The following is a 115,343-nucleotide window of genomic DNA, read 5'->3' as shown; positions in this document are numbered from 1 at the left end:
CGCCCGGGTGTCTTCCAGGTTCTTTTTGACGATCGTCAGGTATTGATTGAAGGTCTTTTCCAGATTGGTCTCCCGTTCTTCCCATTTCGATGTGAAGCTCAGATCGTTATTGCCGAGCTGGTCGGCCGGCAGTGCTCCGATTGTCGTCCCATCCACGGCCGTTTTTACCTGGCTTACTTGTTTTGTCACGACTGCATGATTCAGTTTAATTGTCGTCATTTAAAACACCCACTTCTTTAAATCCGATACTTTACTTTCCACTTGGTCAAGGAATTCTTCCCCTTTACTCAACAGTTCGCTCGCTTCACGGGCAGCTTTTTCGGCGGCCGCCATCGCAGCTTTTTGAATCTCCAGGAAGGTGATTTTCTGTTCAATTTTCGCTTGATAGTCATCATACTCATCCTGAACGATTGTCAGCATGACCTTGTATGCACCACTTCTTGACTCGTTAAAATCCGTTGCACGATTACCAGTCCAACTTTTTCCTAACTCGGGTTTTTTTATTTCTTTAATTTCCACCAGGCTTGCTTCCTGTTCATTTTTGATTTGTGTTTTCGCCTGCTTTAATCGGCTAATTTGCTCTTCCAAATTAGCTATTCCACTAGAAAATGCCGAGCTATAATCGCTTATTACATCTACAAGTCCCAACAGGATCACCTCATCATTCGTTAACGGCTTTACCATTTGTCATATTTTTCATATTTTCTTATTATAAGGAATATAGTCCGAGAGATAAATAGGGATAAGTATGCTATTTATAGCTCCCGTTAGGAAAATGGATGCACTCATTTCATTTCAAGTTCCAGTCTTTTTACCCTTATTTTACCAATATTAAACAATTAGAGTTTAAAAAAAGGAATGAAGAGCCTATGATCGCGATTTTTAACGGTTTTCCTTCTATTAATATGTAAAAAACGCTAGCCCTCTCGCATACTTGTCCAAACCAATATGCGCAATCCACATAGAATGATTATAACTACTTATATAGAAAGGAATGAAACAAATCATTGTTGGATAAAGATGCTCATGATTCTCCCACTGGCCCAAAAGGGAAAATAATAACTGGTCATACAAAGGAGTTTCAATCAGACACAATTGGTTTTCTTACACGGCTAGCTAAAGAATATGGGGACGTTGCAAAACTTCGGTTGGGGCCTTTCCAAAACGTTTACCTCATTTCAGATCCGGATTTAATTAAACAAATCCTTGTAACCAAACAAAAGTCGTTTTTGAAATCAAAAGACTTCGATAGCTTAAAGCCGCTCATTGGAGAAGGGCTCATTACGAGTGATAAAGATTTTCACATGCGCCAGAGAAGGCTTATTCAACCATCTTTCAAAAAGACCCATATTAGCAATTACGCACAAGATATGATTGATATAACCAAGGAATATATCTCAACCTGGAAAAACGGGGAAGAAAGAATAATCACCGAGGACACGATGAGCCTTGCTCTTGGTATAGTCAGCAAGACCATGTTCAGCACGGAACTCAAAGATGGATATAACCTGATTGGGGAGCCGATAGATGAAGTGATGAAGGTTGCTGTCAAAAGAATGAGGAATCTCTTTCAATTGCCTCTATGGATTCCAACAAAAAGCAACCGGGAATATAAAAAGGTGCTCGAACGACTGGATACCGTGATATATAACATAATTGAAGGACGTAGAGAAGATGCAAAGAGTCATGAAGATATGTTGGGAATCCTGATGGAAGCCCGAGATGAAGTGGATGGTTTAGGGATGTCAGATCAGCAAGTACGCGATGAAGTAATGACGATCTTCCTTGCCGGTCACGATACGACCGCTACCTTACTTTCCTGGACACTCTACTTACTATCGCAGAATCCTGAAGTGGAAGCTAAGCTTTTCCATGAAATAGATACCGTAATCGGAAACCGCACCCCCACTCCTGATGATTTCATGAAATTAACATACACTCAGAATATTATCTGGGAATCGCTTCGCATCTATCCACCCCTCTACGTCCTATCACGGAAAGCTGCGGAAGATGTGTCACTCGGAAACTACCATTTCAAAAAAGGCGATATGTTTTTGTTAAGTTCCTATGTCATGCATCATAAGCCAGAATATTTCGATCAACCCGAATCCTTTATTCCTGAGCGTTTTGAAAACAACTATTTGAAAACGATTCCCCCGTTCGCTTACTTTCCATTCGGCGGAGGGCCGAGGGTGTGCATCGGCAATCACTTTGCTTTGATGGAAGCCGTGCTGGTCCTGGCCTGCATTGCCCAACAATATCGTATCAAGCTCGCACCTGACCATCATGAAGTAAAACCCCTGCCCTTGCTTACACTCAGACCAAAGAGTGGATTGAGGATGATAGTGGAGGAAAGAAATAATGGATAAGGAAAGGTCATGTCAACGACAGTTGGATACCATTGTCGTTGATATGACCTTTTGTTTGGACTGCTCCTTATATGAGGACACTTCTGGTTGATCGTTTTTTGTCGAAAAATCGATATATTGCCGATATCCACAGATAAAAGTTCGGTTTGCGTAGATAAATCGTAGAAACCGAAGATAAAAGTCCGAGATGGGAAGATAAAATGTAGAAATGTGCAAAAAATGATTTCCGTCACTAAAGAATGGGGTACTTCTATTTCAAATTTAGCCGTTCCCATTCACTTAGGTACATTCGCTTCATAATTCCTTGGGGATTGCCTATCTTACAAATAAACTCCAGGCTGTTTCCATCCGGATCATTGAAATGGATTTTGGCATGAGCATAATCTTTATGAGGCATCACAAAAGGTTCGATGGGTTCAAACCCAAAAGCCTCCCTTGGCTCGTATCCCTTATTCTTCAGCCAAGCAACCGATTCCTTTAATCCTTCTAAGGATACCTTAAAAGCGATATGCCTTATGGAAGGATGATACTCCACTTCCACCTTTTCGGTTTCCCATAATCCCAACCAGCTTTTATCCTTTTCGATCCATAAGAAAGCCAAGCTATCTTCGACTCTATGGTCGAACTCCAACCCAAGTCCTTCATAAAATTCAATGGAACGATTTAAATCTCGAACGGGTAAATGTGCTTCATATAACCCTTTGATCATCGGCAAAAGCTCCTTATTATGTTTGTCCCGTGTTTCATTCGACTCAAAAATAAGAAATCCTGCATAATCGCATGTGAAAGATGGACAAATTGTTCATGAAAAAGGCGTTCCCCATTGGAAACGCCCCTGATCGATACTATGAATTATTTAAAACTGCGTTTAAGGAAGGCTTTCGTCCGGTCATGCTGTGGGTTCGTCAAGACGTCGTCCGGGTGTCCGGATTCGATGATTTCCCCATTGTCCATGAAGATGACCCGATTGGCCACTTCTTTGGCGAATTCCATTTCATGTGTGACGACGACCATCGTCATGTGCTCTTCAGCCAGGTCCTTCATTACTTTCAACACTTCGCCTGTCAATTCCGGATCCAAGGCGGAAGTCGGTTCGTCGAACAGCAGGATTTCAGGATTCATCATCAGAGCCCGGGCAATCGCTACCCTTTGTTTTTGACCACCGGAAAGCTGGGCCGGAAGTGCCGATGATCGATTCGAGAGCCCCACTTTCCCCAATAACTCGGTGCTTCGTTGCTGGATGACGTCATAAGATTCCTTTTTGGCCATTTTTGGAGCGATTTCAAGATTTTCTTTGACCGTTAAGTGCGGGAACAGGTTGAAATGCTGGAACACCATCCCCATTTTGGAGGTGATTTGCTTGAGTTCTTTCGGATTCGAGTAAACCCCATCCTTCACCATATATTCGCCGGAGACAGCAATGCTGCCACCATTTATTTCTTCAAGATGGACGAGGCTGCGGAGCATCGTGCTTTTCCCGGATCCCGAAGGACCGATCACGGCGACTACATCGTTCTTATTCACATCCAATGTTATCCGTTTTAGTACATCTAGCTTACCATATGACTTTTTGAGGTTGGACACTTCAAGGATAGCCACATTCACCACTCCTTCTATTCGATTTTGTATCGTTTTTCGAGCCATTTAAAGAACATCGTTAATACGAGTGTAATCAACAGATAAATGATTCCTGCCAAGAAGAACGGAACGATCGTAAAGTCACGGTTCACCGCAGTCTGGGCAAAGTGTAGCAATTCCGGTACAGCCACGGCATAGAGCAACGCGGTATCTTTGACCAGTGTGACCGATTCATTCGAGACCGCAGGAAGTGCGACACGGAACATTTGCGGCAGGATGATTTTTCTCATCGTTTGCCATTTATTCAATCCAAGCACTTGGGCGGCTTCATATTGACCTTTTTCAACTGCCAACAGACCGCCGCGGAAGATTTCGGCGTAATAAGCTGCGTAGTTCAAGATGAAACCTAAACAAGCCGCAACGAAACGATCCAACACCATGTATTCACCAATTACGGGCAGCATCGGCAATCCAAAGCAGATAAATAACAATTGTAGCAATAGCGGCGTACCGCGCATCAAATATATGTAACCCTCAGCAATCCAGGCGACAGGCTTGAATTTACTCCTGACAAGAAGGGTTAGCAGGAAGCCCAGTGGAATGGAAACGACAATGGCAATCAAAAACAAGAGGACCGTTATTTGGGCCCCTTCTAGCATGGGCTTCAGTATGGAAGTAAGATAATCTATAGACATGAATCGATTCCCCCAAAAACAAAACAGGGTTCCCAAAAGGAAATCCTGTTTGCCTAATATTTGTTCGTTCTTATTTTAATACCTTATTTTCGCCAAACCATTTCTCAGAGATTTTGGCGGCAGTGCCATCTTCGTTCATTTCATCCAGTGCTTTTTGAAGGTCTTTCAGAAGATCTTCCTTTCCTTTTTTCACGCCTACTCCATATTGCTCCGGAGCAAGTGATTCATCCAGTACCTTGAATGTAGCTTCTTCTTTGGACATATAATAATCGATGACCACTTCATCAATGACTACGGCATCCAAACGGCCAGCCTTCAGGTCACTTAGGGCCAAGACGTTATCGGAGTATTCCGTGATCGTCTTGACCTCGGATTTAATCGGATTAGCATTCAATGCATCTGATGCGGAAGAAAGCGATTGAAGACCGACGACTTTACCTGCTAAATCATCAAGCTTAGTCAACTTGGAATCTTCAAGCGTCACGACCACCTGTGCATTTTCCAAGTAAGGTTTTGTGAAAAGGACCTTTTCCTTACGCTCATCCGTAATGGTGTACCCGTTCCAGATAAGGTCGATACGTCCACTACTTAACTCGGATTCTTTCGTTTTCCAGTCAATTGGTTGAAATTCAGCTTCTACACCCATTTTTTCAGTGGCGGCTTTGGCATAATCGATGTCAAAACCAGTAATTTCATTATCCTCATCACGGAATCCCATCGGGGCAAATTTATCATCGATTCCAATCACCAGCTTGTCTTCTTTTTCCTCGGAATTGGAGGAACAGGCTGCAAGAAGTGAAAACATTGCTATTATCGTTAATATGAATATACTTGAACGTTTCATTTCAAAAAAAACCACCTTTGGCTGATTGTTGTTTTCCCACGCTTTAGTTTACTAATGTACTAAAGTTAACATACACTAAAACTGATTGTCAACGGAATTTTTTAGGATGTTAGTCCCTCCTCGAAACCAAGACCATTCCCCCACTCCTGCCTGACTTCTTTGTACCTTCACACTCAAAATTTCAAACTTCTTGCAAAAAGTATGGAAAAACAGCAACAAGAGTTTTACTATTATTCTTGGGTATATATTCAATACGTATTTTGATTGAGCTAGATAGGAGAAGAGTGAGCATGAACAGACGCGAAATAATCGTGAAAGAATTTAAAAACAAGCCGTATAATAAGCAGTATCTCCTTTCTTTTCTAGAATCGTTGGGTTACAAAGACATAGAGGTTACGTTGACGGATGATAAGAAGTATTTGAGATACTATATGAAAGAATCGGAAGAGGCCAGAACCTTATTCATCAAGTGTGACCCGGCTGGAACGATCAACCAGATATCTTTATATAAAGGAAATCTTAAACAGTTTAAATCCGCTCCACTCGGCTACGGGTTATTATTACTAGCCATTGTCGTTGTGGCTATCGGCACTTGGTTCTTGATGACCAGATTTTAACCATAATAAAAAGGCAGGCACCGATTGAGGCGCCTGCCTTTTTTTTGTATCAATCCACATCCCGGCCACGAGAGCTGACCCAGATTTCATACCATTGCTGCCTGTCGAGCTTAAGCGATAGGCTATTAACCGCTGATTGAATGCGTTCAATCCGTCCGGATCCCACGATTGGCATGATACCAGCCGGATGCTTCATCAACCATGCGTACATGACTTCGTCAATATCGTTCGCCCCGATCTCAGCCGCGGTTTTCTTCAGCGCGTCTCGCACCCGGATTGCCTTTTCCGTTTCACTGGTGAAGATAAGTCCCTGATTGAGCGGCGACCAGGCCATTGGCGGCATCTTCTTCTCGATGCACTGGTCCAGTACGCCATTCTCGAAGTTGTCTCGGTACATGACGGAAAGCTCTACCTGGTTCGTCACAAGCGGCATGTCCAAGGATGCCTGAAGCATGTTCACTTGTGATGGAAGATAGTTGGATACGCCAAAATGCCTGACTTTCCCTTGTTTTTTCAAAAGTGTAAAGGCTTCCGCTACTTCATCGGGATCAAGGAGCACATCCGGGCGGTGCAACAAGAGGACATCAATATAGTCCGTGTTCAGTTCCTTTAAGGATCGCTCGGCCGATTCGATGATATGCTCCTTGCTTGAATCATAGTGATTGAGCGAGAAGCCATTTTTGCCATTGGCGAGCTTAATGCCGCACTTCGTCACGATTTCCATTCGGTCCCGAAGGTCGGGTTTCACTTTCAGCACCTTGCCGAAAAGCCCTTCGCATGTGTAATCACCGTAAATATTCGCGTTATCGAAGGTAGTGATTCCCAACTCGAGACATTGCTCGGTCAGAGTTAAGAATTCCTGTGTGGACTTATTCCAGTCCGCCGCCCTCCAGTGCCCGTGGACGATCCTTGAAAAAGACAATCCTTCTTGCAGAGTAACTCGTTCCATAACCGACACCTCTTCCTATTTATTAGCCTTTCACCGCTCCGGCCGTCATGCCGGCGATGAAGTACTTTTGCAAAAATACATAGATAATGACCATTGGCGCTGAAGCAATGATGACTCCCGTAAACAGAAGCGGATAATTCGTCATGTATTCACCCTGGAATTCCAGTAAGGCAAGCGGCAGGGTCTTGAACTCGTCTTGTGTGATGAACAGAAGCGGATATAAGAGATCGTTCCAGTGCATCACGAACAGGAAGATCGCCGTTGCCGATAAGGACGGCAGGGATAGTGGCAAGACAATGCGGGTATACATCTGCCAGTTGCCAGCACCGTCCATGATGGCTGCCTCGAATATCGTCTTCGGCAGGGACTTCATGAATCCGGTCAGGATGAACACCCCGACTGGCATCGTCACCGCTATATTGACAATCATCAACCCGACAAGGCTGTTCGTCAATCCTAAATCATACATGAGCTGATAAAGCGGAATCATGTTCGTTTGGGCGGGTACCATCATTCCGAGTGCGAAGAAACTGAACAATAGTCCACCGGCCCAGCCACCCATCCTCACAATTGAAAAGGCAATCAGGCTGGCAAAAAACAAGGTCAGGATGACGGATACCAACGTGACGGTCAAGCTGTTCTTAAAGTAGGTTCCCATCGACTGGTCGATGAACACATTGACATAATTATCGAACTGAAAGGATTCCGGCAACCCCAGCACATTGCTGTACATTTCAGACATTGGCTTGAACGTCGACAGGAAGATCGTCAGGATCGGAATGATGATCAATGACGCATAGAGAAGCATCAGTACCGTTTTTGAAAGTTTCATAGCTGCGGTCTCCCCCCTAATAGTTTACTCGATCGGCCCGTAAGGCTTTGAATTGTATATATGTAATAACTGCCATCAGAATCATGAACAGGACCGATTCAGCTGAAGCGTAACCGAACTTGAAGCTACGAAACGCCGTGGTATAGATGAAGGTTGCCAGAATTTCCGTCGAGTAGTTTGGCCCCCCTTTGGTCATCGCGAAGATCAAGTCGAACGCCTTGAACGACTGAATCGTCGTATAGGCAATGACGATGGTCGCTGCCGGTGCGACAAGCGGCCAGGTGACAGTAAGGAACGTCTGCCAGCGGTTGGCCCCTTCAATTTTTGCCACCTCATACAATTCGCTTGGAATCGCCTGAAGTCCGGCGACGAAGATGATCAGCATCTGCCCCGTATGGAACCAAACTTGAACGGCTGCAATCGAGAAGATGGCGATATCCTCATCTCCCAGCCAATTCTGTGAAAGAGACTCGAGGTTCAGGCCAGAAAGCAGGCTTGATAATAACCCCATGTTCGGGTCATAAATGAAGGTCCAGATGAACGCGACCGATACCGAGGAAAGAATCGTCGGGAAAAAGTATAACGCCCGGAGAAACACATTGGCCTTCGTGTTTTTGATCAAAAATAAGGCGAACAACAGCGACAGGATCGTCTGGAAAATCACGACGAACAGCATGAACTTGATGTTATTCGTAAAGGCCTTCGCAAAAATGCTGTCCTCGGTCACTAGCTTCACATAGTTATCGAACCCGACGAACTGATAATCGGGTGTGATGCCATCCCAGTTTGTGAAGGAATAGAAAAGGGCGCTAAGCGTAGGATAGATGAAAAAGATGAGATACATAAGTAAACCTGGTGCAATAAACAGGAACAATCGTTTATTCTTCTTCAGCACGATGCACAACCTCCCCTAACAGACAAAAGAAAGAGAGAGAGAAAGATCTTCTCCCTCCGTACGCTTTTCATTCATCGATATTTTGTTTGACGATTTTCTGGGCGTCACTTGCCGCTTTATCCGGTTCCGTGCCGCCGATGACTGCCTGGATGGAAGACAGGACGGCTTTTTCCACGTTCGCGTTGGTGATGGTATATCTCGGCTGGAATCTTGTATTTTTATCCATCCATTCCGTTGAATCCTTCAGAATATCGGACTCATACTCGACATCGTTCAGTGTTAAAAGCTGGCCCGTTTCATTGGCATAGGCCGACGCGTTTTCAGGCTCTGTTAAGAAGTCGATGAACTTCTTGGCTGCTTCTTGTTTCTTCGATTTGCTGTTCACCGCCAGCATGAAGGTTGTCGTATGGACGCCTTCGAATTTTGCCTCATCCTCTGAAACCGTAATCGGTGCCAGCATCTTCAGCTTGATATCCGGATTGAGTGCCTGGATGTTCGCCATCGCGAAGGACCCAGTCCCCAGCATCGCCGCTTTTTCCTGTGCCACCAAGGCAATGGCACCGTCATGCTTCACGCTTAAGGAGTCTTTTGAAATGTATCCTTTATCAACTAGCTCCTTAAATTGCGACAGGGTTTTGACCCACCATTCTTCAGTCAGCTCATTCTCGCCATTAACTAATTTTGTGAAAACTTCTTCGTCCGGCGCATTGTTCATGACCATCGAGTTGATCAGCTGACCTGGGCCAATATCGGCTCCTGGGAAAGCGATGGGCAGGTAGCCCGCCTTTTTCAACTTTTCGCATAGGGCAAGGAAGCCATCCCAGTCCTTGGCAGGTTCTAGTCCCAATTTTTCAAAAAGGCCGACATTGTAAACGGGCTGGTTGAAGACAAGCTGAAGCGGAAGCGCCAATTGCTTCCCGTCATCCTGTCCGGCTTCAATCAGACTTTCATTGAATTTCCCAACAAACTCTTCACCGCTAAGATCCGTGAATAGATCGGCTTTCTTCAGAATCTCAAATTGCGATCCCGGGAACGCCGTGAAGACATCCCCTGTCGAGCCGTCCTTCAGGATGGTCTGGGCAGTAGATTGGTATTCCTCGGACGGGTATACCGTCATATTGACTTTGATATCCGGGTTTTCTTTTTCGAATTTAGAAATTTGCTCCTTGAAGGCCTTGTTGTCTTCCCCACGCCAGTGGATGAAGCTGATTGTCGTTTTCCCGCCGTCGTCTGTAGAGCTTTTCGAAGAACATCCGATGACAAGGACCGCCATCATCATACATATAAATAAAACCGAAAACTTTCTTTTCATGTGATTCCCCCCTATCTTTCTTCTCTTTTCAATCCTTTAATTTTGGAAAAAGCAATTCCGCAACCCTATATGATTCTTCCAGGTGTGGATAACCAGATAGAATGAAAGTGTCTACACCCGCTTCCTGGTACTTTTTCATATTGCTAGCCACTTGGTCGGGATTTCCCACCAAAGCCGTTCCTGCCCCTTCCCGGGCCAAACCGATTCCTGCCCAAAGTCCAGGACTGATTTCAAGCGAATCCCTGTTTTTGTACGAGATATCGCTCATCCTGTTCTGCGCATTGGAATCGAAGCCAGCCATCTTCTTTCTCATTTCATCAATTGTATGTTGATCTACATACTTGATTAGTTCATCCGCTGCGGCCCACGCTTCCTCCTCCGTCTCCCTGACGATCACATGAAGCCTTATGCCAAACTTCACCTCTCGCCCTTGTTGTTTCGCCAACTCCCTTACCGTGTCGATTCTTGTTTTGACCACATCGACCGGTTCACCCCATGTCAGATAATGATCGACATGCTTCGCCGCCACTTCATAAGCAGAAGCTGATGTCCCGCCAATGTATAAGGCCGGAGATTGCTTTGGAGTGGAAGGATGGAGTTGACTATTCTCAATATTAAAATAATTCCCTTTAAAGGTTACGGATTCCTGCTTAAATAATTGATTCCATATAGATAAAAACTCGCCGCTCATTTCATAGCGTTCATCATGAGTCAAATGGAGACCGTCCCCGGCCAATTCCTTGGGGTCCCCACCCTGTACGATATTCAGCAGGAGGCGTCCTCCCGAAATTTTATTAAGAGTTGCCGCCATCCGCGCAGCAACGGGCGGAGCGACGAATCCTGGGCGGACCGCAACCAGGAATTTCATCCGTTTCGTCAATGGGACAAGACTCGACGCGATCACCCATGAATCTTCACAAGCAACCCCCGTAGGCAGCAGTGCACCGTCAAATCCGAGCGTGTCGACAGCCTTTGCCACCTGCTCAATATAATCAAACGTGACCTCACGCTTACCATGCTCCGTACCCAAATACCTGCCTTCTCCCGCCGTCGGTAAAAACCAAAAAACCTCCATGCCTATATCCCCCTTTTAAAATAAAAAAAACCAAACGCAAATCGCCCATATAATAATATGAGACGATGCCTTTGGTTTTCCAATCAGCTAATTATTCTTATTTGTTTACTGTGTTTTATAATTACTAGCTAGTATAGTCGGATTGTCCCACTGTGTCAAACCTTTTTTCAATTAGGCATCTCCCTGTTATTTAATGCCCGGGAGAAGGTTTGGTGAAGATAAATTCTTGACAGGAGTATCAATCCTTTAACATTAGAAGAAAGAGCAACAATCATAGATGCCCCTCATGAATAGTTAAATGGAGCTGACTATCTCTCCGTTTATGATTTTCGCTATAGGGAATACCATAAATGAATGTACAATTCTAAAACTACTATTTTTTCATTAAGAAACGGAGGGTGAATGATGTTCGATTATACGGTTTCAACAGAGAAAAGCTTAGAACAAACCATTGCCTCATTAGAGAAAAATTTAAAAAGTGAAGGGTTCGGAGTATTGTGGAATTTTAATTTAACGGCAAAGCTTCAGGAAAAAGGCATGGAGTTTAATACTCCATATACGGTGTTAGAAGTATGTAATCCGAAAGAAGCTCAACATATCCTTTCGAAAAATCTGCTAGCTGGGTATTTCTTGCCATGCAAAATCGTGGTTTATGAAGATAATCATGTCATAAAAGTGGGAATGCCAAAACCTTCATCCTTGATTGAAATGCTTCAGAATGATGATATGAAAGCATTCGCCCTGGATATTGAAAAACGGTTAATTGGTTGTATCGATCGCAGCATTTAAGCCTTTGATAAAATGTCCATATACATCAAAAGACGGAAAGAAAAACAAATAGTTTTCATTTCCAATCATCGAACTATGTGGATCAGCTAACCCTCTCTTGCTGCTGTTCACCAGTTACAACTGCTTTTCATTTTGGATTTCAGACATTAACACTGAACGTTTATTTTTATTAGTTTGAGTTTTGACGGTTATCAAACCGGTTAGTTGGAGACGGCTCCCCTGAACAATGGAAATTTTTATCATAAATATAGTTAGGAAGATAACAAAAAAAGAAAAGAGGGATTACGCTGAAATATCTATTCGTTTTAACCTTCATGATGGTGATGATGACTGCTTGCGGAAATGAAGAGAAAGAGGCGGTACAAACGCAAAATCCTGAACAAACGGTAGATGTTGAAACAGATAAGGAGCAAACGGAAGAGGTAAAGACAGAAACAAAAGAAGTGGATAAACCAAATAAGAATGTAGCAAGTGATAGCAAAGCTGAAAAAGCCGATTTCCAAAGTATCATTCCAAGTGACTGGGGCATTAAGCTACCAACAGATTTCCCTGTGACCAAAGGAAAACATGTAACGGCTATCGCGTCTTCAACTCAGAATAAAGCGACTTTTACATTTTATAACACAGACAAACAACTAGAGATCAACGATCCAAAGATAAAAGAAACGGGGCAATTAGTTGGCAAGTTGGTCATTACTCGATATGAAACGGAAAAAGCAGCAAGTGAAGAAATCGATCAAACCGTTTTCTCAGATGGTGAAGCTGTTGATTTAGGGCATGGCATAACGGGGTATCAGGATGCAGGAGCAGGTTCATTATTTACAAGTTGGAATGAAGGACGCTGGGCCATTATAGCCCGTTCCACAACAGAAAAGTCAGAAGAAAGCTTAGCGACAGCGAAGGAAACTGTAGAATTTTTGGAAACGCATATGATGCCTGTTCCTAAGAAATATGGGCAATTGCATATCGATGCAAACGATACAGGCAGCCTTGCAAAGTGGCAAAAACAAAAGTTTGTTTATACGCTAACTGATTTTGGCGACAACACGCTTAATTGGCTGGTTACCTTTAAATAAATACACTTTTTGTATCTTGATTAAGAAGGCCGCCAATAGGCGGCCTTCTTTGTATGATCTTTATAACCCCAACTAAAAAGCTGCGGTCCAGCCTGCATCTGCGGTTATGACTGTGCCATTTACGAAGCTTGAGTCGTCTGAACCCAGGAATAGGGCCACTTTTGCAATTTCTTCAGATTGACCTGCACGAGGGATGACAGATTGTGGGATCTTCGTACGGCTTGAACCAAATTCATTCAGATTTTTCATGCCGGCCGTAATATTGGTCATAACGGCTCCGGGTGCGATGGCATTACAGCGAATCCCTTTATTGGCATACATAAAGCCTGTATTTTTTGTGAATCCGACCACTGCATGCTTTGAAGCCGTATATGCAGCGCCGGCATGCGCCCCGTTCAGTCCACCTGTAGAAGCCGTATTGACGATGACACCTTGTCCTTTTTCCAAGAAGATCGGCAAGGCCTTACGGGTGGCACGCATGACCCCTTTTGTGTTGATGTTAAAGATTCTATCCCACTTATCATCATCGATATCACCCGCTGGTTCGAAACCATCCATGATCCCTGCGTTATTGACCAGGATATCTAATGTGCCGTATTCAGATACGGCCGTATCGATCATATGATCAATATCTGCTTGTTCCCCAACATTTACTTTTATCGCTTTAGCCGTTCCGCCATTACTTTCGATGGCATCTGCGACCTTTTTCGCACCATCCATATCAAGGTCTGCGAGAATGACTTTGGCGCCTTCTTTAGCATACAATTCCGCAATCGCTTTCCCCATACCCGATGCTGCACCTGTTACCACGGCTACTTTATCTTGAAGTTTCATATTTATCCCTCCTATTAAGGATTCGTTTCACAGTAATAGTGGAAACGTTTTTTAACCAACTGAATGCGTTGATAGCTTTTCCAACCCTCCTGCTTTTCATGTACCGTACCTCTGGGTAACCACCAAACAATTTTCTCCTATGTAAAAAAAGGGAACTGTCTCCAGTTCCTCAAAAAGAATAGAATTTTTTTCTAAGGTCTGATTTTATGCCAGCTGTTCAATCACGATGGATGCACTTAGGACAGCTGCAGATGCCGGACCGCTTATCGTATTATTCAGTGAAGTACCCCCGTCAATATTACGTAAAGTAAGAACGGTGCCCGCAGGCAATGTCACGATAACTTGTCCGCTATACGTTTGGTTACCAGATCCACTGCCATAATTGGAACCTGCTATTTGATCATCTCCAGCGAATAAGGCGAATGCTGACGTACCTTGTTGTGGATTTACTTCATACGTGATGAGGTACGTGCCTGCTTGCGAAATCGTGATCTCTGCGTCCCCCTCAGTATGATCAACGAACCCTGCAGGTACGATGCTTCCGTTAGTGTTAAACGTCACTGAATCATTTCCAGCAAGAGTTTGAGCTGTTGTGTCATAAATAAAAGCGAAGCCAGGTATCGTTCCTGTTGCCCCTGTCGCTCCTGTTGCCCCGGTGGCTCCTGCTCCTGTCGCTCCGGTTGCCCCTGTTGCTCCGGTTGCTCCCGTGGCTCCTGTTGCCCCGGTGGCTCCTGTTGCCCCTGTCGCTCCTGTCGCTCCGGTTGCCCCGGTTGCTCCTGTTGCTCCCGTTGCTCCGGTTGCCCCGGTGGCTCCTGTTGCCCCTGTCGCTCCTGTTGCTCCCGTGGCCCCTGTTGCTCCTGTCTCCCCGGTGGCTCCTGTCGCTCCTGTTGCCCCTGTCGCTCCTGTTGCCCCGGTGGCTCCCGTTGCTCCCGTGGCTCCGGTTGCCCCGGTTGCTCCCGTGGCTCCCGTTGCTCCCGTTGCTCCCGTTGCTCCCGTTGCTCCGGTTGCTCCTGTCGCTCCGGTTGCTCCTGTTGCTCCCGTGGCCCCTGTTGCTCCCGTGGCTCCGGTTGCTCCCGTGGCTCCGGTTGCTCCTGTTGCTCCGGTTGCTCCTGTTGCTCCTGTTGCCCCTGTTGCTCCTGTTGCTCCGGTTGCTCCTGTTGCTCCCGTGGCCCCTGTTGCTCCGGTTGCTCCTGTTGCTCCCGTTGCTCCCGTTGCTCCTGTTGCTCCTGTTGCCCCTGTTGCTCCTGTTGCTCCTGTTGCTCCGGTTGCCCCTGTTGCTCCCGTTGCTCCGGTTGCTCCTGTTGCTCCTGTTGCTCCTGTTGCTCCCGTGGCCCCTGTTGCTCCGGTTGCTCCCGTTGCTCCGGTTGCTCCTGTTGCTCCTGTTGCTCCGGTTGCTCCGGTTGCCCCTGTTGCTCCGGTTGCTCCGGTTGCTCCTGTTGCCCCGGTTGCCCCTGTTGCTCCCGTGGCCCCTGTTGCTCCCGTGGCCCCTGTTGCTCCCGTGGCCCCTGTTGCTCCCGTGGCCCCTGTTGCTCCTGTTGCTCCTGTTGCTCCTGTTGCTCCTGTTGCTCCTGTTGCTCCCGTGGCTCCTGTTGCCCCTACTCCTGCAGAAACACTAACTTTTACATTTTGTTTGATACTTTGTTTTGATTTTCCTTCGCACCGGCATTTTTTGTGCCCACAATCCTTGCACTTCTTTGATTTGCAACGACAATTTTCATGTCCACATTTACTACATTTACTCAATATTCTTCACTCCTTTAATAGTTTCTCACTATCTTATGAGTGGAGAAATCAATTGGATTGGACAAACTCTCTATCTCTTCATAATAAAGAAAACCCCTCTTTATGAAAAAAGTAGGGGTTGAGTTGGATCCATTCATTTGGTATTCAAGAGTTTATTTTTCCTACACTCCTCCATCCATAAGCTAACCATGCAAGCTGCCTTTTAGCCAAGGTCGCCCTCGATACGGTCCGATTGGTATTTGGATGAGCGTTGTTTTTTCATGCAGTCCTTTTTTATAAATGTCATCACATACGTTCACATCGAACCCAAGCAAAGGATGACCTCCCATATCCAAGGCTGTCGCTACTAAAAGTAATCGTTGGACGAGCATTCCCGCTTCCATCTGTTGGATGCGGTATCCCCTGTAGCTTAGCTCCTTTTTGCGGTGATCTCTATTCCCTGCCACATGCAGGCAGATTGGAACTTGCAGTAAATTCACATTATCCAGTGACATGGCGTATTGCAACTGAGTTCGCTGATCACCTTGTCGCACAAGCCGTAATGCATGATTTGCTCTATCATAAACATAAGCACCATCTGAAATATCTTCCATTTGATGCAAACAGGCATAGATGGAGACGTCGTGTTCTTGCGTCTCATCCACATCATTGGTATACGAAAAAGATGCCGAAGCCTCTTGCAACAGTGTGGCGAGTTGAATCTTGCTCACCTTCCCTAAAACGAAATCCATTTCCGGGGAAAACCGCTTACGGCAAATAGTAGCCAGGTCATACGACAACCGCTCCACTGCTGGCAAATCTATACTCCCCATACCTTTTCCACTTCGCGCTTCCTTTGCTTCGATTTTCCGAATGGATCGAGTGGAGTCAATCATGGATGCTTCATTCATCTGAATCAACATTGGATACTCTATGATTGTCTGTGACCGAACATAATGGGTATGTGATATGGCAGGCAGCTCTCTACATAATTCAACCGCCGTGACAGCACGATCTATTTTACTTCCAAACGTGACTCCATTTGTAGCTTCCACAGATAAAAGAATGGCGGCATATGTGCTTTCTTCTTGTTCAGATAATCCAATTAAGTGATTAATGGCCCGGTCCAGGAATTGAAAGGACACGCCAGTCGAGAAGCCGAACCTCTTCGCCACCTCCAATAACTGACCCATCAGGACACCTGCGTCCAATCCTTGCAGGCGATAGGAAAAATCGTGGTACTTATAGAAGTTTTTCCAAAACATCGTCGACACGAAGACCGTTCCGAAACACGTTGTCATATCGCAACGACCGCCAAGGGCCTGGTCCAGATAGTCATCAAAATTACCTTCCCGCACTAATACCAAACGATGGTGTGCCACATCATAATGGTACACGCCAGCAGGCAACTCCTCGATTTTCAGGTAGATGTACAGTTCGTTTGGATACAATGCTCCCCCTGAAGGCGCAAAACGGCGGAACGACTGCATGAAGTCCATTTGTTCCGGATCATTCATGAACTGGCTCACTTGAGCAAGGCCGAATACATACCAAAGAAAGTGACCGATAGCCTTGAAGTCAGGCTGGGATGATGTTTGGCAGGCTTCCAATGTCAGCGGCACTTCCGGCGAAAAAGGGAACACAGGCAAGTCACGGTAAAGTTTATAGGAAAGTGGCGCATCCTCCCAATCCACTTCCCAGTCAGGCGGTCTGACCTTCGCTGTGTCAAACTGAAGATTATGCAAAAATTGATCTAGATTCATCCCCTGCCTCCTTACCACCGCTTATGGAAATGGATGCGGATCTTGATTAAGCTGTTCGATTGTCAGCGGCTGCTTCGCATATCCTAGTTCCACGGGAACCTGCAAAACCCTATCGAGTCCTGTAACGCGGGTCAGGTGATGACCGAATGTCATCGGGAGCATGCCCGGTATCAGCACTTTCACGCAATGTAATCCGTTCTTTTTCAGTTCCGGCGTCGTTTGATCCACGACAAGCACATCAAGGCCATGCTGTTGCAACTGTAAAAGCACGTCCTGTAGGTCATCCATTAAATCGGCATGTTTCACCCCGGCCAAGAATTCCTCGTCGAACGTACGCAACGGCCGTCGATCATCCAATAAAAAGTGCAACCGTTCTTCCGCTTGCCGTAACCCAAACAGCATGCCATGATCATCCATCTGCTGGACTAAGTACGGGTCAGCGAGCATCTTCTCATACTCTTCCTGATTCGCCTCGAATTTATCGTCAAGGGTCAGCATCATGCCCGCCAACTCATGAATCGCACTTTTCGCCGCCCGGATGGGATCCAAATGGGCACCACCCGCACAAATGAGGTTCAATCCTTTTCCTTTCCTGTTTTTCGCCATCGCCCAGACACTTGGGATGCCATGTTCCATCGTCGCGTTATACAAATGGATGTCATATCCCGCCGCTGCCCGTGCCCGGTCCATCATCAATGCCAGTTCTTCGTCATTGGCCGAATACGGGTCAAGGCGGGGAAGCGGGAGCTTAGCGTACCAGGTCAATAGAAAGGAATCGCGTTCCACCACTTCGAAAATCCCGTACAAAATCGCTTCTTCCAAACTGCCTCCTAATGCGCAGCCATTGGACGTTTCATAAACAAACCCCTCCCCGCAGCCCAAGCTATAATAAGCCACCAGCTCTGGAACCAAAATTGGACGCTCTTGTAAAAAAGAATAGCTCCAAACCCAGTTGATTGGGGAATCCGGATGAAAACGCTTGAAAGGAAAACCAGGCATTTCATACATTTCATCGGTGTGGACACCAAGCTTGCTGGGATCCAGGGCCTCATCTTTCAGATTATTGTAGCTGTCATGGACAACGGTCCGCTTTCCCCGGGGTTCAAGGCCACAGTACCGCTCCAATCCTTCCAAAATCGCAGTCATCTCGCTAACCGCGTAGGAATTCGTCCTCCCCGCTGTCCCTTCATCCCCCATGAACAAAGGAAGACTCACACTGACATCGGCAAATGGCGGCACAAGATCGACCATCTTATTATTCAGAAAACCCATCCGGGGATCGAGATAATCCTTGGCCAGCACCTGACTTAGCTCAGTCATTGAACGGGTGCGGTAGCCATCGGGATCCACCTTCGGACTTGGTTGTAACGAAATTCGGGCCGCCCTTGAAGAATCATCGGGAATGGGACTACAGACCGGGCAGATTGGATCCGCTAAAAAAGGATGCCAGGAAATATTCAGTGTCTTCATGTTGATCAAGGCTACAGCATATTCCGACCGGGCCCCAGTCCCTTCCATCACCCGCTGCACCTCTTCTCCAATCAGGTAAGCCATTTGTAACAGTCCCGTGCGCGATGCCGCCGGGTCATCTTGCTTCCCTCCATTCTCCTGCAATTGCTTTTGGATGGCCCACATTTCTTTCCGATCGCGCCCCGCCATGAGATGCCGTAGATCCGCGCATTGCGAGCACCCTTCCTTCTCCATCCACACTAGTGGCCCAACCATCCCTTCACCAAATGACACAAAGCCCCGTAACCATGGAATGTCGAGGACTTCCTCCGCCTTTAGGTGGGCAGAAGGATCCCAGGCATCCTGCAGCACGAGAGCCAGGTCAGCCGTTTCGGGTATCTCTGTCAAAAAGTCGACCTGGTGAATGATTTCGTATTGGACTGACAATATTCCGTACACCAGGTCCGCCAGCACTCCTTCTCCGACCATCAAGATGACAGGCTTCACCTTGATCCCTCCTCTCGCAGCAACACACCAAATACCCCTGCCAGCTCCTCTTTCAAAACAGGTTCCAATTCCAGTTCGAAGGCCAATAGCCGCTTTCCGTTCCAATCCAGCACTTGCAAGGCCTCCTGTAGCACTTCCGATTCTCTTGATCCTTCATACGACGCAATCCTAAGTGTCAACGGCGTCCTTTTTTCCATTAGTACAGATGAAGCTCTCAAACCCTGCTTCTTGTAACCCCCCTTTTCATTTTGAATGACCATGAGTGCCTGCTGTAAAGCATTCCGTAAAGCCTGTGTACTATTCAACCCTACACATCCGTACCACTCATCCCCCGTACCGACCCATACGACAGGGAAACCGAATACTTCCTCTCCTAACGCAATCACGGGGTCACCTGCCATTCTAGTCAACGCCTGCAAGTAATACCGGCAGCGCTCATCGTCTATGACCTCCAACTGAATTCGACCACAGGCGTGCTTTTCGTTGCTTCGCTTGGTTAATTCCTCGTCCAAACACTTGTACAACCCCCGGCACATACACTCCGCGAACGTCTCTCCCGTACCAACTCCGACGAATCCTTCTACACCTACTCCATCCCATTGAGGTAAAGTCGGACCAAGATGGCTGACCGTTTCCGTGGCATACACTTCGACTCCCGTTAAGCCCGCTTCCCTCCTCGCTTCTTCATGCAATAATTCCGAGCAAATGATCGCTGGCAACAATTCAGTTGGACCCTCCGACATCGGGTCAACCACTTGGACACGGCATTGAGCTAACGGCAGTTGCTTCAGTTCTCCTTCTTCCCAGCTATGGAAGATGCCCGATTGGCTGGAAGTCATTCGGCCAAAGGACATAAACAACTTACCCCGTTCGCCTCGGCTTGATTGCTGGTTCAATCTCAAGTCGAAATCCGTCACCCATCTTGCAGCCGCCGTGCCCGTGACAAACGGGTGGGGCAAAAAGGTGTGCCAGCTTCCTTCCAAGGTTTCCATATCAAGCAGGTAAAGTTGATTGCTCTGATCCGATTCGCTCACTCCCGTACTCCTTTTGAATAACTCGAACGCCAGTACATTTGCGAGGAGCGCACCCGCCGTGGAGGAAAAAGAGGCAACCTCTTGATCGGTAATCAGGGAAGACTGATGTAAACGGCGCCAGGCAGACTCCCAGCAGGAAAGCGATTCCCCGTTCACCATCGGACCGGCAAGACCAATTTGATTCAGACTCAGTGCAGGGAAAAACATCTTCTCCTCTTGCCTGCAGGCCGCGTGCAGCGCCCGCAGTTCCTCCACCTCTCCATCTTGTGACACAGACACGATATAATCATATGGCCGGATTATTTCCTGCCAAGCTCTTTCCCCCTCCTGATTCTGGGAAACCTCCTCCACCACCACGTCCTCATCTGTTGTACGGAAATGGGCAACAATTTCCTTCAGTCGCTTTCTATTCGTCGATTTCGAATCCTTTATATGAATATGAAAAGCAGGCAATCCAGATTCAAGCAACGCGGATACCAGTGATACGAAAAACGGACCTGAGCCAATCGCCAATACTTTCAGCTGACGATAATCCTGAAAACGACGGGCTCCCGAATCGCCGACACTATCCAAAAACGCAATCTGAGACGCATACTTATCCACAATCCGATCCGTCAACTGGTGTGGGGCATCTTGACTGATATCCCGAACGAACCCGTTCTTGTACAGAACTTCGGCAATCTCCATGACCCGATTCCGGTATGGCCCAGGCAATCCATCCGTCAAATCACTCAATGCATGTTCCCCGTTAAACATGGGTATTAACTGTTCAATCCATTGAACGATGGTACGTCCTTCCATACGGAAAGAACTTACATTATTCCGAAAATACACTCCCCCATTTGGTTCAGGGAGAAAAAACGTATCCCTATTCACTTTCAGACGCATAGAAGGGGTCAAATTCTTCATCTCGAACCTCCTAACCAACAAGCTTTACTTAGCTATCCCTCTAATCGTATGTATGACAATTTGTCTCTTATGTCTAATTCCATGGAGAAAAGCCCCTGCAGGCATTCTGCAGGGGTCGGTTCTTCTCTGAAAATCGATTAGCGACCGCAACGACCGCAGCGTCCACACCCTCCGCAACGTCCACATCCGCCACACCCTCCGATGCCTCCGAAGAAAAAGCATCCGAAACAACCAAGGCAACCAAAACACCCTAACGGGATAAGACGGGAATCTTCCATGGAATGCTGATGCTGAAATTGATTCGGATCCCAAGGGACCGGCTGACTGGCCTGGAACTGTGGGTCGACATTCAACATTTGAAGCTGATTTTGAAACTCATTCATGTATAAAACCTCCATATTTAAATTAATCAAAAATAACGAAGGAGTACGGAAAAAATGGCCTATAGATTTTCCCTATCCTCCAAGTACTCTCTCCACACAAAATATGTACTCGGAATGGGTATTGCTACTGATTCAGATGCCCATTTTCATGCGTTCCCCCGAAATCTTCACGGAATATTTACTTATCAAAGGCGAACAGCAAAGTAGTGCACGAGCCATCAACGAATCTATTTATCTGGAATTCATTGACCCACTTTTGTTAAATCCTTACAATGATTCAAGAAAGATATTTTGCACTTGATAGAGAAAGGAAAATGAGAAGATGCGAAAAAGACATAAGATAATTAGTTTCATACTGACCATACTGCTCGTCCTGACAAGTGTTTCCGGAGTTGTGTTGGGAAACGAACAGGCGTCAAGAAAACTGGATTCTTCCGCTATTGATGAGTTTATGGCAAATGAAATCGAGCGTCTCAAGATTCAGGGAGCTTCATTGGCCATCGTAGAGGGAGATCGGGTGGAATACGTGCAAGGATATGGTGTGGCCAACCAAAATGGAACTGAAATGACTTCGGAAACCCCCATCGTTCTTGGGTCCGTCAGTAAATCATTTACGGCACTTGCCCTTATGCAGTTAGTGGATCAGGGAAAAATACGATTACAAGATCCCGTGCAATTGTATATCCCCTGGTTTCATCTTGCCGATAAGGAGGCTTCTGGGAAAATCACGATTCAGCACTTACTGAATCATACGAGCGGTCTTTCCACATATGACGGCCAAGTGGCTATCTCACAGGGAGATAAGACATTGAAAGAACATGTCAAAGGCTTGGAAGAGATTGAATTGAAGCACCCTGCCGGTGACCGCTATGAATATTCGAATCTAAATTACGACATCTTAGGTTTAGTCATTGAAGAAGTGACAAATCTATCATATAAAGACTATCTAAATGAATTCATATTCAAGCCGCTTGAAATGAAGAATACCTACGGTGACCCTAAAGATGTTGCAAACCATGCCATTGCGGGCGGTTATCAGACGGTATTTGGATGGAAGCTACCGACCAAGCAATTGAAACACGAGGGATCGGTTCCTTCCGGTTACATCATTTCTAGTGCGGAAGATATGGCAAATTATATGATCGCCCAATTGAATCATGGCACATTCAATGGAAAAGGCATTTTATCGAAGAATGGCATGAACACCTTGCATCAGCCATCATCATACATAGGGGATGATACGTACTACGCAATGGGATGGGAAGTGAAGGATGATGAAGTCTCCCATAATGGATGGACAGAAAACACCTACTCAAAAGTGATCTTAGACGGGCAGTATGGCATCAGCCTACAGATTAATTCAATGGATTATTTCAACCTCAATGAATATGATTCGATCATAAGCGGAGTGAACAAGCTCGTACATCATGAAGAACCCCCTAGCCCCACTGACCACCCATTTATGAAATATGCAGTGATTGATCTGATTATATTGGGATTCGTGACCCTGATTGTCTGGTCAATCAATAGAATATTCAAACCTAAACCACGAGAAGTACACGGATTCCTACGTATTCTCCATATGATGTTCCTCGTCATGGTTTACTGGCTGATTCCGTTGAGTATTTTGATCGGATTCCCTTATCTATTCGGTCCTTTATCTACAGTTACACTATTTGCTCCTGGAATCGGTCACCTATTATTTGGACTGCCTTTGCTTCTATTGATTGTGGGAGTCGTTACATTGGGGAAAGGCATACGAACTGCGCGGAAAACCCATTTGAATGCATGAAAAACGATGGTGGGGATTCACACCATCGTTCCACAAAAAACCTTTCGTACTAATAATATATACCAAAGTAAAAAATTTCCGTTATTCGAAAGGTTCGTGATATAATCATTTATCGCTAAAAAGCCAAATAGACTGATGGATTTTTCCGAAAATTCATTCATTAAGGGAGTGAACGACCATGGATAACAAAGAACAGACTATTTTCACCCATAAGGGAAATACAATCAAAACAGAAGATAGAGAGATTACGATCCTTACTAGATTAGAAGAACCGCTCATCGCCGTTTTGGGGAATGTGTTAAGTGACGAAGAATGTGACGAATTAATCAGTTTGTCCAAAGATAAACTGAACCGTTCCAAAATCGGTGATACACGCGAAGTAAATGAGATGCGGACAAGCAGTAGCATGTACTTCCAGGACAAGGAAAATGACCTCATCACGACCATTGAAAATAGAGTTTCTTCTATTATGAATGTACCCGTTGAACATGGGGACGGTATTCAAATTCTAAAGTATACACCTGGCCAAGAGTATAAGGCCCATTATGATTTTTTCGCCTCTTCCAGTAAAGCTGCAAAAAATAATAGAATTAGCACCATCATCATGTACTTGAATGATGTGGAAGAAGGCGGGGAAACGTTCTTTCCTAAACTAAATCTCTCTGTATCTCCCCAAAAGGGAATGGCCGTGTACTTCGAGTATTTCTATGATGATCAACATGTAAATGAACAAACCTTACACGGTGGAGCCCCGGTCATAACAGGAGAAAAATGGGTAGCGACACAATGGATGAGAAAACAGAAACAGATCTAGACAAAAACTTCAATGCCGGTGTGCCTTCAAACTGTAAGTAGAGGTAAGAGGTAGGCTTTTGGGGAAAGCATCCTCCCAAAAGCTGAGATCAAACCCCTCTCTTCAGTCTTTTTTTATTTTGGTTCTATTACCGATGAACGAACGGTAATAAAAGAAGGGCTAGATATAGATATTACATGGGTTGCTGTTGGAGCAATCGAAATTAGAGAGGAGAACATTCCTATTATTTTAAAGAGAAAACTATTGACTGCTTTTCTTAGTAGTTTGTTATTTGCATTGGTCCTTTCATCGCTTGGTGGCTTTGATTTGAATGCATTTATGAATTTATATTATTTAAATCTTATGATTGTCATTATCTACGGAGTGATCACTTCCTTCTTTAGTGACTGGCTGAGTAGGCAGATTTCTAAAAAGGCTTACACTCGCGAAATTCTCTCCTTCTTATTTCACTGTTTATTCGGATTCGTCTTACAAATCCTAAGTCTTGTTTCTGCCATCTCATTCTTTATTGTTGACCGTCTATTAGCAAAAGTGAAAATTGGATGGCTATCCGTTATCATAGCCTTTGTCATCGTCGTGCTAGTATTTATCCTTATGATGAATAGGTAGACCACTGACCTGGCAAGTCGGTAAAACGATGACTTCCCCTAACGAGGGCATTCGTTCCATAGGATTCATCAAAGAAGACCACTTATTCGGTGATCTTTTTTATTTGTTCAAAAATCCCCTTGTGTTCCGAATCGTCCACTCCTTCGAGAATCATTTATGACTTGTGTGCTGTTCCTCCTTCACATCCATCACCAATGTATCGAATAATTCACCATCCGAATAAACCAAAATGGCCCATTCACCCGCATCCGGCAACATGACATTCGAAGGTACACTCCCATCGGCTCCATTCACGGCACTACTCCCCGTCAAGCTTCTGGACCACTCTCCATCAATTAATACGGAATGGATGGTTGACGTGTTCCGATGATATCCGACGAATGTCGCTACGCCCTTATCCATTCCCCAAAAGTGCCACAACCATTTCTCCACTTTATTTGCCTTTAATTCAGGCCCTATGATGCCAAGCCTGTTTTCGTTACCGATTACCTTGGCGTTTGTCGATGTACGAAATTCGACAGCTTTCCGCTCCCAGTCAATTTGATCTAGGTCTTTATCCGTTACGAAACTTGGAACCTCATCAATCACGCTTACCTCGTCTGTTTTCTCCGGTTCTTGCACCTTGGATGAGGTACATCCACTAATCACGAGTAAACACACTAAACAAGCTATATAAGTGATTTTACTTTTCAAAAAAGCTCCCCCTACCCGAAATATTTTACATATAATCCCATTATACACAAAAGCAAAACAGTAACCATACTGTAAAAACCATACTTACATACATATACACTCACGCTTGGCACCAGCGACATAAGGGAGACTTTCCTGATGTTTAGTATCGTAATTTTTTATTGACTTTAAAAAAGGATTCGAGTAGACTGATGAAGCGGTTCAATTAAAGTACTCAAATTAAAGTAGTTAAACCAGAATATATTTGAAGAAGGATGGATGCAACAAATGAAGTTTAAATATAAACATTTCTTAAAGACACAAGGTTCCATTGCTGCCATTTTCATGGGGATTTTCTATGGCCTTTGTATGCTAGGCATTTTCTTACCTGGTTATTCGGCCATTCCAGGAAATATCGATCAATTGCCGGTTGCCATCGTCAATGATGATGCTGGTGAATACGGAGACAAGATTGCCAGCCAATTGAAAGAAAACTTACCGTTTAAAGAAATCGAAACAGATGTAACAAATAAACAAGCGTTAAAAGATCTAAATAAGAATGATTTAGCGCTAGTCGTACACATCCCGAAAACATTCTCTGCGGATATGCAAAATGGCGAAACGTCATCAAGCATTGACTTTACAGTTAATGAAGCAGGACCAACCGTTGTTTCCTCAACTATGACTTCAGTCGTTACGGAAATTAACAATCAGTTGAGCGCACAATTCTCACAACAAACCGCTCAAGGCGTATTGATGAACTTCAATTTACCGGAAGAAAAAGCGGCTGAAATGGCGAAACAAATCGAAACGGCGTATTCAGGAAACATCGTCACGATCAATGAAGTGCCAGATGGCATGCACCACAATATGTTACCGATGTTCTTGACGATGGCAGGATATGTAGGTGCCATGATCGGTGCGATGCAATTAGTGACCTCATTCAGACAGAGCCGTGGAAAAGCGAGCAAGACACGACTATTCATGTATGTACAAATGACTGCCTTATTGGTTGCCGTTGTTTCCTCCTTCGTTGCCCTAGGCATCACTTATTTAGTGAATGAACCAAGTGGAGACCTATTCCTCAGCACGCTAGGTCAACAAATCTTGAACTATATGGTATGTTTCAACTTTACAGCCATTTTGGTATTCTTGGTTGGAGATGGTGGTATGGTGTTAAACATCCCGATCTTATTAACACAAACCATCGCAAATGGTGCCACCGTGTCACGTGATATGATGTATGCGCCGTATGAATGGATGAGCCACATTTCACCTATGTATTACTCGGTGCAAGCATACTTTGCCAACCTATATAGCACCACGAGTCCAAGTCCGTTTATTTGGTCCATGGTAGCCGTCGGTCTGGGTGCCATGTTCATCAACATGCTCATCGTGGCCTTTGTCCACAAAAAAGTTCCATTAGATAATCAAGTGGTACAACCGGAAACGGAAGCTGCAAAGACCGCTTAAATTCCCGCTTCGTTTGCTATAATAAGGATAACCATTTTCTGAAGGAGCTTAGAGATGCCCATTCAAGTTTTCATATTGAGCAAACTGATGAAGGATAATAATTATCCATATAAATTAAAAAAGCAGCTGTCTGAACCCATCCCTTTCGATCAACTGGGTGGGTTGACGGAAAGTAAGCTGTATTACCATTTTGATTCGCTAGTCAAACAAGGCTTAATCGAGATAGTCGAAATCATTAAAGAAGATCATCGACCTGATAAACAAGTATTCGGGATTACGGCTAAAGGCCGTGAAGAACTTCCGAAGAAAATCTATAAGTTGTTTGAAAATGCCAGTTCCATTAGTGATATGGTGGTGGGACTTGCATACCTCAAATATGTAGACCGTGATAAGGTAGTCGAAATCCTGAAAAACAACAAAAAGAAGTTCCTTGCAAAGTGGGAACAAATTTCGGATTTTGAAAAACAGATGAAGATGGAAAAAGACCATGATAAAGAAAAGCTAGTGGAATATTTAGGTGAATACTTTTCATCCAGAGCAGATCACACCATTTACTGGCTTGATGAGGTAATTAAACGGATTCAACAAGGGGAATTATAAAGAAAAAAACTGCACCTTCTTTGTTAGACACACCTAACAATCGGAGGTACAGTTTTTTTCATTGAACAAGCCGTGCGCTCCTTTCAAGGAGTACGCACGGCTTCTTTTATTTCTTCGGCAAATCTACATTCGTGAACTGATCGACGGGAACAATCTCTTCTTCCATGTCCATCACGTTCAAGATGACCCGGTCTCCTACCTTGGTCAAGACTACATCGGACAATCCTTGAACGGAAGGATCAATCGAGAACCTTTTGCTGCTGCCCTCTACGATAAGATAGAACACATACCCACTCGAAAGATTGGCATCATTGATTCTGATGACTTTCCCTTTGACCTCTTTCATTTCAAATCCTTTTTGGGGCGTCACTCCATTGACTTTCCCTAAGGAAGCGATCAGTTTCTTATAGTTCCGGAATGCTTCATCTTTGTTCTTCCCGAAAGCTACTTGAGGATTGTCGCTATTGGCATACACAATGGCCACCCCTTGGAACTTGCTTCCTTTTGTAACGGGGATCACATAGGTCGGTGCCCCGTATATCGTATAGAACACGCCATTGGTCGCTTTCCATCCTGGATATTTGGATAAGAATTCACTCGCATTGGCATTCGATTTTGCTTCTTTACCGGTTAAAACGGATGTCACGCCTTTATAATATGTCATTTCACCCGTCTTGGCGTTGAACACACCGTAACCTACCAGCGTTTTCGAGTTCCCTTTTGATTTGGCCCTCGTGAAATCGACGACATAAATCAACTCGCCTTTATCATTAAAGGTGACTTGCATATTTTCCTCATTCGGAATCAAGACATCTTTTTTCGGACCGATGAGTGATTGGTTTTTCCACCCGTGAACATATTTTCCCCAATAGCTCCAATACTCTAGAGCCGTTTCCTCAGTGAAGGTTCTGTCCACCCATTTCGGTTCTTTTCCTAATGGATAGAAGGTCGTGTCACCCGTTTCCGGATTCACCACTACCACCCCATCCACGACGGACCCACTTCTGTATTTCAAGTAATGGCCAACCGAAGCTACAAAGAAAGGCTTGCCTTCTTCATCTGGCTCCAGGTATGAATCGTAGATGACTTTGGTTGGATACGCCTTATGAATCTGTCTATCTACATCATAATCCAAATACTGTGACGGGGCATACAGCATCTTCCCTTTCACCGTGCTCGCACCTTTATCGGTCGCTATGGCCGAAATCAAGTTATATCCTGGCGTGTATTCGGCTTTTCCAGCTTTCAGGAATCCGTCCATTTCAATGGGAGAGGTATACGTCAATTCGCCATTGATATTGGTCAGACGGTATTCACCTTCCGTGAAATATGAGGCATTCTGGATTTTATTAATGGCAGCATCGCCCTTTGCATCAGCCATTTTCACCGTCACTAGTGGCATCGTTTTAATATCTTGGACTTCCTCTAGTTTATTCTTCTTTACGACATCGGCTAACCCATGAAGGTTCCCGGCAATCGTAAGGGGATAAAACAGCATGATCACCCAAGTGGCAATCAGCAATAAACCGATGATATACATGGCATGGACATTCCAAGGCGTTCTCACTCGCTTCGAAACGCCTTGTTCCCGGTCACGTCTTTTTAGGGAAGGTTCTTTATCCCTCGATAGGTACAAGCTTGCATCCACGATAAGGAACAACCCAAATACTATGGCCAAGTTGGAAAAGAACGCTTCAACCGTTTGGTCTAGTAGATTAATATCGATGATAAAAAATAAAATGACAGCGGCCAGTAATAGCCGCAGAACCTGTTCAGTGAAAAAGAGCCAATCTTTTTTCCTGACGGCTATGGACCACCTTTGCGGAATGAGGGAAAGTCCCAATAAAGCAAACGGAAGCTTCGTCACGATCCCTTTTAAGATAAATGCTAGTAATGAAAATATCATGATTACAAAAAAACTCCCTTTATCTATTTTTCTAATTCTACCTAATTTTAACACAACTAATCAGCCTCTTTTGCCTCTCCCCTACAAACCTATACATTTTCAAAAAAAATATTTTTAGAGCATGCTACTTTTTCCTTTTTAAAGTTTATATAGACGGTGAAGTGATTCTTTTCGAAAGCTTCAATAAGATGAAGAACAATTTGGTTAGATCATACCCTCTGCCCAATGGATGTAGGCGGATACTAAAAGGAGACGGAACCGGATGATTTATGAAGAAACGTACCATTACTTATTGAAACATGTATCCTCCACTGAATTTGATGCGTGTTTGTACTCTTTGCTGCATAGTGATTGGGATGGGGTCATTCAGAGCCCGCTTCATGCAATGGCAAGCAGTTTGGGGACATCGGAAAAATATTTGAAGCAGATCATCAGGAAATTCACGTCACCAAAAGGAGACCTTCCGCAGGTTTTCGTATCCGTTCAACAAGATGGGGATGCTTTATATAAGTTCAACCTTGGACCAACAAGTAACCTTGGCTTTAACCATAAGACCGATCGTTATTGCAAGAAATACCGTTTCTTTTATCATGAGGCTTTCAAAGGGTTGACGATTTCGGCAAAACGTCTGTTGCTGATGGCCGCTTACCGGATGTCGGTTTCAAAATCGGAAGAAGTGATGTTCGATTATCATGAATTCGTTTCGGACTCCACTTCCCTATTCACAAGACAGCGCCTGTTCGAAGCGATGGATGCCATCTATGAAGCAGGCTTAGGCGATCTCGTTACGATTGCTTTCACAAGTAAGGCTTTCTCCAAGAAAGAAGTGATGATGTTTACCTTTAAGGAAGGGACGCTTGGAGAGTATCGCGAAAACCGTGGCGAGCGGGCAGGACTGCGCCGGACCATTTTCAATGCGGGCTTTCCTGGCCATATCAGCGATGCCGTCTGCATGGAGTTGGAACGGGTCGGGAAGTACATTTTCCGCTCGTTTCTTAAAGATGCAAAAAAAGCGGAAACTCCGAGCGATACGCAAAAGGAACTGCTGACCCTTGCGCGATTCGTCTATTCACAAGCACTCAAGAAATTCGGCAAGGCCTTGCGTGCCAACAAACCATTGCTCACTGAACCAAAACAGGCATCGGCTTATTTAAGCACGATTGTTTATAATGAAACATTAGAACAAATGGCGAAGTATGCCCACCAGGCCGAGTCCATCAAGTCCCTGCTTGACCGTGAACATTTTCATAAAGAGATTTCAGAGAAGGCACTTGGCCGGGAAGTGAACTATATGGAAGTGAACCAACACATCGAACCGATCCGCCTCAAGTTTCAGCAAGCGGACTTCATCTATTCCATACTGAACGGCTGGTGCGAAGAGTGGCTCATATCCCGCGTGAAGACGGCGACCGAGACAATCGAAACAGAAGAGGAAATGACTGCACCGACAACCAACCCGGTACCCACAAGGACCGCTTCGGAATATATCATAGCGCTTAGAAATGATACATATGATCAATTGGACAAACTGCTCGCTTTAATCGGAAAGTTCGGCAACGCGGCTGTATCACCGTCCAACCAGCAATATACACTCACGAGGAAAAAGGAAACCATCCAATCCTATTTCGCCATACAACGTGGTCGGCTCGATGCCTTTGCTGCATCCCCTTCTTAACATCACACTACCTTCCTAAGCTAGTGTTTTTTCCCCTGCCCTTTTTAAATCCCTTAAAGCATTCCAACGCATACTCTTTTGCCCGCAAATACATACTCGATTTCACACGCAAAGTGGATTGGAATGGAAGGTACGAGACTCCTGCGGGAAATGCGCGTCTAGGGGAGACACCACAGGCGAAGCCGAGGAGGCTCCCCGACCGCCCGCGGAAAGCGAGTGCCTGAAGTGGAAATCAACGTTCACATCGAACAAGCCACAAAATAAACAAACACGATATTCATCGAGTTTGTTTACAGTTTAAAGAGAGCGAATCCGCTCTCTTTTTTGTGTCTTCTAAAGCATCTGTGGATAAAAGAAATTGGCTGTGAATTAAAGAATTTCGCTTGTGGATTGTGGATATCCGCCTGTGGATGTCGGCTGATAGGATGTGAGTTGTGGATGGTATTTGTGGATTGTGAATAGGTAGCCGTAAATGATAAAAGAAGTAGTTCCAAAACCCAGTCATACCAAGGGTTTGGGCATGCAATTTATCTAAGGGTCTAAAGAATGGGTCTGAAAAGAAAGAACTGAAAAAGATCCTGACTAATCGTTTGAATAAGGAGATGAACTCGTTCCACTACTTAAGGCAAAATGAATGTCCTTAAATACTTACTTAAAAAACCCGCTGAGGAAGAGATCAGCGAGTTTCTTATTCTATCATTATACGAACTACTTACCATCAAACACTGATATCCTGGCTTTCGTTCGTCTGGATTTTTTTCAATCGGTTTATGTCCAGACGAATCAATAAGGAAACAATCAATGCAACGGCGAAAAAACCAGTGAATACGATTAAACTTTGGGAGTAACTCCCGGTTGTTTCCCTGATCCATGAAGCGAACATCGGACCCACGAGCCCAGCAGCTGCCCATGCCGTTAGAATATATCCATGAATGGCCCCTAACTGCTTCGTACCGAACAAATCTCCGATATACGCTGGAATGGAAGCGAATCCTCCACCATAGCATGTATAAATAATCGCTAATAAAATTTGATAGATAACCGGGTTATCCGTAATGATCAAGAGCGGGAAGGCAATGACCTGTATCGTGAAAAATATGGTATACGTATTCGGGCGACCAATGAAATCCGATACAGATGCCCAGCCAATCCGTCCAAGACCATTGAAGGCACCGAGCACGCCCACTAGTGCCGCAGCTGCCGCGGCGCTTAACCCAATACTTTCCTGGGCAAGCGGGGAGGCAGCTGAAATGATGGCAATCCCACAAGTTATATTGATGAACAGCATGATCCATAGATAATAAAACCGTTTTGTTTTAACTGCTTCGTTAGCGGTCAACTGCGAAAGATCTTGCAATGCCTTCACTTTGCCCGTTTTGATTTTCTCTTTATACCCCACAGGTAGCCAGCCTTTCTCTGGAGGCTCCAAGTAAAGAGAGGAAGCGATCATGATGATAAAGTAAGCGGTGCCAAGAATGAAAAAGGTAGGAGCAATTCCTACCGATTCAATCAGACCCTGGATGATTGGCGAGTTAATCAGTGCCGCAAACCCAAAGCCCATGATGGCTAGGCCAGTCGCTAGACCCCTGCGATCTGGAAACCACTTCACCAAGGTCGATACCGGTGCTATGTAGCCTACACCGAGCCCAATCCCACCGAAAACGCCATAAGAAATATAAAGGAGAGGCAAGGATTCCAGATGAATCGCTACACCGGACCCCGTAATACCTAAACCAAAAAAAATCGCCGAGAGGATCCCCGCTTTCCTAGGTCCATATTTTTCAACAAAATGACCAAGAAATGCAGCCGATAACCCAAGAAACAAAATCGCAATACTAAATGTTAAGCTAATATCAGTCAAATCCCAACCGAATTCGCTTGCAAGTGGCTTCGTGAATACGCTCCAAGCATACACCGAACCAATCGACAAGTGAATTCCCACTGCAGAAACAGCAATCAACCACCTATTCTTCGTCTTCTTCCCCATTCCCCAACATCCCCCTTACAAATGAACGAAACATCATACTTAGACAAAATACCCGTAGATGAAAACAATCCACACGTAAAATATCTACAAAAATAGTAACATATGGATAATTATTAGACAATTCATTTAAAAAACAACCAGTTTAATGAACGAAGTGGGTAGGGGAACGTATTGAAGCATGATAAAAGCGCGTCGATAGAATCAACGCGCCCGAACCTTTTAATGTAACATGATGGATCCACCGTCTACCATCAACGTTTGACCAGTAATATATTTACTATCGTCGGAAGCTAAAAATACAGCCACGCGACCGATGTCTTCCTCGGGATCACCCAAGCGCCCCACCGGAATACCCGCCAGCATTCCTTCGTACATATCGGGATGCGCTTTGGCCCAAGCTTGCACGCCTTCCGAGTTGGCAATCGGAGAAATTAGATTGATGGTGATTCCAAATCCGCCAAGTTCATTGGCCGTGACACGGGTAAGACCACGAATCGCTTCTTTTGCCGCTGCATAGGCCGCTTGTGTCGGCTGCCCTTTAATCCCCGCCCCAGAAGCGAAGTTGATAATATTTCCCTTCGTTTCTTTTAGATGGGGAACGGCCGCCTGCATTAAATAGAATGTTGGATAAAATCCGGTATTGAATGATAAATCCAGATTCTCTCTAGTCGTTTCCATAAAGGGAATTTGTCTCGATACATGAGCATTATTAACGAGCACATTCAGCTTTCCGTATTTCTCCACAACCTGGTCCACTAACCCTTTTAACTCATCATGCTTCGTTAAATCGAATCGAATGAACATCGAATTAGGTGAGTATTGTTGCAACGAGGCCTCCACTTTCCTGCCTGTTTCTTCATTCACATCGACAATGACTACGTTTGCGCCCTCTTTCGCCATCGCATGAGCCATACCAGCACCGATTCCACCAGCACCACCAGTAATCAAGACCACTTTATCTTCTAATTTTTTCATATAAACACCTTCCTTCACCATGATTATTGCTTTTTCTAGTAAGAAAATCAAAAATTTGTCTCTATATAATTAAACTACCCTTAAAACATATCCCTTATCAATCCCACGACCATGGGATTAAGTCGATGCACACGTTGTTTACTCAACTGGCATCCTCTATTGATTGTTTATCGTTAAAAAATCCAACAAAAAAACGCTGAATCAGATTCAACGTTTTTTGTTGGTATTTCATGTGAATATTATTCTAAATGATCCACAGCATATTGAGCTTCTTCTTTGGTAAACTTTTCCCCATACTCTGAAACCAATTGATCATAAACCGCTGCTTTTGACATATCCATTTCATCCACATACGTTTTTGCTTTCTTCAACGCATTTTCTTTCCAGTCAATTTCTATATTGTCGATAGCATATTGTGCCGCTTCTTCTGGGAATTTTTCTCCATGCTCTGAAACCAATTGATCATAAACCGCTGCTTTTGACATATCCATGTTTTCCGCATACGTTTCTGCTTTCTTTAATGCCGCCTTATGTTCGTTTGGTACATTATCTGCTGCTTTCTTATCATCTTCTACCTTTTTGTCGTCTTTTACCTTATTTGGCTCTGCCACTTTATTATCATTTTCTACCTTGGTATCATCATCTTTCCCGCCTAATGAAGTGATAATCACCAAGATGATGATCACTAAAAAACCGGTGAAAATTTTATGCCTCATAAAAAAATTACGTTGATCTTTTCCACAATGAACGCATTTCTTTACTCCTTTTGCAATTTCCTTACCGCAAGCTTTACACTTGGTCATCTGTTTACTCAAAATATTCCCTCGCATTTCTTCGTACATGTTTTTTTAATATACCTAAATACCTATATCATTATACCGGTTGGATTAGATAATCATATAAGTTATTAAGAATTGGTAGAAACTCGCATTTGTTCGGTTCCATTAAGAACCTAAGTAATTCTGTTTTTAAAATTGTTACCCTCATCCATTTCTACCACCAGAGATAGATATTAAAAAAGACATTTGAGTCGATGCTCAAATGCCTTTTTTGATATTTTCCTTAAGTTTTATTATGCTTTAACAGCCAATTCTACTAAGCGTTGTGCAGAAGCCTTTACTTCTTCCAACCCTGCAGAAATGATTTCTTTTGCTTTATCAGACATTGCATTGTGACCTTCGATGATGACCTCATCGATGATTTCCATGCCGAAGATGCCGCCAAATACGTTGCGCATGTAGTTAACTGCCATTTCCATCGGAGCCGCTTCCGGTGTTGAGTAAACTCCGCCGCGAGCGTTTAGGAAGATCGCTTTTTTGTCAGTCATTAATTGAACCATGTTCCCATTTGCATCATATTTGAATGCAAATCCTGCCGCAAAGACATAATCGATGAATGTATGCAGTTTAGCCGGGATTGTTAAGTTCCATAATGGGAACGCGAATACCACTACGTCCGCTGCAGTGATTGCGTCCATTGCTTTTTGTTTAGCAGCCAAAAGGCGTGTTTCTATATCCGTTAACTCTCCGCCTGTTTGCACTTTGCCGAACGCGTTGAAAATTTCTTGTCCGAAGTATGGTGTATCTTCTTCAAACACATCGTACGTTGTTACATTTACGTCTTTGCCTTCTAATGAAGCCATGAACGTTTCGTACATTTTGCTTGAGATTCCTTCTGTTGCCGGACGGTTGTTTGCTTTTACTACTAATACATTCATTATATATTCTCCTCATTTATCCTATATTTAGTTATTTTAAAATAATGTATCTTTATTTCAAGATAATTATATTTTGTATCATCCATCCTATTCTGTCAACATATTAGATTTGTTTTCGTTATACTTTTATTATATTTTGAATAACAATAACTCCATACATGTACCGTTTCTGCAGATAAGTACTTTGTACATCGACGATTGCGAATCGCTCTAACCCCAAGCATAAAAAACCGCTCGGCCCTTAAGGCTAAGCGGTTCTGTTCTAGTCTTGACTCTGGCCAGGATTGCTTCTCTTACGTTTTTCCGCAGAATACTCTTTACCGTGTGCTTCATGTTCGGCAATGATGGCTTCTTCTGGAATATGGTTATTCTTCTTCGGTGAACTGATGCGATTACGATGCTTTTTACCCATGATAATCCCCCCTTTAAGTAAAGGATAAGCATATCTTGTCCGGGAATTTGAAAAACATGTACAGGGCAGGAATCCTCGTCTCAAGGTCGAATAACAAAAATGAAAGGGGATGATACAGATGTTTCCGATACTCGAGACAGAAAGACTGACCTTAAGGGAAATTATCGAAAGCGATAGCCCAGAAATCTACCAGTGCTTTTCCAATGATGACCTTACACGTTTTTATGGGCAAGATTCGTTTGAAAGTATCGAACAGGCAAGGGAAATCATTGAAAAATTTGCTGAGAACTATAAAGAGAAACGGGCCATTCGTTGGGGAATCGAAAGAAAAGGGATACCTGGACTGATTGGAACGATAGGATTTCACGCCTACCTTCCCAAAAACAGAAGAGCGGAAATTGGCTATGAACTCCATCCGGATCATTGGAATAAAGGGTATATGACAGAGGCGCTCAAAGAAATAGCCGCCTTCGGTTTCAATGAGCTCGGTCTGACGCGTATCGGTGCGGTGGTGTTTACGGAAAATGTCCAATCCAGTCAGTTATTAAAAAAGGCAGGCTTTGCCGAGGAAGGGATCCTTCGAAAGTACATGTATCAAAATGGAGTCCCACACGATACGTATATGTATTCCTTGATTAAGTAGGGGAATGCATAAAGAGACTGCCAAGCATTTTCTTGGGCAGTCTCTAATTTCCAATCTCTCGTTGGACTCCATCGATAACGGCATTTCCATCATGTAGAACTTGTTTTTTCTCCGTAATTCCGGTCAAAATATAACCGATATTGAGAAATCACTTCATCTTATACGATTAAATAATCTTGCAACGCCTGTTGCAGTGTTCCTTTCGTTTCTGCTTTATTACCAAAGCACACTCCAGATCTCACCATTTTCGTAACGATCTCAGGACGGAGGCCAGTGATTACCGCTTTACACCCCATCATCGCCGTCCCATCCAGAATGTTCATTAACTTTCTAAGGACGGAAATTTCCATATCCACGATTCCTGATAAATCCAATATCAAAACTTGTATCCCCAGTTTTCCTATCTCTATCAGTACTTTTTCCTCGATGATATACATGCGTGATTCTTCCATATCCCCAATCAAAGGCAGGATGCAGATACTTGGGGTAATTGGAATGATCGGGACGGATAAGTTCTCCACCAAGTTCTGTTGCGATAAGATCAACCGATCCTTATAATCCGAGTAACGAATGAAGAACGCTTTAAGAAATTGGTCTACCTGTTCATTCACTTTCTTCTCTAAATCGAAAAACACTTCCACATTATTGAATGTATCTTGTAATTGTTCATATTCATATAGGAATTTCCATAACGTTCTGCGAATGGCCTGAACCCATTCCAACTTGAATGAAAGAGTCAAGGAGTGCGTGGCCCACGCTTCTCCCTCTTGTTCAGCAAAAGCAATGATGGCTGCCTCATTCTGTTCCACGATGTACCGAACCAGCTTATGCGCATTATTCAGAAGGTCCACATTCCCAACCAGCAGGATTTCCTCGATTTTTTCTCTAACATTGACTGCCTCTTCCAAAATTTGCTGCTCGAAATCATCCTTTTTTTCTAGGAGGAACTCCATGATTTTGTCTTCTTCATTAATGGAAAAGCTCAACATACCCACTCCTTTTTCGTCACATCTGTACTCCTAGATTTCTCTGTGACAGGAGGTTTTTCCTGCTAAATGCTAATAAAAATAGATAATGGTCAATCGGTCAGTTTTAAAAAGTCGAAATATCTGTAGTGAACTTATCCTGCTCAGTGACATTCGACCTCATTTTTTGATGCATTCGTTCACTTTTTTGATTCATTCGACCACGAATAGGATTTATTCAACCACGGGATCCATTAATTCGACCACTCGTTGTATTCATTCAACCACAGCCCTTAGTTATTCGACCACAGACAGAAAAATAAGCATAACTTTTCAGCTATGCTTACATACACATTCCTATTTATTCAGTCGTTTCTTTTTCGTCTTCGTCACTATTATCACGACGATAGATTTCCGAGATGCCATTCATCCCGTTCAAAAGCTGTTGAGTCGTAAAGTCTTCCCCGCCGACTAAATTATCCTCACGCTTTTGCTTTTCATCTTTTTTCAAATTTGATTGATCCATGTGGTATTCACCTCCATGATATAGGGTGTCTTATCATGGAAGGAGTATGCATGAGTAGCCCCGTATATAAAAAAAGCCGCCATCATAAACATGCTGGCTGACTCATATTTTACTTTCCTGTCGATTTCACTGCTTTCACTTCATACAATCCACCTTCTGAGCTGACGATATAATCAGGCTTTGGCTTGCCAAGATTGGCTTTATGTCCAGCAATGTGTGCGTCGCTCTTCTCCCACTGCTTCCAGTATTCCTCTGATTCCCAGCGAATCATGATGATTACTTCCTCATCGCCCCGTCGCACCTTTTTGACCAATACACTTAGATCGACGAACCCTTCTTGCTTTTCAATCAAACCTTCTCTACTGAATTTTTGCACGATTTGATCTGCATGGCCTTCTGTTACTACTGTTTTTTTCATTTGAACGAACATTGTGCACATCCCCTTCACTCTATTCTCTATTAACTAGTTTAATCAATAATGATTCTCACTGTCAATTAATAGTAACTTCAAGATACCCCCATTCTTAGTTATGTGACAAATATCCTTTCCCTTCATCATTTTTCGCCCGATTTTGCAAAAACACATTCAAGCTCGGACGACCCTGCATACTATACCATTAGCTTCTGAAAGGAGGGGTTTGAATGCCAAAAGGAAAAAAAGGAAAAAAGGGGAAACATTCTACGGGTCATAAGTCTACTGGTAGCAAGTCCACTGGACACAAGTCCACTGATTGCACATTCACTGGTAACACGTATACTGGTGGCACGTATACCGGTGGCACGTACACTGGCCGAACGTTTACTGGTAGTCCATTTACCGGAGATACCTTCACTGACGATTTCTTCACTGGAGATACAACGACTGGATGTAGGAGAAAGAGAAGAAATAGACGATAGGTAAATGAATGATGGTTGCTTCAGCTTGGTGACTAGTAGCCGCTTCATCAGGCTGAAGCTTCTTTCTTAACACTAGTATAAAAGGTAGGTAATGGTATGAACTATCCAATTCCCTCTTATTTCTTGACGATTGAAGAAAATGATTTGGATCATTTACGGAAAAATGTCTGGAGCAACACCCCCATCCCCGCCTATTTAAAGGTTGGTAAGAATACCTATGACATCGATATGGCCTATCGGGGCTCATATACACGGAAATTCCGGAAACGGTCCTATTGGGTGGATTTCATCGAACCCGAAAGATTCTTTGGTGCTCGAAAGATTCATCTGAACGCTGAATATAGAGATCCCTCATTCATGCGGAATAAGCTTTCCCTAGATTTCTTCGAAGACCTCGGAGTGCTATCCCCTCGAAGTCAGCCTATCAATTTAACACGTAATGATGACTTAAAGGGCGTCTATTTACAATTGGAATCCGTGGATGAATGTTTTTTAGAAAAAAGAGGTCTTCCTTCCGGTCCCATCTACTACGCCGTTGGCAATGATGCAAACTTTGCCCTGGAGAGAAATGGAAAACCAAAACAATCGCTTCTTTCTGGTTATAAACGAGTGTATGGCATCGAGTCAGACGATCTTTTCCTTCATCATTTCATCCACAAAATCAATACAACCCCTTTACCCAAATTACATGATGTCGTCGCACGGCAAATAAATATTGATTCTTACTTACGCTGGTTAGCTGCAGCCGTTTGTACGATGAATAACGATGGGTTCACGCATAACTATGCCTTATATCGCAATAGTAAAACGGGGTTATTCGAAATCATTCCTTGGGACTATGATGCAACATGGGGACGGAAAGTGAGCGGTGGGGTCATGGAGCACACGTACGTGCCTATTGAAGGAGTAAAGAAAAACCACCTGAACGCCCTTCTCTTACAAATTCCTGAATTTCGTACACGCTATAAAGATATAGTAGAAGAAATTCTGGAAACAACATTCACGGTCGATTATATGGAAGATAAAGTACACACCCTCCATCAAACATTACGCCCCCATGTCCTCCTCGATCCTTATAAGAAGGGGCAGATTGATGTATTCGATCAAGAACCTGAATTCATCTTTGACTTCATTCGCAAACGGAATGCTTATTTAAAAACACAACTAAAAACCCTAGATAAGGAACACATGAAAACGAATCAGGATTGGCAGAAAGGAGATGCCTCAGTGGCCCCCATTTGCATCAAACACACAGGAAAATATGGCCGCGGGATATTCGCTACACGGGATATAAAAAAAGATGAATGGATAGAATCATCCCCTGTTGTCGTTTCACCAAAAAAGGACTGGAAATACTTAAAGAAAACCTCACTATTCGAGCATTGCTTCTATTGGGGAGACGACGATACCGCGCTTGCCTTGGGATATGGTTCCTTATTTAATCATTCCTACACCCCAAATGCCCGGTTTGATAATAATGAAGAACGGATGACCATCGACTTTTATGCACATGCCGATATAGTGGCCGGAGAGGAAATCACCATCAATTACAATGGCGAGGTGGATGATACGGATTCCCTCTGGTTTGATGTGATTGAGTGATTTAACAATGACCGTTCCGTTAAGCGAACGGTTTTTTACTTTTTTAAACCTATCTTCTACCTCTTCCTTTTCAAAAAAAAAAAACCGAAACCCCCAAAGGGATTTCGACTTTTCCAACGAATTACCATCAATTCGTAATATCCTTTTTTTGAAAGAAGAAAAAGGTTAGCGCTAAAAATAGGAAATAATAGACGGCAAGCACTCCTATTGAGAAACCAAGGGATGCCCCATCGAACATATTCACCGTTTCAGAGATATATCCTCTTAAATCGAGATGAGGGAACAGGACAAACTTTAACCACTCATTTTTTTCAATAAATGACTGAATGATTGCAGTCAACGTAGAAGAAGCAAATAAAATGAAGATAGCAATCCCCACTGCAAGGGCTTGGCTTTTAAATAATGTGCTTAACATGAAGGCGATGGCTGTGATCACCAAGAATCCCGGAATCCAATAGACCATCATATTCACAACATATTCGCCAACTAAAACAGGAGCGAATCCAAAAGAAGTCGGATCCATGATTTTATCTGTATAAGAACCACTTCCAAAGAATAAAAGACCAATTAGATAGCTGAATGCGAGTAAAATCACAAGTAATAGTGCCGCAAATAATAGGGAAGTAATGTATTTGGAAAGTAGGATCTTCCAACGTTTATAAGGCCTGATCAACAACTGCTTAATCGTTCCATCCGAAAACTCGGAAGACACCAGGGAACTACAAACGATGACGACAAATAAAGTAATGAAGGAAGTGATGGATGTCGTCCATTCCGCCATATACGTCCAGTTCGTTTGAAGGTCTGGGTTTATGTTTTCCTTGAGAAGTTGTTCGTTAACTTCCATTTGTTCCTTGAAGAATTCCTTGTCTTCATCATTAAATTCCGGACTTTTCATTTGTTTTTCCTGCTCTTTTATATCTGCACGCACATCTTGCTTCCAGTCTGCATCTTTATCGACTGGATTCAGTTTACTTTCTATAAACGCCGAGCCGATTACCATTAATAGAAGGAAACCAATAAACACATAGCTCGATTTTTTTTGAAAAATCTTCATCCATTCATTGCGTATCAAGGACATCATACTGTTTCCCTCATTCCCTGCTGTGTTATTTCAAAGAACTTATCTTCTAGCGATTTTCTAGTAACCACGATTTCAAAGACATCGATTTGATTCTTTATGAAACTACTATTTATACGGGCCGTCTGTCCACGTGTCGCTGATACGGAAATGGATTCCGCACTATGCTTGATCACCGGAAGACTAGGAAACTCTTCTAGCAAAATCGTTTTTGCCCGCTCCCCATCGTTAACCGTAAAGGCCACTTCATGAATATCCTCTTGTTTTTCTTCTGTTCTTTTTTCTTCCGTATGTATCAATTTACCCTTTTCGATAATGGCAAAGGTATCACACATTAATTGCATTTCTGAGAGGAGATGTGAAGAAATCAACACGCCCACTCCCTCACTTGCCAGCAACTTCAAGTGATCACGGAATTCACGTATTCCTTGTGGATCCAAGCCATTGGTCGGTTCATCAAAAATCAATAAAGATGGTTTATGTAAGATGGCCTGTGCTACACCAAGACGCTGACGCATGCCCAATGAATAGGTTTTCACCTTTTTATCGATTGCCTCTTCCAATTTGACTATCTTGATCACTTCTTCGATTCGCTCAGGGGAAATCTTATTATGTGACATATGAGCATAATGCATGATGTTCTTTCTGCCCGTCATATATTTATAGAACTCTGGATTTTCGACAATGGCCCCTAGTTGGTTCATCGCCCCTTCAAAATCCTTATCAAGATCATGCCCCTTGATCATGACACTGCCGCCCGTGCGATTAATAAGACCCGTGATCATCCGGATAATCGTCGTTTTCCCCGCTCCATTCGGACCAAGCAAACCGAATATTTCATTGCTTTTGATTTCAAAGCTCACATCATCGACGATGACGTTTTTCCCAATTTTTTTCTTCAAGGATTGAACCTTAAGAACTGTTTCCGACATAGTATACCTACCTTTTTTTGAATTTGACCTATAAGCCACCAGTATAAACGTATCATAATATCCACTTATTTTCCATCTGGTTTGTAATTGCGCCTTTATTTTAAAAGGCCAAGTTCAAGGGAAAGAGAGGTCGAGGTGATTCCTTTTTTTGAAAACATAGTATTAAATAACTACACATGATATGATAAAAAAAGGAAAAAAATCCATAAAATAAAGCTATGTAACTGATTAGGAGTGTTGTTAGAATGAAAAAATTCATTTCGATTTTTGCAAGTGTTTGTTTACTAACATTATGTCTATCATTCAATTCAACAGAAGCTAAATACACAAGCTATGACAAAGCCTATGCAGCAAAAGTACTGTCTGTAAAATCGTCTGCTGGAACATCGTATAAAACATTGGGGAAAATTAAGGTTGGGACAATCGTAAAAGTATATGGCGGCGTACCTATCGGTAAGGATCAGGACAACTGGTCCTCTTCTGAACAATATGGCTGGTCCAAAATCAAATACAAAGGGAAATACGGATATGTAAAAACACATGAACTCCACTTTGCTGATCCATATAAATGGTCACCAGGAGTCAAAACAAAAACAATTAACGAGATTAAGAAAAATTATGTTGGCAAAAAAGATAAAACCAAATTAGTAAAAAGTGATCTAGGTTACTATGATATGTATATACAATTCGATGGAAAAGGGGATTGGCATCCACTTGTATATATTAACTGTAAAACAGGCTGGTATCACGGTTAATGAAGGACTACTTTAAAAACTAAATAAAGAGCCATGCTTATTAGATCTATTGAATAAGTATGGCTCTTTTTTCTTGGCTTTGTTCGTAAAGATTGTTGCTAAAGGTAAAAAAAGAGACAGCTTTTATGCTGTCTCCGCTATTAAACTAACGCACCCCTTTAGTTTAAGTGTAATCGTTCACAAACTTATTAATTAAATAGTTACATCTATTTTTTTTCAATCGCCATAAGCAAGTGCGAGATAACTCCAATAAGCAATACTAACGAACAAACGATTTTTTCAAAAGGTGTTCCAAACAATTGTTGTATAAATCCAAAAGACCAAAGTACAACAAAAAACCAACATATAACGGTTATTCCTCTTTTGTATTTATATTGTTTAATTCTACCAACAATCAATGTAAAAACTACTCCAATAATAGAAATAACGATATTCATAACAGTTATTGGTAGCTGTTTTGCGAATGATTCAGACCTTCCACCATTAACCCACGTGAATGGAATACTTTTGCTTATAATAAGAAAGTGGATTAAGATAGTCAAAGAGTAAAAAATAATTCCCATAAATACAGCAGTTTTCATATTAATTTTCCTGAGTTTTTCTAAAATAAATCACCTCATTTTTCTTCCTGTTTCAATTTTATTAATCCAGTAATATACTATTCCTATATCTCTTACCATATGACAGGTAACTGAAAGTAAGATTTCGAAGAGTTATCAAAAATCACCATTTATTCTTAAACAGAGCAAAAACATCGGGTAGGTATTCTTATTGAACTAAACTGCCTGATAGTGAAATAAGACATTTTAGTAAAATATATCATTTAAAATTTCTAATCTCAATTACAGTGGTAAAATTTTCTTTTTTACATGCATGGTATCCTCAGCAACAAATTATACGAACATAGCCTTTTTCTTTTTAGATGGGAAAGAGTTTTCCTATTTAATCGTAACTTTTTGAATCAAATTGTAATGTAAGATTACAGGTTAGAAAATATTTATTGAATAGAAATATTCCCCAACATCTATATGTATTCGATTTTCATCTACCTTTTTATTACACCCTACCTCCTTTACTCCATTCCTCCAAGGACATCATGGGAAAGTCCTCTTCGACATCCAATCGTAAAGGGGTGATCAATTCGAGGGAGTTACCATCGGGATCTTGAAAGTATATGGCTGCGTGGGCATGGGGGTTATTCGGTAAAACAAGGGGTTGCCTATCAGGTGGAAAGTCGAAAGCCGTTTTTATCTGAATCCCCTTATCCCCCAGCCATTCTTTCGCATGCTCGATATCCTTCTTGTCCACATGTAAGGCGACATGCCTCAGCGAAGGGTGATAAGGGGTTTGCACTTGATCCGTTTCCCATAAGCCTAACCAACTACGACCCTTTTCGATCCAGAAGAAAGCTAGAGTATCATTTTGAAAGGCTAATTCCAACTCCAGCTTTTTATAGAATTCGATGGATCGAGCAAGGTTTGACACAGGTAAATGAGCTTCATATAGGCCTTTGATCATGGGTTGGCCCTCCTCTTCTTTTCATATAAGAAAGGGGTGTCCCCCTTCAACTCTTCGTTTTATCGATGATGCGGATCGGGTTTCCCGAGCGATCTTGAAAGATGGCGTACCTACCTGGTGGGATATCACATGGTTCCTTCACAAAATCCAATGTGCTGTTTTCATGGTAAAACCGGTCCACACTGTCCACGATAAAAACGCCACCAGCCGAGTATCCTTCCTCATCATCTTCAAGCATTAACTGTACATCGCTACCCGGCAGTTTCAACGCAACCGTATGCTCCCCTTCCTGCCAAGCTTCTTCAAATCCCAACACTTCCCGATAGTAACGGGATGAACCTTTTAAATATTTGACTGGATGACATAAAAAAGCTAATTTCATTTTCTCGCCTCCCATTTTTTTCATTCCTTAGGACCTTTATTTCTTCAGGACAATGACAATCGAGGGATTCAATTTCTTTAATTCTTCAAGGAACTTTTCACGATTTTCCGGGGAAATGAGCACCATTTTGCCATTCCCATATAGGATTTCCAACCGATCGAGTGAAAGCGCTGGCGAAGAAAGTGGATTCAATGTTCTTCTTATCGATTTGATTTCATGGACCGGGATGATTTTATGAATGAATGCAGACCGAACGACCAAACTATTTCTTTCAATGACATAATAGGTCGTAAACCATATCCAAAGAATCAAACCTGCGACTGGCACGCCTATATATATACTTGTCAGATCTTGATCCGTAAATAGCGGGATGAAGACTGCGATGATGATCCCGAAGAAGACGGGGTAAGTCCACCAATCTTTCTTTGATTGAAATTTCATTAAAACTCTCCTTTTACTCGTTTTGGGATGGTCAAACTCTCCCAGGCATCCCCCTTTTGCAGCTTGGCTATATAAACAATCTGGCCGATATGGTAGGAATAGTGATACAGTTGTCGCTCAAGGGCCTCAATCAAGGTATGGGGTTCTTTTCTAATGAATATGTCTCGAAGCAGATGTTCCTTCTTGATGGCATGCAAGGAATAAAGAAGGACATTCCATCCCTTTTCCCAAACCTCGATTAACTCTTTTCGACTGGTGATGGCGGGCTCGAATTCCGCATCTCGGTCCCTGGACGGTTTCTCCCCATCTGTATATAAAAAGTCCGTCCACCGGGAAACCATATTCCCGCTCATATGCTTCACGATAATGGCAATGCTATTGGATTGCTCATTCGGTGACCAAAAAAGCATCTCCTCATCAAGCTGCTCCATCGCCTTATCCGCTGTATATTTCATATCCTTAAACCGCCGTTTAAACACCCTAATATATTCAGAAGAAATATCGTTTGACATCTCACCATCCCCTTTGTATGTATTTCTCTATTAAAGGGGGATTTCCTTCTCTTAAACGCTGATTGAATGGGATAAGTTTCAGGTGACTTAGGAGTAAAAACTGGAACTACATCAAATAATAAGCCAGTACTTCATCTTAAATAAAGGAGATGTTTTTTATTAAAAACCTGTTCATGAAGGTAACGTTATTTATTATGTCGTTCGCCTTAGTTTTCTCACCCCTACATACGGAGGCCAAAGGTAAAGCCAATCCTTCAAGGCAATGTATGGAAGAATCGTCGGTTCAACTGCAAAATGCTTTACGGAAACTTTGGATTGATCATATCATCTGGACAAAAAGCTATATTGTCAGTGCCATCTCAGACCTGGATGACCAAGAACAAGTATTAGCAAGGTTATTACAAAACCAGGATGATATCGGGAATGCCATTAAGCCCTATTATGGGGAGGAAGCCGGTAACAAGCTGGCCCAACTGCTAAGGGAACATATCCTTATAGCAGGAAAAGTGGTGGAGGCAGCAAAAAGCGGAAACCAAAATAACTTCAAGAAATACAATACGGAATGGTATAAAAACGCTGATGATATCGCCCTCTTTCTCAGCAAAGCCAATCCAAATTGGAGCAATGAAGAATTAAAGGAACTGTTATATATGCATCTGCAATTGTTGACAGACCAAGTGAGTGCCCGACTTAAAAAGGACACAGAGGCTGAAATTGTTGCTTTTGATAAAGGAGAAGACCATATTATTATATTGGCGGATGTTTTAACCAAAGGGATTATCAAGCAGTTTCCTAAGAAGTTTTAGATTTTGAACGAAGTATTTCATAGCAATAGCAATGGTAAAATAGCATTCTTTCATTGAATGCTATTTTTTCTGTATCTTTTTAAATTTTTCTATATAATGGTAATAACTAATAGAACAAGAGGTGATAAAATGGAGAATCCATTCGAAAATTTCCCTACTTTAGAAACGGAACGACTAATCCTGAGGAAAATAACGTGGGAAGATGCTGAAGATATTCATGTTTACGGTTCTGATGAAGAAGTGACAAAATACGTCACGTGGGATAACCATAAGACACTGGCTGATACTAGAGATTTTATTGACTTTGCCATGGCACAATATGAGAATAAGCATGTCGCTCCATGGGGAATTCAGTATAAAGAGACTGGGAAGATCATCGGAACCATTGATTTTGTCTCGTGGCTGGTCGGGCATCGTGTAGCCGAAATCGGTTATGTACTTTCTCAAGATTATTGGGGAAAAGGAATCATGACTGAAGCTGCCAATGAAGTGATTGCCTTTGGCTTTAACCGGATGAATGTCGTTCGAATTCAAGCAAGATGTTTCGTGGAGAATACAGGATCCGCACGGGTGATGGAGAAAATAGGGATGTCGTTTGAAGGCACCTTGAGAAAAGGCATCTTCGCAAAAGGAAAACATCAAGATCTTAACATGTACTCCATACTACAAGAAGAATTCTCCCCACTTCATCTGCCCAAAATGGAAAATAACATTTAAGCAGCTTGTCCTATCAAGCTGCTTTAGTTGGAGGAATGATCGATGAATACCTTGTAAATTTCATTTCTGTCATTACCAATATCCACTCGTTATACTTCTCATAAACTCCTCCCCTTTTTTTAACGCATCAAATAAATTTATGATATCCTCTAAAACCGTAATCATTACAATTTTCACATATGGTTTGAATTTTAGTCGCTTTTAGTCCATCCATTACAGGTATTTAAATATCCATTTGGATCATATCAGGCATTAATTCCTCGGTAAGTTTAATCGCTTCTTCTCCATTTTTCCCTTCTCCTATAATAAGAAAGTCTTCAATTCTTCTAAGATTCCTCGAATTCCTTCTCTTTCAATAGAATGATCATCGTATTATTTAATCTTTTCATTCTGTCTATACTAATGTTATGAACATTTACACTTCAAGGAAATGTTGTCTGTACACCATGAGCATGGTTGGTATCCTCATTAAATTTATACATTTATTAACTAGACTAACATGTGAATCAATTCGAGAGCGAGGAGACTAAAGAAGTGAAATTAATTTATAATATCCTGTTTCTCCTCTTATTATCCTGTTGCTTGCCAGCCGTATCAGAAGCCACAAGCCCTTTACAATCTAAAATTGATGAGGCCCCAAACGGTGCCACGATTAAAGTAGAGGAGGGAGAGTATGAGGAGACAGTGATCATCTCCAAGCCAGTAACCCTAGAAGGAACAGGTAAAGTCCTTCTTCGCTCTTGTGAGAATGAACCGGTCGTTACCATTCTCAACAAGGGTGTTACTCTAAAAAATATCATGGTGGAACATTGTGGGAATGAAAAAGAAGACGCAGCTATCTATGTTACGGGGTCCTATCATATTCTGGAAAAATTAAACATTAAGACGAAGCATTTAGGGATTAGGCTCGACAATGCAAATGACGTGACAATCCAAGACAGCGAGATTATGGGCATAAATCGAGGGAATGGAATCGATTTATGGAAATCTAACCGTAATAGGTTTGAAAACCTTACTATAACGAATGTTTCTGATGGGATATATTTAGAGCAAAGTGACGAGAATATCTTACATAGGAATAACATCCAAAAATCCCGTTACGGCATGCATCTCATGTTCTCCAATGATAATATACTTGACGGGAATGTATCTAAATTCAATACAACAGGCACGGAGTTAATGGAATCAAAACGGACGGTCGTGCGTCATAATCAGTTTACTTCTAATAATAATAGTGTGAATGCTCAAGGGCTGTTACTATATTTAGCTTCTGATACTGAGGTGACCGGGAATGAGTTTATTTCCAATCGAGTAGGCATTTTTATCGAAAAGGCTGAAAACAATCGATTGAAGGCCAATAAAATCATGGACAACTTTACTGGAATACAGTTTTTAAAATCGAATGGAAATAAGGCAATGAAAAATACATTCGTCGGAAACGTCAACGATGCCCAAGCAATAGAAAGCTCAAACAATCAACTGGACGGTAATTATTGGGACGCTGCCAGTAAGGTTGATTTAGATGGGAATGGCAAGAGTGATATTGTCTATACTGCCGATCCATATTTTCTTACCTTAACAGCGGATGTTCCGGAATATCAACTGTTTTTCCAAGCACCGGGAATTATCATGTTACAAAACATGTTGAAAAGTCCATTTGAACAGTTATTAATAGATTCGGCCCCATTAATGGACATGACCATGGAAGTAAAAAAAGAACAATCATCTAGTTTTAGTTTATGGTGTATGAGTGCAGTGATGATTGTAGCAAGTTGTAGTTTATTTATAGTTGGGAGGAAAAAACGATGAAGAAAAAACTATTTAGTTTTCTTGCATTGGCAGGAATAATCATGACTATCACAGCATGTGGGAAAGATGAGGTTAAACCTGTTGCAATTAACGAAGCGACGGACACTTGTGAAACATGTAATATGGCGGTTATTAACGATCAACATGCTACCCAAATTATTTTAGATAATGGTAAATCCATGGTTTTTGATGATATAGGCTGTATGTATGATTGGGTTCATGCTAATGAAAATAAAAAAATTGATGCTCAATTTGTCCGTGATTACAACGATAAAGAATGGATTTTAGGAAAAGATGCAATTTATGTATACAATCCATCGGTTAAAACACCAATGGCCTACAATGTACTATCATTTAAAGATAAAGCTTCCGCTGAAGAGTTTGCCACTGCAAATGACGGCAGTCAGCTAATGTCTGCAAACGATTTAGCTGACCATGGGTGGGAGCAAAACCATGAAATGATGCAGAAACATAATATGAAGGACCATTCACATTCAGACGGTGAAGAAGATAGCGGTTCTCATTGAAGAATAGGGGCCAGTTCCATTTTCGGGCTGCCCCTATTTCTTTATCAGGTATCTAGGTATCTGACCGTTATATATTGAGATGATTGGTGAACTACATGTTAGACATATAAGATACTGAAGTAGAGAATGTTCGAAAAGAGGGAACAAAGATGTGGAATATTTGGTTTTCTGAACTGCGCATGACCGTACGACAGCGATCGTATTATTCTTTCTTGGGCTTGTGGGTCGCTGTATTGTCTCTCTTATTTTTATTGCAAAGCAGCTCCCCCTCCTTAACTGGTTATACCAATACGACTGGTACTATAATCAACGTCGCTTTATATATCATCCCACTTTTCATGTTGATCATTGGTTCCTTTTCAATCGCCAATGAGATGGAAAATGGACAATGGCGGTTATTGAATACCTATCCGTTATTTACTTTGTCGTACATAGTGGGCAAAATAGGTGGTCAATTCACGGCTCAAGCGATCGTTTTCACGTTCAGTTATGGAATTAGCTTGGCCATAGGGATAGTGAGTGGGAATATTTTTTCCAGCGACTGGCTTTTATCTATTTACTTTTTCTCTATTACTCTAATTTTTTTCTTTCTCATCCTTGGGGTAACCGTAGGGTGTATCGTATCGACAAGGTGGCAGGCATTATCAATTTCCGTCATTATCTGGTTTTTTCTAATCATGATTTGGCCGACTGCATTGATTGCTATCTTAGGTTTGCTCCCTTATCCTTGGATTGCCCCAATGATGAAATTTTTCTTATTTGCAAATCCCGCTGAAATCATTCGGGTGTCCTTTGTCATGTCACTTGATGCAGGGGAAGTTTTTGGTCAAGCATATGATTCACTTATGACTTTCTTAGACTCTCCTTTCGGAATTATTATCTATATATTATATGTCATTGGATTTTTGTCACTGACGTTATTATTTTCGATGCTCATGCTGGAATGGAGGAAAAGGCGATGACAGGATTAAAAGTGGATGGTGTCTCGAAGGTTTATAAGAAAAAGACGGCATTATATCCATGTTCTTTTGAAGTAACAGAGGGAACTTGTATCGTATTATGCGGTGGAAATGGTGCTGGCAAAAGTACATTATTACAAATAATTGCGGGTCTTCTATATCCATCTAGTGGTACAACTTCTATTAACGGAAAAGTCATTAAATATGATCGCGAGAACTATTTAAAAGAAATCGGTTTCATGCCTGATGACTTCCAAGCCCAGGAAATGATGACAGTTGAAGAGTTCCTTAGTTTTTATGGATCTTTACGGAAAGTGAAAAGCGAAAGGATTAATGAAGTAATCGAGTTGATAGGTCTTGTTGATAAGAAACGTGAACTAGTAAAAAGTTTGTCTAAGGGCATGCGGCAACGATTATTGTTCGGGCAATCCATTTTAGCCAACCCGAATGTTTTGCTACTGGATGAGCCCACTAATGGATTGGATCCCTACTGGGTTAACCAGTTCGTTGAAATTCTTAATCAGATTAAAAAAAATGGTACAATCATTATTTTTTCTACCCATATGATGGATGTAGCAGCCGAGACGGGAGACATTATTCTATTTATGAAACAGGGGGAAATCATTCAGATAATCAAGAATGAGAACAGATTAGAAGAGACGACAATGAAATTGTTGAAGCTTCATCGCCAATAGGATTCCTTGCTTTTCTTTACGTGTAACGGATATGCAACAAACTTCATCTCATTTTCTTTTAAAATGTGAGCTAAGCTCAGCCAATTATTGCCCGGTAGGCTCCTTGACTATCATCACTTTTCCCATACAATCTAACTCTTTCCAACTTTTACACAATGCCTTATAAGGAATATTCTTGCTAAAATTAATCAACTTGCGAATCAGTCGATAACTTTTACAAAAATCACATGAATGAAAATGGATAAGAGAATGCCGGCCACTTAACTATAATTAGGTGGCTTTTTGCTGTATGCCTTGATTTTGGGACATTTTTTATCTTTCACTAGCAAACTAGCTTATGATTTTAAAAGATAATGACTCTTTTTCAGTAACCCCTTATCCGTTTCATCCATGTATCAGTCAAGATTCAGGTTATATCAGTCAATGGAGGCTTTTTATCGGTCAATCTTGGCTTTTTATCGGTCAAATGCCGGGAGCAAGATGAAATCACGCAATTTTTCACATTTTTTTATACAAAAACAACCAAATCCCATGAAACAAGGGATTTGTAATCACATCGAACCTCCCCGTTTTCTCAGATTCCGTTACATGTATTAACAGTTCTTTGGTCCCTTTGCGGTGTTTTTCCGTTCCCTGCACGAAAGAATCGGTAGCCAAACGAATTGTATACGTGAGATACAACAAGGAGGACAAACATGAAGAACATTATATGCATGATCATCACGGTTTCGATATTCATGATAGGATTAGCGATGCCGACTAAAGGTGAAGCGGCCCTTGGAGATCGTACGCTATCGCAAGGTACAAGCCATAGTGATGTAAAAGAGTTACAAGAATTATTGCTGACAAAAGGGGTCTATCCCTATCATGAGGCAACAGGTTACTACGGTTCCATTACAAAAGAATCCGTGAAGGAATTCCAGGAAAAATCGAACCTAAAAGCCGATGGAATAGCAGGTTTACAAACGAATCAAAAAATACAGGTTCTTCGCACGGGGGACATCGGTAAGCATGTGGCCGATTTGCAAAAATTATTGAAGGTGTGGGATGTATACACATCAACGGTTGATGGGATATTCGGCAGCGGTACAAAACAAGCTGTCTCCACATTTCAAAGACAAAAAGGATTGACTGCCGACGGAATTGCCGGGGCAAAAACCATGAGTAAGCTAGAAACGAAAGCCAATTCAGTTAGTAACAGCTCAAAAACTTTAACCGTTTCAAGCACGGCTTACACGGCAAGTTGTGAAGGGTGTTCGGGTATTACGAGAATGGGCGTAGATTTGAAGAAATATGATGATGCAAAAGTAATTGCCGTCGATCCGAATGTGATTCCATTAGGTTCAACAGTGGAAGTGGAAGGCTATGGGAAAGCGCTAGCCGTCGATACTGGGGGAGCAATCAAAGGAAATAAAATCGATGTATTCATCCCTAAACAAGCGGATGCTTTAATCTGGGGTAAAAAAGATGTCAAAGTGACAATAGTAGATTAATAGTTTTCTAATAGAACAAAAGCAAAAAGAGCATGCTGACAAGCACATGCTCTTTTTGCTTTTCATTGTTTACTCGTTTGTCAGAGATTCAAGAAATTAACTCGCTTTTTTAAAATCTTTGGTTTGTGCTGACCCCCAAATCTCGTTGGCCCATTCTGGATGGTCGATGAATGGATTACGATTGTGCTGCCATTTTTCATAAATGACATCGTTGCGGTTACTCTCAAATTCATCAACTGGATCGAGTTCATTCCACTTCAAAAGCGTTGACAACTTTCCATGAAGCGGTTTTGGATACGTATTGACCGTATCGGAAAGTTCCAAATCAAGCTCGCCGTTTCCTTCATAGCGAACGGCCATATAAAACAACATGCGGGCGACATCGCCTTTAACATTGTCAGGTGGCTCCCATGAATCCGAATCGAACTTACAGTCACATCCGCTATAGCCTTGGCCTCCATTGTCGAAATCCAGATGCCCTCGTTTACTATTCACCGACACATCTTCCGGACGAAGGTGATGAAGATCTGTCCCAGGACCTACGCTTGTCCCAAAATTTCCATGGGATTTAGCCCAAACATGCTCACGATTCCACTGTCCCGAGTTCCCTCCATTTGAACCTTTCGAAATGGATTTTCCAGAGTACAGCAAGATGACGTTCTTAGGATTATTGGGATCTTCATCTGCATCCTTAATGCCATCCCATACTTGAGCGTACGTCAACTTTGTCTGACTTTTGATGATGGTGTGGAGCGTCGTTTTCAATTCGTTGCCCGTTTTTCCGGACGCTTTCTCGTAATATGCTTCAAGTGGCTTATCCCCTGATACTTTCAGGCTGAAACTAGCAATCACTTCTGAAGACTTGTCCTTTGCTTTTACAGCGACAATGTAATTTCCCACTTTATCGGTTGGAAGGGTCAATGTAGATCCTACTATTGAACCGAATGTAGACGAAAAGGTAAGTGAATCGTTATCAGGATCCTCAAAGTACTCACGTAGATTAAGAGTAACCGTCGAGCCCACTTTCACATCTACATTATCGAATTTCTTCACAATAGTAGGGGCTTTATTCTCCTTTGGAGCGAAAGGAGAAGCAATCGCTTTCCCTTTCGCATTCAAGAACTTGATTTCAGACGTATTGACACCTTTTTTAGTCGTCCATTTCTGAACATTTTCAGCGCCTCTGATTTCTTTGATATTCGCATTTTCGATGATGACTTCTTTCACCATAGCGCCACTGAAATCAATGATGGAAGCCTGTTTGTTCGGCTGAAGGATCACCCTTGTGTTCTTCAAACCCGGTCCCTGCAGTTTTGCATATTCACTCTTGATGTAAATGCCCTCTTCAATGGTAGAGAATTCATCGACATCAATCAAGGCGCTAGGTACGGCAACCATCAGTTGTTTCTTTTTGAAGTTTTTCAAGTAATATGTTTTTTTCGGAATGATGGATTCATCTTCCTCAGCTACTGATATATCCGTTTGAATCAATACAGGGTCATGATCGCTTGCCCGTCCATGTGTTTCCATGAAGGATGAGTTAATATGAACGATGTCCACTTTTGTGGATTCTGCCATATTGTTGGATACAAGAATATGATCAAGTACTTGGGAGTTTCCTTGATATGTGTAAGAGTAACGTTGTTCAAACGGTACTTTCTCAATCATATTGGTCAGTTCTTTACCCTTTAATTCTTTAAGTGGTGCTGAGAATTCAAAGTCATTAAAGTCGCCGAGCAATACAATATGTTCATCAGGATTTTCTTCCTTGATTCCTTTGACAAATTGATTGACGATAGAAGCAATTTTTAGCCTTTGAACCTCACTTGATAGAACAGGTGGCTGATTTTTCCCGAATAAAGGTTGGTCACCGCCCTTGGAATTGAAATGATTGGCGACGACGACTACACTTTCTCCTTTAAATTCAAACTGGGCAGCCAATGGCTTCCTGCTTGAAGCAAAAGCCGAATTAGTAGGATCAATTCTCCCAGGATTCAAGGTAAGCTTATCTTCTTGATAAGCAACGGATTCCGTCGAATTCCCTTTTGTTCCCTCAACTAATTGCACACGGTCTGCATTATACAAAAAGCCTACGCGGACATTTCCACCAGGTGCCCCTCCATCCGCTTTATCTTCTGGCGCAATATCAATATATTGATAGGCTGGTCCGCCTGATGCCTTGATTTTGTCGATCACTTTCTGTGCACTTTGACTGGCATCCGTCGTTCCGCTATCTGTTGCCCCGTCATTATCCTGCATTTCCGTCACGCCGATAATATCCGGCGCTTTTAGATTCGTAATGATGGAATTTGCTATTGTCGTAACCTTTGAAACAGCCGTTTGTGTCGAGAAATTCTCGATGTTATAAGACGCAATCGATAGTTTATCAGACTCTGATGATAACGACGTCACTTCCCTAGCTGTTCCGCCATCCTGTAATGTCGGCAACTTGTTTTTATCCGTCAACACCCTATAGTTGCTATAGCCGTAGCTGATTACCCCGGTAACATTACTTGTAAAGAAGTCTCCTGTTTTTGCGACGAATTTTTCATCATCCATATCTAGGGTGATTCTTTCCGGATTATAGTCTTCTTCCGTTACTTTGACTCCGCCCACTGCCGTGTTTGTTTTCATATCTCCCGGAATCACAACCAATTCACCATAATCTTGGGGAGCTACCACTTTCGGTTGATAGACTTCAACGAGCATTCCTTCTAAACTCTCATAAAAATCAATTCCATCTTCTGTCGGTTCGAAATCGGTCAATTGATCATCATCGATATTTTCAGAAGGTGGGATGACATCTTTGCCTATAACTACCGGTTTCGGAATGGCTAGAGTACCCGTCTTTTTAATAGTCGTATTGGTCAATTCAGTCGTTGGCAGATCCATCGTTTTCATTTCAGCGTAGCCTTCGACATACCATTCCACAACTTTACCATCCACCGAGACGGAATCTCCCGCTTTCAACCCATGCGCTTTGTTGTAGACAAGGATTCCTTCCGACGTCGTCAAATCATCGTCCGGATTAGGATCTTGCATGTAAAAGTTATTGGCATCCTTTACATACGTGACCACACCTTCGACATTTGAGACAAGCTGATCTTCATACGGTGAAAAATGATTCATCCCTTGAATGTCACGAATCTTCAAGTCATTCGTTTTCGTGACGGTATAGGCAAATGTGAATACTTCCGATGTTTTGTCGTTCACGGCGATTGCCTTAATGACCGTATCTTTCGTTAACGTTATCGGTGCTGTGTATAACGTGCTTGAAGTGGTTGGAGTAGAGCCATCTAACGTATAATAAATCTTTGCTCCTTCCCAGCCAGATTCAAGGGATATTTTTGTATTTTCACTGACCGTTCCAGGATAAACATCCGTATACACAGCTGGTTTGTTCACCAATTCATAGTCTTCAAGCCCTCTTGGCTTAAGCTGATACGCATCATTGAATTGTGACGCTATTCCAGTGACGGAAATGAGGTCTCCTTCTTTAAAGCTCTTCAGGAAATCCTCATAACTCGAACCATTCCGGTTATCATGGCGAACGAGTACGGAATTACCTTTCTCATCTTTTGCTTTAAATTCGAATGTTCCGTATGTGCCCGATGCTGCCAAATCAGTGATGGTCGCCTTCTCAATGGTGACTAGCTCTCCTTGTGTGGCATCATTGACTCCTGCCGCATCGATTCGTTGTGTTTCAGGAAGGGCATTCCCAGAAGAAACCACATCAAGGGTCGTAGGTTGGATTTGTAATTCGTTACTATAAGCAGAGACCTTTCCAATTAATCGAACCTTATCTCCTTGCTTCACATCCGTTGTCCATGAAGTTCCATACACATAAAGTCCAGCGGTTTGGTCTTGGATGTAAAAGCCTTTTCCTCCCCAATAGCCAACTCCCGTCGTAACGATTCCTTCAATCTGCACCACATCTTCCGTATTCGTGCGTGCTTCTGCAAGGGAACCCAAAACCTTCACATCAGGTTGCTCTGGCGGTATGCCGCCATCACTAATGATTGTGTAAGCAGTTGGAGATTTAAGACCAGGAACACTGAAGTACGCTTCCAATGAACCGGTAATCGTCACCTGTTTCTTGAGTAGCTCCGGGTGATCCACTAAATTCAAGGATGTCCGAATGTTACCGCTAGGTAGCTGAACCGGCATGATTTTTTTACTGTCGGTTTCATCCGGACTATCTGCGATTCCTATATTGGTATTCACAGTAAAAGGTGCACTTTGGACATAGCTTGTACCACTAGAAGCTGTTCCTACGATATAGCCTTTCACCGTTTTACCTTTCCCACTGTTATTCACGATGGCTTCTGCTACAGATAGGAACTCTTCCGCTTTTGCGACCGCTGCATATGGCAAAATCGTTGATAGAACTAATAATAGGGCAAAGAAAATCTTACTTATCCCATTCTTCTTCAAGTACTCAACCCCTCCAGTTTTTTATTAAACCTTGGCGATGTTACCTGTCAGTGAGTCAGATATTCCGCTTCCTATCTATTAAAGAGTGGTGTCTCCTTTAACTACTACATTTTTAAAGGAAGAAAGATTCGTGACATCTAAAGTGGCATCGCCCTCCCTGTATCAGGGATTTGGAGTAATCCCAGAAACGTCCTTAATCCGTCCCTCGATGGTTGGGTTGACTGTTTTTAACTGGCTTACATAATCCGCAAGGTTCTCCCAATCAGGAAGGCCGATGTCCGTCACTCTTCCTTCTGCATAGGCTTTTGCAAAGACTGTAAAGCCATCTCCACCCTTGGCTGTAAAGGCATTGGTGGCTACTGTATATTGCTTGGTTTTATCCAATTCGCTATACGTTCCATCTTGTCCTTTCACTTCAACCTTTTGTACGCGTTGCCCCACATCCTTTGTGCTGTCATATGTGAATTTCATGCCAGATACATGTAGGAAACCGCCACTCTCTCTCGGTGCTTGGCTCACGCTATGTTCCAATGCTTGCGTTATTTCCGCACCAGTTAGCTTCATCGTCGCCAGTGTATTGCCAAACGGTAAAACGGTAAGGATATCCCCTAATGTGATGTCACCTTCATCGATACCGGCTCGGATACCTCCACCATTTTGGAAGGCGATGACCGTGTCTTTATTATATTCTTTTGCTTTCGTCAGCATGGCATCGGTAATCAGGTTCCCCAATTCCGTTTCATTTTTACGGACACTTGGTTTCGTGACGTCGCCTGTATCACGTAGGCTTTCCATCGCCTTCACTGCGATTGCTCCCGTGTTGGTTTCTTTTAGCTTTTTAATCTTCTCAGAGTATGTTGCCAACTTTTTAGCAGCTTCCGCATCATCCTGTTTGTCGGCAAGCTTGATCAATTGACCTGCTTGTCCAATGATTTTCCCTTTACTATCAAATTCAACATCGAGCGTACCTAGATAATCACTATATTGATAAGCTTGGACAACGACAGTCGGGTCTTTCGTTTGTCCTTTTTCATCCTCACTGATCACAACTGGACCGTCTAACTGTGTATGGCTATGTCCACCGACGATCACATCAATCCCTTTTACCTTAGACGCCAGCGTTAAATCATTATCATATTCGGCATTGTCATCATACCCAAGATGGGAGATGGCGACGATTTTATTCACGCCCATGCCTTCGAAAGCTTTCACGGCCTTTTCTGCTTCTTCCAGATAGTTCTCGAATACGATGCTGTCAGGGCTTGAAATGTCTTTCGTTTCTTCTGTCGTCAGGCCAAAGAACCCGACCTTCTCACCATCGATTTCCTTTACGATGCCGTTATAGATCTTCCCTTGTTCAGGTTCACTCGAATATAGATCCGAGAATAACCCTTTAAATTTATCGTCTTTGGAAAAGTCTACATTCGAACTGACAAATGGGAACTTGGCGCCTTTAATAAAGTCTGCCAAGGCTTGATGGCCTTCTTCACTTGACCCTAAATCAAACTCATGATTTCCGAATGTCATCACGTCATATTTCATTAAGTTCATGAATTGTAGATCAGCCTGACCCTTGAACTCATTAAAATACAAAGTTCCTGAGAATACATCACCGGCATCGATCAAAAGCGCCTTTGGCTTACTTTCCCTTACTTCCTTAACGGCAGTCACCCGTTTGGCCACGTTATCCAAATGAGCATGCGTGTCATTCGTATGCATCAAAGATAGGGTGAATTGAAGCCCTTCTTCAGCTGTTGCAACCAACTTATCTGCTGCTGCAATCCTTGCTTGGAAAGCCTTCTTATCCGCTTTATTGATTCCAGTTAAATCAATAGCCGCTTTCGCTTGTTTAGCCGCGTTGATCTGTGCTTTCGTCTTAAGTGGTCCCTTTGCCAGCTTTTCGTACGCACTTACTTTCTTTTCTACTGCTTTTTTCTTTTCGGCATATTTCTTTTCTGCATTCAGGGCCGCTTCATATTTTCCGTTGACTTTCTTCGCGTAAGCATGAATGGCCTTACCGAGTTTGGATGTTTTGCTTACCTTTTTCAACTGGCCTGAAACGGCGTCCATCCGTTTGGCAGCTGTTTTCAAGTCCCCTTTTGCGATCCAATACTCGGCCTTATCATAGTAGTACGGCACTTTAAGATCCCCGTTTAAGGATTTTTTCGTTCCTTTGGTGAACTTATCGTATAGAAGGGCTTCAATCTTGGCGCCGTACACGGTATCTTTAATGTCCTTTTCGGTCTTTTTCACAGCTGCATCCAGTGCGTTATATTTTTTCTTAACCTCCGTCGGTTTTTGGGCGATAACGGAATTCGTCAGAGACTTAAGTGCTTTATCATGGGCTACCTTAGCCTTTTCCGCCTTTTGATAGCCTTTCACATAACCCTCTGCCCGTGTTATGTATTTATCATAGGCCTTGATTTCCTTTAGTTTTTCATCTTTTTGTTTTTTCGTTAAGGTTGATTTTTTAATCGTAGCGGTTATGTCTTTTTTCGCCTGTTTTGCAGCTTTGGTTTGTTTCTTGATGGTGGTTACGGAAGCGAGTTTAGAAGAGTAGAAGTACGTGTCGAATGGCTTTTTGATGGTGGCCTTCGCTATCTTGATTTTACTGTTTAAGCTTGTTGTTGCAGCATCCGTTGGCACCGGTGCCACTGCGACGATAGTTGATGCGGCCAGTACGGTGGCTGACGCAAATTGAATCATTTTCTTTTTCCCCATATAAAATAATTCCTCCCCATTCTTTTTCTATGCCGAAATAAGGTTTTATTAGCATGCCCACCGAGGACTCAAGGCAAAACATGCTTTCATAAAACAGAAAATCTCAGCATATCCCATTATCACAAATCCATTTTTCTAGATATGTGTATAACCTATAATACAACAGAATATTCCAAATTTATATCAAATCCATGATTTTTTACACAATATTGACATTTTTATAACTTGACAAATGTTGTTCTCTAGCATCTTTCTACATCATTTTACAAAATCCAGCTCCCTCTGCCATAAAAATCTCTATAGTAAAAAAGCGATTCCTCTTCATGAAGAATCACCCGTTTAATCTGTACCTATTATAGAACCGCTTCCATGATCCTCCAGTTAGCAAGAAGCAGACAAATGACGATGCCCGTTTTGATGATATTCACCATCAGCCTATTGTACGTTACCTCCTTGTCTTTATCTTCACTTTTATAGATTCGTAAGTTGATGGAATCAGGATACCTTTCAACAAGGCTAAACACACCAAAAGCCAATAGCCCGATTAATGGCAGACCTAAAATGCTTTTCTTATCTCCCCATTGGGATACGGCACCCGATGGATCAAAACTCATAGGGATGCTATTCGGTAGAACCGGCCACTTTAAAAATATGTATACAAACATCATGATAAGTAGAATCATCGAAACACTATCTAATAAACTCTCAACGAATGTTTTTTTAGTTGTTACTTGTTGCTTGTCCATGTTCTCCTCACCTTCTTAACATAGCCAATTCCTTTGCCAGGATGGAAGGACGAAATTTCTTTTGATGAAAGAACTCCTTTAACTCTTCCGGAGTCTGATAGGAAAGCCTGATATGGTAGTAATTGATATGTTCAATGATGGCGAATGCATAAAGAAAGATGAACCAATAATGACCGACCGAAAAAAAGATGAATTGATAAACGGCTACGAGTAATCCTATCAAGATCAGAACCATATTAATCTTTTTAAACGCACGGAAAATACGTAGTGGAGCAGAAGGCAGCCCGACGAACTTCTTTTGCTTCGCTTGTTTCCATTTCAGAAACCAATAGAGGCTCCCTTGAAGCAGGATGAACTCCAGCACAACAAAGGCATAGATAGGGGGAAATGAAATCAAGTAAGGATCCTCCCATTTCTGTTGCTGAATGAATAACAACCACAAAACGGCAAAAAGGACCGTTGCCGTCAACTCACCTGTCCATAAACTGTATAATTTCCGGTTCGCTTTTTTTTGCATCTAATTCCCCCTGTATACATTCGAATATTTTTTTCTATCAATTTCTCTCTTCAGCTTTCTACATAATATTTCTCTAAAAAACAAAATAATCCTTCCAGGCATCCCTCATGACTACCAATTTTATATGGGTATCCTTGAGCCTTTTATTAAAAAAACATGACAAATCGATAAGCTAACTTGTCCGAAGTCGCATTAACTATATAAACCAGTAGAAAAGAGGTGAATTACATGTCTGATTCTGTGTCCATTCCTAGACCTCCTGATGTAGTGACGATACTATGGGAAAGAAATCCTTTAAGGCCTCACTCTTCTCGTACAATTGTAGAAGCTACAGTCATCGGAAACGCTGATTCCTGCAAGCTATCAACAGGTAAGTCCTACCGGAAAGCTGTAAATTGTCTACTATCAAATGATTTTGTAAGGGTTTCGAATACCTGTTTGGGAGTTTTCGGGGTTTCCGTCTTCGTCCGTAAATTCTAGTATATTTTATTTAAGAGAGACGATATTGGACTGAAGGTGGATAGGTAAAAGGTTCAGGCCAAGCGTGATACCTGAACCTTTTCCTACTTATAATACTGAAGAATTTTTTCGAAAAATCGATATAATGGCAAAATCAGAAGATATAACCGCTCTTTCCGAAGATATATGAGAAGATTTCGAAGATAAAATTGCCTTTCCGAAGATACATGTTGAAATAAGCTATATATCGTAAAAACCACATGAACCTAATCATGTGGTTTTTACGATATTATTTATATTTTGGAATTTCAATGTTTAGATTATAGGAATCTAATAAACTATACAGATTATAAATCTGTTTTACTTGCTTCACGGCCCAGCCGATATCTGTTGCATATTGGTGTGTGGCATATCCATAACTGCTAGCCCCAGCAGGATTCCATCTCATTTTATATAAGGTGTCCTGACCTGTGGAGATATACCCTTTGGCGATGAATTCTGCACCACCAATGATGGCCGCTTCCGGAGTGAACCAACCTGCATTATAGGCATACTGCGCGCCGCTACTTACTGCCGTTCCATCATACGCGCCGATTCCATACATATTATAGACCGTCTTTCCATTCACCATAACGCCTGTTGCTAATGGTGAAGTCCCTTTGCCCGTTTCCAATAATGCGTGTGAAATAAGATAAATATCATTGACTCCATATTTATCCCCTGCCGTCATGAAGGTGGCTGCTTGTCCTTCTAAAATCCCTTTGCCGGATAGGATTCTACTATTCACTTCGGCAGCATTTAGGTTCGCACTTTGAGAGAGTTTAACAAATTGAAAAGAGTTAACTGGATCATCCACGAAATTATCTGGATTCAGATGATATTTCACATCTTCTGGACTCGCATTGACCCAGGTTTTATTGATATCGACTTCATACCAGTAATAACCGTCAGAGCCTTTCACCTTCGATTTGATTGTAAGAGACTGATTATTGCTGACCGAACCGACTACCCAGTTATCCGGACCAGCTCCTCCTCGTACTCGCCAGCCCGATCCATTGACCGTACCTTTCGTGGAAGAGGTCAAAATAATACCGTCTTCACGTATGTAGGTTTGGTAACTTTTATCCGTTTGGGCATTGACGGCCATCTGCAAATCTACCATCTTGTCGATCGTCAGGCCATAATCTGTATAATTCTTAATGACCGTTCCAGGAGCATTGCCTGGAGTTTCTGCAGCTGTGTTAACTAAATACTGTGAGCTCACATATCCCGTTTTCCCATTTGCTGAAACCTTTGCCCAACCATCAGATTCAGAATACACCGTTACCGCCGTATTATTGGCAAGCATTGCCACGATAGAGGCAGACGTTGAGGCTGCGGATCGCATGTTGAGATTAGATCCATCGTTCACCTTCACGAATTTAATGAGCGTGTTTTCTTCAATTGGAGGGGTAGGTTCCGGCTTTTCCTCTATTGAAGTCGGTTTGGTCGTTGAAAGATATTTTGTATTCACATAACCTTCCTTATTGTTCGCCTTGATTTTTGCCCAGCCATTGGACTCCGAATACACCGTTACCTTCGTCCCTTTCGTTAGCTCGGTGACGATTGCCGCGCTTGCGGAACCACTTTTCCTCATATTCAGCGTACCTGAACTTACATTCACGTATTTTGTCGTCGTCTTAACCGGAGTGGACGCTGGTTTGGCCGTGACTGGTTTCGTTGTGGAAAGATAGGCCGTATTCACATAGCCTTCCTTATTGTTCGCTTTGATCTTCGCCCAGCCTTTTGACTCTGAATACACCGTGACTTTAGTGCCTTTGGTTAATTCCGTGACTATTTTCGCGCTCGCGGATCCACTTTTCCGCATATTCAGCGTACCTGAGCTCACATTCACGTATTTTGTCGTCGTCTTAACCGGAGTGGACGCTGGTTTGGCCGTGACTGGTTTCGTTGTGGAAAGGTAGGCTGTATTCACATAGCCTTCCTTATTGTTCGCTTTGATCTTCGCCCAGCCTTTTGACTCTGAATACACCGTGACTTTAGTGCCTTTGGTTAATTCCGTGACAATTTTCGCGCTCGCGGATCCACTTTTCCGCATATTCAGCGTACCTGAGCTCACATTCACGTATTTTGTCGTCGTTTTAACGGTGGTGGAAGCCTTTGTTGCCGTGGCGGGTTTCTTTGTGGAAAGGTAGGTTGTATTCACATAGCCTTCCTTATTGTTCGCTTTGATTTTCGCCCAGCCTTTTGACTCCGAGTACACCGTTACCTTCGTGCCCTTGCTTAGCGTCGTGACAATTTTCGCGCTCGCGGAACCACTTTTCCGCATATTCAGCGACCCTGAGCTCACATTCACGTATTTTGTCGTCGTTTTGACGTTGGCAGTCACTGCTTGCTTAACCGCTCCTGGCTTCTTTGTCGAAAGGTAGGTTGTATTCACATAGCCTTCCTTATTGTTCGCTTTGATCTTTGCCCAGCCTTTTGACTCCGAGTACACCGTTACTTTGGTACCCTTGCTTAGCGTCGTGACAATTTTCGCGCTCGCGGATCCGCTTTTCCGCATATTCAGCGAGCCTGAACTCACATTCACGTATTTTGTCGTCGTTTTGACGTTGGCAGTCACTGCTTGCTTAACCGCTCCTGGCTTTTTTGTGGAAAGGTAAGTGGTACTCACGTATCCTTCTTTTCCATTTGCCTTGACCTTAGCCCATCCCTTGGATTCCGAATACACCGTTACCTTCGTGCCTTTACTTAGCTTCGCCACAACGGTTGCGCTTTCCTTACCGCTTTTTCGCATATTCAGCGACCCTGAGCTCACATTCACATATTTTATCGTTTCTATCGTTTTTTGTTCGGCTGATAGTGGAGCTGCAGATATATGTTCTTCAAAAGCAACAGTACTCAATACTGCGAAACAGAACGTTGGTATAAGTAACTTCTTCATATCATTCTCCCTACTAAAGTATTATTTTTATTACATTAATTTAAATATCGGTTAAAAATAGTATTCTGGTATAGGTAATTAAAACTATTTTTATGACATAATTGTGCATTCTACTAAGTTTCTATCTATTGTTAAGTTCTCTTAATCTAATAGTAAAATAATTAATATTTATGTAACATAATTGAAATGATAGGATTTTCAGGAATATACTTTATCCTTCAAAAAGGAATGTTATGTAAGCAAGGTTTTTGAAAATATTTGTAGAATAATAAGTTGAGGAAAGAAAAAAAGATTTCCATTAATAAGGAGGTTGCATATGAAAAAGATCATCCTTTTTTTAAGCGTAGTAGCAGTATTGGCTGCTTGTTCGAATAGTGAGGTGAAGTACGATGGAGCACCTTTGAACATTGCAGTAATTGGCGAAACACCTGAATTTAAAAATAATAGTATTTCTGTTAAATCGCTATCATTAGACAAATTAAGTAAAGATATTGCAAGAATCGAAGCTGACTTTGATGCCGTTCTGTTAGCACCCGACGTTTTTGAAGAAGCATCAGACGATAAATTTGTGAACGTTTATAGAAGTTCAGACATTCCGATTGTCTTCTTCGATTCTAGTAAAAAGCACGATCCCTTTATAACGGAGGGCCTTACTTATGAAACGGCCCATGATTCTTTAACGAATGGTTCTCATACGACCATTTATTTGCATGATGATCATGTAAATAAAGAGGATGCTTGGTACTTTTATTTAGACGATAAAAAGAACATAGATCAACTTTACACCGATCTCTTCAAAAAAATTGAGGAGTTATAAACAAAAGAAAAATGCCCCTTTAGTGGGGGACATTTTAATTCGTTACATCGACTATATCTTGAATCGAATCTTTAGCTCCCAATCGCCAGATCGGTGGCTTGTTGAATGTCTGAAATTTTGTATACTGCGTAACTATTTAATCCTATTCACATAAACGAAAAATAACCCCCACATGACATCATGCGAGGGTAGGTTCCGTGCTTATTATTATAGGTTATTTAAAAACTCATTCACTTGATCAGGAGTTTTAGCGTTCGCACTGTGCAGGTGGGCGATTTTTTCACCATTCTTGAATACCAATAATGAAGGGATTCCCATGACAGTCTGTTCTTCTGCGATTTCCGGGAATTCGTCTTTATCGATGGTGAACCAATTCTTGTCTTGATGTTCTGCTGTGATGTCACCGATGAACATATCCAGACGCTTGCAGTCCGGGCACCATGTTGTCGTGAAAATCCCGACCGTTAATTCATCTTGTTTGATTTGTTCACGATATTCTTGTTCTGTACTAATCGTTTTCATAATATTCTCCTCCGAGCTTTTCTAAAAATAGCCTATGTCGCATATGTGACTCAGTGATAAATATATAGGTATTTCCTTCATTATTCAAATTCTAACTACAACTCACCAGTCAGATTCGTTATTGTTCCCAACATTACAGAGTTCCACTACTTATTCAATCGATGTCGTTTCTAAATAACGCCACCCACCGGTATAAGAAATATCCAATGCTTGCTCGATTGCATCTGGCTCACAAATAAAACCAAGAACTTCAAGACCGTTTGCTAGCTGGACTTTTCCCATTCCAAGCGGTGCAGGAATCCGTTGCATGAAGGCACCGAGCTGTGCAATTGGCATATCCCATACCTCAACTTCTATGGCAAAACCATCTGCACACCGAACTAACCCAGGTTTAGCTGGCTGTGTAGCTAGTTGATATAATCGATAGGTAGAGGCTGTTGTTGTTTGATAGGCAAAGGTAGCTTGGCATTCTAGCATTTGATGCTCTAATGCAAAGCCACGCATATGAAGTCCGCATACGGCAACGGGAATTGTGTTGCCACGCTCAATAGTAGTGGCCAGTCCTTTTAATAAATGTTCTTCATCGAAGCGGCTAAAAAGTGTAATGCCAAAAGGAACGTTTGTGGTTGCATGATCTGCCGGAACAGCAATCGCTGCCAAATCGAGCAAATTGCAATGATTCGTATACAAGCCCAATTGTTGATTTGTGGAAATCGGGTCTTCTTTTGCCTGTTGAATCGTCCACGTACCACCTGTTGTTGGCAAAACAAGCACCGCGTTCTCTAAATCTAGCATCGCACGTTTCTTTAATGCTTGTAGACGATGCATTGCCTGAAATAGCTCAGTGGCACGATACGTTTGATTTTCGCTTTCACGTAGTAGTTGGCGCGTAACATCGAAGATTTCATCAGGATGCTCCTCTACAAAATCCCCAATCGCAGACCAGCGCTCCGCAATCCATGGACCGTCGTATAAAATGGCTGCCGCTTCTTGTAAGTACGTCACATCTATATAACGGATCGGCGCGTTCCCATTTTCCAGACGTTGCACCGTGCGATTCCAGGCCGCTTCATATTCCTGCGCATATGGGCCAAAAAACGTTAAGTCGTTTTTCGGCAAACACACAACAGATGGATTTGCAGCGGGGGCTAATGGTACGGTACGGCTCCAGATATCAGCTGCACCTTCCCCGCGCACAACGGCATCTACTGAATAGACATCTTGCAGTTCAGTCGCAAACACCGTCACACAATCTAAACTTTCGCATGCCGGTACTACACCTTTCACGGGCCAAGCACCTAGACTTGGTTTCAAACCATACAACTCATTTAATGCGGCTGGTACGCGACCCGAACCCGCTGTATCTGTACCAAGACCAAAGCTCGCAAATCCTAGTGCCACTGCGACTGCCGAACCAGAGCTGGAGCCCCCGCTGATCAGTTCTTCGTTCAAGGCGTTCTTCACGACACCATATGGACTACGCGTGCCAATCAGCCCCGTTGCAAACTGGTCTAAATTGGTTTTGCCAATTGGAATCGCACCAGCATCAATTAAACGTTGGACAACAGTCGCACTTTCAGTAGGTGTATAGGCATAGGTTGGGCAAGCCGCAGTTGTGTCGACATCAACCCAATCAATATTATCCTTAATGACAAATGGAATTCCATATAACGGAAAGTCCTGCATATTGACTCGTTCCAATTTTTCAACATAAGGCGTCAGTCGTTCCCATGTCGGGGGAACAATAAATACCGTACTCGCCGTATAGTCTTCCACACGCTGTAAAATATCGGTGACTACTTGCCGTGGCGTCAAGCTACCATCTGCATAAGCTTGTTGTAAATTATTGATAGATAATAATGGATTCATCATCTTTTACCTCCACTTCTATGGGTTCTAGGGCTACCATTAATTGATTGGCTTGTACTTCGTCTCCAGGAGAAACATAAATTTGTTTCACTATGCCATCAAATGGGGCAACCTGCGGAAACTCCATTTTCATACTTTCTTCAACTAGCAATACATCCCCTTTTCTTACATACATGCCTGCTTCAACAAGTACTTTCCATATGCTCCCCGGTAATGTACAGCGGATGGCCTCGCTATTTTCGGGCACATCGCTATCGACATTCACCGCTTCATGATGCTCTGCTACATATTCGTCTAATCCAAGGTCGCGCCAACGCTCACGCTCTGTATCAAACGCTTGCTGTTGAGTTTGTTTAAAGCTTTGCGTTTCGACTTTAACCTCTTCCAAAAATCTGATATAGTCACGGAGTTTGAATGTTGTCTCTTCAATCTTGACCTCAAATTGACCACGTAAAAATTGTTGGCGTTTTATTCCTAATTCTTCTTCTGCTACTGGATAGAAGCGAATTTGATCGAAGAAGCGTAATAACCATGGCTTTCCTTCTGTAAAACTTTTTGTTGCTCTAAGGCGATTCCACATTTGGACCGTACGGCCAACGAATTGATAGCCACCAGGTCCTTCCATGCCATATACGCACATATATGCGCCACCAATCCCAACTGCATTTTCAGGCGTCCATGTCCGCGCAGGATTGTACTTTGTCGTTACGAGACGGTGCCGCGGATCGAGTGGTGTGGCAACGGGTGCCCCAAGATATACATCGCCAAGCCCCATCACTAAATAATTGGCATCAAACACGATACGACGAACATCATCAATTGCTCCAAGACCGTTCATACGGCGGATGAATTCGATATTACTCGGACACCAAGGTGCATCCGGGCGGACATTTTTTTGATAACGCTCGATGGCTAATTGTGTCGAAGGATCGTCCCATGACAAGGGTAAATGGACGATTCGCGAAGGTACCTCAACTTCTTCCAACACAGGTAATGCTTGATTTAGCTCGTCTATAATACGGCATAATTCCATTAGCGTCATTTTCGTTGAATCAATATGCACTTGCAGGGAGCGGATACCTGGTGTGAGGTCAATCACTGGAATATCAGTGCGCTCTTTAATCGCCTCCATTAACAGATGGGCTTGGAAACGCAATAGTAAATCCAGAACCATATCGCCATATTCCACAAGCAAATTTTCATCCCCATCTGCACGGATAACCATCGGGAAGCGGCCTTTCTCGCTTCTGAATAGAATCGCCGTTTCTGGATCAGCTTGTTCCATATATTTTACATCGTTCATCTCTTCAAACGATGTGACCGTTAATTCCTCTAAAAATTGCTCTTGATTTTTACGTAGAGCATTGGCTTCGTCTACTGATAATAATTTAAAGCGTACCGTATCACCCGCGTGCAACTGACCGATCTTCCAAAACTCTGCCGAAGCCGTCGTCACTGGACAAACAAAACCGCCGAGGCTCGGTCCATCCGGGCCTAATAAAATCGGCATATCACCTGTTAAATCCAGGGTACCAATCGCATAGGCATTGTCGTGAATATTCGATGGATGCAAGCCTGCCTCGCCTCCATCTTTACGTGTCCACTTCGGTGTGGGACCAATGAGCCGCACCCCTGTCCGGGAGCTATTAAAATGCACTTCAAAGTTGGTTGCCGTCAGCTCTTCTAAGTAGGCCGCTTCTAAATATTCCTTCGTGCAATGAGGTCCAGCAATAACGCCAATTTCCCACTCATGTGTATAGTGTTGCTGAGCTTCAGCTGGTAAGGCGCGCGGTACAACGGGTTCTGCCGCATTGACGCGTAACACATCACCTGTATGTAGTGGCCGGCCATTATGTCCGCCAAATCCACCAAGCGTAAATGTCGAGGCACTGCCTAGATACTTCGGCATATCAAGTCCCCCTGCCACGAGCAAGTAACTGCGCATGCCTTCTTCGGCCTCTTCTAGTGACAGTACTTGTTGCGCAGCTACTTGAATCGTTTCGTAACGTGCAACTGGCACCCCATCGAGCGTCGCTTGCATATCGGCCCCTGTTAAACAAATAGTCATCGGTGCACGGAAGCGATAACTACCGCCACGCAGTGTCAACTCTAAGCCTGGTGCATCGAAGGCATTGCCAAGTAACTGATTGCCGATGCGGAATGCATAGCTATCCATCGGACCACATGGCGGCACTCCGACGTTCCAATGTCCTGTTCGCCCCGGAAAATCTTGTACCGTCGTTTGAATGCCACCATCTAACACTTCAATACTTGCTTCCTCTGGTAAAAAAGATTCCAATAGCTTCGTATAAACGGCCCCTGACCGCACCGATTCTTCCATTAATACTTGCTCTAAATATTGCAGGTTTGTCGTCACACCATATACACGCATTTCAGATAATGCTTGCTGTAACTTTGTAATGGCATCCTCACGCGTATCGGCATGGACAATCACTTTGGCAACCATTGGATCATAATACGTTGAGATGGAACCGCCTTTTTGGATGCCAGTTTCGATGCGGACACCCGCTGGCCATACGATATCATCTATCGTCCCGACACTTGGCTGAAACTGGTTAAAACAATCTTCAGCATAAATGCGAACTTGCATGCTATGACCTTGTGGCGATGATATTAGTGTGGAAAGATTCGCCAACTCCCCGGCTGCCTCTTTAATCATCCATTCCACTAAATCTACACCTGTGACTTCTTCCGTCACACCATGCTCTACTTGTAAACGCGTGTTCACTTCCAAGAAATAAAACTGATCACTCACAGGATCGTATAAATATTCCACCGTACCAGCACTACGATAGCCCACTAGTTTCGCTAAACGTATGGAAGCTTCCAACATCTTTTCACGAACCGCTTCATTCAATAGAGGTGCGGGTGTCTCTTCCACTACTTTTTGGTTGCGGCGCTGCAATGAGCAATCCCGTTCGCCCAATGCCACAATTTCCGTCTCTGTACCAAAGACCTGCACTTCTACATGGCGTGCACTTGCAATATATTTTTCAACAAATACACCACCATTATTGAAGTTCTTCTCTGCTAAATGCGTCACTGCTTCAAACGCCTCACGCAATGCTTGCTCATCCTCACACACTTTCATGCCAATGCCACCGCCACCAGCCGTACTTTTTAAGATCACTGGATAGCCAATCCTTGTAGAGGATGCTAGTGCTTCTTCTAAATCCTCAATCAAATGCGTACCGGGCAGTAACGGTACTTGCGCTTCTTTTGCAAGTTGACGTGCTGAGTGCTTTAAGCCAAATTGTTCGATTTGTTCAGGTTTAGGTCCTACAAAAGCAATGCCACTCGCCATACAATCACGTGCAAATGCGGCATTTTCACTTAAAAAGCCATAGCCTGGATGAATCGCTTCAGCACCAACGGCACGTGCCTTTTCTAAAATTAAATCCGCATTTAAATAGCTCTCTTTTGCAGGCCCATCGCCGATGAAAATGGCTTCGTCTGCCTCAGCTACATACGTATTGTCCTGATCGGCCGTTGTATAAACGACGACAGATTGTACATTCATTTTCTTTAATGTTCGAACGATTCGTGCAGCAATTGCACCTCGGTTAGCAATCAATACTTTTTTGAACATCTTATTCACCCTTCCCAAATTAGTAGTTGAATTGGTGTTGGATTATACGCATTACATGGATTGTTGAGCTGTGGACAGTTGCTAATGAGCACCACTGTACGTGTGATGGCACGCATCTCCACATATTTACCTGGAGCGGAAACTCCATCATCAAATTTCAGGCCGCCCTCAAGTGTGACAGGCACATTCATGAAGAAGTTTACATTAGGGGATAAATCACGTTTTTGCATGTGTTGATATTGATCGCTTTTCGCTAACTGCAACATATATGTGTCACGGCAATTGTGCATGGGTAACGTTTCGCGGGCATAACGTACTGTATTGCTTTGGGCTGAACATGAGCCGCCTAGTGTATCGTGACGCCCACACGTATCGGCGACAATTTCAACTAGTTCTGTACCCATCTCGGACAGTAAAACGGAGCCTGTTGATAGATAGATATTTTTTTGTTTCTGAATCGTTTTAACCGCGCTATAGTGATCTGTCGGTACCTCTGCATTGAAAAATAATGTATCTGCTGCTTGATTGCCTTCCAAGTCCACGATTCGTAATACTTGGCCCGGTTCTAATGTATGTAACCAGCCATCGCCCGCTAACAACCTTTTCGAATAAATGGCCTTCGCCTCTTGTCGTTCACTTTCAACATTATTAAATACAGCCATTAGAGAACGCCTCCTTGTGTAAGTTGTACATATTCCCACGTATTCTCATATGCGCGCTTATTTTCATCGCGGTGAAGGACGCATGGATCATCTCCGGTTGCAGGCATCGTATCCTTTACTTCCACGGTTACTTCCGCTTGTGGATAAGTGGTCGCTTCCGATAATGGATGGGGCGTATTCGACAGAGCCATGAAAACATCCATCTCCGTCCGTAATGTCACTGTATCTCCAGCTTTTACATGATCGGGTGCTAGATGCATATAGCCTGCATCATCACAGGATACTTTTGAAAACAAGTTGATAACAGGTCCTAAATCTTGGCGGCTTAAGCCATTACGGAACAATTCGATAAGCAAGTTATCTTCTCCATTACGATAGCGTTCATTGCGTGATTCTTGATACGTTGTTTCGCCGAATTGTGAGTCAATTTGCGCTTTTGTCGAATAACCGCCGATGGTATCATGCCAGCCGACAGAATCTTCGGTAATGCTCGCTAGAACACGGCCTTGGTCACTCATTAATACATTATGCTTCGTAAAAAAGGCAGTATATTGAGCTTTTAATGAATCCGGCATATTGTAGCGTTCTGCCAAATCATGTGCGTTAAATAGCAACAACGATACATTCGCTTGTTCCGCTGACACGGTAAAGGTAATTTCTTTGCCGCGTTTGATGAACGCCGACCATTTGCCCCCTGCTGGAATGATTTTTGATACGATCACACTTGTCTGTTGCATATAACCGCCTCCTATAGATTGAATATTCTGATTTTTAAACCAACTTTTTATCTAAATTCCTTAAACTCGGTGCCGTGATTCTATTTTTCAAAAATAAGTAGACAAATCCAAAGGCAACCCATGCTCCCCCAATCCATAAAGTATGAGGATCGAGTAGCGTCCATAACCATCCGATGAACAACACCCCAATGCTTGGGAAAACCAGATAGAAGAAGGTGGCTTTGAACCCTCGATTCTGCTCCTTGATATAGTAGTGGGAAATAACGCTTAAATTAACAAAGATAAAACCGGTCAAAGCGCCAAAGCTGACGAACAATACCGCCGTATCAAGGTTGATGAAAATGGCTGATAAGGAGATTGTTGATACAAACAAAATGTTAAGAATGGGTGTACGTAGTTTTGGATGTAATGAAGTAAATACCTTTTTCGGTAAAACGGATGCTTCCCCTAATGCATAGAGAAAACGTGTTACACTGGTCATTGAAGACAAGCCTTGTGTGAATGTCGCAATAATCAGCACCATGATGAAGAGGGTACTAAACAAATTGCCGCCGACCATTTGAATCAAGCTATACGCCGCATTGTCTGGATCTGCAAAGCTGAATGCCGGGAATGCAATAGCTGTTAAAAACGAGATCATCGCGTACAAAGTGATTGCGATGAAAATAATATAAAAGATGGCTCGTGGAATCGTCTTTTTCGAATCAATTGTTTCTTCTGCCATTGTTGTAACCGCATCAAAACCTAAGAAGCAGAAACAAATCAGTGACGCACCGGAAAAAACTGATACAACTGAACCCTCACCAACCAGCAATGGTTCTAAGGTGAATAAAGCACTGGCACCTTGATTAAGGACAATGTCTTTAGCTGTCAATAAACAGAAGATGAGGATAAACCCGATCTGGACCAACACTGAAAAGCCACTAATGCGTGCTGCCGATCCAATTCCGATAATATTCACAACCGCTAGCACAATGTTCATCAGGATAATCCAAACGAATATTGGGATGCTTGGAAACTCAGCGTGCATAAAAATCCCAAATGTTAAAATGGCGATAATCGGAGAAAATAGGTAATCGATCAATAACGCCCACCCGACCAAAAACCCAGCCTTTGGGTGAATCGCTTTACTCGTATAGGTGTACGCAGAACCTCCGGTCGGATACACTTTAACCATTCGACTGTAACTATACGCAGTAAACACAATGGCAAGAAACGCCACGATATAAGCGGGGGTCATTAAGCCATCGGCTGTTTCAAATACCACACCATATACCGTAAAATAAATCATCGGTGTCATCCATGCTAGCCCCATAACAACAATTTGTGATGTCTTCAAACTTCTCTTAAATTGTACGTTGCTGATAAGCATCTACCCCTTTCATCAATGGCTATAAAAAAAGATAAAAGCCCGGGTGAACTATACTAAGTTCTCCCGGGCTTTTATCCCTCCGTGTATATAGCAGTATGATTTGCTATACTCTTTCTCTCGGTCCAGACTTCAATATAGATTGAACGGAACCCTAGAAAGATATTTTATGATGTTGTGCTCTGTTATAATAACCCAATTATAGTCAGAATGTTACGAAAAGTCAACACGTGATGTTACATTTTATAACATCAATTGAATATTTCTATATCTGGAGTGGATTTCCAAGAGAAAAATCGACCCTAAGCCAAGATGAACCAAAGAAATCATTTCTTTCGTGAATATGGGGTGGTCTCATTTCATTTCTTTTAGTAAGACTCCCCTTCTATTAATCCTTTCCAAAAAGAAAAGGACCCCCTTTGGTCCTTTAAGATGTTTCCTATTTCCACTAAACGTTCAACAACATAACTATGAAGATATTTAGAAAGGCCATTCATTTAGTTGTATCGGCGTTATTTCTTTCTTCTCCCAATCCCTTCTAATGAATGCATAGCAAACCGAGTCCGATATACTCCCATCATTATTTTCCCAAGCATCTCGTAAGTACCCTTCTTTAACAAATCCGCATTTGTTACATGTTTTTCTCATAGCTAGGTTGTCACTGCGCGTATAGGCTTCTATCCTAATCTTCTTATCGGGTAAACCAAAAAGATAGTCTACTATCCAATGAACAGCTTTCGTTCCAACCCCTTTTCCTCTAACACTTTTGTCTAAACGAATGTCAAAGGAAGGGATGGTGTCGGTTATATCATGTATTATAATCAATCCGATTTTTTCATTGTCTTTTTCTATCCAGATGGTTTCCTTATCTTCTTGATACCACCCCTTATGGTACGCTTCGACAATTTGTTCGCCAGAAGGTTTTGGGTCTGGGTGATAAGGCCACGTATTATTTGTCAGTAGGGAAATTAAATCATGTAACTCATTTTCAAATTTGAACATTTTAATTCTGTCCATTATTCCCTCCCTCTACTCCCTTTCTTTTTGCCTTCGATATACTACTGTTATAGTAATTAAAAATATGAGAATATTCAATAAATTATGTTAGAATGCTAATGGGACATGTACAGGAGGTAGAGGAAAAATGACAATGAAAAAAGTTTCGATTATTGGGCTAGGTGCATTAGGGGTTTTGTTTGGACACCATTTGTCCAAGAAGATGGGAACAGAGGATTTACGGATCATAGCTGATTCCGATCGCATTTTGCGATATGAAAACGATAAGCTTTATAGTAATGGGGAGCCTTGCCATTTTCACTATGTTACACCTGAAGAAGACTGCGGGCCGGCAGATTTGTTGATCGTTTCCGTTAAATATAATGGGTTGAAGAATGCCATTGAATCGGTAAAGAACCATGTCGGAGATGATACCATCATTATTTCCCTACTGAATGGCATTACAAGCGAAACCATTATTGGTGAAACGTATGGAATGGATAAAGTACTGTATTGTGTGGCCCAAGGCATGGATGCAGTAAAGGTCGGAAATGAACTAACCTACGAACATATGGGTATGCTCTGCTTTGGTTCAAGGGAACCTGGTGTCATTTCACCACAGGCAAAAAAGCTGGCAGAATTCTTTGAACAGATGGATGTGCCTTTTGAGGTGGATACGGATATGTATAGAAGACAATGGGGGAAATTCATGCTGAATGTAGGGGTCAATCAAACGGTTGCTATTTATCAAAGCAATTATGGCGAAATTCAGCGAGAAGGAAAAGCCAGAGACATGATGATTGCAGCCATGAGAGAAGTAATTGCTTTGTCGGAAAAAGAAGGTGTCCATTTAACGGAAAAGGATTTGGGGTATTGGCTGAAAGTATTAGGGACATTAAGTCCAAATGGCAAACCCTCCATGGCTCAAGATGTAGAAGCGCAACGAATCAGTGAAGTCGAATTATTTGCTGGAACGGTTATTGAACTGGGAAGAAAGTATCAAATGCCCACTCCTATCAATCAAGAACTGTATGAGAAGATCAAATCGATGGAAAGGCAATATTCCGTTCAGTGATGGTGGACTCCGACGGAAGTCGGCTGATTTTTTTAGTTTTAGAAAAAAGGATGAACGAAACAGCTTTGCTGGCTAAGCCTTTTCAATAGCCGTTCTTAAGTACATTATATTTTTTTATGATATTCCATAGGCTTAACAACTTTCAAAGAATTGGAAAACCTCTACCCTGGCCACCAATCGATTGGCAAGAGTAGAGGTTTCGGTCTCATTTCACAAGGCTCACTTTCATAGTGTCGAGTTGTATTCCATCTCTACGTCACTATTCTTTTGAGACTTATTTTTAAAGAGCATACCCACGATAAAGCCGATGATGCCGGTAATGATCCAGCCTGCGCCATTCGTGAAAAATGGAATGAAAGAGAAGATGTCATTAATGGTTGAGGTAGCTAGATTCGCATCTTTTAGTGCTTCCAAAATGGCGACAAATGTAACGCCCACGATGGTTCCGATATAAACCGATTGAGCCCCGCCAAATAGTTTGTCTAAGAAAACTAAAGCAATTAATGCGATAGCAATCGGATATAACAACATTAAGACCGGGGATGCCATGTTAAGAATCGTATTCAAGCCAAAGTTCGTGATGACCAAGCTCACGGCAGAAATCAGAATCAACCATTTTTTGTAGGAAATCGATGGAATGATCCGTTCAAAGTATTCCGCCACGGCCGCAAGACAAGCAACATTGGTCGTAATGCCTGTCAGGAAAATGACCACACCGATTAAGTACAGGCCCACTTGCCCAAACAAAGACTTAGACGCCAATGCAATCAGTTCACCGCCATTTTGTTTATATCCGATGGCATCGACACTGGACGCACCGATCCAAGCCATGGAAACCTGCAATAAAATCAGGCCTATCAACGTGACGACCCCCGCTTTAATGAAGACCGAGGAAACTTCCTTAGCTGACTTCACACCTAAAGCATCGACTGATTTGATGAAGATGCCGCCAAATACAAATGCCGCTAAAACGTCCATTGTGAAATAGCCTTGCGTAAAGCCTTTTAAAAAGGCAGCGGTTGACGTTTCATACCCAGCACCTGTTGCAGGGGCATGAATCGAACCCATGGGCGTGAAGATGGATTTACCAACCAAGATCACAAGCAGGACCCCAAAGACGGGTGTGATCATTTTACCGAGTCGATCCACGAATTTGGAAGTTTCCCAGGATAAATAGATGGTTAGTCCAATGAAGATGATAGAGAAACCTAGTAAGAAAAATACGTGCATAGTAGATTGAGGAATCAACTGGCGAATGCCGATTTCATACACGACACTCGTTGTTCGGGGAATGACATATAAGGGCCCTAACGCTAGAAACAGAAGGACACTAAATACTAGAGCGAACTTGGGATGCACCCGGCTCGCCAATTTTTCGACGGTCCCGCCCCCTTTCGTTAAAGCAATGATTGCGAGAATGACCAAACCAACACCCGTGATGAGAAATCCACCCATCGCAATGACGGTGTTCGTACCGGCTTCTTGACCAAGAACCGGGGCGAAGATGACATTCCCAGCACCTAAAAACATAGCGAAAAGCATGAACCCAATGATAATAATCTGATAGTTTGATACCGATTTCATGGAAGCGCCTCCAATTATGTTATTGTAATAAAATTAAATAGAGAATCCTGTTTCATACACATCATGGTTCTGTAATACAAAAAGGTGTTCCCCAGTAATCCATGCTGATCCTGTAATCTCGGGGGTCACGGCTTCAATCCCCGCTACTTCTGTATGCTTCACTACCGTCCCTTTGAACTTCGATCCGATAATGCTTTCCTGAATGATTGATTCGCCCGCTTCCAGGCCCAAGGTTGCCATTTTCGCACAAGTTCCTGTCCCACAAGGTGATCGGTCAATTTGCCCATCACCGAATATGACAACATTCCGATAATGGTTAGGCCCTACCTTTTCGCTGATTTCTATTAAATCAACCGTATTGATTTCCGGCTTCAACGGATGTTCGATGGATAACTGACTGTTCAATTTATCGCGAATTTCCAAAGCCTTATGTATCATTTCGTTTTTATTTTCCAGTGAGATCTCTATTCCTAAATCTTGAGCATTCACTATTCCAAAAAAACTTCCCCCAAATGCCACATCCACGTTTACGTGTCGATCATCTGACAGGTGAACAGGGGTTTCCTTGTAGAGAACGAATGACGAAACGTTTTGGAATGACACGCTTTCGACAACGTTATCTTTATACGTAATCAAGCACTCTATCAAACCTGCAGGCGTATCAATGAACACTCTATCTTTTTTAGGTATGAGCGCTTTCGTTAGACACATGGTTACAGTCCCAATCGTTCCGTGGCCACACATGTTCAAGTAAGATCCGCTGTCCATGAAGATGACGCCTATATCCGCCTTGGGATGTGTCGGTTTTGTTAGAATGGCTCCGAACATATCTTTGTGTCCACGCGGCTCATTCATCAGCAACTTACGGAAATCATCAAAATGATCTCGCACATAATTCTTTTTATCCATCATGGTTTCCCCCATGATTTCAGGGAATCCATCGATGACAATTCGTGTAGCTTCCCCCATCGTATGCGTGTCGATTGTTTGAATTTGTACGTTATAATTCTCCATCGCTACCCCCTATATTTTACAAACATGAAATTAATACACATCATAATTCATAAATAGTTTTTTGAAAAGACAGAAAATAAGAATGTTTATATTTTGAATACATGGAAAATATTTATTTTTCTTTAGAAACCCTTTATTACCAAAGCTTATTTTCAAAGTTTCACAGAAAAAGAAAAAAAACGATTTGATTTTCTTGAAAAAATATTATAATCTTCAAATAATTTCATAATTTAGGGGGCAATCACATGATTTTACGTGATTTTTTTATTCATCTGTCAGAAAATAAAACCTTGAACAGCGCTGCACAACGGTATGGGTTAAAGCTTGGGGCACAAAGTGTGGTCGCAGGGACGAACATTGAAGAAACGATCCATACCATCAAACATTTAAATCAACAAGGTATTTCCTGTACAGTAGATAACCTTGGTGAATTTGTATTCGAAAAAAGCGAAGCGACGGCAGCAAAGGAACAAATCATCAAGGTAATCGAAGCCATTCATGAAAACCAGGCAGATGCACATATATCCCTCAAACCATCACAGCTTGGTTTAGATATTGATTATGATTTTTGTCTTCAGAATTTATTAGAAATCGCTGAAAAAGCGAAGGAATATAATATTTTCATCAATTTCGATATGGAAAATTATGAACGCTTACATCCCTCATTCGATTTGATGGAAACGGTCCAAGAACACTTTGGTAACGTAGGGACCGTCATTCAGGCTTACTTCCACGAATCGATGGAGAATATCGAGCGATTCAAGGATTACCGTTTACGAATTGTAAAAGGAGCCTACAAAGAACCTGAAACGATTGCGTATCAAAGTAAAGAGGAAATCGATAAACACTATATCGACCTGATTGAATACCACTTATTGCACGGAAAATTTACATCGATTGCGACACACGATCATCGTGTCATCAACCATGTTAAGAAGTTCGTCATCCAAAATAATATCCCTAAAGAAAAATTCGAATTCCAAATGCTTTATGGCTTCCGTAAAGAATTACAGCTAGAGCTTGCAAAAGAAGGATATAATTTCTGTACATATGTCCCATTTGGCGCCGATTGGTATGGATACTTCATGAGACGATTGGCCGAAAGACCTCAAAACCTGACATTGGTCACAAAGCAAGTCTTCAACAAGAAAACAAATATCGGAATCAGCGTAGCGACCGGAGCATTTATACTGGGCCGACTTTCAAAAAGACGTGCAGTTAAGCAAAAAACACGATAAGGCAAACTGGATGATTCCCGTCGTTTTCGGGAGTCATTTTTTTATACAAAAAACCCAAATGAACATCATTCGGGTTTTCCTGTTACTCATTGAATTTTTTGAGGCGGTATTGTAGGCTTTGCCTTCGAAGGCCAAGTGCTTTTGCCGTTTGCGAAACGTTTCCATCGAACATTTTCAAGGCATTTTGGATATAGTACTCTTCGACTTCGTTCATGAATACGCTTAATGGGCGAATATCTTTTTCATTTTCCGCTACAAACATGTTCCCCGTCGTATCGGAAAGCTCCTCGCTTTGGATCTTCCACCTGAAATAAATCGGCAGCATATCAAAATCAATGGATGTTTCATTCGTCATCGTACTGGTTATATCATCCAGCAATACTTCTAGCTCTTTTAAATTTCCTGGCCAATCATAATCGAGAAAGATCTGTTCCACTTTAGCTGAAAGCCCTTGGATCCGGCTTCCGGTATTGTTGCGATAGCGGTTGAAGTAGTCCGATATAAATGGCTTAATATCTTCTTTTCGATCACTTAATGCGGGGACATTTATACAAACCGATGCAAAGAAGTAATATAAATCCTTTGAAAGCTGCCCTTTCTCGATCAAATCAATCGGGTCTTTTCCGACGCTTGCTATAAAAACGTGACTCTCCAGATGTTCCTTGAACAGATTCAGGATCCTTTCCTGGCCTTCAAGGGAAAGGTATTCCACACGCTCACAAAAAATCGTGACTTGTTCATTTTTATCGATTTGCTGCTTCAGCTGGTCGATCAACGCTTGTTCGTCATTCCGGCAAATCAGTGTAATGAAATGATCATTTTCAGGGTTCAAATCATGATGGATCCCTTCTGCAATCATGTCCTTTCCCGTCCCGGACTCCCCATAAAGCAAAACAGGCATCCTCGTTTTGGCAGCCATCTTGGCCCGTTCGATCACCCCTGCCATAAGTGGGGAAACCGCTGTAATGATATCGAATGTGAGGGGTTGCCCATACCGCCGCAATGGTTGATAGGCCATTAACTCCCTCTCGGTAATATCCTTCGATATCTCGACAGCGCCAATCAATTCATCGTCTTTTTTAATCGGCAGGATATCGGAAATCGTCACAATTTCCTGACCGACACGATTCCAGAAATTCATTTTGTAGTTCTTAATCGGCTCACATGTTTTCAGGACCCGATAAAGATGGCTGTCATTAATTTTAGCGATCATTTCTTGCTCGAATTGATCTTCCTCAAGCGAATGAATCCCTTTTAGCTCCCGCATTTTTGCATTATAGATCACGGTTTTCCCTTGAGCATCCACGGCGTGTATCCCTGCTGAAATATTGTCCGTGATATATTTATAAATCTCGTGCAAATCTTGCTGTTTCATTGGAACACCTCTTTTGAATTTTTGTAAATTTTCGGAAAAGTTATTGTAATATGCCAAAAAATGTTGCATTATATATATATTAACAATAACATAAGTGCACAATTATTTGGCACCCGTGATTATAAGGAGGATATTAAATTGATTCCATACACAACTGAACAACTAACTGACTTTTCAAAAAAAGAAAACCAACAAGCTTACACTGAGGCCATTCAAAAGGTTCAAAGTGAACTTGGAAAAGATTATCCATTAGTTATTGGTGGGGAACGCATTACTACTCATGATAAAATCACTTCTTACAATCCGGCTAAAAAAACCGAAGTCGTGGGCACTGTATCTAAGGCAAACAAAGAACTGGCTGAAAAAGCGATGCAAGTTGCCGATCAAACATTCAAAACTTGGAGCAAAGTAAAACCTGAAGTTCGGGCTGACATTCTATTTAAAGCAGCTGCGATTACAAGACGCCGTCGTCATGAAATGTCTGCGATCATGACAATCGAAGCAGGTAAACCATGGGTGGAAGCAGATGCTGACACAGCTGAAGCCATTGACTTCATGGAATATTATGCACGTCAAATGCTCGAAATGAAAGACGGAAAACCAGTAAAAAGCCTTCCAGGCGAATATAATAAATTTGGCTATATCCCACTAGGTGTCGGTGTCATCATTTCACCATGGAACTTCCCATTTGCGATCATGGCAGGGACAGCCGTGGCAGCAGTGGTGACAGGGAACACCATCTTACTGAAACCGGCATCCACAACACCAATCATTGCGTATAAGTTCATCGAAATCCTTGAAGAGGCCGGCCTTCCAGCTGGTGTCGTGAACTACATCCCAGGACCTGGTGGCGAGGTTGGCGATTACTTAGTCGATCACCCACGTACTCGCTTCATTAGCTTCACCGGTTCACGCGATGTCGGTTTGCGCATTAACCAACGCGCGGCAGCCGTAAACGAAGGACAAATATGGATCAAGCGCGTCATTGCCGAAATGGGCGGGAAAGATACCATCGTCGTCGACAAAGAGGCAGACCTTGAATTGGCTGCACAGTCCATCGTTAAATCCGCGTTCGGCTTCAGTGGCCAAAAGTGTTCCGCATGCTCACGTGCCATCATCGTCGAGGATGTGTACGATACCGTATTGGATCGTGTAGTAGAATTGACAAAAGAATTAACGGTTGGAGACCCAACTGACCATAACAACTTCATGGCTACCGTCATTGATGATAAAGCCTTTAAAAAAGTGACAAGCTACTTTGACGTCGCTAAAGAAGAAGGACGCATCCTAACGGGTGGTGAAGCGGATGATTCAATCGGCTACTTCATTCAACCAACTGTTGTCGCAGATGTAGCACCCAGAGCACGCTTGATGCAAGAAGAAATCTTCGGTCCAATCGTCGCCGTTTCCAAAGCAAAAGACTTTGACGAAGCTTTAGAAATCGCCAATAACACAGAATACGGTTTAACGGGTGCGGTCATTTCAACAAACCGTGACCATATCGAACAGGCACGCGAAGACTTCTTCGTAGGGAACCTATACTTTAATCGTGGCTGTACAGGAGCAATCGTTGGGTACCAACCGTTCGGAGGGTACAATATGTCCGGAACTTGTTCAAAAGCAGGCGGCCCTGACTTCTTGACGTTGCATATGCAATCCAAATCAGTATCTGAAAAATTGTAAGAACCTCTAGTCCATGTCGAGTTTCTTCCTATTATATAGGAAAGATAAAGTCATGAATCACATAAAAAGGAACTGCCCTATTATTGCGGGCGGTTCCTTTTTCATGTGATTCATATATTCCTAGTTTCTTCCATTATATATACTGAGATTCATAGAGTACCTATAACTAAGCCACTCTTTTGGATGTGGGGGGCCATTTAAAGTAGTACAACATTCCGACCAAGATGGACACTATGCCCAAGATTAGAGAAATCCCCTTGAAGAAATGGCCCCCACCCGTTGGTGAACTCCAAATCAAACCGCTCATGAGCAGCAATAAAACGCCCAGCCCAGTTAGGAAGAAAGCCGATTTTTTCTGGCTTCCTTTACTTACTGTAAGGCCCGTTAGCGTGACTAGATATAATAGTGTCAACATCATAAGTGCCGGGAACAACGGCCTGAACTTGGCCGCGTACACAAAATAGTCCAGATTGGAAATATCCTCCGGGCCTTCAACTTGAGTGTGTAATAGCTCCGAAAAAGGCGTCGAATATTCCCACTCCCATGGATTGTCCAAGATTTCGCTTCCTTCATACCACGCACAAAACGTGAAAATCATAAGGAACAGCATCGCCATTATGACCTGTATTGCACCCTTCATCGTCATGTCCCCTTCCCTCTTACATGGTCGTATACATATAAACCAATAAGAACCAAACCAAAGCATATCCGAAATCAAGCAGATAGACTTTCCTTTTTTCCTTTTGTAAATAGCTTTCCATTCCATCTATAATCGAACTTATACCCGCTAATAGGAAAATCAGCTTTAAGTAAAAGAAATCTTTTCCGTTGATGATTGCCATCACTAAAAGGATGATCATCGCTACCGCAATCATCGTATGAAGGATCATATTCGCTTTTGTTCTTTTCGCATTTCCTCTCTTTATAAAAAATATCCCCATTTGAACCCCCGCCTACATGGTTAATAACATTCTTATTTTTTATTAAAAGGTAAATAACTCCTCATCCAGTTTAACATAAACATCCAAATTATATGATATTCCCCATCGTTCACCTGTACATAAATGTACTTCCCCGAATACCATAAGGTAACTTCTTGTAAGGGGCGTTCGGACTATGGGTACAAGCGGAGAAGACCTCCTTATCACGGGAGCTTGGTTATTGGGGATCGGCACGGTTGTTGAAGCCATCGGGCAAACCCAGCAAACATTGACAGGCACGGATTTGGGCAAGGATTTGATTATTAAGGGGAATGGAATCGAGGCGGTCGGCAATTCACTTCAGGCAATCGCTAGGACAAAATTGTTCAACCCCGAGGAGTATCCGCTATCGCAACTATATTATATTTTCGGCGAATGGGTTGAAGCCGCGGGAAATACGGCAAATTCTGTAGGTATCAGTATTGAACTGAGTGGTGAAGAGGAAGAAGGCTTAAAAATCGATACACTCGGTAGTGGCATCCAAGGCCTCGGTGCTGCTTTCGAGGCAGTCGCAGCATACATTGCCGAAGAATCGTCATTCAAGTCTCTCGATATTACAGGAAATAGCCTCGTATCATTAGGCTCATTCCTCGACGCCATCGGCAATATTTTCATTTTACAGGATAGCAGGGAAATCGGTGAAATGATTCTATTAGTCGGTGCCTGGCTCCAAGTGATCGGTGCCTTCATCTTGATTCGTGCCGTCACGATGGAAGTGGAAGCGGATAATGCCCCCGAAAATGGAGGCGATAATCCTTATTCGTATCACCACTATCATTTTGCCCATCCCTAAAGGGATTCAACAGGAGCAACCAATTCCACTTTCAATCTATCGGGATCCTCGAAGAATACAGCATAATGATCCTTCCCACCAGCGAACGGATGCCTGTCGGGATAAAGAATGCGCATTCCCTGCTGTTTTAATTTATGTGTCATCTCATCCACTTCCTGGCGTGAACTTGCATGAAAAGCTAGATGATTAAGCCCTACTCTTCCCCTATGAAAGGGAATTTCGAGAAAACGCTTCTCTGCTTGGACAAACACCACATACAGATCATCGATTCTCCAGCTCCTCCCCCCATCCCATTCCTGGAAAGGACGATACCCTAGCTCTTCCAAAAACCAACTCCAAAATGTCACGGTTCTTTCCAAGTCGGATACATTTATTTCGATATGATGAATGAAACCTTTTGACATGTGCCCACCTCCTTTGTTTTATATCGAAAACGGGTTCATTTTGATATACTACCAGTAACTGGTTTATTTTAGCATAAAAGAAAAGAATAGATGCTTGCAACAGATTTAAACCAGCCGTGAATAAGGAGGAGAACAACATGAAAGACCAACCTAAACACTTCTTTGATAACCAATGGGACGATAGCCATCGTTCATGGCCATTGCCACGATTACCCTGGACGATGAAACAGACATGGAATGATCTATTGTTTGCCCATTATCCAATAAAAATAGAAGCCTTACAAAAGTTAGTACCTGCCGTACTGCCTTTAGATTCCTTTGACGGCATGGGGTGGATAGGCGTCGTTCCGTTTCATATGACTGACATCCGCTTAAGAGGGCTCCCTCCCGTTCCAGGCACGGATCGATTTCCGGAACTCAACGTCCGGACTTATGTTACGGTTGATGGAAAACCAGGGGTGTACTTCTTTAGTCTGGATGCCTCCAATATGCTTGCGGTCAAGACTGCCCAAACTGTATACCACTTGCCATATAAGTTTGCCGATATGAATGTGCAACGTAGCGGTGATGTCATCGATTATATTAGCAAGAGAAGAAACGGCAATCAAACATTCGAGTGTACATACAAACCAACCTCAGAACCGTATCTTGCCGAAAAAGGTTCTTTCGATGAATGGCTTACAGAGCGTTATTGCCTATATACACTAAACAATAAAGGAGTGCCGCTTCGCTGCGATATCCTGCATAAACCTTGGCCGCTCCAGCATGCTGAAGCGGATATCAGACAGAACACGATGCTGACCAATCAAGGCATTCAAGTTGAAAGCGACAAGCCCATCTTGCATTTTGCAAAAACATTGGAAGTCCGGATGTGGCCATTGGTCCGTGCGACCGACTAAATGCTTGGATATAGCCATTATATCGGTCAATGTTGAGCATTTATCGGTCTAAATCGGAATATATCGGTCAATTTCGCACATTTATCGGTCAAAATCTACATTTTATCGGTCAATGTCGCCATTCCTACAAACGGAGGGATCATGATGAAAAAATGGATAGGGATGTTGGCATGCAGTTTATTCCTTGTCTCTTGTAATGCTCAAGAATCAATCATTGAGATTGAGTGGGTCGATTTTGTTAAAATCAATGGCAAACAGTATGAAGGGGTCCATTCCGCTATCCTTGCCGATTCCACTTTTATCGGTGAAGAGATAGGAGAAGTGAAGTTCAAAGTCGCGGATCATGTATTCGATGTCAATTACAAGACGAAAGAAGGTGACGCCGCATTCTGGGAAAAGGGTACGGAGGTCTTTTCCGTACAAGGCAAGCCTGAATTTGCTGCTATTCAGTCAAAAGACGAGATCAATGGGTATGCAATCTATCATGAAGTTACGGAGAATCAAACATTTCGGGGCAAATACGAAGACATCGATGAAGAATCGATCAATCGAATAGATATATATAAAGAGGATAAAGATAATCATCCTGTACTGACCCATTCATTATCGGATAAACATGAGATACAAGCTATGACCCTGATACTTAACGAAGGAAAGACGAACGCCAGCTTTAATCCGAATACCAGCCAAGGAGACCCGGCTGGCTATCAACTCGCATTCTATACCGAAGAACCGATCGCCTATACGTTCCCCTTATTTTTCGATGGGGAACAATGGTATTGGATACCATGGGATACCGTTCTTTTATCAGATAATGTTGAGAGATTCATAACGGAAAAATAGAAGACTTATAAACCTGAAAAACTCCCCTTCTTCAAGGGGAGTCTCGGTCAAAAGATTTATTTGATGTAAATATCATGCAATTGAATGATATGATTCTTATCTTTCTTCTGGTCATCAGAATCGACCACCAATTCTCCTTTATAAAGCGTCTTTCCAGTCTTCGGATTGGCAATCAGCAATTCACCTTTGGTAATGGCAAAGATGCGTCCATCCTTTATCTCAGTGAAATCAACAGATCCCGGTTTGTAGTCATTGATTACTTTCCGTTTATCGATATCAAAGGTGAGGATACGATTCATCCCTTCCTCCCATCCTGTCACGTAGAGAGTCTCCTCATCATAGAAAAAGTCACTTTCCACAGATTCAAAGGTGATATTCTCTTCATTTGGAATCTTGATTTTTTCCAGTTTCTTTGTGTCGTAATGATAAGCGAATAGTGAACTTTCACCCCTTTTTTCCATGAATCCTTCCTCTTCACTATACCTACCTTTTACTAACGCCAGTAAGAACACATGACTTGCCATCCCTCTATCGACTTTTGACGGCATAGAGAAATGTCCTTCATTGGATGAATCAAACGTTTCGGATAAAAGCGTTTCATCGCTCACGATTTTTTGACCGGCTAAATCAATGGTGTAGTGGTGTATCTCAACCGTATCTTTTTCATCCTTCGTAATCACATCATTTTGAGTGATGACCTGTAATTTGGATTGAGCGAATTGAATATCCCTTACTGTGATATCATCATATTTTTCTTGTTCTGGCACATCTATTTCATACGACTTTTCATCTTTGTTTTTCTTTTCTAAACTATCAATATTGAAGTACGAGCTAAATTGTCTATTCTCATAATCCACATTCATGGTTACGAACGTCAGGTTATCTCGATCTTCATAATACGTTTCGATATATTCTTTATCCCTCATGAAGGAACGATACTCATTCACCAACCGTTTATAGTTAGGATCATAGAAATCGAAAAATTTTTCAAAATAAGACTGTTCTTTTGCATATTTCAATTTATTGGATTCAACACGAAAATGTTCACTTAGGCTGCCCTCTTCATAATATCCTCCCAAGGCAACCGATTGTAATTCCTTTTCATTACCTTCTATCGTTTTAAATGTAAGTTTGGGAAGGTTTGAAGCGTAAGAAGTTACTTGAGCATAATACGTTCCGATGCTAAGAATCATAACGACGACGATGAGGATGCTGCTGATATATCTTTTCACCCTGTTCACTCTCCTTATATTAGTAGTTGGGACATTATACGGTTACACGTTTCTTTAACAACCAAGAGCCAAGCCAGATGGAGACGGCTGTAATGATAATCCCCAAAGCGATTAAACTACCGAAGATTTCTGACGGATAAAGAGAGATTCCGTTAGAACCATTCAGCCAAATAGGCGATAGGAACAATGCGCCCGCTAGTACGGAATAAATAATGCCTAGCACAATCCCTTTGATCCGGTAACTTCTTTCCAACATGATGGCTGTGAACAGGACAAACAGGATCATCAGCCCGATTCCATAGGAAATGATAAATTGAGTGAATGAGCCAGGAATGATGAGCGCTAATACTCGGTTGGATTCAAGGATGGTCATCACACTCATTTTTACGGTTAAGAACACTTCCGGCATCATGGAATTGAACAGAGCATTCTCCATCGGCAGGATGATCAATTGTAAGGAAATCAGTCCTAATACCATTAAGAAAATCGCTGTAGCTTTGGATAAATAGAGAGATAATCTCGTAGTCGGCAGCATCAACAGGCGATAAATAAAAGTATTTTTCCCGAACCAATCACGGTACCAAATGAGAAAGATGTAGAATATAAGGGCAACGGCACACAACGCAATCGGTCCCATAAACCAGAGCGACCCTGAAACCAAGTTAAAGTTCACTCCGCCATACACTTCTAAATAAGTAGCTTCGGTCAATTTTTCTTCTAACATGGTTTGATCAGTTTTATTTAAGAATCCTTGTACTTTAATGATCACGCCTACAAATTGCGAAAGGATCGTGATCAACAACAATGAAAAATAGATTTTACTAAAACGGTTGATTTCGAAATTGACTAGCTTCATATAACGCATCATCCTTGATACACCTCTCTCATTACATCGACTACTGATTTCCCTTCCTCTTCACGCATATCTTCCGTATTGAACTCTTTCACTACATTTCCGTTTCCAAGTAAGATGACCTTATCGATTAAATGTTCAATATCACCGATTTCATGGGTCGTGATGATGACTCCCCTGTCCTCGATCAAGTGACTGGCAAAGACGTCAGCAATTTGTTCCCGGCTAAACATATCGATGCCGGAAAATGGTTCATCCATTAGTACGTAATCCACATCAAGCGACAGACCCAGCATCAAGTTGACTTTTGCCGTGTTCCCTTTTGATAAATCCGAAATCCTTGTGTTTTCCTCCAGTTTGAAAAAATCCAGCAACTCATTGGCTCTTGACTGATTCCATGTAGTATAGAAATCGTTCATGAAGACCATCGCCTGCTTGATCGTCATTTGCGGAAGCATAATCGGAGCGTCCGGAATGAAGGTGATCTTTTCATAACTGTTTGTATTGAGCTTTTCATGATCGATCAAAATTTCCCCGCGATACGGCGTCAATCCCATAATGGCCTTCAACGTCGTGGTTTTCCCTACACCGTTTATCCCGATCAGGCAGGTGATTTCCCCTTTGTTCGCGGTAAAAGACATACCATCCAAGATTTTCTTACGGCCGTACTTCTTAGAGATTTGCTTCACTTCGATCATTTCTCTTCCCCCTCTTTTACATATTTATCTTTCACGACCTGAAGTAGCTCATCAACCGGTACATTAATGGGACGAATGGCCTCTACAAAAGAATCGACCGCAGCAAGAATAAGCTCCTGTCGGACATCATGTAACATCTCTTCATTCGTAGTGATTCGACTTGGGAAATTTCTTTCAGTATGAATCAAACCTTGTTCCTCCATTTCTTTATACGCCTTTTGAGCCGTATTCGGATTAATATTCAATGTTGCCGCCAATTCCCGGCGTGAAGGGATTTCCTGTCCCGCAACTAACTCTCCAATGGCCATCTGTTCTTTGAAATGCCTCACCACTTGCAAATAAACCGGCTCACGGGCATTAAACGAAACGTTCATTAAACCACCCCTATATTTAATAAAAAGATCTGATAATCACACTTGGACTCAAGTGTATGTATTAAGTGGTTCATACACCTTATGTATGTACTATACCCGTAATACACTTCAGCTGTCAATATCGTTTTAAAAAATATTTCCATTTTAGGATGAAGACGATTCCTCCAAAAATACTCTATAGATAAATGGAAGGCGATTGACAAATCACTACTATGTGATACTATATACTAGTAGTAAGTAATACTAAATAGCGTATAAAATCCAACAACAAACATATGGGGTGAATTCTTTTGGAGAATCTGACAGAAATGCTGAAAGGGGTGCTTGAAGGTTGTGTGCTTGAAATCATCAGCCGGGGCGAAACATATGGCTATGACATTACACAGCAACTACAAAAACTTGGCTTCGTTGATGTAGTGGAGGGCACGGTTTATACGATTACGATGAGGCTTGAGAAGAACAATCTGGTAGACATCGAGAAAAAGCCATCCACGATGGGACCACCAAGGAAATTTTACACCCTCAATGCAGCGGGTCAAGAAAAGCTTCAAGTTTTCTGGACAAAATGGGCATTCATTTCAAGTAAACTGAATGAACTTAAAAACTTACCGATTGAAAGGGGAGACGCAAAATGAGTTTTTTTGAAAAAATAATGGGAAGTTTTGATGAAAAGAGAGAATGGAAAGCGATGGAGGCGCGTGCGAAGGCTCTTCCTAGTGAATACCATAACGCTTACAAAGCGATCCAAAAGTATATGTGGACTGCTGGCGACAGCCCCACCGATTGGGAGGGTACCAATCGTATTTTTTCCGGTATTCTCGATCTTTTCGAGGAAGGTGCAGCGGAAAGCAAAAAAGTCACTGACCTGACAGGTGAGGACGTGGCTGCCTTCTGTGACGAACTAGTGAAGGATGAGCAAACTTGGAAGGATAAGTATCGTAAGAAATTGAACGATACCATCGGACGTATTGATTGAATCTATTTGAAGGATAAGAAGCAAACAATTTTAAAGAGCCTCGCTACGTAAACTGTAGAAGGCTCTTATTATTTTTGAAAAATGTCAGCAAACCCAATGGGCCTGCTGACTTTCCGTTCAGCTTGGATCATTTTCATCCAATGAGAGTGTGACGACTTTTGTATAGTCTCCTTTTGCCACCTCTTCCGGAGTGGCGCTTTCATCCAGCTCCTCTTGCGTTGTGATTCCATCGGCTACGATTGGTTCTTCTTCATGATTTTCGCGCTTTTTCATGGGCTATCCCCCTTTCATTGATAGAATATCCAGGAGTGGCTTTTTCATTCTTGAATCAGTTTGCATAAAAAAATGCCCGCTTCATTTTACTGAGACGGGCATCTTTCTTTAAGTACGCTTAATGGAATTTCCCAGTTAATCTAAAACTAATTTCTGCAACAACCGTTGAAAGGACAAACGTTCCTGTATAAACAACTAGAGAAATGACAACGATTCGCCACCCTAATTGTTTGAATTCCTTTAAATCTTTCCCGAAGGATAGACCCGCATATGCCAAAATGGGAGTGGCCAGCGCCATGAAATTCACATGTTCCGTTACCTTGATGATTTCTGCATTTCCGGGAAAAATAGGCGTTGTAATCAGCAGCGCTAACATCGAAACCCAAATGACGATGGGTAGTTTTATAGGGATGACTTTAGCCAAAAAGAACCCTACGATCGTAACGGCAACAATGATCAACATGCCTGGTAGTGCATCTATAGGTGAAACATCGTATCCAATCCAATTTCCCATAAGGGCTATTATTCCAATGATTATAAAAGTCAATATCTTATCTTTCATATAACCTCTCCCCTTTAAGTCCTGCACTGCCTTATTTTTCAATCACTTTTGACTTACGCCCCAAAACGGGTTCTAATCTTTTGTATAAAAAGTTTGTAAAAGGAAGGGAGAAGAATACACATATGTATGTCCCTAAGATTGTTGTAATTAAGTTAGCCGCACCGGCAAATACAGCAATATCCTTTGCGGATTCCGGGAATATTACCGCTAGCGCTCCAGACATGGCAGCCATCATGCTACCTGATCCCACTCCTGCACCCATGGCAAGTGAAATCGGATGGAACCAACCAGTTTGAGCCAAAAAGCTCGCTAACACGGAAAGGTATAATGCTCCAAACAAAGTCCCGCACACATATACGCCCAGTGCTCCCCTGCCTTCAGGTGAATCCGATCCATATTTTTCAGCGATGATGGCTAAGTTTGGTTCTCTATCAATCGAAAAAGTGGCACCGACTGCTTCTCTTTTCATGCCAAGTAACAATGCAATCGGTAAACCTAATAGGATCGTCCCTGCGAAATGCCCCAATTCCTGCAAGCCTAAAGCAAGGCCGGCATCAAATATCTGTGGCAAGGATGGTCCCATTAACATGCCTAATTTGGCTACAAAAAGCATGAATGAAATCCCTAAAATATTGGCCGCCACATTCATTTCCTTCGGTTTTAAGACTTTCAAAGAAGGTAAACTAATGACCGCACCGATGATCAATGCATACAACATGGGAAATAAGGCAATGGCCCCAATACCGATATTAAAGGTTTTTACACCGATGAATTCTGTTATACACACTAATATCAAAACAAAAAAATGAATTTTCCAACTACGCAGAGAATTTTCTTGCACATTCATCACTCCTTTTTTGTCTACGATGGTACGGACTTCAAAAAGGAAAGCCCGTACGATCCATGTTTGCGATGTTATTTATTGAATTTTCTCAGTCGTATGTAAAGCTATGCCCACGATAAGTGAAATCCCCTGAATCATCGCTTTCTCATCTGGCAGAAACACGTCGCTATGTAACTTCATAGGGTCATCCGGGTTTTCCGCTACACCTAAGAAGACAAACGTACCCGGAACTTTTTCTAAATAGAAAGCGAAGTCTTCACTTGCCATACTTGGTTTACTCAACCATTGAACGGACTCTTCCCCAAATAAGTCCGCCGCAATCGCAGCAGCATGTTCATTGAATGTTGAATCATTTATGGTAACAGGGTAGCCCACTGAAAAGTTAAAATTGATTTCCACTTCTAGTTTAAGAGCCGAAGCCACACCTTCAACGATCCGCTGAATACTGTCAGCCACTTTCTTACGGGTATCGGCATTAAGAGTACGCACCGTTCCTCTAAAACTAGCTTTTTCAGGGATGATATTATAGCCATCTCCTGCTTCTATCGTTCCGATTGTCAGGACGACGGAGTCAACCGGATCCGTTTCCCTGCTGACTATCGTTTGGAGGGCCGTTACGATATGAGCAGCCCCGACGATTGCATCCACCCCTTGATGAGGTGCTGCCCCATGGCCTTGTTTGCCTTTTAGCACAACATCAAAGGAATCCATGCTTGCCATGATGGCTCCATTTCTAAATCCATATGTTCCAGTAGCTAACTCAGGCCAAACATGAAAAGCAAAGGCATGGTCAACTGCAGGATTACTAAGAACTCCTTCATCGACCATTACGCCTCCCCCGCCCTTCATCTCTTCAGCGGGTTGGAAAATGAATTTTATCGTACCGGAAATATGTTGCTTATTTTGGGATAAAACATGGGCGGCAGCCAGTAACATCGCGGTATGCATATCATGTCCGCACGCATGCATCACACCAGGATTTTGAGATTGATAGGGCACACCCGTTTTCTCCTGAATCGGTAACGCATCAATGTCGGCCCGTAACGCAAGTACTGGCCCCTCTTTATCGCCATGAAGAAGACCCACAACTCCCGTTTTCGCTACTCCTGTAGTCACTTCGATTCCAAGCCCTTTCAAATAATCCGCAATCATTTCAGCGGTTTTTGTCTCTTCAAATCCAAGTTCAGGATTTTCATGGATCATTCTTCTTATTCTCACAGCTTCTTCATAGATCCCTGATGCCTTCTCCACGATTTCAGTTGCCGTCAAAGAACTTGTAACGCTTTTTATACTCACAATCCTCATCCCCTATACTACTTTGTACATACTATTAAAATAATAATTGCCACAATTATATTTAAATTACATATTTAACCTCAATATCCACCAGTGCTTTTATACTACCATTTCAAATATCACCTGTACATATCAGAAAATACCAATAATTCTGCATATTCATAGAATTATGGTCTTCTAAATAGAGTTACTTTAGGCAATGAAAGAGCTGATTTTATTGAGTTTATAAGGTTAATAGGATCGGGCATCAGTTTATATCTTCTATATACCTTTATTTTAATTTTTAGAAAAATTTCTTTTTTACAATATTATTTTTTCTAAAAAGCGAATTAGAAATGTTATATCTATATAAAAAATAAGCCCTCGCCCTTACTTTCTTGGGATCGACGACTTATCATATACTCAAGCTACGACTCTTTGGATGGAAAAAGGCCTCACATTCTTCCTCGCTTATCTCTTTATCGGGCGTTCCAACGTCAGTATTTCATCTTCCATGGAAGAAAACTGTTGTTCCACGACATGTTTAACATCTTGGACGGCCGCGTTATAGAAATGAGGAGCAAGTGTTTCCTTGACGAAATCCAATACTCTTTCCGCGGCAAATTCCGTGATTTCCTCATCTCTATCTTGCGAGAAGAAATACTGGATATCGGAAATCATTAATTGCTGTTGGTCTTTTGTAAGTTTTATAAACAAAATCGAACACCCCTTCATGGATAGTACATGTAATTATAAATGGTGATGGTCCCCATTTATAGCCTGTTTTTTCATAAAAGAATATGTACAGCACAAAAGTAAAAAAAAAAACGACCAACAAAGCAAAAAGCTTCGTTGGCCGTTTCCGTTTAATTACCCTTTTACAGCTAATTCTGCTAGGCGCTGTGCAGAAGCCTTTACTTCTTCCAACCCTGCAGAAATGATTTCTTGTGCTTTATCAGGCATTGCATTGTGACCTTCGATGATGACTTCATCAATGATTTTCATGCCGAATACGCCACCGAATACATTGCGCATGTAGTTCACTGCCATTTCCATTGGAGCCGCTTCTGGAGTTGAGTAAATTCCGCCGCGAGCGTTTAGGAAGATCGCTTTTTTGTCTGTCATTAATTGAACCATGTTCCCATTTGCATCATATTTGAATGCGAATCCTGCCGCATACACATAATCGATGAATGTTTGCAATTTAGCCGGGATTGTTAAGTTCCATAATGGGAACGCGAATACCACTACGTCAGCTGCAGTGATTGCATCCATTGCTTTTTGTTTAGCAGCCAAAAGACGTGATTCAATATCCGTTAACTCTCCGCCTGTTTGCACTTTGCCGAATGCGTTGAAAATTTCTTGACCAAAGTATGGTGTATCTTCTTCAAACACATCATAAGTTGTTACATTTACATCTTTACCTTCTAATGAAGCCATGAACGTTTCGTACATTTTGCTTGAGATACCTTCTGTTGCCGGACGGTTGTTTGCTTTCACTACTAATACATTCATTATATAAAATCTCCTCGTATTAAAATATTTTGATTTAAGTTATCTTTAATTCAAGATATTTATATCTTACAAGAAAGCATGCATATTTGTCAACACACTTGTTTGGAAATTGTTTGAACTTTTATCCAGATTATTGATAATTAGATCATTATCCTCATTCTCTTTCTTTTAAGTGTTCCGCAAATCTTAATAAATAACCGTCAGGATCCATGATTAAAAAACTCTTTTTGCCCTAGGTTTCTATCGCTCCTTGAGCATGGAGAAGAAAAATTTTCTATGTACTAAAAAGAGGGCGAATCCACTACTAAGTCGTTTAGTAATGGGCTCACCCTGTCTATTCAGAAAAACATTTTTATTCAGCTTCTTTCTTTAATGAACGTATTGTCTTCGTTCATGTAAACATTCATGAGCAAAAGAATCAAAGTAAGCTTTTAATCCACCTTTACCAAATTGTAGATACATTTTATTGGGATTATAAAGATTTTTTGAATGCAAATATCTCAAGAAATAAATAATTCCCTTCCGCCTCGCTGTAATATTATAAAATCCATATTCAAAAAACCATAAATCAATACGATTAAATATACCTTTATTAATAAAAAATATTTCTGAACACCAATTCACAAACGCTAGATCAGGCAAATGTACAGCATTTTCATCTATGATTTCTTTTAAATCTATGCCGTGCATCACATAATCCTCCTTTTTATTTACGTAATGCTAAGTCATTCTAAAAGTAATGAAGTAAATAACGGTATCGGACGTATATCCTTTGCGGATGGGAAAATGTTCTGGAAGACAAAGTCATCATGACTGTGCACAGATGTCGATACACACTTTATATCATCTAATTGAAACGAATACATCTTGTTATCCACATTTCCAGAATAGATGATTGTCGCTTCATTTTTTCTAAAAAGCGCCATATTCGCTTTTCCTTTTAATGCACGATGTGTTTCTTCCAAAGCTTCTACCGGGCGATTGTATTTTTTATGGTGTTGAAAGAAGTATTGGAAGGCTATTTCGCTATCTGAAGTTCCTTTTAATAACTGAAGAAAAGACGACCGGAAAGACTCATGTTCTTCAAAATTCCCATTATGCCCAAAAGCAAGGGAGTGGTCGGTTGTTAGGTACGGTTGAATATTGAAAGGAGTAATGCTGTTCATCAAGCTAGGCCGACGCAAGTGTATAAAAATTTCTTTGGAGGTTATACCCTTTAGCCTTTCAGATGCTTGTTGATCTTTTCTAATCCCGTCCACGGATTTATAGCAGCGTAGCTCCCCTTCAGTGTCCTTCCAAGCAACACCCCAACTGAAACCACCGAGTCCGTATTCGTCCAATAATTTCGCATAACCCAGAACCCATTCCATTGGAATAGAGTTCTGAGACTTTACGATTAATAGTTCACACATACAAGTCCCCTCCTTGCCTAGTTATTCGTAATTCTTCTTTGGAGGGTATGTTTCCATGGTTTCCATAGATCGACTTCCGATATAATTTCCATACACTTGGCATAATCATCACGATCTATAGCCAGGTAATCTTCCTGATTGGCATCATGGGAGTAAATGCTCCTATCCTGGACATGTGCCAGTCGAACGGCTTCGGCTAACGTCTCATAAATAGTTATCTTTTTTTGTAATTGTTGAATATATGACTTTAACTCTTCTATTTCTTTTTGCTGTTGCAGATCCATACCATCTTCACCTCGTCCTCCGCTTTAAAAGATCTCAAAATACTCCAGGTGTTCCCATTCGGTCACGATATTCGCATAGGCTTCTATGTTATTTTCTTGAACATATGTCATATAACGATTTATTTCACTTTCTTTCATGCTAATAATATAATTCACAAAGTCTGTTCCCATTTTATTATGGAAAACTTCACTTTCCTTTAGTGAGTCCACAGCAGATTGTAGATCTTTTGGCAATAACGGGCGGTTATCATTATAGGCTTCTGTACTTAATGGCCCTGGTTGTAGTTTCCTCTCTATTCCATCCAGTCCCGATAAGATTTGTGAAGCCATGTATAAGTATGGATTGGCAGCTGGTTCTCCAGCACGGTTTTCGAAGTGAAGACTATCATCTTCGATTCCACCGATTACACGAATCATCGTCCCACGATTATCCAAACCCCAACCAGCACGATCTGGGGCTAATGAGTTAGGTTTAAAACGCTTATATCCGTTTACTGTTGGGGTTGTAAAAACGGTTGCCGCCCTTGCATTTTCTAGGATACCGGCAATGAACTGTTGTCCGATTTCGGAAATGGGACCATCTGAATTGTTTGGTATAAAAGCATTTTCTCCTGTATTTATGTCAATCAAGGATTGGTGTAGATGCCAACCGCTTGAGAAAAACCCTGGAATCGAAGGCCTGCACATGAAGGTGGCTAAATATCCGTGGCGTTTACAGATTTGTTTTACAGCTGTCCGAAATAAAAGCATGGTATCCGCTGTATCAATCCCTTTCATTGGTGCAAACGTAAATTCTAATTGACTTGGGCCCCATTCATCCTCCATCGTGAGCAAAGGTAAGTCCAATTGTTGGATATTTTCAGCGATTATTTGTAAGATGTCATCTATTTCATCATTATGCGCTTCCAGTTGATATTGATAGCCGCGCGCAACCGGTACTACTTTTGGAGGTTGCCCTGGGCTACCAGGCGCTCCAAGTAATGAGGCATCTATTTCATCGTCTACGATTTTGGTTAAGGAAAATTCCACTTCTAATCCGGAAAGTAGGTCATAGCCTATGGAGTTTAGTTCTTTCAATGCCTTTTTACAGATTTGACGGCTGTCATAGGGGAGAGGGTTACCATTTTTCAAATAGGCATCACATAATATCCATCCAGTATGTTCAGCCCATGGAAGAGATTTAAATGTAAGGGGATCAGGTACGAGTGTATAATTTGGGCAGCCGGTCATTTCATCTGAATCGAATCCGCCGCCTTTCATAAAGGGGTTATATACAATGGCATTGGCTGTATCGAAAAATAGGGGACCCGTATTAAAATCAATCCCGTTTTTCATTGCCCCTAAAAATGCTGGAATGGTTAAAGTTTTAGCCCGTGATATACCATGTTGATCCGACCATGCGACACGTATCAAACGTAAACCCTTTTCTTTAATCACGGCATGAATTTTTTCAACGGCTTCACTTTGTTCCGTATTCCATAAGTTAAAACGATCGATAAATCCCCGGTTTTTTACGATTCCTTGGCTATTCATATACAAATCTCCCCTTTTTTTATAAAATAAACGTCATATTTTCATGGCCTTGATCGCAATCAATCAAATTCACTTGCTTAACGGCTATTTTCCATTGATTGTTTTCCTGCACTAATCGATAGCCATTCCAGCCTGCATATGATTTTTGTTTACCATTACGAAACTCGGATACCAAGAAGTTAGTGCGGGCCCGAAGATCTTTTTGGTTGGATTCTTTCCATACCTCTATATTGCTTTGCAAACGAATGGTTCTTGAACTCGGGATCTGTGACCAGGCATATCCAGTACGAAGACGGTAGACCCGGTCTTCCAAGCGGCGTCGATCATCAAAAGCAATGGATACTTGTTTTTTCGGATTACCTCCACCGGGTATAGATGGAATCCAATATAAACATTCAGAAGAAAAGAGGTTCAGCCAATCTTCTAGCTTACCTTCATCCAATAAGCGTGCTTCTTGATACAGGAATTTTTCAATTTCCCTCGTTATTCCATCATCAGCAACACCTACGTCTAATTCCCAGTCTTTTAAATGATCGATTAACTGGTTGTAGTAATCGTTATCCATATAATTCGAGAACTTGGAACTATCTACTTTCATGTTTGATCCCTCCTATTCTTAATGCTGTGCACCTGAATGGACTTTGCTCGTCATCAACCTTTTCCACTCTTTGTAGTAATTACGGATGTACAGTTCATCCGTGACCGGTCCGGTTATCACACCTTGTTCGTTCGTGGATTGTTGATTGGAAAGACCAAATCCCCTTTCGGTATTGATCCACTCCACTTCCGAAATAGACAGTCCCCGTTGGCACTCCTCGAAGTTCGTCATATCATCAGGTTCCCCGAATGCCGGAAAGTCTTCCTGGCTTCTCATACGCAATGTATTTATTTCCTCAGGCAACCCTTCAACTGCAGTGGAATACCATATCAACTCTGTACGATCTACAGCATGTGGCTGAATCACTTGGACTTGATTGCCTATGAATAATAGGTTTGGAAAGATATTAAGATTCATCTGGGCACCAATTGCCTGATCTAATAATGCATCTGCCTCATCGCCATATTTTTGACGGACATTCCCTTCATTAACTTCACGTCCTGGCTGTGCTCTTTGTTGTGCCCAGTACTCACCTGTTTCACTATAGTTAGGACGTTGATCGATAAAAGTATGACCATTCCCCAAATACTGTACGTACATTGGACCGTAATCAGGGTTCGCAGAGAAATAAGTCATATCTTTGTTTTCCCCCATTCTTCCACCCATTTCAAGCAGGGAGCGGTGTGAGAAAGTGACATGATAACCATCTGCCGCATTATCGTATGTCAATTTCCAATTTCCTTTGTAAATCATCCGGTGTGCATTACCAAGGATGATCCTTTTCCCATCATAGCGATCGAGCCATTGATCCATTAATTCTTTTGCCGCCCCAAGATGTTCCTCCAAACTAGGAGCCTCTTCATTTAAAGTAGCAAAGATGAATCCACGATAACTCTCGACTCTTGGTACTTGCCCTAATCCTAGTTCATCTTTATTAAAAGACTCCCCATATCCCTTGGGCCATGGGACACCAGCCAGTTCTCCATTATTCCGAAAGTTCCACCCATGATATGGACAAGTGAATACTTTTGCTGAACCCTTTTCCGCTCGGCAAACCGTCGCCCCTCGATGCGTACATCTATTGAATAGGACTCGAAAAACTCCATCTTTGTCCCTTACAGTTATGATAGGACGTTGGCCGAGGTAGCCCGTCTTAAAGTCATTATTATTGGGCACTTCACTTTCGTGTGCTACATAGACCCAAGTCTGCCCGAAAATATTCACCATTTCTTGTTCGAAAATTTCCGGTTTAGTATATAAATGCCGATGTACTCGGTTTGGCTGGATTAGTTCATCCCAATTTTGTTGCTTCATTAGCTTATCCCCCTCTAGACCTTTATTGAGCTAAGTACCCTCCATCTACAACGAACGAAGATCCTGTAACGAATGATGATTCTTTGGATGCTAGAAATAGGATACAGTTCGCAACTTCTTCCGACTCGCCATACCTGCCGATTGGATGGGCTCCCCCAACTGCACTCCAAAAGTTCTCCAGATCATCTGTGTGCGTTTCATTAATTTGGTTCGTTTTTGTTGCACCTGGCGCTACACAATTCACTCGAATTCCCTCTTTCCCATAACGGGTAGCTAATGAACGGGTAAGTTGAAGAATACTGGCTTTAGTCATGTTATATAAATAGGTGCTTTTCCCCATCATCTCTTGACCGACGAAGGCTGAAATCGAACTCAAATTGATAATGACCCCACTCTTTTGCTGTACCATCGTTGGGATGACCGCTTTACAGGTGAGAAACATGCTTTTTACATTCGTCGAGAACACTTGATCGAATTCCTCTGTTGAAGTCTCAGTTATATCTTGAATCCAATGAATACCTGCATTGTTAACTAGAATATCAATTCTACCGTACCGTTTTATTGCAGCATCGTGTAGCTGTTGAACAGTGGTTTCCAGAGAAATATCACCAGGGACTAACACGCACTGATCAGGATTTGATAATTGCGAAACTACTTCTTCTAACACCGCTGCATTTATATCATTTAAAACTAAATATGCTCCTTCTTTTGAAAATCGTTCAGCCGTGGCCTTACCGATACCACTGGCTGCCCCCGTTATGATAGCTACCTGATTCTTTAATTCTTCACTGTTTGACATACTTCTTCCTCCTTCAAAAACGGCAAGATTTCTTCAGGATTCAAGCCTAAGTCCATGGTTCCGATTAAATCTAGGCATGCATCTTCGTTAGGTGGCATAATGGGTGCTGTCACCGCATCTCTAAGCATTCTTTCAAATGGCAGTCCTTTCATGAGACCATGTGCACCACAGGCAATTGTAGCTGAACGAACTACACGGCCAGTCGTTTGGGCGGCAATGTACTTCGCACGGAGACACGCCGCTGTCGTTTCAGGGCCCGGCCCTTTTGTATCATGTAACCAAGCGGCATGATAGACTAGGAATCGAGCGGCCTCGAGATCCGCGAATATCTCTCCTGCACGTGCTCTCATGGCCGGGTGATAGCCCATGGGTTGAGAAAAACCTTTTGGTTTTCTTGTCATCAACGTTTCCTTCACCCAGTTCCCGACCCCGCGCCCGATTGCGTAATACATCGATGCAAACGTCCCGAAAGCCCAGGCTGCGTTTTTCATAATAAACGAATTCAAAAATTCTTCCGTTTTATGAATGGCATTTTCCTCCGGAACAAAAACATTTTCATAGACTACTGTGTTACTGCGCGTTGCACGCATACCCAAAGTATCCCAAATGTCGATTACAGAAATCCCTTCCGATTTTGTTGATAAAAAGAAACCGATGCTGCTTTGTGGATTCTCGCTTTCTTCCGGATGGGCGTATAAATACACATAGTCACTTGCTTCAAACATCGACGCAAATGCTTTTTTTCCATTTAAGATATAACCTCCTTCAACTTTCTTCGCTTTTAAGGAAGGCGTATAGGATTGCCCTATTAAACTGGAAGAGGTGGGTTCCGAAACAGATTGGCACAATAGTGCGCCTTGGTCGATAACTAGATCGGCAATAAACTGTTTCTTTTCATCACTAATATCAGGATTCTCCATTATGGCTGCCGTCCCAGCTACATGCATATTCCATGACATCATGGTTGCCGCACAGCCTTGTGCAAGTTCTTCAACGGCAATCGTGTAACCGAGGAACCCTTCTCCAAGCCCTCCAAATTTCTTTGGAATCGTTAAACCGAAAAATCCAGCCTCTTGTAATTTCTTATAATTTTCCACTGGAGCTGACCGTTCTTCATCATGCTTCGCTGCACGAGTTGCAAAGTCTTTCGCTAGTTCTCTACACGTTTCTTTTAACTTCATTTGCTCGTCTGTCATTTGAAAACTAATTGTCATATAGGTATCCCCAATCTATCGATTATTTTTCAATGATTTCATGCCGTGTGTAATACCAGTTTAAAAAGCCTTCAATCGCTTATTTTTTTCTAAATTTTTAGATATCTATTATTAAAGGGAACATACAGGCTTTCTCCTAAGTTGAAGTTCCTATGCCTACCTATTTATTCACCTTCAACCTTTCTTCTCGCAACCTATTAGTAGCCTGTTCATCTACTACGAAGGTTATTGAATCGATCAACACACCATAATCTTCTCGTGCTTTTTCGATAGAAAGCAATCCAGCGATAGCTTCCTGTTGGACTTTATTTATATCGCGAAGGAATGGGGAACCATATCCGCCACCACCTCCAGAATACATTTCCATTACTGTCCCTTTTGGTACATCGAACAACATATCTTTTGAACCTAGTTGCTGTTCTGTACCATCTGGGAACTTCAAGGAAAATTGATTATATGTCCCATCTAAACCGCCATATATTCCTTTAGGTAATTCAGCACCTTCATATGCCATGCCATCACCGATTGTACCGACTGAGTTATTGTCCCCATCAATGCGCACCTTGACGTAGGTGCCATACCCACCACGGTATTGGCCTGAGCCAGCCGAGTCTTTCAAGAGTTCATATCTTTCTATTAAAAATGGGTCTTTTATTTCGAACATTTCCGGATCTTGCGAAAGCATGCAACCTGCTGCACCTGAAAAACCGATTCCATCAAAGCCATCACTGCCCTTCAAGGCACCCTGACCGCCTTTGGCCATAAACCCAAAATCAAAGTAAGGTTCATTATTTCTTGGATCTGTTCCCGTCCATACAGGTGGACACGCTTTTGCCCAACCCGCTGTTACATATTCAGGCACGGCCTCCTGTAGAGCATTCATAATCGCTTCGAGCAAAACGTCCGCCATTTGATTACCAAATAAGGTTGCTGCAGGGAATCTCGGGTTTACGATGCTTCCTTCCGGAAAAAAGCACTCCAGCCCTGCAAATAATCCTTCATTTTGGGCAATGGTATCGCCTGGATTAATCAACATCAGATAGGCAATGGCACACGCAGCCTTTGCTGAAGCCGGTGGCATATTTGTAAATCCAGGGGCTTGATCGGCAGTTCCTGTGAAGTCCATTTTCACTTTTCCATCGTCGATTGTAATGGTTACTGCTACTTTGTATTTCTTCTTGGTATCAAAACCATCGGAGACCATATAGCTCTCCCCATAATAAGTGCCCTTTCTCCACTTGCTGACTCTTTCCTTCACTTGCTTCTTTGTAGCTTCAATCACGTAATCTAAATGATTCCGGAATGTTTGTTTACCATATTTGGCTATAAGATTCACAAATTCTCTTTCTCCGATGTTGCAAGAGCCAATCATAGCTTTGACATCTTCTTCAACAACTTTGACACGTACATTTGAAAACAGCATTTTCCATACATCATGGATGACTTCGCCTTTTTTTACGATTTTCAACCCTGGGATCCGTATGGCTTCCTGCCACACTTCCGTATGTTTTGGATTATAACCGCCTGGTGTCGCGCCTCCTAAATCAGTTAAATGTCCCTTGCTGACAACCCATCCAACCAATTCGTCCTCATGGAATACCGGTTTATAAACGCCTACATCATGTGTTTGATTTCCCCCTTCAAAGACATCATTGTGTAGAATGATATCTCCAGGAAAAATGTCATCTTTAAACGATTCTATTATATTGGGTAATGCAGGTTGGGCCCCAAACCCGATTATCGGTATGTTCGCACTCTGTTCAATCATTCTCGCTTGATGATCGAATAGCCCCGTAACGAAATCTCCTGCTTCATTAAATACCGGTGAACGTGAAGTTCGCTGTAACACTTTTGCCATGTCATGGGTTATAGCATTTAACCGACGCTGAATGATGGAAGCCAAGATTGGGTCAACACTCTTTTCTACTATCCTACTCAATTGCGACACCCCGTTTCTCTTCAATGAATGGTTGTAACAATTTCTCATCCATCTCCTTGCGATACATGATATAGTTGTCATTTTTGTCGAGAAGAACATTGTACCCACTTAATACAACGATAGTCGTGACTTTCTGTTCGATGATGGCGGGTCCAATCACTTGATTACCATGAACCAATATGTCCCCGTCATAAACCGGCGTTTCCACCAAGGTTCCCTTTTGACCATGAGAAACTGGACGATAACCCTTTATTGCATGTTCTGATGACGTCCCTTTATATTCCGTTTGTTGCATGTTAGGTTTCTTCGTTACACCGATAGCCGATAAATTGAAATTGATCACATCCACTTGCATTTCAGGTGTGGAGTACCCGTACTGAGAAAATGGCCTCCACTTGCTCTATATTGATTTTTCCAAGTGGGGAACGATAGGCTTTGACATAATCATGACGTAAGTCAGACATCAACATGCCAGCAGCACAGAAAATGGATGATTCTTTTGGAACGATGACAAGAGTGTTATCCAATTCTTGAGCAATCGCTACCGCATGTAATGGTCCTGCACCTCCTGCACAAACAAGTGGAAATTCCCGAGGATCATATCCTCTTTTCACTGTTATTTCCCGTATGCCACTTGCCATATTCACGTTGACCATATCTATGATTCCTTGGGCAGCTTCTTGTACAGATAGTCCAAGAGGTTCAGAGATATGTTTTTGGATGGCCGTTCTTGCTTTCTCCACATCGAGTTTCATCTTTCCGCCTAAGAAAAAGTTCGGGTTTAAATAACCGAGAACTAAATTGGCATCGGTTACTGTCGGGAACTCGGCCCCGAATCCATAACAGACTGGACCTGGATGGGCTCCCGCGCTTTTAGGACCTACATGTAGCAATCCACCTTCATCGACCCAGGCAATAGAACCACCTCCTGCACCAATTGTGTGGATATCCACGGTTGAAAGACTTATTGGCCAATCAGCAATTTCACCTTCTGTTCGGATAAGCGGATAGCCATCCTTTAATAAGGCAACATCAAAACTTGTTCCACCCATATCCATAGTCAATGCATCCTTAATTCCAAGAGGTTTTAAATAATAACTACCTGCGATTGGAGCAGAAGCTGGACCAGATAATAAAGTATTGGCGGCTTTTTCGATAGTCGCCTCGGGAGTTGCCACTCCACCATTTGATTGCATAATTAACAGCGTGCCTTGGAATTCTATATCTGATAAACGCTGGATCAATTTCGTTAGGTATTTTTCTATGATGGGGCCAATGTAAGAATTGAGGACTGTAGTACTGACGCGGTCATAAAGCCTTGCACGTGGGATTAACTCGCTGGATAAGGTTAAATATACATTGGGAAGTTTTTCTTTTAGTATGTCACCGACTTGTTTTTCATGTGAGTCATTTGTATAAGAATGCATAAAGCAAACGGCAATAGCTTCGACCTCTTGCTTTTTCACATATTCCAAGGCATTCAATACATCTTGCTCAGAAAGCGGTGTAATTTCACTCCCAGAGTAATCAAGTCTACCTTCTATCCCTACTCTCAGATCTCGTGAAACGAATGGTGTAGGTAAATCATATTTGTTGTTATAAGCATCAGGACGAATTCCCCTTCTTATTTGAAGAATATCTTGGAACCCTTCTGTTGTGAATAGAGCTGTTTTGGCTCCTGAATAGGTTAATGCTGCATTTGTTCCAACCGTTGTACCGTGTACAATCAGCTCGACATTTCCAATGAACTCTTTTAACGAGAGTCCATGGTTTCCTGCCATTTCACTCAAGCCATTGAAGAATCCGATTGTAGGATCTTGGGGTGTGGAAAGGGTTTTATACACTTCAGAATTCCCATTTTCATCAATTAATAAAAAGTCAGTAAAAGTACCTCCAACATCGATTCCTATTCTAAACTTCATCGTATAGTTTCGCCCCCTATTAAAATAACTTCGTGATTACGTGATGATAATCGTTCGGCACCATCCTCTGTAATGACAAAAACATCTGACATGTAAGCGGATTTTTGTTTATCGGTTCGCATAATTTGAGGGTGAAAACTGATGACCATACCTTCTTTCAAATAAAGTAATTCTTCATCATCTTTGCCTGGCACTTCTACTCCAACGAATGCTGTATTCGTTTGTCTTGCGACGAATGGTCGTTCAATTACATCCATTCCAATTCCATGACCCGTTAAATGACCACAATGATATCCTTCTACTTGTGCCATTTTTTCAACCTGTTCTTGAATATCCGTCACTTTAACTCCCGGTTTCATCGTCACTTCGGCATATTGAATACATTTTGCCACTAGACCTGCCAATTTCTCCATTTCTTCATCTCGCTGTCCGAAACAGAACATTCTGGAATGCTCCACCCAATGTCCTGAAGGTCCAGTAACTTCTAAAGAAATGATCAAGTAATCTCCATCCTTGATCACTTTCGGCCGTGGATTTAAGAAATATGGTTCTACTGCTCCTGCTTGTTCGCTTGATAGAGTTAAATACAGAGTATCTTTTGCTCCTAAAGCATGAGCCGTGGAATAAGCGACCGAAACAGCTTCCTCTTCAGTTAAACCCAGTTTGATATGATCGATAATGGCATCGAAACTTTCTTCAATAATACGATTGGCCTCTTTAATTCCTTCTATCTCTGGTTTACTTTTAATAGAACGAATTTCATCAAATGCCACACTAGCGTCCACCCATTCAATATCAGGTAATTCTCGAGTTAAATAATGGAAGTCTTCGATTTTCATTGTATTATTCAATCCAACTACTCCAACTACCCCCGTTGTAACGTTATGCCCTTTTAACCTTCGGACTACTTCCATGATTTCATGGTCGGAAGGGAATAGCGTATCTGGAACGCGACGATCGGTACACCAATGGAGCCCGGATGGAAGAATCTGATATTGGTCATCTGGCAACACTAATCCGAAACCGTATCGATGGATCAAGTGATTGTCAAATAAGTAACGCAGGGAACCTTTCTTCCCTAAATAAGAATCAGCTACAAATAACATACCTTTGTAATTCTTTTCTCTGACTACATCCCTTACCGCTTGTAACCGTTGCTCTCTTTCTGTTTGTTCAAGTGTAATGATCACTTTACCACCTCTTCTTTAGTTATTAGAAAATTCAATAAAATCTAATAACATAATCTTACCACCTTCATTCCAATTGTAAATAACCTTTAATTGTAAAATGTTTTTACATTTAAAGGTTATTTACAATACTATTGATTTGCGTTGAAAAACACATTACTATCAAATTATATCAATTTATGTAAAAATATAGTAATATTCTATTAAGCTCCACAGTAAACAAATTAACTTACTAAATACAGTTGAACTCATTTATAAACGCTTAATCTATAATCAATTTAGTTGTTTTGTCCGTAAAAAATCCATCGAGGTGATTGGACGTTGATCCATACAAAGAAACTATTAAGTCTATCCGAACAAATAGCAGAGCAAATTAAAGATTCCTTAATCAATAAAGACTTAAAGCCTGGGGATAAACTGCCTGGGGAAAAAGAACTTGCCAATGAATTTCAAGTGAGTAGGCCTACAGTTCGGGATGCCATTAAAATATTGTCGTCTTCTAAATTAGTCATAACAAAACCGGGAGCTAAGGGGGGACACTTCATTACGGAGTTTGACCCTGATTCATTCGTAAGTGACTTTAGCGATTACATAACTCTTTCCCTCAGTTTAAAGGGGATTACGTTAGAGGAAGTAATCGAAATGAGAAAAATGATAGAGATCAAAGCATGTGGAATTGCTGCAGCAATGCGTACAGATGAAGATCTTATTAGGTTAAAGAGTTTAATTCCAAAAATAGATTCCGTTAATGATTCGCACTACTTTAGAGATGACTTTAAATTTCATAGGGCTATAGCAAAAGCCACAAAAAACCGACTCATAATGATTAATATTGAAGCGATTTCAGAAGCGATTATTCCATACTTTCAGTCAACTGATTGTTCCACTGAATTAAAAGAGGACCTTAACAAGGAACTGCACGGCATATACAAAGCCATAGAACAGAAGGATCCAAAAGCTGCAGAGGAAAAAATGAAAGAACATCTGAATCATTTCATAAACTTCATTCCTCAATTTGAAAGCGCCAGTAAGGAATTCCGTACATCTTGAGGCGATATATCGGTTGAATTTTAATGGTAAAGAAGTGCATGGAAAGAAAAACAAAAAACCGGGCAGAATCGCCCGGCCTTACTGGTTACACGGTTTCTATAATCTTGTTGACCAACGTGTTGGCTGGCCGATTCAGTCCTAAGTTTCCGCGTAAGGTATCTTCTGTGTATTCGGTACGGAATATGCCACGTTTTTGCAATTCAGGGATGACATGATCGACGAAGTCTTCAAGGCCGCCCGGTAAATAAGGAGGCATGATGTTGAATCCGTCCGCCGCCCCATTTTCAAACCATTCTTGCAATTGGTCTGCGATTTGTTCCGGTGTTCCTTTGATTTCACGATGGCCTCTGGCGCCGGCTGTTCGTTGATATAGCTGGCGTATGGTCAGGTTTTCACGTTCAGCCAGATCCTTCAATAATGTAAAACGGCTTTTACCTCCATTGATTTGTTCTAATTCCGGCAGGTCTGGCAGTGGTCCATCAACGGGATACCCTCTTAAATCCACACTGATCATCGCCGACAAAAGCGCAACGCCGGCTTCCTCTGGGATAAGTTCCTCAAATAATTGCTTCTTCTCATTCGCTTCTTCTTCTGTTGCGCCAATGATTGGGAAGACACCCGGCATGATTTTCAGTTCCTCAGGGGAACGGCCATATTTCGCCATCCGTCCTTTCACATCCGCATAGAATGCTTGAGCTTCTTCGATTGTTTGCCACGCTGTGAAAATCACTTCCGCCGTTCGTGCCGCCAGCTCTTTTCCAGCTTCGGATGATCCCGCTTGAACCACAACGGGATGTCCTTGGACCGGACGGGAAATATTCAAGGGTCCTTCTACGGAGAACCATTCACCCTTATGATTGATGGCATGGATTTTCGAGCCATCGGCAAATTGCGCGGATTCCTTATCCATGATCAACGCCTCATCTTCCCAGCTATCCCAAAGCTTTTCTACAACGTCCACAAATTCCTCGGCCCTTTCATAACGCTTTTCATGTTGAAGATGATGATCGGAATTAAAGTTCCGTGCTTCGGCATCCGTATTGGATGTGACGACGTTCCACCCTGCACGACCATTGCTTAAGTGGTCGAGCGATGCAAACTTACGGGCTACATGATAGGGTTCGTTGTACGTCGTGGACACCGTACCGACTAGCCCGATTTTTTCCGTTACCGCTGAAAGTGCTGATAATAGAGTGAACGGTTCAAAACTAATTCCCGCTCTTTGGACGTTTTTAGCACCGTTATGTTGCAACGCATTACCATCCGCAACAAACAGCATATCGAATTTGCCGCGCTCTGCTGTTTGGGCCAGTCTTTTTAGAAAATCAAAATTCAATATATTATGAGTTTCAGCCTCGGGATGGCGCCAACCGGCCACGTGGTGTCCAGGAATCATGAAAAAAGCGCCTAATTTCATTTCTTTTTTATTCGTACTCATCTAATCTCCTTCTTTCTACTATTCTATTTTCAACACTTATATATGAGCGCCCGCCACTTTTTCAAGGAGAGTGTTTTTCGGACGTTGTAATCCCAAATTTTCACGCAATGTGCTGCCTGAATACTCCGTTTTGTATATGTTCCGCCTTTGCAATTCAGGAATGACTTGATTGACAAAATCATCTAACCCGCCCGGTAAATAGGGAGGCATGACATTAAATCCGTCTGCCGCTCCATTTTCAAACCATTCTTGAAGTTGATCAGCAATTTGTATTGGTGTCCCTTTAATTTCACGATGCCCGCGAGCACCTGCAATATGTTGATATAGCTGACGGATTGTATACCCTTCACGGTTCGCCACATCCTTCAATAACTGAAAGCGGCTTTTTGTTCCATTGACTTCTTCTAAATCAGGAAGTTCAGGCAAGGGACCATCCAATGGGTAACCACTCAAATCGACATTGACCATCTTCGATAAAAGAGACACACCGGCTCCTTCTGGAATCAGATCGACCAATGCTTGTTTCTTCTCATTTGCTTCCTCTTCCGTATTCCCGATGACGGGAAATACTCCAGGCATGATTTTCAGTTCCTCAGGGGCACGACCATATTTCGCCATCCGCCCTTTTACATCCGCATAGAATGCTTGTGCTTCCTCTAATGTTTGCCAAGCAGTGAAAATCACTTCGGCCGTTCGCGCCGCCAATTCTTTTCCGGCTTCGGAAGATCCGGCTTGAACTACAACCGGATGACCTTGAACAGGACGGGAAATATTCAGTGGTCCTGCAACGGAGAACCATTCCCCTTTATGATTGACGGCATGGATCTTTGAACCATCCGCAAATTGCGCCGATTCCTTATCCATGACCAATGCCTCATCTTCCCAGCTATCCCAAAGCTTTTGAGCGACATTCACAAACTCTTCAGCACGCTCATACCGCTTTTCATGAAGGGGATGTGCGTCGAGATTAAAGTTGCGAGCTTCTGAATCAGAGCCTGATGTCACGACATTCCATCCTGCTCGCCCATTGCTCAGATGGTCCAAAGAAGCAAACTTACGGGCGACATGGTAAGGTTCGTTATACGTCGTCGATACGGTACCAACCAGCCCGATGTTTTTCGTTACCGCTGCAAGCGCCGATAACAAGGTAAATGGTTCAAAGCGTGTATTTACGGTTTGCCCTAATACTTGTTCATCCTGCGTGTTAAGTGATACATGATCGGCAAGGAACAGTAAATCGAATTTTCCGCGCTCTGCCGTTTGGGCCAGCTTTTTTATAAAATCAAAGTTCATGATATCCCTTACCTCTGCTTCTGGATGACGCCAAGCTGCCACGTGATGACCTGGAATCATGAAGAAGGCACCTAACTTCATTTCTCGTTTATTATTCGTCATCAAACCACCCCTTCTACCTTCGATTATTGATTGACTTTCCAAGCCGAGAATCGTTTTTCCAGAGACACTAAAACATAATTCAATAACAATCCAAGCAAAGAAATCGTTATGATCCCGGCGTACATTTCAGCGATTTGGAAATTCATCTGCGCATAATTGATCAAGTAACCTAAGCCTTCTTTGGCTCCTACCATTTCAGCTGCAATTAACACGAGAATCGATGCCGTCCCTGCCATCCGTATTCCGGTAAAAATAGTCGGAATAGAGGCCGGCAAAATAACCTTATAGAATAGTTTCTGGGAGGATAATCCCATTGATTTAGCTGACTTGATGAGCAACGGATCGACATTTTGAACGGCGTTGATGGTATTTAAAAGAATCGGAAACGTACAAGCGAACAGGACAATCGCTATTTTGGACACTTCCCCAATCCCAAGCAATAGGATAAAAACGGGCAATAAGGCCAACGCGGCTGTATTGCGGAATAACTCCAATACTGGGTTCAAAAAATCTTTGGCCAAAGGAAACCAGCCGATGATCAGACCTAAAGGAATCGCAATCAATAGAGCCAACCCAAACCCAATGAACGAACGGAAGAAGCTTGCCTTGAAATGGGCGAATAATTCTCCTGATGTCACCAATCCCCACCATCCTGCAACCACTGCCGAGAAAGGGGGGAAGAATACGGAATCCACCAATCCAATTCGTGGTGCAATCTCCCAAATGGCTAGTAACAGGACGATCACGGCTGTCTGCTTCACAAGTTTTTGAAGCCAGGTAAACGATAAACGGATAGGCCGCTTTCTTTCAATAGGTACAGCAATAGCTTTTTCTAAACTGGACATCTATGAACCACTCCTTTTTTTATGAATTAAATGGAAGCCGCTTGATAGACCTTTTCATGAAGAAGGCTCCATATATGATGTCGTGCTTTTACAAAGTCTTCATGTGATCGAATGTCCACTTCGTTCAAACGTGAATCCAAGGGGATATCCACCATGTACTTGACCGTTCCTGGATTCGTGGACATTACTGCGACTCGCTGCCCTAAGTACACAGCTTCATCGATGCCATGCGTGATGAAGATGATCGTTTTCTTCGTCTTCTCCCAAATCCGTACCAATTCACTCTGCAAGGTTTCTCGCGTCTGCGCATCCAATGCGGCAAACGGCTCATCCATCAGTAGCACATCCGGATTATAAGCTAGACTCCTAGCGATGGCGACGCGCTGCTTCATCCCACCTGACAATTCATGAGGAAAACGATCTTCAAACCCCTCCAACCCGACCAAAGATAAGTAATATTGCGTCCGTTCATGTCGTTCTTTCTTCGGAACTCCCTTAGCTTCGAGACCAAAATCAACATTGCCTCGCGCTGTCTTCCAAGGAAACAAAGCATATTGCTGAAACACGATTCCGCGGTCCAATCCAGGTCCCGTAATTTCCTTTCCATCAAGGAGGATACGGCCTGAAGTCGGTTTCGTTAAACCACCGAGCAGATCCAACAACGTGGATTTCCCGCACCCACTTGGACCGACCAGCGTTAAAAATTCACCATCTTTCACGGAGAAGTTCAAATCCCTTACCGCCGTGAACTCCTTCTTCGAGCCTTTTCCCTTTTCGGTATCCCGTACAGTAAACACCTTTGTCACTTGATCAAATCGAATTTTATCCGCCATATCCACACCCCATTCATTTAGTTTCAAGCTCTTTCGTATATGGATTATATTCATTCGTATATAAGTCATCCAACTTCACTTGGCCCTTTTTGATTTCCCCGTTGGCTTCTAGCCAATCCGCCCATACTTGGAATTCGGATTCTTTTATGTAGCCACCTTTTGCGGCAACACCCGGACTTTTCCAATATTGAACCGTTTCCGAATCTTCTTTTCTACCTCGTTTCTCTATGATCGATTCAAAACGGGCAATCACTTCTTCACGAGGTGTTGTACGTGACCATTCAATCGCTTTTGCAGTTGCTTCCACAAATTTTTTCACGGTATTCGGGTTTTCCTTTATGAACTTATCCGTAAAGACATAACTTCCTGCCGTAAAGGTTCCAAATAGATCATAATCACTAAATAATTTACTGATGCCTCCATTATCCAGTGCCCTGTCACGTGCCGCTCCATTTAAAGCCACGACATCGATTTGCTTTTGGCGTAATGTTTGTTCACCATTCCCCGTTGGCACCACCACTAACGTAACCTGTTTGATTTCATCATCCGTGAGGCCATTTTTCTTTAAATATTCCTTTAGAACCAATTCAAGATGGGCTCCAAGCGTATTTACCCCGACTTTTTTACCGATTAAATCACGTGCATCTTTTATCGGGCTGCCTTCTAATGTATAAAAGCCGACGAAGGTGTCTTCATCACTCCCATAATAGCCAATGACCGATTTAATGGGGGCGCCGCTTGATTTCAATTTGATGATGGCTCCATTAAAGGCACCACCGAAATCCGTTTGACCCGTCGCGGCCGTTTGAATATCCTGAGGTCCGCCATTCACATTTCCCACCCAATCTAACTTAATCGGATCTAAATAACCTAAATCCTCCGCCAGTTCTGGATAGAGTACCGATCCAGCATATCCCTGATACTTCAGTTCCACTTTTTCATAGCCATCCTGGTTTTTCTCCACTGCTTTCCCTGAAGAACAACCAACTATCACAAGTAATGCACCAATCCATACTAAAAATAAGGCCTGTCGAGTCATTTTCATTTTTTACTCTCCTTTATTTACGGGGCTCTTAAACACAAAAGACCCTCGATTAATTTTCCAATTAAACGAAGGCCTCCAGAAGTCTAGTCAGCCACACTATTCAATTATGATTCAGGGA

At 42.4% G+C, this 115,343-nt stretch carries 111 protein-coding genes, 1 pseudogene and 1 riboswitch (1 of these 113 only partly in view); of the genes and pseudogenes, 33 read left to right on the top strand and 79 right to left on the bottom strand.

Translation table 11 applies throughout. From position 1 onward, the window contains the following. Together ACIQXQ_RS11115 and ACIQXQ_RS11110 are read right to left on the bottom strand one after the other, a co-directional pair. Nucleotides 1-219, bottom strand: partial view of a YwqI/YxiC family protein gene (locus ACIQXQ_RS11115; protein WP_402957389.1) — the 5' portion only. 69 nt of this gene lie to the left of the window's left edge; the window shows 219 of its 288 coding nt (coding positions 1-219); the start codon lies at nucleotides 217-219; its stop codon lies off the left edge, out of view. After that, nucleotides 220-684 carry a YwqH-like family protein gene (locus tag ACIQXQ_RS11110; protein ID WP_402957387.1) on the bottom strand — a complete coding sequence of 155 codons (465 nt, stop codon included), beginning with the start codon at nucleotides 682-684 and terminating at the stop codon, nucleotides 220-222. 323 nt (nucleotides 685-1,007) lie between these two features. On the opposite strand from ACIQXQ_RS11110, the gene ACIQXQ_RS11105 reads away from it, so the two are divergent. Next, nucleotides 1,008-2,369 carry a cytochrome P450 gene (locus tag ACIQXQ_RS11105; RefSeq protein WP_402957385.1) on the top strand — a complete coding sequence of 454 codons (1,362 nt, stop codon included), beginning with the start codon at nucleotides 1,008-1,010 and terminating at the stop codon, nucleotides 2,367-2,369. A gap of 250 nt (nucleotides 2,370-2,619) precedes the next feature. Here ACIQXQ_RS11105 and ACIQXQ_RS11100 read toward each other — a convergent pair whose 3' ends face one another. The 4 genes from ACIQXQ_RS11100 to ACIQXQ_RS11085 all read right to left on the bottom strand — a co-directional run bounded on the left by ACIQXQ_RS11100 (nucleotide 2,620) and on the right by ACIQXQ_RS11085 (nucleotide 5,486). After that, nucleotides 2,620-3,078 carry a VOC family protein gene (locus tag ACIQXQ_RS11100; RefSeq protein WP_402957383.1) on the bottom strand — a complete coding sequence of 153 codons (459 nt, stop codon included), beginning with the start codon at nucleotides 3,076-3,078 and terminating at the stop codon, nucleotides 2,620-2,622. Between the two features lie 143 nt (nucleotides 3,079-3,221). Beyond that, nucleotides 3,222-3,968, bottom strand: coding sequence for an amino acid ABC transporter ATP-binding protein (locus ACIQXQ_RS11095; protein WP_402957679.1), 747 nt, complete (start codon nucleotides 3,966-3,968; stop codon nucleotides 3,222-3,224). A 14-nt stretch (nucleotides 3,969-3,982) separates the two neighbouring features. Then, a complete protein-coding gene (locus tag ACIQXQ_RS11090) occupies nucleotides 3,983-4,642 on the bottom strand; it encodes an amino acid ABC transporter permease (protein ID WP_402957381.1) in 660 nt (219 codons plus the stop codon). 70 nt (nucleotides 4,643-4,712) lie between these two features. Further along, entirely contained in the window at nucleotides 4,713-5,486 is a 774-nt protein-coding gene (locus ACIQXQ_RS11085) for an amino acid ABC transporter substrate-binding protein (protein ID WP_402957379.1), read from the bottom strand. Between the two features lie 290 nt (nucleotides 5,487-5,776). Here ACIQXQ_RS11085 and ACIQXQ_RS11080 point away from each other — a divergent pair, with 290 nt between their 5' ends. Further along, the gene (locus ACIQXQ_RS11080; protein WP_402874247.1) at nucleotides 5,777-6,103 is read left to right on the top strand and encodes a hypothetical protein; all 327 of its coding nucleotides are present in this window, start codon (nucleotides 5,777-5,779) and stop codon (nucleotides 6,101-6,103) included. Between the two features lie 49 nt (nucleotides 6,104-6,152). Here ACIQXQ_RS11080 and ACIQXQ_RS11075 read toward each other — a convergent pair whose 3' ends face one another. From ACIQXQ_RS11075 to ssuD, 5 genes are all read right to left on the bottom strand, one after another. Beyond that, nucleotides 6,153-7,052: an aldo/keto reductase gene (locus ACIQXQ_RS11075; RefSeq protein ID WP_402957377.1), complete on the bottom strand. Its 900-nt coding sequence runs from the start codon at nucleotides 7,050-7,052 to the stop codon at nucleotides 6,153-6,155. 22 nt (nucleotides 7,053-7,074) lie between these two features. After that, a complete protein-coding gene (locus ACIQXQ_RS11070; RefSeq protein ID WP_402957375.1) occupies nucleotides 7,075-7,773 on the bottom strand; it encodes a carbohydrate ABC transporter permease in 699 nt (232 codons plus the stop codon). Nucleotides 7,774-7,900: 127 nt separating this feature from the next. Continuing rightward, the gene (locus tag ACIQXQ_RS11065; RefSeq protein ID WP_402957677.1) at nucleotides 7,901-8,776 is read right to left on the bottom strand and encodes a carbohydrate ABC transporter permease; all 876 of its coding nucleotides are present in this window, start codon (nucleotides 8,774-8,776) and stop codon (nucleotides 7,901-7,903) included. A gap of 70 nt (nucleotides 8,777-8,846) precedes the next feature. Then, nucleotides 8,847-10,091, bottom strand: a complete 1,245-nt coding sequence (locus tag ACIQXQ_RS11060) for an ABC transporter substrate-binding protein (protein ID WP_402957373.1) — start codon at nucleotides 10,089-10,091, stop codon at nucleotides 8,847-8,849. A 28-nt stretch (nucleotides 10,092-10,119) separates the two neighbouring features. Beyond that, entirely contained in the window at nucleotides 10,120-11,166 is a 1,047-nt protein-coding gene (gene ssuD / locus ACIQXQ_RS11055) for an FMNH2-dependent alkanesulfonate monooxygenase (protein WP_402957371.1), read from the bottom strand. Between the two features lie 405 nt (nucleotides 11,167-11,571). Here ssuD and ACIQXQ_RS11050 point away from each other — a divergent pair, with 405 nt between their 5' ends. Continuing rightward, on the top strand, nucleotides 11,572-11,955 hold the full coding sequence (locus tag ACIQXQ_RS11050; RefSeq protein WP_402957369.1) for a DUF302 domain-containing protein: 384 nt from the start codon (nucleotides 11,572-11,574) through the stop codon (nucleotides 11,953-11,955). 326 nt (nucleotides 11,956-12,281) lie between these two features. Next, nucleotides 12,282-13,031 carry a hypothetical protein gene (locus ACIQXQ_RS11045; protein ID WP_402957367.1) on the top strand — a complete coding sequence of 250 codons (750 nt, stop codon included), beginning with the start codon at nucleotides 12,282-12,284 and terminating at the stop codon, nucleotides 13,029-13,031. A 72-nt stretch (nucleotides 13,032-13,103) separates the two neighbouring features. Here the strand turns inward: ACIQXQ_RS11045 and ACIQXQ_RS11040 are convergent, their stop codons facing one another. The 6 genes from ACIQXQ_RS11040 to ACIQXQ_RS11015 all read right to left on the bottom strand — a co-directional run bounded on the left by ACIQXQ_RS11040 (nucleotide 13,104) and on the right by ACIQXQ_RS11015 (nucleotide 21,632). Further along, nucleotides 13,104-13,865, bottom strand: a complete 762-nt coding sequence (locus ACIQXQ_RS11040) for an SDR family oxidoreductase (RefSeq protein ID WP_402957365.1) — start codon at nucleotides 13,863-13,865, stop codon at nucleotides 13,104-13,106. Nucleotides 13,866-14,069: 204 nt separating this feature from the next. Then, entirely contained in the window at nucleotides 14,070-15,608 is a 1,539-nt protein-coding gene (locus tag ACIQXQ_RS11035; RefSeq protein ID WP_402957363.1) for a collagen-like protein, read from the bottom strand. A 182-nt stretch (nucleotides 15,609-15,790) separates the two neighbouring features. Then, nucleotides 15,791-17,350 carry a SagB family peptide dehydrogenase gene (locus ACIQXQ_RS11030; protein WP_402957361.1) on the bottom strand — a complete coding sequence of 520 codons (1,560 nt, stop codon included), beginning with the start codon at nucleotides 17,348-17,350 and terminating at the stop codon, nucleotides 15,791-15,793. Between the two features lie 21 nt (nucleotides 17,351-17,371). Then, a complete protein-coding gene (locus ACIQXQ_RS11025) occupies nucleotides 17,372-19,306 on the bottom strand; it encodes a TOMM precursor leader peptide-binding protein (protein WP_402957359.1) in 1,935 nt (644 codons plus the stop codon). Further along, on the bottom strand, nucleotides 19,303-21,249 hold the full coding sequence (locus ACIQXQ_RS11020) for a putative thiazole-containing bacteriocin maturation protein (RefSeq protein WP_402957357.1): 1,947 nt from the start codon (nucleotides 21,247-21,249) through the stop codon (nucleotides 19,303-19,305). Before ACIQXQ_RS11020 ends, ACIQXQ_RS11025 begins: the two co-directional genes overlap by 4 nt. 137 nt (nucleotides 21,250-21,386) lie before the next feature. Beyond that, nucleotides 21,387-21,632 carry a hypothetical protein gene (locus ACIQXQ_RS11015; protein WP_402874214.1) on the bottom strand — a complete coding sequence of 82 codons (246 nt, stop codon included), beginning with the start codon at nucleotides 21,630-21,632 and terminating at the stop codon, nucleotides 21,387-21,389. A gap of 322 nt (nucleotides 21,633-21,954) precedes the next feature. Here ACIQXQ_RS11015 and ACIQXQ_RS11010 point away from each other — a divergent pair, with 322 nt between their 5' ends. The 3 genes from ACIQXQ_RS11010 (at nucleotide 21,955) to ACIQXQ_RS11000 (ending at nucleotide 24,847) form a co-directional block, all read left to right on the top strand. Next, on the top strand, nucleotides 21,955-23,424 hold the full coding sequence (locus ACIQXQ_RS11010) for a serine hydrolase domain-containing protein (protein WP_402957355.1): 1,470 nt from the start codon (nucleotides 21,955-21,957) through the stop codon (nucleotides 23,422-23,424). A gap of 178 nt (nucleotides 23,425-23,602) precedes the next feature. Further along, nucleotides 23,603-24,238, top strand: a complete 636-nt coding sequence (locus ACIQXQ_RS11005) for a 2OG-Fe(II) oxygenase (RefSeq protein WP_402957353.1) — start codon at nucleotides 23,603-23,605, stop codon at nucleotides 24,236-24,238. A 243-nt stretch (nucleotides 24,239-24,481) separates the two neighbouring features. Next, the gene (locus ACIQXQ_RS11000) at nucleotides 24,482-24,847 is read left to right on the top strand and encodes a hypothetical protein (RefSeq protein ID WP_402874205.1); all 366 of its coding nucleotides are present in this window, start codon (nucleotides 24,482-24,484) and stop codon (nucleotides 24,845-24,847) included. A 150-nt stretch (nucleotides 24,848-24,997) separates the two neighbouring features. Here the strand turns inward: ACIQXQ_RS11000 and ACIQXQ_RS10995 are convergent, their stop codons facing one another. Further along, nucleotides 24,998-25,540 (bottom strand): hypothetical protein, encoded by a 543-nt coding sequence (locus ACIQXQ_RS10995; RefSeq protein ID WP_402957351.1) that lies wholly within the window; start codon nucleotides 25,538-25,540, stop codon nucleotides 24,998-25,000. Nucleotides 25,541-25,807: 267 nt separating this feature from the next. On the opposite strand from ACIQXQ_RS10995, the gene ACIQXQ_RS10990 reads away from it, so the two are divergent. Together ACIQXQ_RS10990 and ACIQXQ_RS10985 are read left to right on the top strand one after the other, a co-directional pair. Beyond that, entirely contained in the window at nucleotides 25,808-26,992 is a 1,185-nt protein-coding gene (locus tag ACIQXQ_RS10990; protein ID WP_402957349.1) for a YhgE/Pip domain-containing protein, read from the top strand. Nucleotides 26,993-27,046: 54 nt separating this feature from the next. Next, nucleotides 27,047-27,592, top strand: a complete 546-nt coding sequence (locus tag ACIQXQ_RS10985; protein WP_402874197.1) for a PadR family transcriptional regulator — start codon at nucleotides 27,047-27,049, stop codon at nucleotides 27,590-27,592. 106 nt (nucleotides 27,593-27,698) lie between these two features. On the opposite strand, the gene ACIQXQ_RS10980 is transcribed toward ACIQXQ_RS10985, so the two are convergent. Next, entirely contained in the window at nucleotides 27,699-29,498 is a 1,800-nt protein-coding gene (locus ACIQXQ_RS10980; RefSeq protein ID WP_402957347.1) for a hypothetical protein, read from the bottom strand. 262 nt (nucleotides 29,499-29,760) lie between these two features. Between ACIQXQ_RS10980 and ACIQXQ_RS10975 the strand changes: the two genes are divergently transcribed. Beyond that, on the top strand, nucleotides 29,761-31,173 hold the full coding sequence (locus ACIQXQ_RS10975) for a hypothetical protein (protein WP_402957345.1): 1,413 nt from the start codon (nucleotides 29,761-29,763) through the stop codon (nucleotides 31,171-31,173). A gap of 718 nt (nucleotides 31,174-31,891) precedes the next feature. On the opposite strand, the gene ACIQXQ_RS10970 is transcribed toward ACIQXQ_RS10975, so the two are convergent. The 5 genes from ACIQXQ_RS10970 to ACIQXQ_RS10950 all read right to left on the bottom strand — a co-directional run bounded on the left by ACIQXQ_RS10970 (nucleotide 31,892) and on the right by ACIQXQ_RS10950 (nucleotide 36,264). Further along, on the bottom strand, nucleotides 31,892-33,160 hold the full coding sequence (locus tag ACIQXQ_RS10970; RefSeq protein WP_402957343.1) for an L-lactate MFS transporter: 1,269 nt from the start codon (nucleotides 33,158-33,160) through the stop codon (nucleotides 31,892-31,894). A gap of 219 nt (nucleotides 33,161-33,379) precedes the next feature. Continuing rightward, on the bottom strand, nucleotides 33,380-34,135 hold the full coding sequence (locus ACIQXQ_RS10965; protein WP_402957341.1) for an SDR family NAD(P)-dependent oxidoreductase: 756 nt from the start codon (nucleotides 34,133-34,135) through the stop codon (nucleotides 33,380-33,382). A gap of 239 nt (nucleotides 34,136-34,374) precedes the next feature. Beyond that, nucleotides 34,375-34,938 carry an Ltp family lipoprotein gene (locus ACIQXQ_RS10960; protein WP_402957675.1) on the bottom strand — a complete coding sequence of 188 codons (564 nt, stop codon included), beginning with the start codon at nucleotides 34,936-34,938 and terminating at the stop codon, nucleotides 34,375-34,377. A gap of 269 nt (nucleotides 34,939-35,207) precedes the next feature. Continuing rightward, nucleotides 35,208-35,852 (bottom strand): FMN-dependent NADH-azoreductase, encoded by a 645-nt coding sequence (locus ACIQXQ_RS10955; protein WP_402957339.1) that lies wholly within the window; start codon nucleotides 35,850-35,852, stop codon nucleotides 35,208-35,210. A gap of 262 nt (nucleotides 35,853-36,114) precedes the next feature. After that, the gene (locus ACIQXQ_RS10950) at nucleotides 36,115-36,264 is read right to left on the bottom strand and encodes a hypothetical protein (RefSeq protein ID WP_402874177.1); all 150 of its coding nucleotides are present in this window, start codon (nucleotides 36,262-36,264) and stop codon (nucleotides 36,115-36,117) included. Between the two features lie 118 nt (nucleotides 36,265-36,382). On the opposite strand from ACIQXQ_RS10950, the gene ACIQXQ_RS10945 reads away from it, so the two are divergent. Beyond that, nucleotides 36,383-36,907 (top strand): GNAT family N-acetyltransferase, encoded by a 525-nt coding sequence (locus ACIQXQ_RS10945; protein WP_402957337.1) that lies wholly within the window; start codon nucleotides 36,383-36,385, stop codon nucleotides 36,905-36,907. A 158-nt stretch (nucleotides 36,908-37,065) separates the two neighbouring features. Here ACIQXQ_RS10945 and ACIQXQ_RS10940 read toward each other — a convergent pair whose 3' ends face one another. The 3 genes from ACIQXQ_RS10940 to ACIQXQ_RS10930 all read right to left on the bottom strand — a co-directional run bounded on the left by ACIQXQ_RS10940 (nucleotide 37,066) and on the right by ACIQXQ_RS10930 (nucleotide 38,828). Further along, entirely contained in the window at nucleotides 37,066-37,896 is an 831-nt protein-coding gene (locus tag ACIQXQ_RS10940) for an STAS domain-containing protein (RefSeq protein ID WP_402957335.1), read from the bottom strand. A 337-nt stretch (nucleotides 37,897-38,233) separates the two neighbouring features. Further along, complete coding sequence (locus ACIQXQ_RS10935; protein ID WP_402957333.1) at nucleotides 38,234-38,398, bottom strand: hypothetical protein; 165 nt, start codon at nucleotides 38,396-38,398, stop codon at nucleotides 38,234-38,236. Nucleotides 38,399-38,507: 109 nt separating this feature from the next. Further along, a complete protein-coding gene (locus tag ACIQXQ_RS10930) occupies nucleotides 38,508-38,828 on the bottom strand; it encodes an antibiotic biosynthesis monooxygenase family protein (protein ID WP_402874169.1) in 321 nt (106 codons plus the stop codon). A 212-nt stretch (nucleotides 38,829-39,040) separates the two neighbouring features. On the opposite strand from ACIQXQ_RS10930, the gene ACIQXQ_RS10925 reads away from it, so the two are divergent. The 3 genes and pseudogenes from ACIQXQ_RS10925 to ACIQXQ_RS10915 all read left to right on the top strand — a co-directional run bounded on the left by ACIQXQ_RS10925 (nucleotide 39,041) and on the right by ACIQXQ_RS10915 (nucleotide 40,897). Further along, a complete protein-coding gene (locus ACIQXQ_RS10925) occupies nucleotides 39,041-39,295 on the top strand; it encodes a hypothetical protein (protein ID WP_402957331.1) in 255 nt (84 codons plus the stop codon). 96 nt (nucleotides 39,296-39,391) lie between these two features. Next, a pseudogene (locus ACIQXQ_RS10920) lies at nucleotides 39,392-40,471 on the top strand (CotH kinase family protein); the annotation flags it as partial. A gap of 12 nt (nucleotides 40,472-40,483) precedes the next feature. Further along, nucleotides 40,484-40,897, top strand: a complete 414-nt coding sequence (locus tag ACIQXQ_RS10915) for an SET domain-containing protein (RefSeq protein ID WP_402957673.1) — start codon at nucleotides 40,484-40,486, stop codon at nucleotides 40,895-40,897. A 127-nt stretch (nucleotides 40,898-41,024) separates the two neighbouring features. Here the strand turns inward: ACIQXQ_RS10915 and ACIQXQ_RS10910 are convergent, their stop codons facing one another. Beyond that, entirely contained in the window at nucleotides 41,025-41,981 is a 957-nt protein-coding gene (locus tag ACIQXQ_RS10910; protein ID WP_402957329.1) for an ABC transporter permease, read from the bottom strand. After that, nucleotides 41,978-42,910, bottom strand: coding sequence for an ABC transporter ATP-binding protein (locus ACIQXQ_RS10905; RefSeq protein WP_402957327.1), 933 nt, complete (start codon nucleotides 42,908-42,910; stop codon nucleotides 41,978-41,980). Before ACIQXQ_RS10905 ends, ACIQXQ_RS10910 begins: the two co-directional genes overlap by 4 nt. 245 nt (nucleotides 42,911-43,155) lie before the next feature. Here ACIQXQ_RS10905 and ACIQXQ_RS10900 point away from each other — a divergent pair, with 245 nt between their 5' ends. After that, nucleotides 43,156-43,665: an SH3 domain-containing protein gene (locus tag ACIQXQ_RS10900; protein WP_402957325.1), complete on the top strand. Its 510-nt coding sequence runs from the start codon at nucleotides 43,156-43,158 to the stop codon at nucleotides 43,663-43,665. A 206-nt stretch (nucleotides 43,666-43,871) separates the two neighbouring features. Here ACIQXQ_RS10900 and ACIQXQ_RS10895 read toward each other — a convergent pair whose 3' ends face one another. The 5 genes from ACIQXQ_RS10895 to ACIQXQ_RS10875 form a co-directional block, all read right to left on the bottom strand. Further along, nucleotides 43,872-44,246, bottom strand: coding sequence for a hypothetical protein (locus ACIQXQ_RS10895; protein WP_402957322.1), 375 nt, complete (start codon nucleotides 44,244-44,246; stop codon nucleotides 43,872-43,874). A 475-nt stretch (nucleotides 44,247-44,721) separates the two neighbouring features. Continuing rightward, nucleotides 44,722-45,183 (bottom strand): VOC family protein, encoded by a 462-nt coding sequence (locus ACIQXQ_RS10890; RefSeq protein ID WP_402957320.1) that lies wholly within the window; start codon nucleotides 45,181-45,183, stop codon nucleotides 44,722-44,724. Nucleotides 45,184-45,229: 46 nt separating this feature from the next. After that, entirely contained in the window at nucleotides 45,230-45,565 is a 336-nt protein-coding gene (locus ACIQXQ_RS10885; RefSeq protein ID WP_402874153.1) for a VOC family protein, read from the bottom strand. Between the two features lie 36 nt (nucleotides 45,566-45,601). Continuing rightward, nucleotides 45,602-46,006, bottom strand: a complete 405-nt coding sequence (locus ACIQXQ_RS10880; protein ID WP_402957318.1) for a PH domain-containing protein — start codon at nucleotides 46,004-46,006, stop codon at nucleotides 45,602-45,604. Further along, entirely contained in the window at nucleotides 46,006-46,518 is a 513-nt protein-coding gene (locus ACIQXQ_RS10875; RefSeq protein WP_402957316.1) for a DUF1572 family protein, read from the bottom strand. The genes ACIQXQ_RS10880 and ACIQXQ_RS10875 overlap by 1 nt, the downstream gene beginning before the upstream one ends. 158 nt (nucleotides 46,519-46,676) lie before the next feature. Between ACIQXQ_RS10875 and ACIQXQ_RS10870 the strand changes: the two genes are divergently transcribed. From ACIQXQ_RS10870 to ACIQXQ_RS10840, 7 genes are all read left to right on the top strand, one after another. Continuing rightward, nucleotides 46,677-47,324, top strand: a complete 648-nt coding sequence (locus tag ACIQXQ_RS10870) for a glycosyltransferase (protein WP_402957671.1) — start codon at nucleotides 46,677-46,679, stop codon at nucleotides 47,322-47,324. Between the two features lie 129 nt (nucleotides 47,325-47,453). After that, nucleotides 47,454-48,041 (top strand): GNAT family N-acetyltransferase, encoded by a 588-nt coding sequence (locus ACIQXQ_RS10865; protein WP_402874144.1) that lies wholly within the window; start codon nucleotides 47,454-47,456, stop codon nucleotides 48,039-48,041. Nucleotides 48,042-48,575: 534 nt separating this feature from the next. Further along, nucleotides 48,576-49,850, top strand: coding sequence for a right-handed parallel beta-helix repeat-containing protein (locus ACIQXQ_RS10860; RefSeq protein ID WP_402957313.1), 1,275 nt, complete (start codon nucleotides 48,576-48,578; stop codon nucleotides 49,848-49,850). Next, on the top strand, nucleotides 49,847-50,377 hold the full coding sequence (locus ACIQXQ_RS10855) for a nitrous oxide reductase accessory protein NosL (protein ID WP_402957311.1): 531 nt from the start codon (nucleotides 49,847-49,849) through the stop codon (nucleotides 50,375-50,377). Before ACIQXQ_RS10860 ends, ACIQXQ_RS10855 begins: the two co-directional genes overlap by 4 nt. A gap of 149 nt (nucleotides 50,378-50,526) precedes the next feature. Beyond that, the gene (locus tag ACIQXQ_RS10850; protein WP_402957309.1) at nucleotides 50,527-51,339 is read left to right on the top strand and encodes an ABC transporter permease; all 813 of its coding nucleotides are present in this window, start codon (nucleotides 50,527-50,529) and stop codon (nucleotides 51,337-51,339) included. After that, nucleotides 51,336-52,031, top strand: a complete 696-nt coding sequence (locus ACIQXQ_RS10845) for an ABC transporter ATP-binding protein (protein WP_402957307.1) — start codon at nucleotides 51,336-51,338, stop codon at nucleotides 52,029-52,031. Before ACIQXQ_RS10850 ends, ACIQXQ_RS10845 begins: the two co-directional genes overlap by 4 nt. A 695-nt stretch (nucleotides 52,032-52,726) precedes the next feature. After that, nucleotides 52,727-53,524 (top strand): peptidoglycan-binding protein, encoded by a 798-nt coding sequence (locus ACIQXQ_RS10840; protein WP_402957305.1) that lies wholly within the window; start codon nucleotides 52,727-52,729, stop codon nucleotides 53,522-53,524. 96 nt (nucleotides 53,525-53,620) lie between these two features. Here ACIQXQ_RS10840 and ACIQXQ_RS10835 read toward each other — a convergent pair whose 3' ends face one another. From ACIQXQ_RS10835 to ACIQXQ_RS10820, 4 genes are all read right to left on the bottom strand, one after another. Next, nucleotides 53,621-57,958, bottom strand: a complete 4,338-nt coding sequence (locus tag ACIQXQ_RS10835; protein ID WP_402957303.1) for an endonuclease — start codon at nucleotides 57,956-57,958, stop codon at nucleotides 53,621-53,623. A 162-nt stretch (nucleotides 57,959-58,120) separates the two neighbouring features. Next, nucleotides 58,121-60,679, bottom strand: a complete 2,559-nt coding sequence (locus tag ACIQXQ_RS10830; RefSeq protein WP_402957301.1) for a bifunctional metallophosphatase/5'-nucleotidase — start codon at nucleotides 60,677-60,679, stop codon at nucleotides 58,121-58,123. 353 nt (nucleotides 60,680-61,032) lie between these two features. Next, nucleotides 61,033-61,425: a DUF1648 domain-containing protein gene (locus ACIQXQ_RS10825; RefSeq protein WP_402957299.1), complete on the bottom strand. Its 393-nt coding sequence runs from the start codon at nucleotides 61,423-61,425 to the stop codon at nucleotides 61,033-61,035. 7 nt (nucleotides 61,426-61,432) lie between these two features. Beyond that, entirely contained in the window at nucleotides 61,433-61,942 is a 510-nt protein-coding gene (locus tag ACIQXQ_RS10820; protein WP_402957297.1) for a hypothetical protein, read from the bottom strand. Between the two features lie 228 nt (nucleotides 61,943-62,170). Between ACIQXQ_RS10820 and ACIQXQ_RS10815 the strand changes: the two genes are divergently transcribed. Next, a complete protein-coding gene (locus ACIQXQ_RS10815) occupies nucleotides 62,171-62,422 on the top strand; it encodes a hypothetical protein (RefSeq protein WP_402874120.1) in 252 nt (83 codons plus the stop codon). Nucleotides 62,423-62,690: 268 nt separating this feature from the next. On the opposite strand, the gene ACIQXQ_RS10810 is transcribed toward ACIQXQ_RS10815, so the two are convergent. Beyond that, on the bottom strand, nucleotides 62,691-65,345 hold the full coding sequence (locus ACIQXQ_RS10810; protein ID WP_402957295.1) for an SH3 domain-containing protein: 2,655 nt from the start codon (nucleotides 65,343-65,345) through the stop codon (nucleotides 62,691-62,693). 316 nt (nucleotides 65,346-65,661) lie between these two features. Here ACIQXQ_RS10810 and ACIQXQ_RS10805 point away from each other — a divergent pair, with 316 nt between their 5' ends. Continuing rightward, a complete protein-coding gene (locus tag ACIQXQ_RS10805; RefSeq protein ID WP_402874114.1) occupies nucleotides 65,662-66,162 on the top strand; it encodes a membrane lipoprotein lipid attachment site-containing protein in 501 nt (166 codons plus the stop codon). 207 nt (nucleotides 66,163-66,369) lie between these two features. Here the strand turns inward: ACIQXQ_RS10805 and ACIQXQ_RS10800 are convergent, their stop codons facing one another. From ACIQXQ_RS10800 to ACIQXQ_RS10770, 7 genes are all read right to left on the bottom strand, one after another. Then, nucleotides 66,370-66,684, bottom strand: coding sequence for a thioredoxin family protein (locus ACIQXQ_RS10800; protein WP_402874112.1), 315 nt, complete (start codon nucleotides 66,682-66,684; stop codon nucleotides 66,370-66,372). Nucleotides 66,685-66,834: 150 nt separating this feature from the next. Then, nucleotides 66,835-68,556: an allophanate hydrolase gene (locus ACIQXQ_RS10795; protein WP_402957293.1), complete on the bottom strand. Its 1,722-nt coding sequence runs from the start codon at nucleotides 68,554-68,556 to the stop codon at nucleotides 66,835-66,837. Beyond that, on the bottom strand, nucleotides 68,528-72,163 hold the full coding sequence (uca, locus tag ACIQXQ_RS10790) for an urea carboxylase (protein WP_402957291.1): 3,636 nt from the start codon (nucleotides 72,161-72,163) through the stop codon (nucleotides 68,528-68,530). Before uca ends, ACIQXQ_RS10795 begins: the two co-directional genes overlap by 29 nt. 5 nt (nucleotides 72,164-72,168) lie before the next feature. Continuing rightward, nucleotides 72,169-72,825, bottom strand: coding sequence for an urea amidolyase associated protein UAAP2 (locus tag ACIQXQ_RS10785; protein WP_402874105.1), 657 nt, complete (start codon nucleotides 72,823-72,825; stop codon nucleotides 72,169-72,171). Further along, nucleotides 72,825-73,562, bottom strand: a complete 738-nt coding sequence (locus ACIQXQ_RS10780) for an urea amidolyase associated protein UAAP1 (RefSeq protein ID WP_402957289.1) — start codon at nucleotides 73,560-73,562, stop codon at nucleotides 72,825-72,827. The genes ACIQXQ_RS10785 and ACIQXQ_RS10780 overlap by 1 nt, the downstream gene beginning before the upstream one ends. Before the next feature lie 34 nt (nucleotides 73,563-73,596). Further along, nucleotides 73,597-74,877, bottom strand: coding sequence for an APC family permease (locus ACIQXQ_RS10775; RefSeq protein WP_402957669.1), 1,281 nt, complete (start codon nucleotides 74,875-74,877; stop codon nucleotides 73,597-73,599). A gap of 115 nt (nucleotides 74,878-74,992) precedes the next feature. Continuing rightward, a riboswitch (guanidine-I (ykkC/yxkD leader) is annotated at nucleotides 74,993-75,100 on the bottom strand. Between the two features lie 311 nt (nucleotides 75,101-75,411). Continuing rightward, nucleotides 75,412-75,948: a GNAT family N-acetyltransferase gene (locus tag ACIQXQ_RS10770; protein ID WP_402957287.1), complete on the bottom strand. Its 537-nt coding sequence runs from the start codon at nucleotides 75,946-75,948 to the stop codon at nucleotides 75,412-75,414. Nucleotides 75,949-76,075: 127 nt separating this feature from the next. Here ACIQXQ_RS10770 and ACIQXQ_RS10765 point away from each other — a divergent pair, with 127 nt between their 5' ends. Continuing rightward, on the top strand, nucleotides 76,076-77,002 hold the full coding sequence (locus tag ACIQXQ_RS10765; RefSeq protein ID WP_402957285.1) for a ketopantoate reductase family protein: 927 nt from the start codon (nucleotides 76,076-76,078) through the stop codon (nucleotides 77,000-77,002). 225 nt (nucleotides 77,003-77,227) lie between these two features. On the opposite strand, the gene brnQ is transcribed toward ACIQXQ_RS10765, so the two are convergent. Both brnQ and ACIQXQ_RS10755 read right to left on the bottom strand, forming a co-directional pair. Further along, on the bottom strand, nucleotides 77,228-78,586 hold the full coding sequence (gene brnQ / locus ACIQXQ_RS10760; RefSeq protein WP_402957283.1) for a branched-chain amino acid transport system II carrier protein: 1,359 nt from the start codon (nucleotides 78,584-78,586) through the stop codon (nucleotides 77,228-77,230). A gap of 33 nt (nucleotides 78,587-78,619) precedes the next feature. Then, the gene (locus ACIQXQ_RS10755; RefSeq protein WP_402957281.1) at nucleotides 78,620-79,600 is read right to left on the bottom strand and encodes a proline racemase family protein; all 981 of its coding nucleotides are present in this window, start codon (nucleotides 79,598-79,600) and stop codon (nucleotides 78,620-78,622) included. Between the two features lie 245 nt (nucleotides 79,601-79,845). Here ACIQXQ_RS10755 and ACIQXQ_RS10750 point away from each other — a divergent pair, with 245 nt between their 5' ends. After that, nucleotides 79,846-80,838, top strand: a complete 993-nt coding sequence (locus tag ACIQXQ_RS10750; RefSeq protein WP_402874090.1) for a proline dehydrogenase family protein — start codon at nucleotides 79,846-79,848, stop codon at nucleotides 80,836-80,838. Between the two features lie 82 nt (nucleotides 80,839-80,920). On the opposite strand, the gene ACIQXQ_RS10745 is transcribed toward ACIQXQ_RS10750, so the two are convergent. Then, complete coding sequence (locus tag ACIQXQ_RS10745; protein ID WP_402957279.1) at nucleotides 80,921-82,213, bottom strand: AAA-type ATPase lid domain-containing protein; 1,293 nt, start codon at nucleotides 82,211-82,213, stop codon at nucleotides 80,921-80,923. 138 nt (nucleotides 82,214-82,351) lie between these two features. Between ACIQXQ_RS10745 and pruA the strand changes: the two genes are divergently transcribed. Further along, nucleotides 82,352-83,896, top strand: a complete 1,545-nt coding sequence (pruA, locus tag ACIQXQ_RS10740; RefSeq protein ID WP_402957277.1) for an L-glutamate gamma-semialdehyde dehydrogenase — start codon at nucleotides 82,352-82,354, stop codon at nucleotides 83,894-83,896. A 166-nt stretch (nucleotides 83,897-84,062) separates the two neighbouring features. Here the strand turns inward: pruA and ACIQXQ_RS10735 are convergent, their stop codons facing one another. Then, nucleotides 84,063-84,536: a YjdJ family protein gene (locus tag ACIQXQ_RS10735; RefSeq protein ID WP_402957275.1), complete on the bottom strand. Its 474-nt coding sequence runs from the start codon at nucleotides 84,534-84,536 to the stop codon at nucleotides 84,063-84,065. Between the two features lie 19 nt (nucleotides 84,537-84,555). After that, nucleotides 84,556-84,837, bottom strand: coding sequence for a hypothetical protein (locus ACIQXQ_RS10730; RefSeq protein ID WP_402874078.1), 282 nt, complete (start codon nucleotides 84,835-84,837; stop codon nucleotides 84,556-84,558). A gap of 175 nt (nucleotides 84,838-85,012) precedes the next feature. On the opposite strand from ACIQXQ_RS10730, the gene ACIQXQ_RS10725 reads away from it, so the two are divergent. After that, a complete protein-coding gene (locus ACIQXQ_RS10725; RefSeq protein ID WP_402957273.1) occupies nucleotides 85,013-85,669 on the top strand; it encodes a DUF6944 family repetitive protein in 657 nt (218 codons plus the stop codon). Here ACIQXQ_RS10725 and ACIQXQ_RS10720 read toward each other — a convergent pair. Next, nucleotides 85,666-86,073: a VOC family protein gene (locus tag ACIQXQ_RS10720; protein ID WP_402874072.1), complete on the bottom strand. Its 408-nt coding sequence runs from the start codon at nucleotides 86,071-86,073 to the stop codon at nucleotides 85,666-85,668. The two genes, ACIQXQ_RS10725 and ACIQXQ_RS10720, sit on opposite strands and share 4 nt — an antisense overlap. 221 nt (nucleotides 86,074-86,294) lie before the next feature. Here ACIQXQ_RS10720 and ACIQXQ_RS10715 point away from each other — a divergent pair, with 221 nt between their 5' ends. Further along, nucleotides 86,295-86,972, top strand: a complete 678-nt coding sequence (locus ACIQXQ_RS10715; protein WP_402957667.1) for a YqjF family protein — start codon at nucleotides 86,295-86,297, stop codon at nucleotides 86,970-86,972. Nucleotides 86,973-87,116: 144 nt separating this feature from the next. Then, nucleotides 87,117-87,815 carry a hypothetical protein gene (locus ACIQXQ_RS10710; protein ID WP_402957271.1) on the top strand — a complete coding sequence of 233 codons (699 nt, stop codon included), beginning with the start codon at nucleotides 87,117-87,119 and terminating at the stop codon, nucleotides 87,813-87,815. Between the two features lie 56 nt (nucleotides 87,816-87,871). Here ACIQXQ_RS10710 and ACIQXQ_RS10705 read toward each other — a convergent pair whose 3' ends face one another. From ACIQXQ_RS10705 to ACIQXQ_RS10690, 4 genes are read right to left on the bottom strand one after another with little or no spacing between them, the layout of a single operon-like run. Continuing rightward, nucleotides 87,872-89,047, bottom strand: a complete 1,176-nt coding sequence (locus ACIQXQ_RS10705) for a hypothetical protein (RefSeq protein ID WP_402957269.1) — start codon at nucleotides 89,045-89,047, stop codon at nucleotides 87,872-87,874. Nucleotides 89,048-89,081: 34 nt separating this feature from the next. Then, the gene (locus tag ACIQXQ_RS10700) at nucleotides 89,082-89,903 is read right to left on the bottom strand and encodes a hypothetical protein (protein ID WP_402957267.1); all 822 of its coding nucleotides are present in this window, start codon (nucleotides 89,901-89,903) and stop codon (nucleotides 89,082-89,084) included. Between the two features lie 8 nt (nucleotides 89,904-89,911). Then, nucleotides 89,912-90,598, bottom strand: coding sequence for an ABC transporter ATP-binding protein (locus ACIQXQ_RS10695; RefSeq protein WP_402874061.1), 687 nt, complete (start codon nucleotides 90,596-90,598; stop codon nucleotides 89,912-89,914). Next, nucleotides 90,595-90,972 (bottom strand): GntR family transcriptional regulator, encoded by a 378-nt coding sequence (locus ACIQXQ_RS10690; protein ID WP_402957265.1) that lies wholly within the window; start codon nucleotides 90,970-90,972, stop codon nucleotides 90,595-90,597. The genes ACIQXQ_RS10695 and ACIQXQ_RS10690 overlap by 4 nt, the downstream gene beginning before the upstream one ends. Nucleotides 90,973-91,262: 290 nt before the next feature. Between ACIQXQ_RS10690 and ACIQXQ_RS10685 the strand changes: the two genes are divergently transcribed. After that, entirely contained in the window at nucleotides 91,263-91,607 is a 345-nt protein-coding gene (locus tag ACIQXQ_RS10685) for a PadR family transcriptional regulator (RefSeq protein WP_402874055.1), read from the top strand. Continuing rightward, entirely contained in the window at nucleotides 91,604-91,948 is a 345-nt protein-coding gene (locus ACIQXQ_RS10680) for a DUF1048 domain-containing protein (protein WP_402957263.1), read from the top strand. Before ACIQXQ_RS10685 ends, ACIQXQ_RS10680 begins: the two co-directional genes overlap by 4 nt. Before the next feature lie 117 nt (nucleotides 91,949-92,065). Here the strand turns inward: ACIQXQ_RS10680 and ACIQXQ_RS10675 are convergent, their stop codons facing one another. The 18 genes from ACIQXQ_RS10675 to ACIQXQ_RS10590 all read right to left on the bottom strand — a co-directional run bounded on the left by ACIQXQ_RS10675 (nucleotide 92,066) and on the right by ACIQXQ_RS10590 (nucleotide 108,622). Then, complete coding sequence (locus tag ACIQXQ_RS10675) at nucleotides 92,066-92,221, bottom strand: hypothetical protein (RefSeq protein WP_402957261.1); 156 nt, start codon at nucleotides 92,219-92,221, stop codon at nucleotides 92,066-92,068. A 118-nt stretch (nucleotides 92,222-92,339) separates the two neighbouring features. Beyond that, complete coding sequence (locus tag ACIQXQ_RS10670) at nucleotides 92,340-92,783, bottom strand: hypothetical protein (RefSeq protein ID WP_402874046.1); 444 nt, start codon at nucleotides 92,781-92,783, stop codon at nucleotides 92,340-92,342. Nucleotides 92,784-92,814: 31 nt separating this feature from the next. After that, nucleotides 92,815-93,630, bottom strand: a complete 816-nt coding sequence (locus ACIQXQ_RS10665) for a DUF3100 domain-containing protein (protein WP_402957259.1) — start codon at nucleotides 93,628-93,630, stop codon at nucleotides 92,815-92,817. A gap of 72 nt (nucleotides 93,631-93,702) precedes the next feature. Further along, nucleotides 93,703-94,923, bottom strand: coding sequence for a M20 metallopeptidase family protein (locus ACIQXQ_RS10660; RefSeq protein WP_402957257.1), 1,221 nt, complete (start codon nucleotides 94,921-94,923; stop codon nucleotides 93,703-93,705). Nucleotides 94,924-95,373: 450 nt separating this feature from the next. Further along, nucleotides 95,374-95,619, bottom strand: coding sequence for a DUF2164 domain-containing protein (locus ACIQXQ_RS10655; RefSeq protein WP_402957255.1), 246 nt, complete (start codon nucleotides 95,617-95,619; stop codon nucleotides 95,374-95,376). A gap of 153 nt (nucleotides 95,620-95,772) precedes the next feature. Continuing rightward, the gene (locus ACIQXQ_RS10650) at nucleotides 95,773-96,417 is read right to left on the bottom strand and encodes an FMN-dependent NADH-azoreductase (protein ID WP_402957253.1); all 645 of its coding nucleotides are present in this window, start codon (nucleotides 96,415-96,417) and stop codon (nucleotides 95,773-95,775) included. A gap of 369 nt (nucleotides 96,418-96,786) precedes the next feature. Next, entirely contained in the window at nucleotides 96,787-97,107 is a 321-nt protein-coding gene (locus tag ACIQXQ_RS10645) for a hypothetical protein (protein ID WP_402874030.1), read from the bottom strand. A 35-nt stretch (nucleotides 97,108-97,142) separates the two neighbouring features. After that, on the bottom strand, nucleotides 97,143-97,829 hold the full coding sequence (locus ACIQXQ_RS10640; protein ID WP_402957251.1) for a class II glutamine amidotransferase: 687 nt from the start codon (nucleotides 97,827-97,829) through the stop codon (nucleotides 97,143-97,145). 17 nt (nucleotides 97,830-97,846) lie between these two features. Then, a complete protein-coding gene (locus ACIQXQ_RS10635) occupies nucleotides 97,847-98,113 on the bottom strand; it encodes a hypothetical protein (RefSeq protein WP_402874025.1) in 267 nt (88 codons plus the stop codon). A gap of 24 nt (nucleotides 98,114-98,137) precedes the next feature. Next, complete coding sequence (locus ACIQXQ_RS10630) at nucleotides 98,138-99,646, bottom strand: glutamine synthetase family protein (protein ID WP_402957249.1); 1,509 nt, start codon at nucleotides 99,644-99,646, stop codon at nucleotides 98,138-98,140. 19 nt (nucleotides 99,647-99,665) lie between these two features. Further along, on the bottom strand, nucleotides 99,666-100,244 hold the full coding sequence (locus ACIQXQ_RS10625) for an aromatic-ring-hydroxylating dioxygenase subunit beta (protein WP_402874019.1): 579 nt from the start codon (nucleotides 100,242-100,244) through the stop codon (nucleotides 99,666-99,668). An 18-nt stretch (nucleotides 100,245-100,262) separates the two neighbouring features. Further along, nucleotides 100,263-101,558, bottom strand: a complete 1,296-nt coding sequence (locus tag ACIQXQ_RS10620) for an aromatic ring-hydroxylating oxygenase subunit alpha (protein WP_402957247.1) — start codon at nucleotides 101,556-101,558, stop codon at nucleotides 100,263-100,265. A 22-nt stretch (nucleotides 101,559-101,580) separates the two neighbouring features. Continuing rightward, complete coding sequence (locus ACIQXQ_RS10615; protein WP_402874014.1) at nucleotides 101,581-102,357, bottom strand: SDR family NAD(P)-dependent oxidoreductase; 777 nt, start codon at nucleotides 102,355-102,357, stop codon at nucleotides 101,581-101,583. Next, on the bottom strand, nucleotides 102,336-103,571 hold the full coding sequence (locus ACIQXQ_RS10610) for an acyl-CoA dehydrogenase family protein (protein ID WP_402957245.1): 1,236 nt from the start codon (nucleotides 103,569-103,571) through the stop codon (nucleotides 102,336-102,338). Before ACIQXQ_RS10610 ends, ACIQXQ_RS10615 begins: the two co-directional genes overlap by 22 nt. 160 nt (nucleotides 103,572-103,731) lie before the next feature. Next, nucleotides 103,732-105,510, bottom strand: a complete 1,779-nt coding sequence (locus ACIQXQ_RS10605; protein ID WP_402874009.1) for a hydantoinase B/oxoprolinase family protein — start codon at nucleotides 105,508-105,510, stop codon at nucleotides 103,732-103,734. Then, nucleotides 105,503-105,865: a hypothetical protein gene (locus tag ACIQXQ_RS10600; RefSeq protein ID WP_402957243.1), complete on the bottom strand. Its 363-nt coding sequence runs from the start codon at nucleotides 105,863-105,865 to the stop codon at nucleotides 105,503-105,505. Before ACIQXQ_RS10600 ends, ACIQXQ_RS10605 begins: the two co-directional genes overlap by 8 nt. 1 nt (nucleotide 105,866) lies before the next feature. Beyond that, nucleotides 105,867-107,432 carry a hydantoinase/oxoprolinase family protein gene (locus ACIQXQ_RS10595; RefSeq protein ID WP_402957241.1) on the bottom strand — a complete coding sequence of 522 codons (1,566 nt, stop codon included), beginning with the start codon at nucleotides 107,430-107,432 and terminating at the stop codon, nucleotides 105,867-105,869. Beyond that, complete coding sequence (locus tag ACIQXQ_RS10590; protein ID WP_402957239.1) at nucleotides 107,429-108,622, bottom strand: M24 family metallopeptidase; 1,194 nt, start codon at nucleotides 108,620-108,622, stop codon at nucleotides 107,429-107,431. The genes ACIQXQ_RS10595 and ACIQXQ_RS10590 overlap by 4 nt, the downstream gene beginning before the upstream one ends. Nucleotides 108,623-108,940: 318 nt before the next feature. Between ACIQXQ_RS10590 and ACIQXQ_RS10585 the strand changes: the two genes are divergently transcribed. Continuing rightward, the gene (locus ACIQXQ_RS10585; protein ID WP_402957237.1) at nucleotides 108,941-109,669 is read left to right on the top strand and encodes a FadR/GntR family transcriptional regulator; all 729 of its coding nucleotides are present in this window, start codon (nucleotides 108,941-108,943) and stop codon (nucleotides 109,667-109,669) included. Between the two features lie 85 nt (nucleotides 109,670-109,754). On the opposite strand, the gene ACIQXQ_RS10580 is transcribed toward ACIQXQ_RS10585, so the two are convergent. Genes ACIQXQ_RS10580 through ACIQXQ_RS10560 form a run of 5 tightly spaced genes read right to left on the bottom strand, consistent with a single transcriptional unit; the run spans nucleotide 109,755 to nucleotide 115,225 of the window. After that, the gene (locus ACIQXQ_RS10580; protein ID WP_402957235.1) at nucleotides 109,755-111,107 is read right to left on the bottom strand and encodes an LLM class flavin-dependent oxidoreductase; all 1,353 of its coding nucleotides are present in this window, start codon (nucleotides 111,105-111,107) and stop codon (nucleotides 109,755-109,757) included. 36 nt (nucleotides 111,108-111,143) lie between these two features. Continuing rightward, the gene (locus tag ACIQXQ_RS10575) at nucleotides 111,144-112,502 is read right to left on the bottom strand and encodes an LLM class flavin-dependent oxidoreductase (RefSeq protein WP_402957233.1); all 1,359 of its coding nucleotides are present in this window, start codon (nucleotides 112,500-112,502) and stop codon (nucleotides 111,144-111,146) included. A 23-nt stretch (nucleotides 112,503-112,525) separates the two neighbouring features. After that, entirely contained in the window at nucleotides 112,526-113,347 is an 822-nt protein-coding gene (locus ACIQXQ_RS10570) for an ABC transporter permease (protein ID WP_402873991.1), read from the bottom strand. A 26-nt stretch (nucleotides 113,348-113,373) separates the two neighbouring features. After that, the gene (locus ACIQXQ_RS10565; RefSeq protein WP_402874284.1) at nucleotides 113,374-114,180 is read right to left on the bottom strand and encodes an ABC transporter ATP-binding protein; all 807 of its coding nucleotides are present in this window, start codon (nucleotides 114,178-114,180) and stop codon (nucleotides 113,374-113,376) included. Between the two features lie 13 nt (nucleotides 114,181-114,193). Further along, nucleotides 114,194-115,225, bottom strand: a complete 1,032-nt coding sequence (locus tag ACIQXQ_RS10560) for an ABC transporter substrate-binding protein (RefSeq protein ID WP_402873989.1) — start codon at nucleotides 115,223-115,225, stop codon at nucleotides 114,194-114,196. Nucleotides 115,226-115,343 lie beyond the last annotated feature (118 nt).

The sequence above is a fragment of the Peribacillus sp. NPDC097198 genome, assembly GCF_044762055.1.
In the GTDB taxonomy this organism is placed as follows: domain Bacteria; phylum Bacillota; class Bacilli; order Bacillales; family DSM-1321; genus Peribacillus.
Note: the sequence above shows the minus strand (reverse complement) of the source record. Positions and strands in the feature narration are given on the sequence as shown.

Bases quoted from the DNA above. Each gene is read 5' to 3' on its own strand.
- ACIQXQ_RS10855 (WP_402957311.1), top strand. From the start codon at position 49,847: ATGAAGAAAAAACTATTTAGTTTTCTTGCATTGGCAGGAATAATCATG.
- ACIQXQ_RS10580 (WP_402957235.1), bottom strand. From the start codon at position 111,107: ATGAGTACGAATAAAAAAGAAATGAAATTAGGCGCTTTTTTCATGATT.
- ACIQXQ_RS10815 (WP_402874120.1), top strand. From the start codon at position 62,171: ATGTCTGATTCTGTGTCCATTCCTAGACCTCCTGATGTAGTGACGATA.
- ACIQXQ_RS10845 (WP_402957307.1), top strand. From the start codon at position 51,336: ATGACAGGATTAAAAGTGGATGGTGTCTCGAAGGTTTATAAGAAAAAG.
- ACIQXQ_RS10735 (WP_402957275.1), bottom strand. From the start codon at position 84,536: ATGAAGGGTGCAATACAGGTCATAATGGCGATGCTGTTCCTTATGATT.
- ACIQXQ_RS11060 (WP_402957373.1), bottom strand. From the start codon at position 10,091: ATGAAAAGAAAGTTTTCGGTTTTATTTATATGTATGATGATGGCGGTC.
- ACIQXQ_RS10805 (WP_402874114.1), top strand. From the start codon at position 65,662: ATGAAAAAGATCATCCTTTTTTTAAGCGTAGTAGCAGTATTGGCTGCT.
- ACIQXQ_RS10670 (WP_402874046.1), bottom strand. From the start codon at position 92,783: ATGAAAGATAAGATATTGACTTTTATAATCATTGGAATAATAGCCCTT.
- ACIQXQ_RS10615 (WP_402874014.1), bottom strand. From the start codon at position 102,357: ATGTCAAACAGTGAAGAATTAAAGAATCAGGTAGCTATCATAACGGGG.
- ACIQXQ_RS10665 (WP_402957259.1), bottom strand. From the start codon at position 93,630: ATGAATGTGCAAGAAAATTCTCTGCGTAGTTGGAAAATTCATTTTTTT.
- ACIQXQ_RS11015 (WP_402874214.1), bottom strand. From the start codon at position 21,632: ATGAATGAGTTTCAAAATCAGCTTCAAATGTTGAATGTCGACCCACAG.
- ACIQXQ_RS10745 (WP_402957279.1), bottom strand. From the start codon at position 82,213: ATGAAACAGCAAGATTTGCACGAGATTTATAAATATATCACGGACAAT.
- ACIQXQ_RS11030 (WP_402957361.1), bottom strand. From the start codon at position 17,350: ATGAATCTAGATCAATTTTTGCATAATCTTCAGTTTGACACAGCGAAG.
- ACIQXQ_RS10600 (WP_402957243.1), bottom strand. From the start codon at position 105,865: ATGCAAGTGGATGTGATCAATTTCAATTTATCGGCTATCGGTGTAACG.
- ssuD (WP_402957371.1), bottom strand. From the start codon at position 11,166: ATGGAGGTTTTTTGGTTTTTACCGACGGCGGGAGAAGGCAGGTATTTG.
- ACIQXQ_RS10680 (WP_402957263.1), top strand. From the start codon at position 91,604: ATGAGTTTTTTTGAAAAAATAATGGGAAGTTTTGATGAAAAGAGAGAA.
- ACIQXQ_RS10725 (WP_402957273.1), top strand. From the start codon at position 85,013: ATGGGTACAAGCGGAGAAGACCTCCTTATCACGGGAGCTTGGTTATTG.
- ACIQXQ_RS10925 (WP_402957331.1), top strand. From the start codon at position 39,041: ATGCCAAAAGGAAAAAAAGGAAAAAAGGGGAAACATTCTACGGGTCAT.
- ACIQXQ_RS10985 (WP_402874197.1), top strand. From the start codon at position 27,047: ATGCCCATTCAAGTTTTCATATTGAGCAAACTGATGAAGGATAATAAT.
- ACIQXQ_RS10935 (WP_402957333.1), bottom strand. From the start codon at position 38,398: ATGGATCAATCAAATTTGAAAAAAGATGAAAAGCAAAAGCGTGAGGAT.
- ACIQXQ_RS10915 (WP_402957673.1), top strand. From the start codon at position 40,484: ATGAAAACGAATCAGGATTGGCAGAAAGGAGATGCCTCAGTGGCCCCC.
- ACIQXQ_RS10885 (WP_402874153.1), bottom strand. From the start codon at position 45,565: ATGAAATTAGCTTTTTTATGTCATCCAGTCAAATATTTAAAAGGTTCA.
- ACIQXQ_RS10645 (WP_402874030.1), bottom strand. From the start codon at position 97,107: ATGCACGGCATAGATTTAAAAGAAATCATAGATGAAAATGCTGTACAT.
- ACIQXQ_RS10690 (WP_402957265.1), bottom strand. From the start codon at position 90,972: ATGAACGTTTCGTTTAATGCCCGTGAGCCGGTTTATTTGCAAGTGGTG.
- ACIQXQ_RS10875 (WP_402957316.1), bottom strand. From the start codon at position 46,518: ATGTCAAACGATATTTCTTCTGAATATATTAGGGTGTTTAAACGGCGG.
- ACIQXQ_RS10800 (WP_402874112.1), bottom strand. From the start codon at position 66,684: ATGAAAACGATTAGTACAGAACAAGAATATCGTGAACAAATCAAACAA.
- ACIQXQ_RS10630 (WP_402957249.1), bottom strand. From the start codon at position 99,646: ATGAATAGCCAAGGAATCGTAAAAAACCGGGGATTTATCGATCGTTTT.
- ACIQXQ_RS10975 (WP_402957345.1), top strand. From the start codon at position 29,761: ATGATTTATGAAGAAACGTACCATTACTTATTGAAACATGTATCCTCC.
- ACIQXQ_RS10640 (WP_402957251.1), bottom strand. From the start codon at position 97,829: ATGTGTGAACTATTAATCGTAAAGTCTCAGAACTCTATTCCAATGGAA.
- ACIQXQ_RS10945 (WP_402957337.1), top strand. From the start codon at position 36,383: ATGTTTCCGATACTCGAGACAGAAAGACTGACCTTAAGGGAAATTATC.
- ACIQXQ_RS11010 (WP_402957355.1), top strand. From the start codon at position 21,955: ATGCGAAAAAGACATAAGATAATTAGTTTCATACTGACCATACTGCTC.
- ACIQXQ_RS10930 (WP_402874169.1), bottom strand. From the start codon at position 38,828: ATGTTCGTTCAAATGAAAAAAACAGTAGTAACAGAAGGCCATGCAGAT.
- ACIQXQ_RS10770 (WP_402957287.1), bottom strand. From the start codon at position 75,948: ATGGACAGAATTAAAATGTTCAAATTTGAAAATGAGTTACATGATTTA.
- ACIQXQ_RS10980 (WP_402957347.1), bottom strand. From the start codon at position 29,498: ATGATATTTTCATTACTAGCATTTATCTTAAAAGGGATCGTGACGAAG.
- ACIQXQ_RS11080 (WP_402874247.1), top strand. From the start codon at position 5,777: ATGAACAGACGCGAAATAATCGTGAAAGAATTTAAAAACAAGCCGTAT.
- ACIQXQ_RS10825 (WP_402957299.1), bottom strand. From the start codon at position 61,425: ATGGACAAGCAACAAGTAACAACTAAAAAAACATTCGTTGAGAGTTTA.
- ACIQXQ_RS11110 (WP_402957387.1), bottom strand. From the start codon at position 684: ATGGTAAAGCCGTTAACGAATGATGAGGTGATCCTGTTGGGACTTGTA.
- ACIQXQ_RS10695 (WP_402874061.1), bottom strand. From the start codon at position 90,598: ATGATCGAAGTGAAGCAAATCTCTAAGAAGTACGGCCGTAAGAAAATC.
- ACIQXQ_RS11045 (WP_402957367.1), top strand. From the start codon at position 12,282: ATGACTGCTTGCGGAAATGAAGAGAAAGAGGCGGTACAAACGCAAAAT.
- ACIQXQ_RS10675 (WP_402957261.1), bottom strand. From the start codon at position 92,221: ATGAAAAAGCGCGAAAATCATGAAGAAGAACCAATCGTAGCCGATGGA.
- ACIQXQ_RS10700 (WP_402957267.1), bottom strand. From the start codon at position 89,903: ATGAAGCTAGTCAATTTCGAAATCAACCGTTTTAGTAAAATCTATTTT.
- ACIQXQ_RS10960 (WP_402957675.1), bottom strand. From the start codon at position 34,938: ATGACCAAGTGTAAAGCTTGCGGTAAGGAAATTGCAAAAGGAGTAAAG.
- ACIQXQ_RS10910 (WP_402957329.1), bottom strand. From the start codon at position 41,981: ATGATGTCCTTGATACGCAATGAATGGATGAAGATTTTTCAAAAAAAA.
- brnQ (WP_402957283.1), bottom strand. From the start codon at position 78,586: ATGAAATCGGTATCAAACTATCAGATTATTATCATTGGGTTCATGCTT.
- ACIQXQ_RS10950 (WP_402874177.1), bottom strand. From the start codon at position 36,264: ATGGGTAAAAAGCATCGTAATCGCATCAGTTCACCGAAGAAGAATAAC.
- ACIQXQ_RS11075 (WP_402957377.1), bottom strand. From the start codon at position 7,052: ATGGAACGAGTTACTCTGCAAGAAGGATTGTCTTTTTCAAGGATCGTC.
- ACIQXQ_RS10775 (WP_402957669.1), bottom strand. From the start codon at position 74,877: ATGGGGCTAGCATGGATGACACCGATGATTTATTTTACGGTATATGGT.
- ACIQXQ_RS11020 (WP_402957357.1), bottom strand. From the start codon at position 21,249: ATGAAGAATTTGACCCCTTCTATGCGTCTGAAAGTGAATAGGGATACG.
- ACIQXQ_RS10840 (WP_402957305.1), top strand. From the start codon at position 52,727: ATGAAGAACATTATATGCATGATCATCACGGTTTCGATATTCATGATA.
- ACIQXQ_RS11090 (WP_402957381.1), bottom strand. From the start codon at position 4,642: ATGTCTATAGATTATCTTACTTCCATACTGAAGCCCATGCTAGAAGGG.
- ACIQXQ_RS10650 (WP_402957253.1), bottom strand. From the start codon at position 96,417: ATGAATGTATTAGTAGTGAAAGCAAACAACCGTCCGGCAACAGAAGGT.
- ACIQXQ_RS10610 (WP_402957245.1), bottom strand. From the start codon at position 103,571: ATGACAATTAGTTTTCAAATGACAGACGAGCAAATGAAGTTAAAAGAA.
- ACIQXQ_RS10755 (WP_402957281.1), bottom strand. From the start codon at position 79,600: ATGGAGAATTATAACGTACAAATTCAAACAATCGACACGCATACGATG.
- ACIQXQ_RS10810 (WP_402957295.1), bottom strand. From the start codon at position 65,345: ATGAAGAAGTTACTTATACCAACGTTCTGTTTCGCAGTATTGAGTACT.
- ACIQXQ_RS11040 (WP_402957365.1), bottom strand. From the start codon at position 13,865: ATGAAACTTCAAGATAAAGTAGCCGTGGTAACAGGTGCAGCATCGGGT.
- ACIQXQ_RS11085 (WP_402957379.1), bottom strand. From the start codon at position 5,486: ATGAAACGTTCAAGTATATTCATATTAACGATAATAGCAATGTTTTCA.
- ACIQXQ_RS10965 (WP_402957341.1), bottom strand. From the start codon at position 34,135: ATGAAAAAATTAGAAGATAAAGTGGTCTTGATTACTGGTGGTGCTGGT.
- ACIQXQ_RS10765 (WP_402957285.1), top strand. From the start codon at position 76,076: ATGACAATGAAAAAAGTTTCGATTATTGGGCTAGGTGCATTAGGGGTT.
- ACIQXQ_RS10865 (WP_402874144.1), top strand. From the start codon at position 47,454: ATGGAGAATCCATTCGAAAATTTCCCTACTTTAGAAACGGAACGACTA.
- ACIQXQ_RS11100 (WP_402957383.1), bottom strand. From the start codon at position 3,078: ATGATCAAAGGGTTATATGAAGCACATTTACCCGTTCGAGATTTAAAT.
- ACIQXQ_RS10625 (WP_402874019.1), bottom strand. From the start codon at position 100,244: ATGAAAGTAGATAGTTCCAAGTTCTCGAATTATATGGATAACGATTAC.
- ACIQXQ_RS10830 (WP_402957301.1), bottom strand. From the start codon at position 60,679: ATGGGGAAAAAGAAAATGATTCAATTTGCGTCAGCCACCGTACTGGCC.
- ACIQXQ_RS10715 (WP_402957667.1), top strand. From the start codon at position 86,295: ATGAAACAGACATGGAATGATCTATTGTTTGCCCATTATCCAATAAAA.
- ACIQXQ_RS10620 (WP_402957247.1), bottom strand. From the start codon at position 101,558: ATGAAGCAACAAAATTGGGATGAACTAATCCAGCCAAACCGAGTACAT.
- ACIQXQ_RS10730 (WP_402874078.1), bottom strand. From the start codon at position 84,837: ATGGGGATATTTTTTATAAAGAGAGGAAATGCGAAAAGAACAAAAGCG.
- ACIQXQ_RS10710 (WP_402957271.1), top strand. From the start codon at position 87,117: ATGAAAAAATGGATAGGGATGTTGGCATGCAGTTTATTCCTTGTCTCT.
- ACIQXQ_RS10940 (WP_402957335.1), bottom strand. From the start codon at position 37,896: ATGTTGAGCTTTTCCATTAATGAAGAAGACAAAATCATGGAGTTCCTC.
- ACIQXQ_RS10780 (WP_402957289.1), bottom strand. From the start codon at position 73,562: ATGCAACAGACAAGTGTGATCGTATCAAAAATCATTCCAGCAGGGGGC.
- ACIQXQ_RS10720 (WP_402874072.1), bottom strand. From the start codon at position 86,073: ATGTCAAAAGGTTTCATTCATCATATCGAAATAAATGTATCCGACTTG.
- ACIQXQ_RS10955 (WP_402957339.1), bottom strand. From the start codon at position 35,852: ATGAATGTATTAGTAGTAAAAGCAAACAACCGTCCGGCAACAGAAGGA.
- ACIQXQ_RS10900 (WP_402957325.1), top strand. From the start codon at position 43,156: ATGAAAAAATTCATTTCGATTTTTGCAAGTGTTTGTTTACTAACATTA.
- ACIQXQ_RS10970 (WP_402957343.1), bottom strand. From the start codon at position 33,160: ATGGGGAAGAAGACGAAGAATAGGTGGTTGATTGCTGTTTCTGCAGTG.
- ACIQXQ_RS10820 (WP_402957297.1), bottom strand. From the start codon at position 61,942: ATGCAAAAAAAAGCGAACCGGAAATTATACAGTTTATGGACAGGTGAG.
- ACIQXQ_RS10565 (WP_402874284.1), bottom strand. From the start codon at position 114,180: ATGGCGGATAAAATTCGATTTGATCAAGTGACAAAGGTGTTTACTGTA.
- ACIQXQ_RS11050 (WP_402957369.1), top strand. From the start codon at position 11,572: ATGTTCGATTATACGGTTTCAACAGAGAAAAGCTTAGAACAAACCATT.
- ACIQXQ_RS10890 (WP_402957320.1), bottom strand. From the start codon at position 45,183: ATGATCAAAGGCCTATATGAAGCTCATTTACCTGTGTCAAACCTTGCT.
- ACIQXQ_RS10895 (WP_402957322.1), bottom strand. From the start codon at position 44,246: ATGAAAACTGCTGTATTTATGGGAATTATTTTTTACTCTTTGACTATC.
- ACIQXQ_RS10575 (WP_402957233.1), bottom strand. From the start codon at position 112,502: ATGACGAATAATAAACGAGAAATGAAGTTAGGTGCCTTCTTCATGATT.
- ACIQXQ_RS10635 (WP_402874025.1), bottom strand. From the start codon at position 98,113: ATGGATCTGCAACAGCAAAAAGAAATAGAAGAGTTAAAGTCATATATT.
- ACIQXQ_RS10795 (WP_402957293.1), bottom strand. From the start codon at position 68,556: ATGATGAATCCATTATTATCTATCAATAATTTACAACAAGCTTATGCA.
- ACIQXQ_RS10990 (WP_402957349.1), top strand. From the start codon at position 25,808: ATGAAGTTTAAATATAAACATTTCTTAAAGACACAAGGTTCCATTGCT.
- ACIQXQ_RS10570 (WP_402873991.1), bottom strand. From the start codon at position 113,347: ATGTCCAGTTTAGAAAAAGCTATTGCTGTACCTATTGAAAGAAAGCGG.
- ACIQXQ_RS10880 (WP_402957318.1), bottom strand. From the start codon at position 46,006: ATGAAATTTCAATCAAAGAAAGATTGGTGGACTTACCCCGTCTTCTTC.
- ACIQXQ_RS10785 (WP_402874105.1), bottom strand. From the start codon at position 72,825: ATGGCTGTATTTAATAATGTTGAAAGTGAACGACAAGAGGCGAAGGCC.
- ACIQXQ_RS10560 (WP_402873989.1), bottom strand. From the start codon at position 115,225: ATGAAAATGACTCGACAGGCCTTATTTTTAGTATGGATTGGTGCATTA.
- uca (WP_402957291.1), bottom strand. From the start codon at position 72,163: ATGTTCAAAAAAGTATTGATTGCTAACCGAGGTGCAATTGCTGCACGA.
- ACIQXQ_RS10595 (WP_402957241.1), bottom strand. From the start codon at position 107,432: ATGAAGTTTAGAATAGGAATCGATGTTGGAGGTACTTTTACTGACTTT.
- ACIQXQ_RS10905 (WP_402957327.1), bottom strand. From the start codon at position 42,910: ATGTCGGAAACAGTTCTTAAGGTTCAATCCTTGAAGAAAAAAATTGGG.
- ACIQXQ_RS11005 (WP_402957353.1), top strand. From the start codon at position 23,603: ATGGATAACAAAGAACAGACTATTTTCACCCATAAGGGAAATACAATC.
- ACIQXQ_RS10850 (WP_402957309.1), top strand. From the start codon at position 50,527: ATGTGGAATATTTGGTTTTCTGAACTGCGCATGACCGTACGACAGCGA.
- ACIQXQ_RS10750 (WP_402874090.1), top strand. From the start codon at position 79,846: ATGATTTTACGTGATTTTTTTATTCATCTGTCAGAAAATAAAACCTTG.